Genomic DNA, 115,343 nt, shown 5'->3' with positions numbered 1-115,343 from the left:
GGTTTATTTCCGGTCACCCGGATTTCGCAGCATTTTGTTTACGCTTTGACGTCATTCTGACTGCTGAACTGGGGTGGCCTTGCCATACCGTCGCCGCGTTTCAGCCGGAAACTGGTAAAAACCGGCTGCCATGATCAACGATTCAGGGTCTTAATGAAATGAAACATCTGATGCTCCGGGCGGACTGTTTTGCAAAAGCCGGATTTTCGTTCCTGATGCTGTCGCTGGCCACTGCCTGCACACCGATTGGTGCGGCGCTGGGGGTTGGTGCCACAGCAGGTGTGTATTCCCAGCAGGAACGCGGCATTGAAACCGCAGCGACTGATTCCAGAATTTCGCTGGATATCTTCGATCAGTGGTTCAAATACGACCATGTGATGGTCGCAAAACTTTCACGCGAAGTTCATGACGGCCGGGTTCTGGTTACCGGCGTTGTCGACAAAACGGAAAAGCGGGATGCCGCCGGCGCGCTGGTCTGGAAGGTCAATGGCGTGCGCGAGGTCATCAACGAGACGCAGGTTGTCGAGGATTTCAGCATGCTGGATTCCGCAAAGGATGGCTGGATCAGCACCCAGCTTGAAACGAAGCTGCTGTTCGACCGTGATGTCCGCAATATCAACTATACGATCGAAACGGTGAATGGTGTGGTTTATCTGTTCGGCATAGGCCGGTCGCAGAAGGAACTGGATGTTGCCCTCAATCACGCCCGGAACATTGAAGGGGTGACGAAGGTCGTCAATCATATCAGCCTGCCACGGGGCACACAGTCTGCCGAGCGAACGGCCCAGTGACCGACAGCATACAGATACATGAGGCACTTGGTGCCTTTGCCGCCGGTGACGGCGTCCGCTTTGACCTTGGCGAGGCTGCTTTGCTGCTGGCTGCGCTGGACCGGCCGGGTGTCGGACTGGATCGCTACCGTCGTCTGCTCGACCATCTGGCAGCCCGCACCGGTGAACAGCTTCAGAGCAATGATGATCCGGGCGCCGTTCAGGTTATCGCCGCTGTAAATGATGTTCTGTTCCGTGAAGAAAATTACCGGGGTGATGAACGTACCTATGATGATCTGCAGAACGCCAATCTGATGCGCGTCATGGACCGCAAATGCGGTCTGCCCGTATCTCTGGGGATCCTTTATATCCATGCGGCACGGGGCGCCGGATATCAGGCGGCGGGGCTGAATTTCCCGGGTCATTTTCTGGTTCGCGTCGAAAAAGACGGAGAACGCCTGATTGTCGACCCGTTCAATGGCGGCAAGCTGCTGCGCACACCCGATCTGCGGAACCTGCTGAAGGCTCTGTCCGGGCCGGGGGCTGAACTGCACCCCGACCATTACCGTACCGTTGATGACCGGCAGATCCTGCTGCGGCTGCAGAACAATGTGAAACTGCGACTGTTGCAGAACGGGCATATTGAGGAAGCCCTGAAGGTAGTGCAGAGCATGCTGGCTTTCGCGCCGGATGAGCAGACGCTCTGGCGTGAAGCCGGACTGATGCAGGCCCGCGTCGGCGATATTCCCTCCGCGATTGCCTCGCTGGAATGCTATCTGCTGCGGGTTGATACGGATGATGCACGCTATCGGGCATCGGTTCTCTTGCACGAATTGCGGGCGCGGCTACATTAACCGGTAACACCACCGGTAAGGCTTGAACCCAAATGACAAAATCCGTCGCCATCCAGATGGACCCTATCTGGACCGTCGATATCAACGGCGATTCCACTTTCGCTCTGGCTCTCGAAGCGCAGAAGCGCGGCTATTCGCTGTTTCATTACCATCCTTTCGACATCTCCTGGCGGGATGGCAAGGTTACCGCACGCGGTCAGGCGATGACGCTCCGCCGGGAGGCGGGCAATCATTACAGTCTGGGCGAGACTGAGATTGTCGATCTGTCGACCTTCGATGTCATCCTGATGCGTCAGGATCCGCCGTTCGACATGTCCTACATCACGGCGACCCATATTCTTGAGCATATCCATCCGAAAACACTGGTGGTCAACGACCCGGTGTCGGTTCGAAATGCACCGGAGAAACTGTTCGTAACCCTGTTCCCGGAGTTGATGCCGCCGACGCTGATCAGCCGCAACCGCGCCGACATCATTGCGTTCCGTGAGGAATACAAGGACATCATCGTCAAGCCGTTGTTCGGGAATGGCGGGGCCGGAGTGTTCCACCTGAAACCGGGTGACGAGAACCTGATTTCCCTGCTGGAAATGTTTGAAGGCAACTCCCGCGAGCCGGTAATGGCCCAGCAGTATCTGCCGGATGTCCGTAAGGGCGACAAGCGCATCATTCTGGTTGACGGGGAGGCGGTTGGTGCGATCGACCGTATCCCGGCAGAAGGTGAGGCACGTTCAAACATGCATGTTGGTGGCCGGCCGGTTCAGGCCGGACTGAGCAAACGTGACAGGGAAATCTGTGAAGCTATCGGCCCGGTCCTGCGGGAACAGGGGCAGATTTTTGTCGGCATTGATGTGATCGGCGGCAATCTGACCGAGATCAATGTGACCTCACCGACCGGCATTCAGGAAATCGACCGATATGACAATGTTGATCTGTCGGCGCTGGTCTGGAACGCCATCGAACGACGGCTGTAAGAACGGAGGCGGCGGAACCGGTACGGGTTCCGCCGCTGTTCCCGTGAGCGGTCCTGATTAACCGGCCCGTTTCCAGGTGGTCTGGCCGGCGGCGTCTTCCAGAATGATGCCGCGGGCAGCCAGATCGTCACGAATGCGATCCGCTCCGGCAAAATCGCGGGCCTTCCGGGCTTCCGCGCGGGCAGCAATCAGTTCTTCGATTTCAGCCTCATCCACATCGTCCGATCCCTTTGCCGTCCAGCGGAACCAGTCTTCCGGATCCTGCTGTAACAGGCCAAGCACGGCACCGGCCGCGAGCAGATGCGCCCGTGCCTCTGCCTTGTCTTCTGTCGTGTTCAGACTGCGCAATGCCGCATGCAGATGGCTCAGGGCCAGCGGTGAATTGAGGTCGTCGGCCAGCGCCTCCAGCAGGTGAGCGTCCGGTTCTGCCGTTGCTCCGGCGGCATCCGATGTGGCCCGCAGCGCCGTATAGAAGCGGTCGAGCGTGATCTTCGCCTCGCGGCATTTATCCTTCGAGAAATCGAGCGGCTGACGATACTGGGTCTGCAGGATGACCAGTCGGAGGGCCTCGCCGGGAAATTCGTCGAGCAGGTCGCGGACGGTGTAGAAGTTGCCGAGGCTTTTCGACATCTTCTCGCCTTCGCTCATCAGATAGCCGTTATGCATCCAGTATTTGGCGAAACGACTGCCGGGCGCGGCGCAAAGGCTTTGCGCCACTTCGTTCTGATGATGCGGGAAGATCAGATCCTGTCCGCCGCCATGAATGTCGAAATCAACACCGAGATGCTCGCGGCTCATGGCCGAGCATTCGATATGCCAGCCGGGCCGGCCAAATCCCCAGGGGCTGTCCCAGCCCGGATCATCCCCGAGCGAGGGTTTCCACAGCACAAAGTCGGCAGGGTCTTTCTTGTAGGGGGCAACTTCGACGCGGGAGCCGGCAATCATCTCGTCGCGGTCCCGGTTGGCGAAGCGGCCATAGTCATCCCAGGAAGGCACATTGAACAGCACATGACCGTCTTTCTCATAGGCATGACCATTGGCGATCAGGGACGAGATGATGTCGATCATCTGCGCGATATGTTCGGTTGCCCGCGGCTCGACAGTCGGCGGCAGGCAGCCAAGGTCTGCGGCATCCTGACGGAACTGGGCGGCGGTACGTTCGGTCAGGTCGCGGATACTTTCGCCGTTGTCGCGGGCGCGGGCGTTGATCTTGTCTTCAACGTCGGTGATGTTCCGGACATAGGTCACCCGGTCGTGCTGTGACTGCAACAGCCGGAACAGGACATCAAAGATGACCAGCGGCCGCGCATTGCCGATATGGATCAGATCATAGACGGTCGGACCACAGACATAGACCCGCACATTCGCCGGGTCTATCGGCTCAAACGGAACCTTCTTGCGCAAGGCGGTGTCATAAATCGTCAGGGTCATCAGTCGAATTCCACAATTGGTTTCCTCATCCAGAACCTGTTCCTGGATCCCGGTTGTTCCGCCGCAGCGGCTCATTCAGGCTCAGGCCAGTCGGACAAGATCCTGAACGGGTTCAGGATGAGGGTGGTTATATACCGGCCTTGCCTGCGTCTCAAATGTGACGGGTAAAGCCGTTGGTGATGGGATAGCGTCGGTCGCGGCCGAAGTTCCGGGTAGTGACCTTGACCCCCGGCGGGGCCTGGCGGCGTTTGTATTCCGCCCGGTCAAGCATACGCCAGATACGGCGCACTACGGCTTCGTCATAGCCGCTCGCGATACAGGATTCGACCGACTGTTCTTCTTCCACCAGTGCCTCAAGGATACCGTCGAGGATATCATAAGGCGGCAGGGTGTCCTGATCGGTCTGGTCCGGCTTCAGTTCTGCCGAAGGGGGCTTGGTGATAACCCGTTCCGGCATGGCCGGGCCATCGGGGCCGAGCGCGCCGGCCGGGACATGGGCATTGCGCCATTCCGACAGGGCAAAGACATCTGTCTTGTAGACATCCTTCAGCACGGAATAGCCGCCACACATATCACCATACAGCGTCGCATAGCCGACCGACATTTCCGACTTGTTACCGGTGGTCAGCAGCATGGCACCATGCTTGTTCGACAGTGCCATCAGAATCAGGCCACGGGTCCGCGACTGGATGTTTTCTTCCGCCACGCCGCTTTGGGTGTCTTCAAAGGACGGTGCCAGCATTTCGCCAAAGGCGGCCATGGCCGGCTCAATGCTGATGCTGTCCAGTTTCGTGCCAAGCAGACGGGCAACCTCTGCCGCATCATCCAGACTGTCCTGACTGGTATAGGGGGAGGGCATCATCACGCAATGCACCCGGTCTGCGCCCAGTGCATCAACAGCGACTGCCGCTGACAGGGCACTGTCGATACCGCCGGAGAGGCCAAGTATGATGCCGGGGAAGCCGTTCTTGTTCACATAATCGCGCAGGCCCAGCATCATGGCGGAATACATCGCCTCGAAACCGCTGGAAACCGGCGACAGTTTCTGCGGTTCGCACTGCCAGCCGTCACCAGTGCGTGACCATGTGGTCATCGCGATATCTTCGACGAAGGCGGGCTGCTGCACGGCGGGTTTGCAGTCTGCATTGATGACAAAGGAGGCCCCGTCGAACACCAGTTCGTCCTGTCCGCCAACCTGATGCACATAAGCCAGCGGCAGGCCGGATTCTGTAACACGGGCAACGGCCAGATTCAGGCGCTGCTCATGTTTCTTCTCATCAAAGGGGGAACCATTCAGGACAAGCAGAAATTCTGCGCCGGATTCTTCCAGGCATTCCGTTACGTCCGGTTTCCACATGTCCTCGCAGATCATGATGCCGATACGGACATCGCGGAAGTTCACCGGCCCGGGCATTGGGCCGGCTTCGAAAACCCGCTTTTCATCAAACACGCCGTAATTGGGCAGATCCCATTTCAGGCGGACAGCGGCGATCTCTCCGCCATCCAGCAGCAGGGCGGCATTGTACAGCTTGCCGCCAACGCGCCAGGGGGTGCCGACAATCATGGCCGGGCCGCCATCCGACGTTGCGCGGGCCAGTTCCCCCACCACATCGGTGATCCGTTCCTGAAAGGCGGGCTTCAAAACCAGGTCTTCCGGCGGATAGCCGCAGAGAACCAGTTCACTGAAGACGACGAGGTCTGCTTTATGGGCATCCATGCGGGCCGCGAGGATGCGCTGGGCGTTGCCGTCAATGTCGCCAACGGTTGGATTGATCTGGGCGATCGCTATGCTGAGTTTGTCCGTCATGATCCGCGATCAATAGGCAGCGGAACGAGCCGCGTCAATAACGACGGTTGGTACGCTACAGCGCATTTCGCAACTCTCTGGCCCATGCCGGGATATCCCCGTAAGCTTTGCAAAAGAAATGTTGGATTGTGCTTATGGTGAGCAGAGACGGAAAATCGCTGGGGCCGGGACCAAAAAGGTTCGCAGACACCACCCATTCGGTGTTGCAGCTCTTCACCGAAATTCTGGTTGATGAAGCAGAACAATCCGGCGGAAAGCTTGATGTTCAGGAGATTCGCGAACTGTTCGACAGCTATCAGAGCACGATTTCAGGGCTTGATGTCATCTATCAGAAAGCCTGGGATCAGGCGATCGCGCTGTGGCTCCAGTCGCAATGGGACCGGGCCCGCACACAGGTGGTTGAACGCCTGCTGGTCAACAGTTTTGACCGGGCGCTTGCCCCCAGAGGGGCCGAGGCACCGCCACCGGGCAAATTGTCACGCCGCATTGTGCCGGCCTTCATCACCGCGCTTCAAACCATGCTGGGGGAAGACGAGATCAACGCGGCGCAGGAATGCGCCCGCCTGATCGTCAACCGTCTGAAGGATACTGCGCGCGGCGATTTCGACTGGCAGGTGGTCTATGACGATGACGAAGCGGTCGATCTGGTCACCGACTTGCTGATTGCCATTGCCGGGCGTTTTGATGATATGCCGAAGCGGATTAACTGGTTTATTAATGTGGTCGATTCTAATCTTGGTCCGCCAACCCCCGGCGGTGCCGATGCTACCTGGTATTTCGATGAAGCTGAATTTCATATTCTGTTTGCTGCCATGTTCGAGGATCTGCGTGCGATCCTGGATACTGACAATGGCGAAGCATCAATCTCGGCGCGGCATGGACCCCGCGCTGTCCGCAATCTTCGCGATTTCATCCGTCATCTCGATGGCCGGCGTCGCGAACTTTCTACCTGAACAGGAATAATATATATGACTTCGCTGAAACTGCTGACTGTCCTGGCAACCCTTGGTTTCCTTGCCGCCTGCAGCCCGGAAGTGGGCAGCCCCGAATGGTGTGCCGAGATGAAAGAACAGCCAAAGGGCGACTGGACCGCCAATCAGATCGCCGACTTCGCCAAGCACTGCGTCCTGTAAGACCCGGCTCTATCCGATACTGTCCGTACCGCACAGGCCGGGCCATCCGGGAATTATGACCGGGGCTAATCCTTGCTGCGCTTTTCCAGCGTCATGGCGGTGCCGTTCATGCAGTAGCGCAGGCCGGTTGGCTGCGGGCCGTCCGGGAAGACATGGCCGAGATGTGCGTCGCAGCGGGCGCAGCGTACTTCCGTGCGTTTCATGAACAGCTTGCGATCTTCATATTCGGCAACGGACTCTTCACTCAGCGGTGCCCAGTAGCTTGGCCAGCCGGTGCCGGAATCGAACTTGGTTTTTGAATCGAACAGCGGTTCACCACAGCAGACGCAGCTGTAAATACCATCTTCCTTGCTGTCATGGTTGGGGCCGGTGAAAGCGCGTTCTGTCCCATGCTTGCGGCAGACATAATATTGTTCCGGAGTCAGTTCAGCCTGCCATTCAGCGTCGGTCTTGGTGATCTTGTCAGCCATTGTCGTGTCCTTTCGCTATTGCGTGATCCCGTTGCTGCACCAGCCGCAGCATGCGGTGCATGGGGCTGTTCTTCTGGCCCATGTCATTGAGCCAGCTGACAGTGTTTTCGAGATACTCCCGGCAGGTGCCGTTACGTCCGGCGGCGGTTGCGATCCGCTCTGCCATCTCCTCTTCCGACATGTCGCAGATATATCTGGGATGTTCCGGGTTGATTACAAATGACAGGCTCCAGACAGGGCCTTCCTCAAGCCAGGTTTTCAGCCAGAGGGCCTTGTAGGCACCGCTCGACATTTCCCGTTTCCAGACGATCTCCAGTTCCTCTTCCATGTTCTCGGGTGACAGCCGGAGTGCCATCCCGAGAACGGAACCGCCCGGCTTCAGGCCCAGCATCATGCCCGGATATTCCGGGGTGCCGCGTCCGAAAGAAGATTTCAGGCAATAGGAACGGTGATAGCCGTATATTCGGGCCGGTCGCATTTCAGCCAGCAACATCGCCGGGTTCCACATCAGCGAGCCGTAGCCGAAAACCCAGACATCCTTTGCGTCAGCCGGGCGTCGCCGCATGGCGTCGATGCGGGACTGGAGAAATTCTTCCGGGCTGCGTCGTTCGGCCATGTATTTCGGCCCGGCTTCCTGGCGCATCTGGTCGAAGATGCCGCCTTTGATCTGCTCTCGGGTAAGACTCATGCGGTGTTTTGCACCCGTTTCAGGAGGTCATGAAGGTAAGGGTCGGGAATGCCCAGTTCGTCGAGATGACTGACCGTGTTTTCCAGATATTCCCGGCAACTGCCGATCTTGCCGCTGGCCGTCGCCAGAATAGCGGCAATTTCGTCTTCCGGCAGCTTGCCCGCATAGCGCGGGTAGTCGTGATTCATCACAAAGGCAATGGTGCGGATGTCGCCGTCGGGAGAGGTCGCATCTACCCATTTTGCCGAGTAAGCACCGGAGATCAGCTCGCGTCGGAAAATGATCATCAGTTCTTCGCGGGCCAGCGTCTCGTCGATACGAAAGGCAACGCCGGTCACGGAACGGCCTTCTTCCAGTCCCAGCGTCAGGCCGGGGCATTCCGGCGTGCCGCGACCGAGCGGGGTCCAGAGACAGTAGGACCGATGATAGCCCTGAACCTCGACCTTCCTTTGTTCAAGAAAGTGAAAGGCCGGATTCCAGATCAGAGAGCCGTAGCCGAAGACCCAGACTGCTTCGTCAGGTTCCCGTGCGGCGAGTAATCTTTCCATGACCGCATGACGTTCGGCATCGGACAAAGGTTCAAACAAACCCTGTTTGCCAGCCTCGCGTCCCAGTTCTTCCATCAGCCCGTTGCTGATCGAATCGCGGTCCAGAATCACAGGGACTGCTCCAGTTCAGCCTGCTGGGCGGCAGCAAAACCGACGATAACAGATGATCCAAAATCGAAAATCGGGCGTTTCATCAGGGCGGGATGTTCGGCCATCAGAGCGGTCGCAGCCTCAGCATCGGAAATGTTTTTGGCATCGTCACTCAGGCCGCGCCATGTGGTTCCGCGACGGTTCAGCAACGTTTCCCATCCCACGGTTTCCACCCATCGCCGGAGGTCCTCCCGTGTAAAACCGTCTGCGCGGAGATCGGCAAACCGGTAGTCGGTGCCTTTGCCGTCCATCCATTTGCGCGCCTTGCGGCAGGTGTCGCAGTTTTTAAGGCCGTATATCGTCAGCATGTGATCGCATTCCTCGTCGAATGTCCTCTGAATATATAATGGTGCGCTGCAATGTCATCGGGCAAACAGGAATGTGTTGCCGGAGACGCCCGTTCTGTAACAGGCGCGTGATGAAGACAGTCAGGTTTACAGAAACAGTGTATTCAGCTACGCCGGAAAGCACAGGTTACATTTTATGGTGACAGGAGCGGCAAGCTGAACGGTCTCAGAAGCAATATCGAGAACCTTCGTGAATCCGGTATTCGCGAAGTCTATGAGGCGGGGCGCAATCTGCCCGGACTGATCCCGCTGTGGTTCGGGGAACCGGACAAGCCGACCCCGGCCTTCATCGGTGAGGCCGCCAGCCGGGCGCTGGCAGAAGGCAAGACCTTCTATGCGCCGAATTCCGGTGTCCCGGAACTGCGTGAGGCATTATCGGCCTACAGCAGGCGTGTCTATGGCATTGATGTGGATGCAGAGCGGATCACAGTTACCGGATCCGGCATGCAGGCACTGGCGATTTCCATTCAGATGCTGATTGCACCGGAAGATAACATGGTTTTCGTCACACCGGTCTGGCCGAATATTCACGGGCTGGTCGGCATCATGGGGGGTGAGACGCGGGATGTGGCGCTGGATCGCAATCAGGGCGGGTTTTCACTGGACCTCGACCGGCTGTTCTCGGCCTGTGACGACAGGACACGGGCGATCTTTCTCAATTCACCGAACAACCCGACCGGCTGGACGATGGAAGCGGATGAGCAGCGGGCCCTGCTCGAATTCTGTCGCAGGCGGGGCATCTGGATCGTTGCTGACGAGGTCTATGCCCGGTTGATTTATGATCGGCCACATGCGCCGAGCTTCCTCGAAGTGACGGATCCGGAGGACCGGGTACTGGTGGTGAATTCTTTCTCGAAGCCTTGGGCGATGACCGGCTGGCGGCTGGGCTGGCTGACCCGTCCGGCGCATCTCACGGGGACGGTGGAGAAGATCAGCGAATACAATATTGCCGCACCGACCACCTTTGTGCAGTGGGCCGGGATCACGGCACTGGAAAAAGGCGAGCCGTTCATCGCGGAAAGCCTCGCCCGCTATCGTGCGGGACGTGATCTGGTACATGAACGGCTGAACCGGCTGGAAGGGATCAACTGTCCGCTGCCGGACGGCGCCTTCTATCATTTCTTCTCTGTCGAGGGCATGACGGATTCATTGGCCTTTTGTAAGGAAGTGATGGCGGCAACGGCTGTGGGGCTCGCCCCCGGCGACACCTTCGGGGCAGGGGGCGCCGGCAATATCCGTCTGTGTTTTGCCAGCTCGACCGGGCTGTTATCAGAGGCGATGGACCGGTTTGAAAAATTCTGGCTGTCGCGGGAGGCCGGATCTGTCCGCGCTTGAAACAGCACGTGCAGATGAAGCCGCCGGCCGGTTGCGGGAAGCTGTTGCCGGCGTCCGGAACTGGCTGACCACACATCCCGGAGACCCGGAGGGGCTGGCGCTGATGGCCCGCCTGGCCCTTCGGCTGGGCCGGGCGGAAGTTGCCCGGGATTTCGCCGGGCAGACACTGGAACGGGATGCCAGCCACCGCGAGGCCCTGCAGATATCAGCTTCGGCCTTTCGCGCGCTGGGTGATCTGGCAGAGGCTGACCGGATCTATGATCGACTGCTCGGTCTTGATCCGGCCAATCCTTCCGCCTGGAACGAGAAAGGCAATATTGCGCTGGCGACCGACAGGCATGAGGTTGCCGTTGATTGCTTCAGGCAGGCGCTCAGCCTGATTCCGGATCACCCGATGATCACCTGTAATCTGGGGCTGGCACTGGGCCATGCAGGCCAGCATGACGAGGCGACGGGGGTGCTGGAGGAACTGACAAACCGCCCGGATTCCCCTGCAGAAGCCTTCGACCACCTGTCGGCAATCACGGCGTTGCGCGGTGATATGCCGGGAGCAGAGGCTGTGCAGCTTGCCGGTATTGAACGGTTTCCGGATCGCGCACGCAGTTATCTGCTGCTGGCACGTCTGCGTTCGACCATCAGCGACCGTGACGGGGCGGCAGAGGCGTTCAGGCAATGTCTGCGGCTGGATCCGGGAAACCGGGAAGCGGCGTTCGTGCTGTCGACGATGGGGGAAGGCGAGACACCGGAAACGCCGCCGGATGAATTCTATGCCGGTCTGTTTGATTACTACGCGGATTTTTTTGAGTGGCACCTGAAAGAGAAGCTGGGCTATTGCGGCCATGACCTGATCCGGACTTCGGTCGAAGGGTCACTCGGGCCGGGGCGGGGGCTGCTGGAAATTCTGGATGTCGGTTGCGGGACCGGCCTTTGCGGTGAGGCGGTCCAGCCCTGGGCCCGGGCTGTCGACGGTATGGATTTCGCACCAAAGATGATCCGGCAGGCAAAGCGACGCGGATTATACCGCCAGCTGGAAGCCTGTAGTGCGCTGGATTTTCTGAAGCGGACAGATCGTCGGTATGATCTTGTCGTGGCAGCAGATGTGTTCGGTTATATCGGCAACCCGCTGCCCCTGATGACGGCTGTGCGGTCCTGCCTCAGGGCCGGGGGGCATTTCTGCTTTACGGCGGAGCTTGGCGATGTCGCACGGTTCGGGATGGGAGAGCATATACGCTATGTCTTCCATCCCGATTTCCTGACCACGGCAGCAGCAGAGACCGGGTTTGATGTCATGTCGCGGGATCAGGCCGTGATGCGGCATGACGGCGATGAACCTATCCGGGTTGAGGTGCTGCTGCTCGCTGCCCGCGACTGAGAAAACAGCAGAGGGCGATGATCTGCACCCCGCCGACCGCCAGAAAGAACAGGCCGTCGCCGTTCGTTCCGATGGTTCGGATCAGGCCATAGATCGCCGGGGCGAAGGCATAACAGGCCTGCCCCGTAGCGACGATCAGCGAGACCACCCTCTGCACCTCGGCAGCCGGGAATTCGGACTGGGCGATCAGCGGTGGCAGGGAGGTGGCGTTGCCGATGCCTGCCCCGAACAGGACCACGCCACAGATGGCCAGCCCGGTGCTGTCGCCCGACAGAAAAAACAGCAGGGAGCCCGCAATCTGTACGCCGTAGCTTCCGGCGGCGACGGTTCTGCGGGACAGGCCGGTGGCCAGTACCCGCACGGCAATGCTGCGTCCGGCGATGGCACAGGCTGTGGCCAGTCCCATTGCGAAACCGGCTGCCTGTGCACCGATGGCAGGGGCCAGTACGCTGAACAGATGGGCGACCATGCCGATCTGGGCAAACAGGCCGAGGGCCATGCCGGCAGCAAGTGTCAGAAATCGCGGATCGCGTGTCAGCCGAAGGGGGGCAGATATCGGGGTGGGTGCACCGGCAGAGGCAGCAGCTTCAGTATCCCCGTCCGGGAACTGGCCGATCACCGCGGGCCGGATTCTGAAGACCAGCAGGCTCATGATGCCGACGATCAGGACTGCCGTCAGGCCAATGACCGTGGCAGCAGCAGGAAAGCCGTAGTGATCGATCAGCAACACCCAGAGTGGTGACAGAATGACGCCGCCAATACTCGCCCCGTTATAGGCAGTGGACAGTGCCCATGGGCGTCGTCGGTTATACCATGGTGCGATGATGGCGTTAATCGCCGCCGCCCCCATGGTGACCCACCCGGCGCCGGTGGCCAGGGCCGCCAGAACCAGTTGCCAGGGCTGGCCCGCCAGCGCCCAGCCGAACAGCCCGGCGGCCAGCAGGGCAGCCCCTCCGGTGGTGATGACAGGCAGGCTGAACCTGCGATAGAGGCGAGGCAGGTTTGCGACGATAATGGCGCCGACAAGGAAATGCAGGGTGACGGCGGCAGATACCCAGACCAGTGGCCAGCCCGTGCGTTCAATAACCGCATGAAGAAAAACCGGTGGTCCGTAAAATCCGATTCCCCAGCCCAGAATGGCGAGGACGAAAGCTGAGAAGACGACCCGGCGGCCAAAGAACGAGGTCATGATGGTGGCTCCTGTTTGCGAGAGCCCTGTGATAGTCTGTCGCTGATATGAATGCTTCGGTCTGCACCGAAACATTGGATGCGGAACCTGACTATAACAACCCGTATGGTGTGGCAGGCACCAGACAATTCAGGAGGATCGACATATGTCCATGACCACCAACCGTATTGCCGCAATCGGCATGATGGTCGGCGATCCGGCACGGGCGTCGATTCTGGCGGCGCTGATGGATGGGCGGGCACTGACTGCCGGAGAACTGGCGACGGTTGCCGGTGTCACGGCACAGACTGCGAGTGGTCACCTGTCACGTCTGACGCAAAATGGGTTGCTGGCGGTAGAGAAACAGGGCCGCCATCGTTACTTCCGTCTCGCCGGGCCGGATATCGCCCGGATGCTGGAAGGGGTCATGCAGATTGCTTCATCTGAAGCCCCGGCAAAGACCCGGCAACTGTCGACCGGGCCGCGGGATGCCTCAATGCGCCGGGCGCGGACCTGTTACGACCATTTTGCCGGAAAGCTGGGGGTGGCGATTGCAACCCGTCTGGTCGATCTGGGCTATGTCGAGTTTGAGAGTGAGTCCGGGATTGTGACAGAAGCCGGCATGCAGGCGCTGACCAGCATGGGGATTAGTCTTGCGGCGCAGGCAAGCAAGAAAAAGGGTGCCCGACCTGTCTGCCGTCCCTGTCTGGACTGGAGCGAGCGGGTGCCGCATGTCGCGGGACATCTCGGGGCCGTTATATGCCGTCACTATTTCGATCAGGGTTATGTCCGGCGGCTGAACAACAGCCGGGCACTGGAGATTACGCCGCCCGGCCAGCAGGCGTTGCGCCGGATGTTCAATATTCCGGCACTCTGAACCCGGCCCTCAGTCAAACAGGGCGTCGATTTCATCCTGGCTGATGCCCTGCCCCTCAAGCTGCGGGCCACTGAGCAGGGAGGCGTCCGGATCTTCAGGGCGAAAATTGATCTCGGTGGAGGGCGCGATTTTGGCGAAGTCTTCCTCGCCCCAGATCGCAATCATTGCCTGAATGCGTTCCTCGACAAATTTCATACCGTTGACGACCTTGTTGATGCGCTGTCCGGTAATGTCCTGAAAGTTGCAGGCTTCGAACACTTTCATGCTCTGCTCGGCCAGTTGCTCGCCAAGCTGGTTGACGAAAGCGTCATCGCTGGACCGCAGCTGTTCCGCAACATTGTCGATGGTTTCAGCTGATTCAAGAATGGTGTTGGTGGCATCTTCCGTCGCCTGTACGACCGCATCCAGTTCGTCGGTGACGGCGCTGATCTGGTCCTTGTCGGCATGTGGACTGCGCAAGGCTGCGATTTCCCGTTTGGTCTGCTGGATTGCATGAGCCAGCGCCTTGACCTCGGTCTTCAGGGTCATGATTTCTTCATCAGAGGGTTCTGCCGGTGAGGAAGTCACCGCTGCCGGAAGGCTCCCGGTACCATTCCCGCTGTTCTGCTGCATGGCCTGGATATCGGTGCGAAGTCCGAGAATGAGATTTTTCAGCTCGGAAATTTCATCACTTCCGGGGGCCGTGCTGTCATGCCTGATGACCAGAGAGCCCTGCGCCCGGGCGCGTCGTTCAGCGGTATACATAAACTCTGACCCCATATTGCAGACATGGATAACCCATCGCAGAAACAACCCACGAACCATCGGATATTAACATCGGCCCCGGCTCATGGATATCCGCATCATCCACAATAGAAATTTGCCATCAGGGCAGATCAGGCAGCAGCACATCCGTCTGATCAGGGTGGTGATATCGATTTCTGACATCCTCAACAGCCGTTTGGCCTGGCTGGTCAGGGTCTGTTCGGTGATCCCGATGTTCGAATATCTCGTATAAGATCATTATGGGTTTTTAAAGTGAGCAGACTGGCAAATGAGTATTTTCGGTTAGCAACAGGATCGTCGAAATATATGGAGTACAATCTGTCTATATATTTTTGGTTTGTATAAGATGCACTTTTGTTTCTATTGATTCTGATCCGCTGATCTGAAGGCCGTTATGTCGGGTTTCGATTTGTCCAAGGACTATGTATCCCAGATTACGACAGTAACTGTACGCGGTACCGTGACGGCAAGTAGCATTGTTTCAATTATCGAGGCAGAGGACTACGGCGACACGCTGAAAGCGTTATGGGATATGTCTGGCGCTGAAATGCACAATCTGAATGCGAACGACCTGAAGTCGATTTCGGTGAAGGCAAGACCGCTTGATGAACTGCACCGCATATGCGCTGTCGCAATCCTTGTGAAGAACGAAGCAGACCTGGCTCTGACAAGGCTTTTCATCGAACTTGCTTTCTATAGTAGTGATCGCCCGCTTCCGCACTTTGTGTCGACCGAGCGCAAGGAAGCTCTCAAGTGGCTGGATGACATGGCGGCAAGCTGAAAAGATCAAACTTTCATGCAGTCCCACTGTACATAACTCCGGCCATTGATCGGGACCGGGGAAAGCCCGCGACCTTCAGTCCGTATTGCGAAACTCCCCCGACCCGCCAGAGCTTTTACCTTCGGTAACATATCCTCCTAAACCGGAATCCGGTTTCGGTTATGTGGTTGTGTGAGGTCAATGGCAGGTCCTTTCGGCACAATCCCTGTCGGGTTCACCGTCTCGTGGCTGCCGTAATAATGCTTCTTGATCGTCGCAAAATCGATGGTGTCGGCGATCCCCGGCTGCTGGGCGAGTTCCAGCATGTAGTTCCAGAGATTTTCGTATTCCCGCAGCTTCCGCAGGTTGCATTTGAAATGGTTATGATAAACCGGGTCGAAGCGGATCAGGGTGGTAAACAGCCGCCAGTCCGCTTCGGTGATCCGGTCTCCGGCAACATAGCGACGCTGGTCGAGCAGGCTCTCCAGCCAGTCCAGACTGTCGAACAGTGCATCGAAGGCATCCTCATAGGCTTCCTGTGTCGTGGCGAAGCCGCTTTTGTAGACGCCGTTATTGACCGTATTGTAGACGCGCTCGTTCACCGCATCGATTTCAGCCCGCAGGTCTTCCGGATAATATTCCGGCGCTCCCCGCCAGTTATCGAGCATGCGGATCAGTTCCGCAGACTCGTTATTGACGATGGTGCCCTGTCTGCGGTCCCACAGAACGGGCACGGTGACCCGTCCTGTGTAATCCGGCTTTGCCGCAGTATAGACCTGATGCAGGCGACGGGCACCATGCAGTGGGTCTTCCCCTTCGCTCAGGGTCCAGCCTTCGGACAGCATCAGCGCATCAACCTTCGACAGGCTGATATCGTCTGTCAGTCCCTTCAGCTGTCGCATGATCAGCACCCGGTGTGCCCAGGGACAGGCCATGGAGACATAGAGGTGATAACGTCCGGCTTCCGGCTCGAACCCCGGATCACCGATCCGGTTGCGGAATGCGGATTCCGAGCGGACAAATTTGCCGCCGGTCTTCTTCGTATCGTACCAGACATCCTGCCAGACGCCGTTCACCAGCTGTCCCATGGTTTTAACTCCTGTTCTTCAGTTCCCGACTCAGGCCTTCAGCTTAGCGGCTATCGAGGCGACATGCTTGCCCTGGAACCGGGCCATCGTCAGTTCGGTTTCTGATGGCTGACGGCTGCCATCCGGACCGGCGATTGTTGCCGCGCCGAGCGGTGAGCCACCCCGGAATTCACTAATATCCGTTGTTTCCGGAATGGCATAGGGCAGTCCGACGACAACAAAGCCGTGATGAAACAGGGTGGTGTGGAACGACTGGATGGTCGTTTCGTTGCCGCCACCCGTACCGGTGGAGGTGAAGACGCTGCCGACTTTGCCGACGAGCTTGCCCGCAGCCCAAAGACCACCTGTCTGATCGAGGAAGTTGCGCATCTGGGATGCCATGTTTCCGAACCGGGTTGGCGTGCCAAAGATGACCGCATCATAGTTTTCCAGCTCCGCAGGCATGGCGATGTCTGCTTTCTGGTCCAGTTTGAAATGCGCATTCCTGGCGGCTTCTTCCGGCACCAGTTCCGGAACCCGCTTGATATCGACCGTTACGCCGTCGACCCCGGCGGCACCTTCTGCGATGGCCGATGCCATGGTTTCGATATGGCCGTAACTTGAATAATAAAGCACCAGTACCTTGGTCATGCTCGTCTCCTGTGAGAGCTGTTTCGGTTGTGGCCTGTATGTAATTGATTGCCCTGAAGACGATAACCCGTCATTTTTTCATCATATTGTTTCCTGAGGTAAACAATGAGTGAGCGGCTGCAAGGTGTTGAGGTTTTTGTCGAGGTGGTTCGGGCGGGCAGTTTCACGGCTGCGGCTGACCGGCTTGGTCTGTCGAAATCTGCGGCCAGCAAGCAGATCACGGCGCTGGAAGACCGGCTCGGTGCACGTCTGCTGAACCGGACCACGCGACGGCTCAGCCTGACGGAGGTTGGCCGCGCCTATTATGACCGTTGTGCCGCTGTGCTCGACGATATCCTTGCCGCAGAACAGGCTGTCACTGAACTGTCGGATACCCCGCGAGGGACGCTGCGTCTGAATGCCCCGATGTCGTTCGGTATCCGGCATCTGGCGCCGGCGGTGGCAGAGTTTCAGGGCCTGCATCCGGAATTGCGGGTCGATGTTACGCTGAATGACCGGCGGGTTGATGTGGTTGATGAGGGGTATGATCTTGCGATCCGGATTGCGGATCTGCCGGATTCCAGTCTGATCGCGCGAAAACTGGCGACCTGTCGGCGGGTAACCTGCGCCAGCCCGGAATATCTTGCTCAGTGTGGCCGCCCGAACCGGCCGGAGGAACTGACCCGTCACCGGATGCTGAGTTACAGCTATATCTCAAACCCGCGTGAGTTCCGGTTTCAGGAAAATGGCCGGCCCCTGACGGTAACCACGGACCCGGTGGTGACCGCCAACAATGGCGATTTCCTGACCAGCATCGCAACCGCCGGTCTGGGTATTCTGCTGACCCCGTCCTTTATTGTCGGTGATGCCATCCGCGCCGGACGACTGGTCCCGATTCTGCCGGATTTCGAGGCTGATCCGATCGCGATCTACGCCATCTATCCGCATTCCCGACACCTCTCGGCCAAGGTCCGCCTCTTCATCGATCACCTCGCCCACTGCTTCCGCGACCCGCCGCCATGGGATGAGGGGGTGGGCTAGGAAACGAGAACCCGGAAACTATTTCCCTTCCCGTCGCCAGGCCCAGAGCAGCAGGCCGAGCAGGATGACGAGGGCGGCCAGCGGTGGGGCAGCCGGGGTCTGGGTGATGCCGGTGATGACGTAATCTTCATTACGCAGCACGCCAAGGAAGCCGTCGCCGGAACGGTTGGCATCCTTGCGGATGCGGCGGATGGTCGGGGACGGATCTTCGGCCAGCCAGCGATAGCCGCCACCGGAGGCGGTCATCACCGGAGACAGCGGTTCGGGTGACGTGCGGACATCGAAGAATTCGACAGGGTTGATATCGCCCACTGCGATCAGCCGGTCGAGCGGACCGTCGGTCAGCCGGTAGAGGCCGGGTTCTGCGGCGGCAATCGTGGTCGTCGCGATACCATTACGATTGGGTTGCAGGTCCAGTGTCTCGGTGCTGCCGTCGGGACGGGTCAGTTCCACCTTTGCCGGGCCGGGGGTGAGGGAGCGGCGTTCAATCCGCAGGTTCTGACCTTCACTGCGCGCGGTCAGGTTGTTTTCTTCCAGTTCCGGCTCTTTCATCAGCCAGTGTGAGACTCGCCGCAACAGTTCAGACGCCGGTCCGCCGCCTTCATAACCACGGGACCAGAGCCAGATATGATCACTGAGCAGCAGGGCCACCCGGCCCCCGGCGGTGATTGACGGATCAGGGGTTGAGACATCGCCGCTTTCCGGGCGGCTGAGCATCAGCATTGGTCCGGAGGGGCCGGACATCAGCACCTCGCCATCGCGGGCTGTGGCCTCGATCTGCCGGAACCAGCGGCCCCAGCGGGGGGTGTCTGCAATATCGGCAGCCCCCAGCAGGTCAGCCGTCACCGGATGGCGTGCCCCGGTTTCTGTCACCCTTGTACGGAAACCGCTCTCCGTCATATTGCCGGTCGGTTCTGCCGGCAGAACATCGCCCAGCGGTGTTCTGGCCAGCGACATGTTGCCCGCATATTCCGGCCCGACCGCCATCAGAAGTGCCCCGCCATTGCGGACATACTGGGCGATATTGCCGAGATAGAGCGGCGGCAGCACCCCGCGCCGCCGGTAGCGGTCAAAGATCACCAGATCGAATTCATCAAGCTTCACCTCGAACAATTCCCGGATCGGAAAGGCGATCAGGGCCAGTTCGCGCAAGGGCGTACGGTCCGCCTTCTCTGGCGGACGCAGAATGGTGAAATGGACGAGATCAACGGCAGGGTCACTTTTCAGCAGGTTGCGCCAGGTGCGCTCACCCGGATGCGGTTCGCCGGAAATCAGCAGCACACGCAGCCGGTCGCGAACACCGTTGACGGGCAGTACGGCGCGGTTGTTACGCAGGGTCAGTTCGTTGGGGAGGCCAGCTGCTTCAAATTCAAAGATATTCTCGCCGGCATGGTCAATCTGCAGGGGTAGTACGATTGTCTCGCCGGTGGAGGCGGAGATGCTTTCGATGAGCTGCCCGTCCCGCCGGACGGTAATCTGGGCAGCAGCGCCGGTAGCTCCGTCCAGGTCTTCAACTTTCAGGGATACACTGACTTCCTTGCCGACCAGTCCGAAGTTCGGCGCCTGTTCGACAACCAGCCGGCGGTCGAGGCCGCGGCGTTCACCGGTCAGCAGTACATGTACGGGACTGCCCGCACGGTCCGCCGGATCAGGCAGGCCATGAACCTGTCCGTCGGTGATGATGAAGGTGGCACCAAGCCGGCCATCAGACAGGCCGGAGATGGCCCGGTCAGCCGCCTCAAACAAATGAGTTCCGGCGGCTTTCTCTGACCGTCCGTCGGTGCGGACAACCCGGATATCAAGATCGCGGAATTTACCCAGCGTTTCCGTGAGGGAGGCAAGTGCCGCTTCCGTACGTTCGGAGCGGTCCCGGAGTTTCTGGCTGGGTGAATCATCGACAACAATTAGGGCAACATCAGCAATCGGCTGCCGGCTTTCATTGACGAATTGCGGATTGGCGAGGGCAATCAGCACCGCCGTCATTGCGGCGAGCCGGAGAATTGCACCGGGCGCACCACGCCAGACCGCGTAAATGGCCAGAAGGGTCGTGACCGCTGCAATCGACCATATCCAGAGCGGGTCGACGAGCGGGGAGAGAATGAGGCCGGACAGGGTATTATTCATTGCCCGAGCCTTTCCATGATCGCCGGGACATGGACCTGATCTGCCTTGTAGTTGCCGGTCAGCGCATACATCACCAGATTGACGCCGAAGCGATAGGCCATCTCGCGCTGGATTTCGCCGCCGGGTGTGACCGCATAAAGCGGGCGGCCCGCATCATCCGTGGCCCAGGCAGAGCCCCAGTCATTGACGCCGATGACGACGGAGGAAACCCCGTCATTATCGGTCGAGGCATCCCGTTCCACCCATACCTGATTACCAGTCCAGCGACCGGGGAAGTCGTTCAGCAGATAGAATGAGCGGGTCAGAACATGGTCATCCCCTGCGGGCGCAAGGGCCGGGACATTCAGCCCGCGGAGCAGTTGCGCCAGCGAGGAGCCGCCAAGGCCATCTCCCAGCGCCTGATCGATCAGCAGCAGCCCGCCATTTTTCAGGAAGTCGTTCAGCTTGCCGACTGCAAAGTCACTCATGCCTTGCTGCTGCCGGTCGATGCGCCAGTAAATCAGGGGATAGAAGCTGAGGTCATCCCGTTCGGGATTGACCAGCGCCGGAGCACCGAGATCTGTCGCGGAACGACGGTTGAGAGCCTGTGTCAGACCGTAAAGGCCAGCACGGGCAACCTCGTTGGAGGCCGGAATACCGGTATCCATGGCAGCAAGCCGGGTCTGGAGGGCAGCCTCCATGGCGGCGCGGTCATCGGTCCTTGTGCCCTGTGCACGGGCGTCGGGAAGGGCAACAATGTTGAAGATCATCAAAGCCAGCGCGCCGGTCAGTGCGGGGCGCAGCAGGCCGCGCAGACCAAGGGCGATGATGAAATCGGCCAGCAACAGCAGCGCCGCCGCCAGTAACAGCCAGGGTTTGATATCGATCTCTTCACTTCCGCCATAGTTTTCCACGGTGACCCCGGCAGGCAGGTCGGTGATTGGCCCGAAGCTGCTATCTGCGGTGCCGATATTCAGGGCAAGTGTTGCGCCGTCAGCACCATACAGGCCCGGCGGGTGTCGGGGTCCAACCACGGGAAGGGTAGTGCCGCCTGCTTCAATGGCGGTGGCGGTAAGCATCGGGGCACCAAGGATGCCAAAGCCGTCGAGGCTGGCAAGTGGTGGCAGGGTTGCCCGACCGGTATCCGACAGTACACCCCGGCTTTCCGAGACAATGCGCCGCAGCATATCGACGAACAGGCCGGACAGCGGCAGATCAGACCATTCGGAATTCGAGGTGACGTGGAAGAGAACCAGCAATCCCTCATCCCGTCGTTCGGCGGTAACCAGCGGGGTGCCATCAACCAGCGTTGCCCAGGTACGGTTCGGCAGATCGAGCGAGGGTTCGGCCAGTACCTGCCGGCGGATATGAACTTCTGCCGGAATCGGCAGACCTGCAAAGGGGCTGTCTGCCGGGAAGGGGGCCAGACCGGTAGGCCGGGACCATGACATTGCCCCGCCAAGGGACCGCCCGCCGGAGCGCAGCGTGACAGGCAGCAGGCTGTCCGGCTGCCGGGCCAGTGCCGGTCCGGCAAAGCGGATCATCACACCACCGGCCCGCAACCAGCTGTCGAGAGCGGACTGGTCCGTGTCGGTCAGTCCGGCATAGTCGGGGAGAATCAGCACGGAGAGTTTGCTGTCGATCAGTTCCTGATAATCGCCTTCGCGAATTTCGGAAAACGGGTCGAGGGCCTTGCGCAGGTAATAGCGCGCACCCAGCAACGGCTGGGTATCGGTGGCGGATGTGGCGATCAGCCCGACCGGGCGGCGGCGCCAGCGGTCATCGGTCAGGGCGACCGATCCGGCGCCGGGGCGGTTCTGGATCTCCAGCCGCGCGATCCGGTTACGAAGGTCGGTCGGCAGACTGAAGGCGGCGCTGGTTTCGCTTTCGCCATCAACGAAGTTCAGGGTTTGCAGGCCAAGTCCCTGTCCGTCGGCATCCACGGCACGAACTACTACGGTTGCGTCACCGGTGATGGTTGTCCGCCGCACAGTCAGGGTAATGTCAGCCCCGTCCAGCGAGGGAGGCAGCAACATCAGCGGGCCCTGACCTGCGTCGTCGAGCAACAGGCGGAGCGACCCGGCACGTTGCAGTCTTTCGGCAAAGTTGCGGTCCGCTTCCTGGCCGACACCGTCGGCAATCCAGACGACATTTGCCGAGCCGTCGAGAGTCAGGCCGTCCAGCCGGTCCGTAATGGCGGAACGCTCACCCTTCCAGGGGAAAGGTGTCAGTCCGCCAACCAGACGGCGGGCTTCTTCAGCCGTGGTCAGCCCGGTGGCCGAAGAAGGCGAGGCAGGATCGGTGATGGCGGGCAGCACAGCAACGGGGCGGCTGGTACGGGCCGCTTCGTCAATCAGACCCTGCATGGCTTTGACCTTGGCGGCCCAGTCGGTGGCGGCGGTCCAGCCGTTGTCGACAGCGAGAATCAGCGGCCCGCTGCCGGGCAGGCGGCTGGTCAGATTCCAAATGGGATGAGAGATGCCGAAGATCAGCAGAGCGGCGGCCAGCATGCGCAGCAACAGCAGCCAGAGCGGCGTATGAGCAGGTGTCTCTTCCTTGGCGAGCAATCCGGTGAGCAGACGCAGGGGCGGGAAATCGATACGTTGCGGTGCCGGTGGCACAGCGCGTAGCAACCACCACAGCAGCGGCAGGGTAATCAGAGCCGCCAGTGCCAGCGGCACTGCAAATGACAGGGCGCCCAGACTCAGCATTCAGGGTTCTCCGGAAATGAATCCTGGCGACGGTTCATCGTGGCGACCTTTGTCCAAGGCGGACGAACAGGGCCATCAGGGCGGATTCCGGGGAATGGTCGGTACGGTGCAGACCGAAACTCCAGCCGCAGCTGTCGCAGATTCCCTGTAATCCGGCACGGTGCTGTTGCAGACGTTCACGATAGGCCTGTCGCAGGGTCTCGGCACGCCCGACCAGCTGACTGGCTTCACCTTCCAGCCCGTTGAACTGTACGCGCCCGGCGAAGGGCCAGGCATCTTCAACCGGATCGGTGATTTGCATCAGATGACCATCGACACCCTGAGCCGACAGGCCGCGAACGGCGGCTGCTGTCTGTTCCAGCGGGTCAAGAAAGTCACCGAACATGACAACGCGGGCATGGCGGGGCAGGTTGGCACGGGCCGGAATGCCGGTTGAGGTTTCAGCCTGTTTGGTCAGCCCGGTGGCCAGACGGATCAGGGCGAGCCTGCCGGATGCCGGACGTTCATTACCGTCGAGGCGGGCAACCCGTTCACCGGCACGGACCATCAGCCCGGCCAGTGCGACGGCCAGCAGCTCGGCACGGTCGGGTTTGGTCGGCAGATCGCGGCCGGAACTGTAGGACATCGAGGGAGAGGCATCGCGCCAGAGCCAGATGGACTGTGCTGCCTCCCATTCATATTCCCGCACAAAAACATGGTCACGCTTGGCAGATTGTCGCCAGTCGATGGAGGCGGGTGTGTCGCCGGGCTGGTACTGACGGAACTGCCAGAACGTTTCACCCGTGCCAACGCGCCGCCGGCCATGCACACCCTGTGCAACCGTGTGGGCAACCCGGTCAGCGCGCACAAGCAGCGGGGGCAGACCGGCGGCGGCAACTTCCGCCCGGCCTTCAAGGCTGCGTGTCATGGTCAGGTCAGGCGACAACGGCGCACAGCTTTCTGATAATGTCGCTGATATTCACACCATCTGCCCGGGCGGCAAAATTCAGCGCCATACGGTGACGCAGGACCGGCTCGGCAATCGCGATGACATCATCAACCGACGGGGCAAGACGCCCCTGCATGACGGCACGGGCGCGGGCGCAGAGCATGAAAGCCTGACTGGCGCGGGGGCCGGGGCCCCAGGAGACATTGGCCGCGACATCAGGCAGGTCGGTTTCTTCCGGTCGGCCCGCCCGGACCAGTTTCAGGATCGCCTCGACCACCGCATCGCCGACCGGTACATGGCGAACCAGCTTCTGGGCTGCCAGCAGTTCCTTCGCCGACAGCACCTTGCGGGCAACCTGATTTTCGGCTCCTGTCGTTTTCGCCAGCACCATTTTCTCCGACTTGTGATCGGGATAGGTGACGTTGATCTGGATGAGGAACCGGTCCAGCTGGGCTTCCGGCAGCGGATAGGTGCCTTCCTGTTCGATCGGGTTCTGGGTGGCGACCACATGGAACGGTTTCGGAAGTTTGTGGATTTCACCGGCTACCGAGATCGTATGTTCCTGCATCGCCTGCAACAGCGCGGACTGGGTGCGCGGGCTGGCGCGGTTGATTTCATCGGCCATCAGCATCTGACAGAACACCGGCCCCTTGATGAAACGGAACGAGCGGGCCCCGCCATCGCCTTCTTCCAGTACCTCAGACCCGACGATATCTGCGGGCATCAGATCCGGGGTGAACTGGATTCGCTTGTCGTCCAGACCAAGAACCGTTGCCAGTGTCTGGACCAGAAGTGTCTTGCCGAGGCCGGGCACGCCGACCAGAAGCGCATGTCCACCGGACAGCAGTGCGATCAGCGATTGTTCGATGACCTCATCCTGTCCATAAATGATCTCACCGATATGGGCCTTTACATCGGCCAGACGCCCTCCCAGCCTGTCCAGATCTTCGGCCAGGTTTTCGGGGGCAGTGGTCTGCTCAAGGGTGTCGGTTGTGCTGTTGCTCACTATATTCACTCCGTTACCATGGTGGCCGATTTGGCGGCGGAAACATTTTCGAGGGAATTGTCGACGAAATTATGGCGCAAGGGCAAGACGGCATCACAAAAACGACGAAAAACACCGACGGTCCGGTCGGGATTGCGGCAGGAAAATTCCTGTGCGGCGATATCGATATGCGCATCCGGGGCGACGGATTGTGGTTCTATCAGGGATCGCCGATTGGCCGGAAAGAACTGTCGAAGCTGTTTGCCAGCGTGCTGAAGCGCGACGATGCGGGCCAGTACTGGCTGATTACACCGGTCGAGACGGCGTCCATCGAGGTCGATGACCTGCCGTTCACTGCCGTCGAAATGTTGGTCGAAGGAAAAGGCCAGCATCAGCAAATCCGTTTCAGAACCAATCTGGATGACTTTGTAACAGTTGATGACGATCATCCACTGGGTTGCGATCACGATGACGTGACGGGCGAGCCGCGCCCCTGGGTCCGTATCCGTGACCGGCTGGATGCCCGGATTGTTCGCGCCGTCTTTTATGATCTGGTAGCGATGGGTGAAGAAAGAAAGGGGGAAGACGGACAGGATTTTGGTGTCTGGTCTTCCGGTCGCTTCTGGCCCCTTGGATCACTGGAGAGCGCGACTTGATTCGTCAGCAGATTACAGACCGGCTGCGTCTGTCCGACCCGGCACGGCAGGATGCCGGCTATACTTTTGTCCAGGCCCGGCGTCCGGCGGCGGTACTGGTGCCAATCGTTAACCGGCCGGGGGGCGCGACGGTTTTGCTGACACAGCGCACCGACCATCTGAACGATCATGCCGGTCAGATCAGCTTCCCCGGCGGACGGATTGATCCCGGCGACCGGGATGCGGAGGCGGCTGCCCTGCGCGAGACCGAGGAAGAGGTCGGTATCACCTCTGACCGGATTGATCTGCTGGGGCGACTGGCGGAATATAATACCGGAACCGGTTTTACGGTAACCCCGGTGGTTGCACTGGTGATGCCGCCTTTCGAGGTCCGGCCGGACCCGTTCGAGGTGGCGGATGTGTTCGAGGCACCGTTATCCCTGCTGCTCGATATGGACCGTTACAGTTTCCACATGCGGGTGCGGGGTGGCAGACTGCGCCGGTTCTATCAGATTGAACATGAAGGCCGGATTATCTGGGGTGCGACGGCAGGGATGCTGCGCAACCTCGCTTATGTGATGACGGAGACATGATGCGTATTCTGCTGACCGTTCTGCTGCCCCTGATCGGGCCGGTTGTCATTTATCTGGTCTGGTGCATCCTGATGGCCCGGCGTCAGGATGCGACCGGCAAGCCACCGCCGCAGATTACCAGAGGCGGCCTGTTCTTCAGCCTGCTGGCCGGTGGTTTGCTGATGATTGCTGTTCTGGCTTTCACGGCCCTGACCGGCAATTATGGTGGCAACGGTGAATATGTGCCGCCGCGCATGGAAGACGGTCGTATCGTGCCGGGTCACTACAACTAGGGTCTGAAAGGCCTGATGCTGTGAATTTTTCGCCCTTTGGTGTCACCCTGCCCTGGCTGATTGTAGCCATGGTCCTTGGCTTGCTGGCCCTGCTGGTGATGCTGTTGTCCCGCAAGACGCGTGGGCTGGATGTTGATACCGATGCGGTTCAGACCATTCAGATGACCGATGCGCCGGGCCAGATTGCCCGGCAGGACTGGATGTCCTCACCAGCTGTGAACCGGGTGTTCGATGCTATCGAGGCGGTGGGCGGGGAAATCCGGTTTGTCGGCGGCAGTGTCCGGGATGCGGTGCTGAAACTGGTCATTCACGATATCGATCTTGCGACGACGCTTCAGCCGGAAGTGGCGATGGAGGCGCTGGTTTCTGCCGGTCTCAAGGTTATCCCGACCGGCCTGAAACATGGCACCATCACCTGTATTGCTGACGGCGAGAAGCTGGAGATCACGACCCTGCGTCAGGATGTCGAGACGGATGGTCGCCATGCCACAGTGGTTTTTACCGATGACTGGAAGACCGATGCCTCCCGGCGCGATTTCACAATGAATGCGCTGTCGATGACCCGTGAGGGGATCATTTATGATTATTTCAACGGCCTGCGGGATCTGGCGGAACGCAATGTGATTTTCATCGGCGATCCGAATAAGCGGATCGAGGAAGATTATCTCAGGATCCTGCGCTTCTTCCGGTTTACCGGACGCTATGGCCGTATTCCGCCGGCAACGGCGGCCCTGGCGGCCTGTCGCAAGGCGGTGGCACATCTTGATGATATTTCCGGGGAGCGTATTCAGAACGAGATGTTTCGTCTGCTGCAACAGACATCGCCGGGGACAATCATTGACCTGATGGCGGCTGAGAAAATTCTGTCCTATCTGCTGCCTGCCTCGCCAAAGCTGGGCATGCTGAACTCCCTGATCTGGCTGGAAACCCGTGCCATGGGCGAGAACCGTGTTGCCCTGGACCCGGTCCGGCGGCTGGCCGCATTACTGTTCCGCGACAGCGAGGGGGCCGCGTCTGTGGCAGACCGATGGCGTCTGTCCAATGCCCGGCGGGACCAGTTGCTCGACCTCTGCGAACCGGATCTGACGCTGGCGCCGGATATGGGTGAAGCGGCCATGCTGGCGGGCATTCACAAGCTGGGGGCGGAGCGTTTCCGGGATCATCTGCTGATGGCCTGGGCAAATGACATTGATCAATCTGAGACCAAAGGGGGACGTAATGTTGAATGGCGGCGATTGTTCGAGGCGGCTGAGGCCGCTTCACCACCGGAGTTTCCGCTGATGGGGGCCGATGTGCTTGATGCGGGGGTTCCCGCAGGACCGGCCGTCGGCCGGATTCTGGCCGAGATGGAAGCTTACTGGCTGAAAGAAGCCTGCCGCCCCACCCGTGCGGATCTGCTGGAACGTCTGCCTGTCGTGATTGCGAGTCAGTCATGAAGGAACGGGAACGCCGGATATGTTTTCTGGGTGATTCCATCACCGCCGGAACGGGTGACCGGGGTGGACCGGGCTGGGTTGGCCGACTGACCAATATCGAGAATGCCGAGACCGAGCGTCTCACCAGTTATAATCTTGGTATCCGCCGTGATACGTCGCGCCGCCTGGCCCTGCGCTGGCGGCAGGAATGGTCGGCCCGGCAGTCGCCCCGGCGTGAGTCCGGTATTGTCCTGATGATCGGCATCAATGATTCCGCCGGAGCCGAGACAGGCTTCGACGGCGTGGATTACGGTATGCGGGTTCCGCCGGAGGAATCACTGGGGATCGCCCGCAGCATGGTCAGTGCCATGCAGGCCTGTGCCCCGCTGCTCTGGCTCGGGCCGACACCGGTGATCGAGGAAATGGTGGTGAATGAAACGCGGGGGGCTCACCTGCCACCGCGGCTGCAATGTCTGGCTGAACTGACCGCAGGCTATCGGGAAATCGCCGCATCCCTTGGCGTTCCCTTTCTCGATGTCGGAGAGATTCTGGACTCCTCCGACGGCTATACAAAGTCGCTGAAAGCAGGAGACGGCACCCATCCGACAGGGGACGGGCACCAGCTGATTGCAGATATCGTGACGGCCTGGCCGGAATGGCGCCGGGTCATGGACGGCTAGGAGGCGGCAACGTCTCCAATTCCATCGACACCGGATCGGCCGGTTTGCCCCGGCAAGGGCTATTGGGGGGCAGATGCCGGGGCGGCCGGTCCGGTGCCGATGGCTCCTTCGTGACTAATAAGGTCAGCGAAGGAGGGGAGCCGGAACATGCATGAGCTTTTCTGCGGTTATCACCAGTGCCTCGCCCCGGGCTTTCAGATGGCTGCCGATCTGGCAGATGAACCAGCCCGCAAGAATACGTCCGGCAGGCAGTTCGACATGATATTTCCTGACCTCGGGACTGGTCAGCTGATGACGGGAAATCTGGCTGTGCAGGTCGATACCACCGGCCCGGGAAATGCCCTGATAAACTGGATTCATGATCATGCCCTCTGTTTTTCTAATCTGTGTATGTGGATTTCTCACCTGAAACCCTGTTGAAAACAGTTTTATTGCGATTGTGATGCGGCTACAAACGACGTTAATTCACCTCATGCATTAGCTGGATTTATTCATATGGCCCGACGTCTGCCCCCTCTGAATGCGCTGCGTGCCTTTGAAGCCGGTGCGCGTCATCTCAGCTTCACCCGTGCTTCGGAAGAGCTGTATGTCACCCAGGCGGCGGTCAGCCATCAGGTGAAGACGCTGGAGGAGGCGCTGGGCGTGAAGCTGTTCAAGCGTCTGCCTCGCAAACTGATTCTCACTGATGAGGGGCGGGCCCTGCTGCCCGCGGTCTCCGAGGCCTTCGCCAAGATAGCGGATGCGGCAGATCGTATTACGGCGGGGGCACAAACCCAGATTCTCAACGTCACGCTGACCCCGGCCTTTGCAGCGAAGTGGCTGACCCCGCGGTTCAGCCGGTTCTGGCAGAACTGCCCGGATATCGACCTGCGGCTGCATCATTCGATCTCGCTGGTCGACTTTGCGCGGGAGGATATGGACATGGGGGTGCGGGCCGGTCGCGGCGAATGGCCGGGGCTGGAGGCGGAGTTCCTGCTGCCCATCGACCTGACCCCGGTCTGCAGCCCGGCCCTGCTGGAGGGCGAGAACCCGCTGCGTGAACCGAGCGACCTGCGTCACCACACGCTGCTGCATGAAGACAATCAGGAAGACTGGGTACAATGGATCCGCCTGGCCGGCCTGACCGACGTCGATCCCCGCAGCGGGCGGGTGTTCAACGATTCACCGGCCATGATTCAGGTGGCGCTTGATGGCCGGGGGGTGGCGCTGGGCCGCACCGCCCTGATTACCGGCGATCTGGAGTCCGGCCGTCTGGTCAAACCCTTCGACCTCGAACTCTCCTCCGACATCGCCTACTACATCATCTACCCGCCCGGCTCCGCCGCCCTCCCAAAGGTCCAGGCCTTCCGCGAGTTCCTGCTCGAAGAAGCGGCTATTCAGGCGGCGGGGTGATCTGACCCGGCCCCGTCACTCCTCCATCGTGGCGTCTTCGAGGGCGTCGGGGTTGCAGATCACGATGCGGCCGCTGGTGCGTTTCAGATAGCCGTCATCCTCCCAGGCGCGGATCTGCTTGTTGATGCTCTCGCGGGTGGCGCCGAGGATGTTGCCGAGTTCCTGCTGTGACAGTTTCAGGTCGATCATGGTGCCTTCCGCTGTCGGCTGACCATAGGTTCCGGCGAGGCGGAGCAGATGCTTGGCAAGGCGCTGGGTGAGGCTGAGGAACATTGAATCCTCATGCAGGGCCGAGACCCAGCGGATGCGTTCGCAGAGCACGACCATCAGACGGGTACAGAGTTCCGGGCGCTGCTGCAGGAAGGGCATGAAGTCGCGGCGGTGGATGATGATCACTTCGCAATCATCCATGGCGCTGGCGTCCGCCGTGCGTTCCTTGCCGTCGATCAGGGCAATCTCGCCGAACAGTTCACCGGGATTAAGAATGTTCAGCACCACTTCGCGGCCTTCCGCAGACAGGGTGCTGATGCGGATATGACCGGAGACAATGGCCATCAGACTGTCGCCGTCATCACCTTTCTGGAACAGCATCTGACCGGCGGCAAAACGGTGCAGCCGGGCAAATTTCAGCAGATGCGACAGTTCTTCTTCGCTGAGATGCTGTAACAGAAAGCTGCTGCGCAGAATGTCAGCATGCAGATCACTCATGACTGTCCCCCCGGTCATTTCCCCGGAACAGTTTAGGCCCCCCTGCACCGGGGCTGCAACTTTATGCCGGGTGCCTGTCTTCCGGATATCCGTGTCGGGCAGGTCAGCTTCGCCGGGAAGTGAAATCCGGCGGTGAGGGCAGGGACTGTACCAGCTGGCCAAGGCCTTTGCTGTAAGTGTCGCGCAGGTTGTGCCAGTAGTCATCATCCCGGTTGAACTTCCGCAGGGTGGTGCCGTCGAGGCTGTCCCGGCGATAGATCATCATGTCGATGGGGGCATCGACTGACAGGTTGCTGCGGATGGTTGCATCATAGGACAGCAGGGCCAATTTGGCGGCTTCCTGCAGGGAGGTTTCGTTGGTCAGCGCCCGGTCGAGGATTGGCTTGCCATATTTGGTTTCCCCGATCTGCAGGAACTGGGTACGGGCTGACGCTTCGACGAAATTGCCCGCAGAATAGACCTGGAAGATACGGTGTTTGCCGCCGGCTATCTGGCCACCGACAATGAAAGAAGCATTGGGGTCGCCGAAGGGCTGCACATGAGTAGCCTCCCGGGCGAGAATTTCCCGCAGCATGTCGCCCACCGTCTGGGTGACGTTGAACATGGTCTGTGCGGCAAACAGGTCACGTCCGGCTTCGCCGCTGCCGAGATTCTGGCGCAGGGTTGTGACAACGGCCTGCGTGGTCGCGAGGTTGCCCGCGGACAGCACGACAATCATGCGTTCGCCGGGCTGTTCAAAGACGGAAAGCTTGCGGACGGTGGCCAGCTGGTCGACCCCGGCATTGGACCGGGAATCAGAGGCGAGGACGAGGCCGTCAGGCAACAGGATGCCGAGGCAGTAGGTCATGGTTTCGCTCATATAAAAGCCGGGGCTGTGCGGTGTTGCATCTTCCCGGCAGGGGGCAACATATAGGTACGGGCGCTCCCGAAAAAGCTGAAAGAGCGTTGGGTTACAGAGAGGTGATTATGGATTTCGAGCAGTTGTCGCGCAGTGTCTACCGGGATGTCGAAGAGGTTATCGGCAGTGGCCGGGTGGCGAATTATATTCCCGCACTGGCGAAGGTCGACCCGGAGAAATTCGGCATGGCGATCATCGGCTGCGATGGCGAGACGGCAGTGATCGGTGACGCCGATGAGCCGTTTTCGATCCAGAGTGTCTCCAAGGTCTTTACGCTCAGTCTGGCGCTGGAACTGGCCGGGGCGGATTTGTGGCAACATGTCGGGCGCGAGCCATCCGGTTCTTCCTTCAACTCGATTGTTCAGCTGGAACGTGAAAAGGGGATTCCGCGTAATCCGTTCATCAATGCGGGGGCGCTGGTGGTGACCGACGCGCTGGTTCAGGCCTTTGGCCGGAAGGATGCACAGAAACGCATTGTCGGGGCCCTGCAATATCTGACCGGTGACGATACCGTTGCCATGGACGAGGAAGTTGCAGCCTCCGAGGCCGAGACCGGCCACCGCAATACCAGTCTTGCCCATTTCATGCGGGGTTTCGGGAATATCCGGTCGGATGTCGGTGATGTTCTGGATACCTATTTTCACCAGTGTGCCCTGCGGATGAGCTGCCGGCAACTGGCGACAGCGGGCCTCTATCTGGCGAACGGGGGGATCAATCCGGCGGATGGTGTGGCCTTTGTCCGGCCTGAACGGGCGAGGCGTATCAATGCCATCATGCTGACCTGCGGGCATTACGATGCCTCCGGCGATTTCGCCTTTCGGGTGGGCCTGCCGGGCAAGAGTGGCGTCGGCGGCGGCATTCTGGCCATCGCACCGGGCCGGGCCAGCATTGCTGTCTGGTCGCCGGGTCTGAATGATGTGGGCAACTCACTGGTCGGCTCGCTGGCCATGGAAAGCCTTGCGGCTCATAGCGGCTGGTCAGTCTTTGATCCGCGCCTGACGCAGGGCGGGCCTCTGTTCGAGAACTGACCGTCATCATCAACCCATGTCATCCCGGACCCCGATCCGGGACCCGGCCATAACGCCACGCCAGCGAACAATTGGTTCCCGGCCCGCGCCGGGATGACATGAGATGATGTGAGAGGCAGTCGTCTTTCGTCACCCCCGGACGACCGCCAGGTCGGCAATCCGGAATCTGTGGCCAAGCAGGAGGACCCCGGCCTGGCCAGTTTCGGGACGACGAAGGCGGGATTAGTCGACGTCGAGGATCAGCAGGGGGGCGTCCCAGTTGGCGCCGGTGCCATCGGTTGCGGTGATCCGCAGGATGCGCTTGCCGTTGGTCTTCTCTGTATCGACAGAGCTCAGGGCAACATGGCTGACGACGAGATCGTAATCCTCGGGTGAGGCCAGCCCGGTCAGGATCAATGACCGGGTGTTGTCATCAAACCGGCCACCTTCAATGATGATTGGCATGTCGGCCACAGTGGCATCGCTTTCGCCGGGGATGATCTCCAGATCGGTGATTTCCAGCCGGTCGCCGGATTTGAAGCCTTCTTCTATCCGGATCACCATGCGCTGCAACTGGTCCGGGTCACCGATGGGTTTCAGTTGTGGAAAATGGGGGCCATAGAGGCCGGAGCCTTCATCAACCTGATCGATCACGAACGGGTCAGCTTCCGGCTTTGCTTCGGACGGGGCTGTTACATCAGTCTGTGGCGGGTTGGCGTCGTCGTCTTCGTCTGCATCCTCAACCGGCGGCATGGTCTCCGGTTCAAGCTCGTCATTAAGGACCGCCAGCCCGTCCGGGAGCGCCAGATCTTTCAGAAAGTCGGGCAGCCCGGCAGTGTCATCCGGTTTGTTGCCGGTTTCAGCCATGCCAGCCTGCTCTGTTGCGCGGCCTGTTGGCCACGTTCACCTGCAGCATATGTCTTTTCCCCGCTCACCCGAGCGCCGCCGCGAGATGGACCGCGCATCGTTTCAAGCTGCCGGCATAGTCGCTGCGCAGCGTCGATTCATCAACACGTCCGTTGTTGACCACCACGTTGATGGCACCGATCAGCACCCCCGCTGCACTGACCACAGGCACGGCGACAGAGGCCAGGCCTATCTCCACCTCATCCTCGGCATAGGCATAGCCCTGCTGTCGTGCTTCGGTAATCAGGGTGGTGATGCGTTCCCGGTTCATTTCTGTCTTCGGGGTTTCCCGGTCAAGGGGAGCCTCTTGAATCAATGACTTGGTATGGTCTTCGGGCAGCCGGCTCAGCAGGGCCCGGCCGGTGGCCGTGGTCAGCAGGGGCAGACGGCTGCCAACTGTCAGGCCGACCGAGAAGTGTCGCTGTTCACCGGGAGAATGGGCCACATAGACCACTTCATTGCCATCAAGGACGCCCATGGAACAGGGCTCGTCAATTTCTGCAGTCACCTGTTTCAGGATGGGGTGAATGACATTCCCGACCTTGTTTGAGGCCAGATAGCCGTAACCGAGTCGCAGCACGCGTGGCGTCAGGGAATAGACCCGGCGTTCCTGTTTCAGATAACCCAGGATCTCCAGTGTGCGGACGATGCGTCGCGCCACCGCGCGGTTGAAGCCGAACCGGTTTGCCACTTCCGAGATGGTCATGCCGGGTGTCTCGCGGTCGAAGGCGGCCAGAACCTCCAGCCCCTTGGCGAGAGTCTTGGCGAATTCCTTGTCATCAGGATCGGGCATGGAGAATACAGTTTTCAGCGGAAGATTAATCGAATATCATATTATCGTACATTAGTTCGATAATCGAACATTTATTTATGATCCCGGTTTATCGGAAAACCGGTTCCTGTCGGAAGGAAGGGTCACCGCCATGATGAGTGCTGAAGAGAACGCCACATTGACACAGGTCGGGCCGGGTACGCCTGGCGGGGCGCTGCTGCGCCGGTACTGGCAGCCGGCGGCGCTGGTCGATGAACTGGCGGGCAACCGTCCGGTGCGCGAGGTCAATCTGATGGGCGAACGGCTGGTGCTGTTCCGCACTGAAGATGGCGGTTACGGCCTGATCGACCGGCATTGCCCGCATCGCGGGGCCGATCTGTGTTACGGACGGCTGGAAGATGGCGGTCTGCGCTGTCCGTTCCATGGCTGGTTGTTTGATGAAAAAGGGGCCTGTCTGGAGCAGCCGGCGGAACCGGAAGGCAGCAGTTTTCACAAACGGATCAATCATACAGCCTATCCCTGTGTGGAACGCAGCGGCATCATCTTTGCCTATATGGGGCCAGGCGATCCGCCGCCTTTCCCGGCCTTCGACTGCTTTGCCGCACCGCACAGCCATGTTTTCGCCTTCAAGGGGTTCATGGAATGTAACTGGCTGCAGGCCACGGAGGTCGGTATCGATCCGGCGCATGCCTCTTTCCTGCATCGCTATCTGGAAGATGAAGACCCGGCTGAAAGTTACGGCAAGCAGTTCAAGGACAAGGCGGGTGATACCGATATCCCGATGACGCAGATCCTGCGCGACTATCCGCGACCCGATATCAATGTCGATGAAACTGACTATGGCATGCGCATCACCTCGCTGCGGCATATGACCGATGGCCGGACCCATGTCCGGATCACCAACCACATCTTTCCGCAGGCCATCGTGATTCCGATGAGCAATGAAATGACCATTACCCAGTGGCATGTGCCGGTCGATGACACGCATTCCTACTGGTATGCCATCTTCACCAGCTTCGGGGCCCCGGTGGACCATGAGCTGATGCGCCGCCAGCGCCTCGAACTCTATTCCCTGCCGGATTATATTCCAGGCAAGAACAAATCGAACAACTATGGTTATGACGCGGAGGAACAGGCCAGCATGACCTATACGGGCATGGGGATGGACATCAATGTACATGACCAGTGGGCTGTTGAATCGCCCGGCCCGATTCAGGACCGCACGAAAGAGCATCTGGGTGTTACCGACAAGGCGATCACCCGCAACAGGCGTCAGCTACGTCTTGCCATCAAGGCCACGGTTGAGGGCGAAGATCGGGCGTTGCCCCTGCTGGTGGATGGGGATACGGCAGCAGCCATTACCGGCCCGATCGCCATCGACACCATCGCACCGACCGATGACTGGGAAGGGTCCTGGACCTTGCAGGACCAGAAACGTCGTGATGCCTGTTCCTGGTGCCAGGGTTAGGGCGCTACGAGTCCTGGTGTAATACCGGCCCTTTCCGATTTATGATCCGGCCAGTGCTGGCCCAGATAAGGATAGTCTCTTGAGTACACCGAATGCAGGATTGGGTTCCGACGGTTTCGTCGCCCGGCACGGATTGCGCGACGCTGATGGCGAAGCACGTGCCCGCGAAGTCATTGCACAGGCGAAAGCCGCGGGGCTGGAGGTCATCCGCCTGTCCTTTGCGGATCAGCATGGCGTTCTGCATGGCAAGACCATCCCGGTGGAACAGTTGTCGGCGGTGCTGGCCAACGGCTGTTCGATGACCACGACGCTGATTCTGAAAGACACCTCCCACCGCACGGTCTTTCCGGTCTGGAGCGAAGGCGGCGGTCTCGGGGATCAGGCATGGGAGGGCGCTGGTGATTTCATCATGGTGCCGGACCCCGCGACTTTCCGTATCCTGCCCTGGTCGCCACATTCCGGCTGGATGCTCTGCGACATCAATTTCACCACGGGGGGACGGATTCCCTTCTCGACCCGGGCCATCGGTCAGATGGCGGCGGCAAAGATGGCGGCTGCCGGCTATGATTACGTTGCCGGTCTGGAAGTGGAATTCACGGTTCTGAAACTGACCGACCCGGCGCTGCGTCCGTCCGATGCGGTGCAGCCGGGCAAACCGCCGCAGACCGAACTGCTGGCACAGGGTTTCCGCTATCTGTCGGAACAGAATTACGACGAGCTGGAGCCGGTGCTCGATATGATCCGCCGTGATGTCCAGAAACTGGGCTTGCCCGTGCGGTCCATCGAGGCTGAATTCGGGCCGAGCCAGTGCGAGTTCACCTTCGCACCGGCCAGTGGCATCGAACATGCGGATAACATGATCCTGTTCCGCAGCGCGGTGAAACAGATCTGTCGTCGCCACGGCTATCACGCCACTTTCATGTGCCGCCCGAAGGTCGAGAACCTGTTCGCCAATGGCTGGCACCTGCATCAGTCGCTGGTGGACCTGAAGACCGGACGTAATGTTTTCATGGCCGAAACGGAAGGCGAGTTGCTCTCCCCGACAGGCCGTCAGTTTGTGGCCGGGCTGCTGGAACATGCGGCGGGCAGTTGTGTGTTCACGACACCGACTGTCAACGGTTACCGCCGTTACCGCCCGCATGCGCTGGCGCCGGACCGGATACAATGGGGCCGTGACAACAAGGGGGCCATGGTTCGGGCAATCGGCGGTCCGGGTGATCCGGGAACACGGGTGGAAAACCGGGTCGGTGAACCGGCAGCGAACCCCTATCTCTATCTCGCCTCGCAGATGCTGGCCGGGCTGGATGGCATAGAGCGCGGTCTGACACCGCCGAAACCGGTCGACAATCCCTATAGCAGCGATGCCGTCCGCCTGCCCCAGACATTGCTGGAAGCTGTTGACGCGCTGGCGGCCAGCGACTTCTGGCGTGCCCAGATGGGCAGTCCGTTCATTGATTACCTGCTGGAAATCAAGAAATTCGAGATCAACCGCTATCTGTCAGAAATCTCGGAATGGGAACATCAGGAATATTTCCAGCTGTTCTGAGGATCCTTCGAGACGCGCTTTCAGCGCTCCTCAGGATGAGGTTATATATTTAATACCGCCTCATCCTGAGGAGGCGCCATGCGCCGTCTCGAAGGATGGCAGCAACGGCCAGCCTTCAGGAATAGTCAGTACAGTCATCGCCGGGCAGATCGGAATCTGATCCGCCTAACCGGCACCACCGCGTCCTTCAATGGCCCAGATATCAACCAGCTTATCGCCGGAGACGATATAGAGGTCGTCATAAAGGTTCAGGGTCGGGTCGCAATGTGGGATGACGCATTCGATCAGACTGTTCAGGGGCAGACGGGCGGCCGGATCCGGCAGCGTTACCTTGCCGAATTCGTCACCGAAGATGCTGTAGACTGATCCGGATGGGACACCCGCAACAATCTGTGGCGGGTAGTCTTCGGTCGAAAAGCCTTTCGACCCGGCATCAGTGGTGGCAAAGCCGTCATGGCGGGCGCTGACAACACGGGTATAGACGAACAGGGCGTTGCGGAAGGGGTGGTTGTCGGTCGCCCGCAGCTCGACATGATCGTACTGTACGTCTGAAAATATGTAGGAACCGACCTGTACGTCCGTCAGAATGCCAAGTGCCGGGTCGATGGCGTGGGTGCCGGTACCGCCGCCGGTAACAATGTCGCATTCCAGCCCGGCGGCGCGAATGGCGTCACGCGCAGCACCCAGCATGCGGATACGTTTTTCCGACTCAATCCGCCGTTCTTCAAAATTAGCAATATGCTGTACGTCTCCGGCATAGCCCTGAACACCGCGCAGTCGCAGCGCCGGAGCATCGGCAATCTGTTGTGCCAGTGCGCAGGCCGCTGCGGGAGATTCCGTGCCAAACCGGTGAAACCCGGCATCAACATCGACCAGCAGATTCAGGATAACGCCCCGGCTCAGTGCTGCGGCATTCAGCGCGGCGACATTCTCGGGGTCATCGGCAACGGTAATGATATCGGGATGCGCCGCGGCGAGATCCAGCAGGCGGCTGATCCGGCCCGGTGCCACGACAGGTGAGGTCAGCAGAACCTGCCCGACGCCGCCTGCGGCGAACACTTCGGCCTCGCCCAGCTTTGCCGCGCAAACCCCGACGGCACCTGCCGCCATCTGCCGGCGGGCAATTTCTGCACATTTATGGGTCTTGCCATGCGGCCGGATGTTGAATCCCCCTGCCGTGGCAAAGGCCTGCATGCCGTCAATATTGGTTTGCAGGGCATCCAGATCGACCACCAGTGCCGGTGTTTCAATCTGCTGGCGGCTGCCGGGCTGGCCAATCAGGCTTCTGTTATAGTCTCTCAGTCGTGTCATCCTGCGCTCCTCTTTCCGGCATTCTGACGCGGCGCGTCAGCGAAGGAAAAGCAAAAGGATGGGCCGCGACTGAAAGGGCGTATTGTTATTGCCGGGGCGCGCTCAGTTCGCCTTGGCGGCCCCCGGGCGGGCCGAAGGCCGGCTGGTCACGATCATCGCGGAGACGGCGATGACACCACAACCAATCAGCTTCGCCATGGCGGGGGCGGGTGTCAGTAACAGCACCAGTGCACCAACGGCCATGCCGCAGACGGCAGCGATCTTGGCCGGTTGCGAGACAATCCCGTCCTCAACCATGTCCCGGACGGCACGGCCATATCGGGGGGATGTGATGATCCGCTGATACATTGCCGGTGATGATTTCAGAAAACAGCCCGCAGCCAGTATCCAGAAAACCGTCGTCGGCATGACCGGCAGAAACATGCCGAGAATACCAATGCTAAACAGCAGATAACCCAAAGCCAGCCAACCCGTCCGGGAAATGGACCGGGGCACTGAAAAGGGTTCTGGCTGAAGGTGGGTGGTGGTCAGGTTCCGGGTTTGCATGGCTGTGTTCCTGCTGTGAGTGCTGACAGGAAACTAGGCCATGAAGGGTAATTGATGAATTCGATTGTATGAATTGCATCGATAGGCAATGAAAATGATCCGTTTGCTGAACGGGTAAGCCACGACATCCGGATCGTCCTGAGCCACCCCTGACTATTTCTTCAGGCTGGCATGGATCAGGCTGTTCCAGGTCGCCGCATCGATAATGGCGCCCCACTTCTCATATTCTTTAGGGACGCCGGCTGCCTTGATCTCGTCCAGAGTTTTGCCGGCATCAGCCATTGCGACAACATTGGCCGTGGTCACCGTCAGCATTTTGTGGAAGGCACGGAGGTCGCGCATGTTGGCGACCGGGCCGTGACCGGGGACAATTTTCGTGTTTTCCGGATACGTCTCGATCAGCCGGGCAACTGATTTTGTCAGGTTCAGCACATTGCCACCGTTCTGTACGTCAACGAACGGGAACATGCCGTTGAAAAACAGATCACCGGTATGCAGCAGGTTGGACTTGCTGAAATAGATCACCGCATCCGTATCCGTATGGCTGGCGGGGAAATGCATCAGCTTGAGTTCCTCACCATTGAAATGAACCGACAGGCTCTGATCGAAGGTGATGACCGGCAGGGCGCTTTTCGGGCTGGGCGGCAGCACCATCTTGAAGGCGTCCAGCTTCTGTTCGGTCGACAGGCGTTTGCGGGTATTGGTATGGGCGATGATGGTGGCGGTCTTGCCCAGTTCGGCATTGCCGCCGGCATGGTCGAAATGCCAGTGCGTGTTCAGCACGAATTTCAGCCTGTCCATATCGCCGATCTTGCTCAGTTCTTCGATCAGCTTGTCGGTCATCTCGGGAATTTTATCATCAATCACCAGCATCCCGTCGATCCCGTTCGAGACCAGTACATTGCCTCCGGTAAATCCGTTGACGCCTGACAGCAGGGTCAGGCTGCTGTTCAGCTTCACTGCCTCGATGGCAACTTCAGAGCTTCCCTGTGCCACCTGATGGGCATGTTTCACGCCATGTGCTGCGGCCGGGGAGGCCGCGAGCAGAGACAGGGCGGCGAGAGGGGCGATGAGCGGGTGAGTGAAGATGTTCTGCATATCTGAAATCCCGGTTTGAGTGCGGCCGTTATGCCGGTTTGTTTCTAGATATGTACTGCGGGCCGAAATTTCCACCGGGGCCATTCATGTGGAATTCCTGCTGCCCGGTTTTGGCCGAAAATGACTATATAATGTCCTTTAGGCCAAAACCGGATGGGCCTAGATTGCAGGCATGACCAGACAACATGAAATCCTGCTTGTGACTTATCCCGGCGCCCAGATTCTGGATGTGACCGGTCCGGCCCAGATGTTCACAGGCACCAGTGAAGAACTGGGGCGTGATGTCTACCGGGTCCGCATTGTGGCGCCGGATAGCATGGTTCCCATACGCACTTCGTCCGGTATCAGGATTCTGCCGGACCTTGGTCTGGGTGATATTACGGATGAACTGCTCTGCGCCACGGACAGTCTGATTATCGCCGGTGGCAGCGGCGGGCTGGAGGAGGCGCTGGCGACCGGCGAGATTGCAGATCTGGTGCGCCGGGCTGACGGGCGGGTTCCGCGGATTGCTTCCGTCTGTACCGGTGCTTTCCTGCTGGCAGCAGCCGGTGTGCTTGACGGGCGCCGGGCGACAACCCACTGGCAGTCTGCGGCGCGGCTGCAACAGTTCCGGCCGCAGATCACCGTTGAGCCGGATGCCATTTACATCCGGGATGAAACCATCTGGACATCCGCCGGTGTGACGGCTGGCATTGATCTCGCGCTGGCGATGATTGAAGCGGATCATGACAAGATAACGGCTCTGGCTGTCGCCCGGCAGCATGTCATGTTTCGCATTCGCCCCGGTGGCCAGAGCCAGTTTTCTGCCGATCTGATGGGGCAGGCAGCCCCGGTCGGCGAGCTTGATGGTCTTGTTGAGGCGATAACCGCTGATCCTGACAGAAACTGGTCTGTCGAAAGGCTTGCCGAGGAGGCCTGCATGTCTGTGCGGACGCTGACCCGGCGGTTCCGGAAAATCTTCAGCACCAGTCCGGCAGAATTTGTCGAGCGGGTCAGGCTTGATCTGGCGCGCCGGGCCATCCTTGAAAGTGATCTTTCGCTTTCCTCAATCGCAACTGATGCCGGGTTCGGGTCGCTTCGCCGTATGGACCGTGCCTTTGCGCGGGTGCTCCAGACCAGCCCGACCGATTTTCGTAACCGTTTCAAATCAATGGAGAACAGTCATGAGCAGCTTTAACGTCGGTTTCGTCCTTTTCCCCAATCTGACCCAGCTTGATTTTACCGGGCCGTTGCAGGTTCTCTCGCGCCTGCCGGACTCAAAGATGCATATTGTCGCCAAAAGCATGGAGCCGGTGCCAAGCGATTGCAGTCTTGATCTGGTGCCGACCGATACGTTCGAGACCTGCCCGCAACTGGACCTGATCTGTGTGCCGGGCGGTGGCGGTGTTGCTGATGCGATGCTGGACAAGCCGACAGTTGATTTCATCCGCCATCAGGCTGCGGGGGCAAAATATGTCACTTCCGTCTGTACCGGCGCCTTCCTGTTGGGTGCCGCCGGTCTGCTCGACGGACGGCGTGCAACAACTCACTGGGGTTATACCAGCCTGCTGCCGATGGTCGGGGCCACCCATGAGGCAAAGCGGATCGTGACAGATGGCAATGTCACGACGGCAGGGGGCGTGACCTCAGGGATTGATTTCGGCCTTTCCATCCTGGCCGACATTGCCGGTACGGAGGTTGCCAAAAGCGTTCAGCTGGCAATCGAATACGACCCGAACCCTCCATTCCGCTCCGGTACACCGGACCAGGCGTCCGACACTGTCATGGCCCTCGTCGCCCCACGCTATGAGACAGCCTGTGCGCTGTATAGCGAGCGACTGACATCATTGGGTATGGGCAGTCGCTGAAACATTCACCGGTGAGGGCAGTGACATGTCCTCACCAGATATAGTCTCGGTGTGAATGTGGTCTCTTCCTGGGGCAAATATAGGAGGATAAAGTGGTCTATTTGCCTCTTGCCATTATGCATCAGGCAGCGAGGTGGTGCGCGAAGCAATCCGGCAAAGCGTGCAGGAGGCCCTGAAACGCGATAGTGCAGTACAGGCTCTCACGGATAATGACTGTTTGGGGTTTCTTTTTTCGCTTCGCAAGCGAAGGGGAAATGGCGCGCCCGGGAAGATTCGAACTCCCAACCTCCTGATCCGTAGTCAGACGCTCTATCCAGTTGAGCTACGGGCGCAGCCGCCGCGGGGTCTTGCCTCGCGCGGAGAGCGGGGTTGTAATGGAAGGGGCGGGGTGTGGCAAGGCCGATGATGCGAAAAAAATTCAGGCGGCGGGCAGGTTCATGGCCGGAGTTCAGGGGGCAGTAACAAAGCATTAACCAAGATTGCCGCAAAGGCTTGGTTTGCTTGCTCTTTGTCTTGTAGCGCAAATGCTGTTCGGATACTATCCTCCGCGACTGACAGGGAAACCAAGCGCATATTTCTTTGTGCGTAAAACTGCTGTATGGTCCGACAAACGGGCTGAACCGCCGATAATGACACTGACCAAGGGAAAAAGTACCCAATGGCCTCGCTGAAATCACCCGCTATCGCGCTGAGCGCAGCTCTTTTGCTGGTCGGCTGCAGCTATGCATCCGATACGCTGTTTCCCTCGCTGGATGCCAATGACCCGGCAGCGCCAAACGCGCCGGCTGGCACGGCACAGGCTCCGGTCCAGGGACAGGTTCAGGTGCCTCCTCCGGGCGCCGGATATGCGGGCACGAATGTTGTTCCGCCTTCATCACAGGGATCACAGCTTGCCTCGCTGGGCAATTCCTCGACCTCCAGTACCTTTGTCGGGCAGAAGATCGGCGAATTGCGCGGTGAGTTGTCGAAACTGCAATCCTCCATCGGATCGCATAACGACCAGTTGCAGCAGATCCGTGGTCAGATGGCGGCAATTTCCGGTCAGTATCACGCATCCATTGCCGGTGTGACCTCGCGGTTGCAGGTTGGCACCACGCCGGGCAATCCCAATCTGATCGCCCAGTGGAATCAGGCACAGAGCCAGCTGTCACAGCTTGAAGGCAGTGTCTCCCAGCTGAATGCATTGTCCACGGGCATTGCCGCTGATGCCACCATGGCCGCTTATCTGCATGACAGTTCCCGTGCAGCACTGGCCCTGTCCGGTGCGGTTGATGAAGATCATCAGCAGCTTGCCGTCGTCGAGGACGAGGTGGAACGCACCACCGTTCTGATCGAACGCCTGCTGAACGAAGTGAATACCGATATTACCCGCCAGAACAGCCAGATTGGCACTGAACGGGCAAACATGACGGCACTGGCTGTCTCCATCAAAAACGGCGAACTCTATGGCAAAAGCCTCGCCGCACAGCCGAGCTACACACCGCGGGCCGATACCGGTGGCACCCGGCCACTGGTGATTATCCGCTTCGACCGGCCAGATGTTGCCTATCAGCAGCCGCTGTTTAATGCGGTCAATCAGGCCCTGTCACGACGCCCGAATGCCACGTTTGAACTGGTGGCCATTGCACCGGGTCAGGGCGGCAACGCCCAGCGCGCCCTTGGCAGCACACAGGCGAAGCAGAATGCCGATGGCGTTCTCCGCTCACTGACCCAGATGGGTCTGCCGTCAGACCGGATCATTGTCTCATCACGGCCCAGCCCGGCTGCCGCTACCAGCGAAGTTCACGTTTACGTTCGCTGAGCCAGCCTCTGATTTCAGAAGTTAGATAAAACCGCCGGTCACAGGAAACGTGGCCGGCGGTTTTTCTTTGACCAGTCGGAGCGGCTGCAGCGCAACGGATGTGATGGAAAATTAGACAAATCTAAATCCAGCCCCGGATTGTTTCCAATCTCCGGTTCCGTTTGGATGATCCGGCACAGTTACTTCTCGGTTGTGCATCCTTTGCACTTTTGTTTGTTTTTTACGGCGTTTTCCCGGCTGCGGTTGATGGCGTCTTCTCGCTGTTTGATCATGGCTGCACGTTCAGCGTCCCACTTTTCCCGTTTGCTTGTCCATTCTGCATAGACAGCCTGAACTTCAGCTTCCGACTTGTAATGCTGATCGCAGCCGTAGCGCAGCTGTGGCCACTTACCTTTATATTTTGCCGGGGGATCAACATAGGTTCCTGGGCAGCCAGCAGTGAGCGACAGACTGTTGCCGGTCGTGCCAGAGTTTCCGGCAGACCCTGATGGTGTGTTATCGCCATAGAGTTGCCGTGCCTTTACTGCATTATCGAGACGCCGCTGGCTCTGGTTTCCTGCACCAACCTTGCGGTCGATATCATTGAAGGCTTTTTGCTGGCGCTGCATGCTATTTATACTCTGCTGTAGCGCGGAAGAAAAAATTTGCGAATCGGACATGCTGTTACGTTTGGTACGGGCAACAGCCTCATCAAACCTTCGTTGACTTTCTGCATGTTCAGCATTGTTTCGGTTGACGATTTCCCGATGATAGTTTGTCAGGGCGGCCTGGATTTTCCGGGTCATGCTGTCGACCTGCTGGCGCATTGCATCTGATGCAACCAGGGTCATTTCATTCAGAAATTCCCGGATGGTGACCGGGGGCATCTGTCCGGTGGATAGTCCGATATACAACTCCAGCCGTGCTTCGTTGAAGCCGTATCCAGTGCAGCCTGAATACTGATAACAGCTCTGCTGGTCCGGCTTGATGGTATTGGACTGGGTGATGACGGATAGCAGGACAGGGATGTCTTGCGGGAAGGTAAAATAGTACTGGGTTTCAAAAAAACCATATTTCTCTCGCCGCCAGTTCTGGACCTTGCCGATATATCCGGTCTGTTTCATTGCTTCGATCAGGCGGATAAAATCGACATCTTTCATGACCTGCAGGCAGCGGAGAACGTAAGGTGAGTCGGCAATCTGTGCCTTCAGCACTTCTCTCAGGAATTCGTCCTGCCCGGGAATGATTTTGTTTCTGCTCCAGTTCGTGGAGAAGGCAGAAATCAGTGAGGTTGTCTCAGCCTGTGTGTTCGAATACGGACGGACGGGCAGTGTTATTTTCCGGTTTGGCCAGGAGAGGCCCTGACCTGCCGCGATGACCTCATCAATTCGTCGATCGAGGCAGCCTTTTTCAAAGGCCTCGATCATTATGTCGGTGCGCTGCTGGAAGATCGGGGTCTTCTGATCGAGATACTGACCGGCGGTGGTGCCGCCATCCGTCACGCAACCGGTCATCAGAAACAGCAGGGTAGTGAGGATAGCAGGTACCCGGACAGTCAGGGTAAAGTTCAGGCCGTTCATGATGGTCCCCGGAACTGTGACTGAGAATGCCCGGTCTGTTATCAGCCAGGACAATTTCCGGTCGTTGCTGCAAAGAGATACGGAACAGGAATGCCACGCCGGTTATGGCAAACTATAAGTAGGTGGAAAATTTAGAACAAGGCGTAATATCAGGGGGTTGGCCAGAATTTTCTTTGCCTGTTATCCCCGTCGGGTGTGGCGGTCAGGGTGCCGTTACGGAGTTTCCAGGTCAGGATATAAGGGGCGGTTACCCGCAGCTGTGATGCCCCGCCGGTGACGGTGGGATCAATCAGGTCGAGCCGCTGTGAATGTGCGCCGACATGACAGACATGGAACAGGGCCGGCTTCTCCGGCGTTCGCCAGTCCTGCAGGACGAACACCCCGTCTTCCTGACAATTGTCTTCCCGGCTGTCACCACAGAACCGGCAATCCGAAATATCCTGCCGGGCGAGTTCGGTGCCATCTGCGGTTTGGCGGACAACGAGATGGCGGTCGCCGGTTTCGCCAGTGACCTGCCAGGACATGTCGGCATAGGGAATTTCGACAGTTTCATCGGACTGTTCGCCGAAGCGGCTGGCAGCAATGGTGAGGGCCGGACCATCGCAGCGGGGACGGGCGTAGTTTTCCAGCAGTTCGAGAACTTCCAGCTGCTGGCGCACAGCGATCAGTGAACAGGCGGCCCCATTGACGTAGGAAGAGGTGTTACCGGGTGAGTCCGTCAGTAATCCGCATTGACGCTGACGGGCTGCCAGCCATTGTTCGTGACTGGCCCGGAGCGCCTGACGGTCTGAATCGGTACAATACAGCTTGGCCGTTTGCGAGAGTTTTACGGCAAGCTGTTCCTCAGTATCTGCCGCAATTTCGAGCAGGCATTCCCCCATGGCGGCACCGCCGACAAGAAATCTGGGGTCAGCACGGCAGGCTTCGACATCGTCTGCGATGGCAGGCTCCTGCGCCCGCAGCCCTGCTGTCCCGGACAGGACGGCAATGGCAATCAGCAGAATACGGGAAGTCGCAGACATGGCCGCCTTGACGGTTATCTCAGCTTTTCAGTATGTCGAGATCGCGGAACAGCTCCAGTGCCTCCGGGTTGGCCAGTGCTTCCTTGTTCTTCACCTCGCGGCCATGAACCACATCCCGCACGGCCAGCTCGACAATCTTGCCGGATTTGGTGCGCGGAATGTCGGCGACGGGTACGATCTTCGCCGGAACATGACGCGGGGTACAGTTGGCACGAATCCGGGTCCGGACTTTCTTCTCCAGCGCCTCGTCCAGGGTTATGCCTTCGGCCAGACGGACAAACAGCACAACCCGCACGTCGCTGTCCCAGTCCTGCCCGATGACCAGACCTTCAAGGATTTCATCCAGCTGTTCGACCTGACGATAAATTTCCGCCGTCCCGATACGCACGCCGCCCGGATTAAGAACTGCATCTGACCGGCCGAAGACGATGAAGCCGCCATGATCGGTTTTTTCCACGAAGTCGCCGTGATGCCAGATATTCTCGTACTTTTCGTAATAGGCGGCGCGATATTTTGTGTCGCCGGGGTCATTCCAGAAACCGAGGGGCATGGAGGGGAAGGGGCCGGTGCAGACCAGTTCGCCCTTCTCACCGGTCACGGCCTGTCCGTTATCATCATAAACGGTGGTTTCCATACCGAGACCGGCACACTGGATCTCGCCACGCCAGACCGGCAGCAGGGGGGAGCCCAGCATGAAGCAGGCAACCAGATCGGTGCCACCGGCGATGGAGGCCAGATGGATATCCGGCTTCACCTTCTCATAGACATAGTCGAAGCTTTCCGGTGACAGGGGTGATCCGGTCGAGGTCATCATCCTGACAGTCGACAGGTCATGGGTCTTTACCGGCTCGATACCTCCCTTGGCGCAGGCGTCGATCCATTTTGCAGAAGTGCCGAAGATGTTCATACGTTCGGCTTCGGCGAAGTCATAGAGTACATTGCCGTCCGGATAGAAAGGCGAGCCGTCATACAGCAGCAGCGTCGCCTCGCAGGCCAGAGCCGTGACCAGCCAGTTCCACATCATCCAGCCACAGGTGGTGAAATAGAAAATGCGGTCATCACGCTTCAGGTCACAATGCAGCACATGCTCCTTCAGATGCTGGAGCAGCACACCGCCCGCACGGTGAACGATGCATTTCGGTGCGCCGGTGGTGCCGGAGGAATAGAGGATATAGAGCGGATGATCGAAGGGCAGGCGCTCATAGGTTACTTCGGCTTCTGCGAAATCTGCGACAAAGTCACTCAGTATTACCGCATCCCGGACCATCGAAATATCCGGGCTGTCCTTCACGTAGGGAATGACCACGACTTTCGTGATGGCGCTGATTTCTCCGGCGATCTCTGCGGTTTTCGCCAGACAGTCATGGCTTTTGCCGTTGTAGTGATAGCCATCAACGCAGAACAGGACCTTCGGATCGATCTGGCCAAACCGGTCGACAACGCCGCGCACACCGAAATCCGGTGATGCGGATGACCAGACCGCCCCGATGGAGGTCGCAGCCAGCATTGCCATGATCGTTTCCGGCATGTTCGGCAGGTAACCGGCAACCCGGTCACCCGGTCCGACCCCGGCGGCGCGCAAAGCCTGCTGCAACCGGGAGACCATGTTGTAGAGGTCGTGGAAACTGACCCGCCGGTTGACCTTGTCTTCACCCCTGAAAACCATGGCATCTGCATCATCCCGACGGCGTAACAGGTTCTCGGCGAAATTGAGGGTGGCGTCGGGGAAGAAGCGGGCGCCGGGCATCCGGTCTTCGTCGATCAGTACCCGGTCAGAACCCTTGTCGCCGATGACGCCGCAAAAATCCCAGATGGCATCCCAGAAGGTACTTTTCCGGCGAACCGAGAAAAGATGGAGGGAGTGATAATCCGGTAATGATTCCCTGCTTTCGCGCTCAATATGACGGGCAAAACTGGTCATGTTTGCCTTGGCGATCGCGTCTTCCGAAGGTGTCCAGAGCGGTTTGGTCACGGGCTGTCTCTCTCCAGCTTGGGGTCAGTTCTGATCTATCTTTAACGTAATCCGATGCAGTGCAAAAGCGAGGCTGTGATAGCTGACGCGAAAGAGTGCTGCACAAAACATTGTCCGGCGTGATATGTACGGACAATGAAAATTTCAAGCTGCCTTACGGACTGGTTCGCATTCCCGTGACATTTACCCGAAAAGCTTTCAACAAAGGCTGGCTGGCGCTTCCCGGCAATACCCGTGGTGCCATCTGGATCATGTTGTCGACGGTGATCTTCACCATGATGGCGACGACCATCAAGACGATGGGTCAGCATTTCGACAGCATGCAGATCGTCTTTTTTCGCTGCCTGTTCCATCTGCTGAGCCTGTTGCCCTTCATCATTCGCGAGGGTGGCTGGTCGGTGGTCCGCACCGACCGTTTTCCCCTGCACCTGCTGCGGGTCAGCCTTGGTCTGGTGGCAATGTTCTGTGGATTTTATGCCTTTGTGAACTTGCCGCTGGCCGATGCGGTGTCACTGTCCTTTGCCCGGCCCCTGTTTATCATTCCGCTGGCCGTGCTGTTTCTGCATGAGGTTGTGCGGGTCCGGCGCTGGTCGGCGACGGCCATTGGCTTTATCGGTGTCATTCTGATTTTGCGCCCGGGGGAAGAGGCGATCAGCATTGCCGCCCTGGTGGCACTGTTCGGGGCGATGACCGTGGCCTGTGTGCATGTGGTCATCAAGCGACTGACCACAACAGAGCGCCCGCTGACGATCTCCGCCTGGTTCGGGATCATTGCGACGGTGGTTTCGCTGATCCCGGCTTTGTTCGTCTGGCAACAACCTTCGCTGGAACAGCTTTTCTGGTTTGGTTTCATGGGGGCCTGTGGTGCGGGAGCCCAGTATATGGTCATTCGCGCCTACCGGGTCGGCGAGGCAACAGCGGTTTCTCCGTTTGATTATATCCGGCTGGTGCTGGCAGGGGCGGTTGGTTACTTCGTTTTCGCCGAAGCGCCTGATGCCTGGACCTGGGCCGGCAGTGCAGTGATTATCGGCTCGACGCTTTATATCGCCCGGCGGGAAGCCCGTCGTAAGAAGGAAACTTCATCCGGGACCAGTAGCCCCGGAACCTCCTCAATGGGCGCACGTGAGGGGATCGGCGACAGCGCCGCCGCCCGCAAGATACGCCCGGAAGAAGAATAACCGGCCGGGGGGGGGCGTGATACGGGCAGATATCAACCTGACCATCCCGTTAAAAGACGGCAGGTGTTGATCTTTCTTCTCCGGGCATAAAAAAACCTCCGTCTTTGCGGAGGTCTTTTCGGTGTTTGGCCTTGCGGCTGTAGCGGGTCTTGTCTTCGACGATCTTGTGACCCAGTGCCCGCCGGACACGCCAGCTGGGATCGCGAAGCTTTACGAGCCTCGTCGGGGTATGTTTCATCACCTGCATCTCCTTATGTTGCTGATGAAGCGGATTAAACCGGTAACTGACCGGCCAGCATAACAGACAGACTCATCGTCTCTGGGAAACGAACTGAGGCTGACGGGTCGTCTGAGGGTTTGTTGATTGCTTCAGCTTATGAAGCGAAAGTGGTGCCCAGGGGCGGAATCGAACCACCGACACCATGATTTTCAGTCACGTGCTCTACCAACTGAGCTACCTGGGCACAGCCTGTCAGAAACAGGCGAGCGGCGTTTATAGTTGAGGCTGGCGGGGCTGTCCAGCACGGTTCGGTGAATAAAAACGCCTTGCTGCAAGCTATTGAAACAGACGGGAATTAATCCGTTTAGCGGTTTTCTCCGCCATCCCACTCATCCGTGTCGGTTTCATCCTCGCTGGGCAGGCGATAGTCCTCCTTCAGCCATTTGCCGAGGTCGATATCTGCGCAGCGCTGCGAGCAGAAAGGGCGGAATTTCGGACGGGTGACCTTGCCGCAGGTCGGACATTTCTTGGACGCCATGATTTCCTTCAGGTCTGATCAATTTCAATGCGCCCGCCAAGTGTATCGTCGACGGACAACGGCAGGGGGAACTGTAGGGCGCGTTCGGTTTCCTGCAAGGCGTCTGACAATTCGCCACGATACAGGTCAATGATCTGTCGCCCGGCGCGGAGTGCGGGACGGAACGAAGGATCAGCCCGGACCTGACGCAGCAGGGTTTTGAGAGCGTCGAGTGCCATTGTGACGGGGGAGGGAGAGGCCGGACCGGAAGTTGTCAGCCGTTCCGCCAGGGTTGGTCCGGACCGACGCCGGATGACCTCAACCAGACCGGAGGGGGTCAGGCCGGTAATATGCGGCTGTTCAGGGTCTGTCCGGAATCCGGCTTTCAGGGTGGCGATGATGCAGTCACCCGGTTTGCGGTCCCGGTCGAGAATGAAATCAATGAGGATGACGCCGCCAATATTGCGAAGCCGCAACTGCCGCGGAATTTCGCGGGCAGCAGCCTCATTGACCGCATGCCGGGCAGGTGCGGTGCTATTACCACTGGCTGCCGCCGTGTCGACATCGATGGTGGTGGCTGCGGCCGTCCGTTCAATCCGGATCAGGCCACCCCCGGGAAGGGCTGCCTCTGGTCCTGTCAGGACTTCAATCTGTTCTGCGGCCCCTTCGGTTTCCAGCGGACCGGCAGATGCCCGGCAGATATCAACCGGAATATGGGGGATCAGCCGGAGTTCGTTCAGGGCAGCGGCGGTTGCATCACGATCAACGGTTATACGGGTGACACCGGCAAGGCCGAGGCGTTGCAGGCAACCGGCCAGACCCTTGTTCGGACTGTCCAGCAAGGCGGGCGCTTTCAGCTTATCGGATCGGCTCTCGATATCCTGCCATTTCCGGATCAGGCCTTCCGCCTCCAGCATGATTTCATCCGGATCTGCGGTGGCGGCTTCTGTCCGGACGATCCAGCCTCTGCTACCGGCAAGTTCTGTCAGGCTGTTCTGTAGCCGGGTGCGGGTTTCGTCGGCGGTGATTTTCCGGGAAAGCTGTACAGCAGAGCCGCGGGGTCGGAGAACCAGAAAACGGCCGCCAAGGCCAATATCGGCGGTCAGGCGGGGGCCTTTCGTGCTTTCCGCATCGCGCTGAACCTGAAGCAGCAGCGACTGGCCTTCCCGGACCAGTGTGTTGATTGCAGCGTCCGGTTTTTCCGGATTCAGCCAGCGGGCATCCTGCTGTGGCAGAAAGCCATCCGGCCCCTGCCCGGTATCGATGAAAGCGGCTTTGATCCCGGGCAGGACCGAGCGTACCCGGCCAAGCAGAATATCACCGATGCCGGAGGGTTCGTGATCCCGCTCAATGACAAGATCATCAAGCCGGCCATCATCGAGAACGGCCAGGCGCCACTCGCCGGGATTACGCTCGATCAGGAGATGACGGTCAGACGCCGCCACGGACCGGCCACCCCAAGCCATCAAGCATGTTCCGGATATCGAAAAGCGACAGCCCGACAACATTGGTGTAGCTGCCGTTCAGCGCGCGGATCAGCCCGCCGCCAAGACCCTGAATGGCGTAACCGCCAGCCTTGCCCTGCCATTCGCCACTGGCGAGATACCAGTTGATGTCATCGACACCAAGCCGCTTGAAAGTGACCTGCGTGGTAATCAGACGGTCAAGGCGACGGCCATCCGGGCCAATCAGGGCGATGCCGCCATGTACCCGATGCCGGCGGCCGGACAGCAGTTCAAGAAACTTCCGGGCCTCAGCCTCATCCGCGGGCTTGCCAAGATTTCGACGGCCACAGGCGACGACTGTATCAGCCGCCAGTACATAGGCACCCCTGTGCGATGCGGCGACGGCTTCAGCTTTTTCAATGGCAAGCCGACGGGCTGTCCTTAGCGGAAGCTCGTTCTTTCCGGGGGCTTCATCAATATCGGCAGGCGCAACAGATGTTGGCTCCACGCCGATCTGGCGCAGCAGATCAAGGCGTCGTGGCGAGGCGGAAGCGAGAACCAGTTGATAACCATTTTGTGTCATGAGGGGAGACTTATCGCCCGGCGCGCCGATTGACAAAGTATTCGATGCACTATTGAAGGACAGAGTGTTCCTGCCCAGATGGCATGGACCGCCGATATGGGGTCGCTATGTTGCGCAGATTATTCATTTTGCTGGCTGTTTTCGGAAGCTTCCCTGCCTGGTTCGCTTCGGCTACAGGTGAAGCGCGGCTGGTGATTCATATTGAAGGGTTACGCAGCGATAAGGGTGTCGTCGATATCGCCCTGTTCAACAAGCCCGACGGATTTCTCGATTCTGACCGCCGCATTGCCGGTGGGAAGGTTAAAATTACCGGCTCGACGGCGGTGATCGAGGTTCCGGATCTGGAACCCGGTCAGTATGCGGCTGCGTTCTATCATGACGAAAACGCCAATGGCGATTTCGATCAGGGTGTGCTGGGCATTCCGCTTGAAGGCTATGGCTTCACCAACAATGCGCGTGCCCTGCTTTCCGCCCCGGCTTTCAAGGATGCGGCCTTTACCGTTCAGCCGGGCCTGAATGAAACCCGGGCAAAAATCAACTACTGAACCAGCGGTCTATTCTCCACGGCCCCCATGGGCAGCTGACCATTTGATCGGATCTGCGAGGAACTCTTCCACCCGGTCCAGGCGATCCGTATCGAAGTAATTATGCTTCCGGGCAGCGGCCAGAACGTCTCTCCAGGTTGCCAGCGCATGCAGGGTCAGGCCGGCATCTGCCAGGGTTTCACGGGCTCCGGCGAAGGAATCATAGAAGAACACGACAAAGGCGTGGTCAACCTGAGCTCCGGCGGTGCGCAGGGCCTCGGCAAATTTCAGCTTGCTGCCGCCGTCGGTGGTCAGGTCTTCCACCAGCAACACCCGGGAACCTTCGGTCAGGGAGCCTTCAATCTGGGCGTCGCGTCCAAAGCCCTTCGGCTGTTTGCGGACATACTGCATCGGCAGCATCAGGCGATCAGCGATCCAGGCGGCGAAGGGAATACCGGCGGTTTCACCACCTGCGACGGCATCAATGCTTTCAAAACCGACATCCCGGAGAATGACCGAGGACGCAAAATCCATCAGGGTATGACGCACCCGGGGGTAGGAGATCAGCTTGCGGCAATCGATATAGACAGGACTTGCCCAGCCGGCAGTCAGCATGAACGGCTCTTCGGGGCGAAAATGCACTGCCTCCACCTCGATCAGCATCTTGGCGGTCAGTTCGGCGATGAGTTCCTTGTCCGGATATGTTGTCGGCAGCATTCTGGTCTGTCCCCTGTCTGGCTTGTGCGTGCTCAATCAGCAGATGGTTTTAGGACGGAGCGCCGGGCAGTGGCAACAGGGATCAGGCAGCAGATGTGCGATAGTTGTCAGATATTCATCCGGGTGGCGCCAATAATGGCGCCGCTGACCGGGTCCTGAATCAGGATGGCGCAGCCGTCAGTGCCTTTGGGCAAATCAGCAGGAAGACCAAGATCAAACTGCCTGGCTTCACCATTCCACAGGCCGAGGCGCTGTATTTTCCGGACCACATTATAATAGGTCAGGGTTTTGCCGGCATTTTCGCCGCGGGAAATGACCTGCGTTTTTTCTCCCTGAAATGCGACCATGAGTATGGTTGCCGACCCGGTAAACCCGCTTTGTGGCAGGTCAACACGCAGGCTGCCATCCCCGTTCTTTGTCATTTCAGGGGCAGCCTCAAAACGACCGTTCTGTTGCACGTCACTGATCAGCTTTTCGATCAGGCGTTCGTTTGAACCGACGCCTTCGCTTTGCCCGGCGACAATCATCTGCGGTGTGTAAATGCTGTGCAGACCGAAGCTTGCTGCATAGTCGCGCTGACGTTCATCATTGCCGGGCAGGGCGAAGGGGTCCTTCCAGCCGATATAATCCCAGTAGTCCACATGATAGGAGAGCGGCAGGACATCCTTGCGCTGACGCAGCTTTCCGGCAAACCGGTCGGCCGGGGGGCATGAATAGCAGCCCTGCGAGGTGAACAGCTCAACCACGACCAGGCGCTCATCAGCGGCATAGGCGGATTGACCCATAATCAGTGTCAGGGCGACAGCGATCAGCGCGCGGCGCATGGATGTTTCCTCTGGTTTGTTGCTTTAGCGGGGATAGTATTGCCGGAGGCTTGATATCGGGAGTCACATGGCTGTGAGGTAACGGCTTGGTGACACATGATTTCCTCCGGTTCCTTAAATTGACCTTACCAGCGGCAAATTTCGGCCACATTCGCCCCCCATCTTCACAGCATGAGGATGGACATCTGCCGGTATTCCTTCCCCCTGAACCCGCCGGCAGATTAAGGCTTACGCCCGAATCCTCATCCCGGCAACGCCATGGTCGGGATGCCTCCAGGGGCGGTGGTCTTTTCCCCAGGGCCACCGCCCCCTATCTTTGGAGAGGCAAAATAACCCGAGAGTTCACATGACACTCTTTCTGACGGCACTGGCACTGGCAATTGCCCTCGAAGGATTGCTGTATGCAGCATTTCCTGACGGCATGAAGCGCATGATGTCGCGCGCGCTGGAGGTGCCCTCGCCCCAACTGAGGGCAGGTGGTCTGATTGCAGCAACCGCTGCAATTCTGGTTATCTGGCTCATCAGCCCCTGAATTCTTGAAAAATCCTGCAAATTGCCGCGTGAAATCCTGTTTTACGCCCTAGATTGATCATAATTGGGGGCCATATCATCATCCTGAAGCAGGATGATCCTGCTGAACAGACTCTGTAACTCGCCACGGGTGCGGGCTGGTATCCTGAGCCGGCATTGCGCATACTGGATGGCGAAAAAGACTGGAGAACAGGTTTAAAATGCAAAACGCTCTGGCACTATCCCGCAATAGCGGAAGCCTGACCTTTCCGCGGGACACTTTCCTGCGCTGGTCTTTCACACTGACGCTGATCGCTGCCCTGCTCGGCACGACCGTGGCGCAGGCCCGCTCGGCACCCGAGAGTTTCGCCGATCTGGCGGAACGGCTGTTGCCGGCTGTGGTGAATATTTCAACGACACAGACCATCAAACGTGGCGAAGGCGGACCGGATCTGCCGAACTTCCCGCCGGGCTCGCCTTTCGAGGATTTCTTCAAGGACTTCTTTGACAAGAACCGTCCTGAAGGCCGTCCGCGTCAGACGCAGTCACTCGGTTCCGGTTTTGTCGTTGATCCGGATGGATATGTTGTCACCAACAATCACGTGATTGATGGCGCCGATGAAATTTTTGTTTTGCTGCAGGATGACACACGCCTGCCGGCAAAACTGCTGGGCACGGATCCGAAGACGGATATTGCGCTGCTGAAGGTTGAAACCAGTCAGAAACTGCCGTTTGTGAAATTTGGCGATTCAGCCAAAAGCCGGGTCGGTGACTGGGTTATGGCAATCGGCAACCCGTTCGGCCTCGGCGGAACAGTGACCGCCGGTATCGTCTCGGCCCGTGGCCGTGATATCCGCTCCGGCCCCTATGACAACTACATTCAGACTGATGCGTCGATCAACCGGGGTAACTCCGGCGGTCCGATGTTCAACATGGATGGCGATGTCATCGGCATCAATACGGCGATCTTTTCGCCGACGGGCGGGTCTGTCGGCATCGGTTTCGCGGTGCCGTCTTCAACCGCTATTCCGGTGGTGAAGCAACTGCGGGAATTTGGCCGCACCAAACGTGGCTGGCTGGGTGTCCGCATTCAGGTCGTCAGCCCCGAGATTGCGGAAACACTGGGTCTCGACTCTGCCAGGGGTGCGCTGGTTTCCAGTGTCATCGAAGGCGGGCCGGCTGAAGCGGCGAAAATTCAGGCGGGTGATGTCATCCTGACCTTCGACGGCAAGGAAGTCGGCGAAATGCGCAGCCTGCCGCGGATTGTCGCCGGCACGGATGTCGGATCGAAAGTTGATGTGGATCTCTGGCGCAAGGGCAAGCGGGTCAGCGTCAAAGTGAACATCGAGGAACTGGAAGAGGCGGAAACCGCCGGTCTGATGGATCAGCCCAAGACCGAAATGCGGGCAGATGACGAGGCCATCAAGTCACTGGGCCTCACCCTGTCGACCATAACACCACCGCTGACAGACAAGTATGAACTGAAGGCGGATCAGCGGGGCGTGCTTGTCACGGATGTTCTGGGTGATAGCTCTGCCGCAGAAAAGGGCGTTCGTCCGGGCGATGTCATCGTCGAGGTCGGACAACAGGAAGTGCAGTCTCCGAAAGATGTGGCCGCGCGGGTTGAGCAGGCCCGCAAGGACGGCAAGAAATCCGTCCTGCTGCTGGTTGAAAGCCGCGAAGGGCTTCGCTTCGTCGCTCTCAGGATTGAACAGGGATAATCCTGTTCTGATCGCCTGACAGACTGAATGAGGGCGGTGCTCCGGCACCGCCCTTTTTCTATGGAATGTCGTCAGCGTCAGGGATGGTTTTGAGTTTCGCCGGTTTCCCGCAATGTGGACAGACACGGTCCTCCTCGGCCTTCAGGCGTGACAGAATTTCTGCGGCGACATCTTCATCGACGCCGAGTTCCTCCCGCAGTTTCTCCAGCTGGGCCCGCTTCCGCGCCGATAACTCCCCGACCATCATCATGCGGTTTACACGCTTGCGGAAGGCTTCGCGACGGCGATGAATCTGGTCCTGCAATCCGGCCAGCAGGATACCGGTTGGCAGGGCAACCATACCGACACCAAGAATCGTTGAAACCCCGGCAATGATCTTGCCGGCAGCCGTAATCGGCACGACATCGCCATAGCCGACGGTGGTCAGGGTGACAACGGCCCACCACATGGTTTTCGGAATGGTCGAGAAGGATTCAGGCTGGGCCTGATGCTCGGCCAGAAACATCAGGCTGGAGGAGACCATCATGAGCACCAGCAGCAGGAACAATGCTGCGGCGATGGATTCCGCCTCTTCCCGCAGCACATCAAGAAACAGGCTGACCACCGGCGCATAGCGGGTCAGCTTGAAAATCCGCAGCAGACGCAATGCCCGCAGCACGCGCAGATCAACACCGGTGATGAACTGCAGCCAGAACGGCAGGATGGAAGCCAGGTCGATCAGCGCCATCGGAGTCAGCATATAACGCAGCCGGGTCTTCAGTGGTCTGGCAGACCGGGCCTTCGTGCCTTCAACCGAGATCCAGACCCGTGCAGCATATTCAGCCGTGAAAATCAGAACGGAGAGAATCTCGATGAGGGTGAAGGCATCCGAATAGTCAGCATAGATGCTGGGTTCGGATTCAAAGATGACGCAGAAAACATTAATGAGAATCAGGGCGATCAGGGCGCTCTGCAAACGCCGTCCCCAGAGATTGCGCTGGTCCGTATTCTCCAGCAACAGATGGATGCGTCGACGTAATCTTGCCGCCATGAACAATCCCCCGAAAGACAGTTGTTTGTGCTCCCCCGGGCTCTAAGATCAGGTTAATGAAACTGTCCCTGATGTATTGAGTGTCTGATGAAACTGTTGCGAACGATCCGTCTTGATGAAAGCGACCTCGGAGCTTTTCCGCTGGCGGCAGAGCCGGGTGAATATGCGGTTACCGGCAGCTTTCTGTTCAGCGATGTTGATGCAGAGAAGATCGAAGGACAGGTGAAGATTGCCTATGCCAGTGGCTGGCTGGGTGTTGCAAGCTTCGGTTTCTCAACCTTTGTTCAGGTCGTTGATGTCGATCCGGAAGGACTGGAACTGGCCTGCCGGCAGCTGGCGGCGCAGCTGGTGGCGGAACTGGGCGCGCCGGATGTCCTGACGGCGATGGAAGCCGCCCGCGGGGAGATCGAGGACGCCACCCTGATGGCGGGCGAACATGATGAGGGGACCTTGCTGGCCATTGAGCGTGAACCGGATGCCGGCGGCTTGCGTGAACGGATAAGGGTGATTGAACCACAGGAAACCGGCGAGGCTGGCCCGGTCTGGAATTTTTCTGACGGTTAGTTGTCGAATTCCCGGTCACGGCGGCGCTGTTGCAGAATTCGTTCCCCGATCAGGCAGTCTGACTGGCCGCGGATATAGCTGTTTACCCGGCGTCGGGCCGGTTCCTCTGGTTCCAGGCCGGCGATTTCCAGCACCAGTTTGCGGCGGATGGCACGACCAAAATCTTCAAAGCCGTTGGCAACGACTATGAACGCACCGATGCCGCCGATGACGCAATCCTCGTAATAATCATCCAGATTGGCCATCTGGGCGCTGCCATAGGGGCCGGGGCGACCGTTGATGATGGGCAGTCCGTTGATGGTCATGCCTTTGTTGACGGCGACATCGCGGGAACTGACGATCATGCGCCCGTCATTGTTGGGGCCATCGCCTGAAACATCGATCACCATCCGCGATCCGGAAAAACCGTTGTTTTCGAATGACGGGATGGCCGTATCGATGATGTTGGAGATGGAGGTCCAGGTTCCCCAGCCGGGGCTGGAGGCGCTGAGCTGAGCGGCAAAGGCCGCCGCATCTTCCGGTTTTTCGATCAATGTCCAGTCGACGATCTGGCGAACGAAATGACTGCCCGCCCATTCCGTGTAGGTGACCGCAATCCGCCCGAGCATGCCGCCGGTGATGACCTGCTGTACTTCTTCGTCGAGAAAGGCGGAGACGTAGCCAGCCCGTTGCAGGCGGGCCTCCTCCTCATCGACGGAACCGGAGACATCTATCGCCAGAAACAGCTCCAGATCCACAGCCTGCTGCTGGGCGGCGACAGGTGAGATGCAAAGCAACCCCGCGACTATCGCAGTGATGGATAGTCTGGTCAGTGACAACAGGAGGTTATCCTGAAAAGGCCCGGAGAGCCCTTTCGAAGGGGAGCGGTCAGGTTCCGCCCGTTTGTCAGCAAACCCCGTCACAATATTTGTCATTACAGAAGCTTAATCCCGAAAACGGAACCCGTGACAGAAAATCTGCACCTGTTCCGATCACGCTTTGCTGAACGAAGGCCAAAGAGACGATGGAATTGCGTAAATTTCTTCATTCAGTGCGTGGATGTAACAGAAAATGGCGCAGATACGGATACTTTGAAGGGGATGCTTGGTTCTCAGAAGATTGCTGCACGGTTACGTACAAACACTGATTTCGTGTGAATTTCGTTTCTTGTATCTGTCTGCGTTCAATCTGAGGGGAAATGGCATGATCTGGTCCATTCGAAGTAAAATCATTCTTATTGGAATCCTGTCGGCGATAGCACTGACATCACTGCAGGGAATTTCCTTTTTCACCGGTGCCCGGGTTGGCGATTCTGTCACGGAAAGTGAGTCGCTAAATCAGCAGGTAACGCTCACCAGCGAGATGAAAATTGCGAATCTGGAAATGGTTCTGGCTGCAATGGATTCCATTATCGACAAGGAAGAAGGCAGCATTCAGCCCGAGCGCAAGGAAGTTATTGCCGCGAGCATCAGTACCCTTCAGAGCAATGGCAACCAACTTCTGACTCTGGCGGAAACGTCGGAGGGTCGGGAGAAAATCACATCGATTATTGAAAAAATTGATCCGCTTGCTGCAGGTATTCAGGTCGATCTGGCGGAATTGATCGTCCGTAATGCTCCGATTGAAGAGTTTGCCCGTATTGATGATGTGATCGACACTTATGGTGAAGGAATGCAGGAGGCTCTGAACGAGTATGAGAGCTATCTTTCCTCCCGTTTCACGCAGTCCATCAAAGATGTTGGTAATACTCTCGATGGTGCCCGGACGATTGGCATTACAGCCTATGCCGTTGCTCTTGTCGTTCTGGCAGCAGCGCTGTTTATTCTTGGCCGTGATATTGTCACCGGCGTCAGCAGTATGACCGCTTCAATGAAGCGGCTGGTAGATGGTGACGACAGCGTTGAAATTCCCGGCATCGGCAAGCGTGACGAAATTGGTCGTATGGCGGAGGCTGTACAGGTCTTCAAGGTCAATGCTATCGAAATCCGCAGGCTGGGTGAACAGCGCGAGGTCGAGAGGCAGCAGGCAGAAGCAGAGAGAGTGGCGACGATGCGCCGTCTCGGAGATAACTTCAGGGACAGTGTGGGGGGAGTGGTCAACAACGTGGCTGAATCTGCCCGTATCATGACCAACTCTTCCGCCACAATGTCCGGTGCGACACAGAATGCAGATGAACAGGCAACAGCTGTTGCCACAGCAGCACAGGACGCCGCGGTGAATGTTCAGACGGTCGCTGCCGCAGCTGAAGAGCTTTCGAGCTCGATCAACGAGATCAGCCGCCAGGTGACAGTGTCGACGGAAATCGCTGCCAGTGCCATGGGTGAGGTCCGGCGAACAACTGAAATGGTACAGGGCCTGACCAATGCAGCTGATAAAATTGGTGATGTTGTCAGCCTGATTACCGACATTGCCGAGCAGACCAATCTGCTGGCGCTGAATGCGACGATTGAGGCTGCCCGTGCCGGTGATGCCGGGAAGGGGTTTGCTGTTGTGGCGAGCGAAGTGAAAAACCTTGCGAATCAAACGGGCAAAGCGACAGAACAAATCAGTCAGCAGATTGCCGGTATTCAGGAGGCGACGCAGAGATCCGCAGAAGCCATTTCCGGCATCAGCGAAACGATCAGCCGCATTAACGAAATCTCCGTTTCAGTAGCATCAGCGGTCGAGGAACAAGGTGCCGCAACAGGAGAGATCGCTGCCAACATCGAACAGGCTGCCGCAGGAACCAACATTGTCTCCGAAAGCATCCGCGGTGTGACAGGAGCGATTTCCGAAACTTCTGCCGCGTCTGTTCAGATTGATGATGCTGTGCGTAATCTGGCGGCGCAGACAGATAACCTGACAGCTGAAGTGGAAAAATTCCTGGGTCATATCCAGAATGGATGACCGCCAGTTCCTGAGCGGGCCCGGCCCAAACAAAAACCCCCGGCGTTGCCGCCGGGGGTTTCTTTTCGTCTGAGGTTTGGCCGGACTTAGGCGGCTTCACTCATCATCTTGCGCAGCACGTACTGCAGGATGCCGCCATGGAGGTAGTAATCCACTTCGTCCAGCGTATCGATGCGGCAGAGCAGGGTAACATTTTCAGTTGAGCCGTCAGCCCGGGTGATCTTCGCCGGCACGTCCATACGCGGCTTGATACCGCCTTCAAGACCGGTGATGTCCCAGACTTCCGTACCATCAAGCTTCAGGTTCTCGCGGTTCTGGCCGTCTTTGAACTGCAACGGCATGACGCCCATCTGGACCAGATTGGAACGATGGATACGCTCGAAGCTTTCGACGATGACAGCCTTGACGCCCAGCAGGAAGGTGCCCTTGGCCGCCCAGTCACGGGACGAACCGGAGCCATATTCCTTGCCGCCGACGATCATCAGCGGCGTGCCTTCTTCCTTGTACTTCATGGCGATGTCGTAGACTGCGCCTTCTTCGCCTGACGGATAATGCTTGGAATAGCCGCCTTCGACACCCGGCAGCATTTCATTCTTGATCCGGATATTGGCAAAGGTGCCGCGCATCATGACTTCATGGTTACCACGGCGCGAACCATAGGAATTGAAGTCGTTCGGGCGGATCTGATAGCTCAGCAGGTAATCACCGGCCGGGCTTTCCTTCTTGATGGCACCAGCCGGGCTGATGTGATCGGTGGTGATGGAATCACCCAGGATCAGCAGCGGGCGGGCACCATGAATGTCGGCCGCGACGCCAGGCTCTGCAGCCATGTTTTCGAAGTAGGGAGGATGTTTGACGTAGGTTGAGTTTTCTTCCCATTCAAACAGACCACCACCGGAAACACCGATGCTCTGCCACTCTTTCGGGCCTTCATAGACGTTGTCATAACGCTCACGGAACATGGCCGGGGTCAGGCACTGCGCGATGGTATCGGCAATTTCCTGATTCGAGGGCCAGATGTCCTTCATGTAAACGTCATTGCCGTCCTTGTCCTGACCCAGCGGATCCTTGAACAGATCGACATACATTGAGCCGGCCAGCGCATAGGCGACAACCAGCGGCGGTGATGCCAGATAGTTCGAGCGAACCTGCTGATGGACCCGGCCTTCAAAGTTCCGGTTACCGGACAGCACGCTGGCGACCAGCAGATCATTGTCGTCGATGGCGTCACCGATTTCCTGCTTCAGCGGACCGGAGTTGCCGATACAGGTGGTGCAGCCGAAGCCGACAATGTTGAAGCCGAGTGCATCAAGCGGGTCCTGCAGACCGGCTTTCTCCAGATAATCAGCAACGACCTGAGAACCCGGTGCCAGTGAGGTTTTGACCCACGGCTTTACCGTCATGCCCTTGGCCAGCGCATTACGCGCAACCAGACCGGCGGCAACCAGTACTGACGGGTTGGAGGTGTTGGTGCAGGAGGTGATGGCGGCGATGACAACATTGCCATCGGTCATCTGGTAGTTTGCATTGGCCACATCGACGCTGCGCGGGGCATCAAGCTTCTGCATGCTTTTCAGCGTGCCGGTGAAGCTGTTGACCGCATTCGAGAGCGCAATATGGTCCTGCGGACGCTTCGGGCCGGAAATCGACGGCTCAATCGTCGAGATGTCGAGTTCCATCGACGCGGTGAACACCGGATCCGGCGTATCCGCTTCACGCCAGAAGCCCTGCTCGCGGGCATAGGCTTCAACGAGGGCAACAGTTTCATCGTCACGACCGGTGAAGCTGAGATAGGTCAGCGTCTGCTTGTCGATCGGGAAGAAACCGCAGGTCGCACCATATTCCGGTGCCATGTTGGAGATCGTCGCCTTATCGGCAATCGGCAGGGTATCCAGTGCCGGACCGTAGAATTCGACGAACTTGCCGACAACGCCCTTTTCACGGAGCATCTTGACGACCATCAGCACCAGATCGGTGGCGGTGGTGCCTTCTTTCAGCTTGCCGGTCATCTTGAAGCCGACGACTTCCGGAATCACCATCGAGATCGGCTGGCCGAGCATGGCGGCTTCCGCTTCGATACCGCCGACGCCCCAGCCGAGGACGGCAAGCGCGTTGACCATGGTGGTGTGGGAATCGGTGCCGACCAGTGTATCCGGCATGGCGATCATGCGGCCGTCGCTGTCTTTCTGGGTCCAGACGGACTTCGCGAGATATTCCAGGTTCACCTGATGGCAGATACCGGTTCCCGGCGGGACAACGGTAAAGTTGTCAAAGGCGGTCTGGCCCCATTTCAGGAAGGTATAGCGCTCGGCATTGCGGGAGAATTCCAGCTCGATGTTCTTGCCGAGTGACGAGGCATGACCGGCATCGTCAACCATGACCGAGTGATCGATGACCAGGTTACAGGTCGACAGCGGATTGATCTTGTCCGGATCGCCACCCATCTTCGCCATCTGCTGGCGCATGGCAGCGAGGTCGACCACGGCGGGAACGCCGGTGAAGTCCTGCATCAGCACGCGGGCCGGGCGGTAGGCGATTTCATGGTTGCTGGTACGGTCTTTCTGCCAGGCGGCAACCGCCTTGACGTCATCAACCGAAACCGTGCGTCCATCTTCATAGCGCAGCAGGTTTTCCAGCAGCACTTTCATGGAAACAGGGAGTCTGGAGACATCGCCGAGGGTTTCCTCGGCGGCTTTCAGACTGAAGTAATCGAATTCCTGACCCTTGACGGTCAGTGTGCGGCGCGTTTTGAGGCTGTCCCGACCTGTGATGGCCATCTGCCTTCCTCCATAAAATTTCCGACGATATTATGAGTTGCCACGCCGGGGTGCGCCGCCGACGGGGACCGGGGTGATTTAGCAAACCACGCAGTGATTGTCCAATGGATCAGGGGCAGCAGTGCGATTTAACCACCTGTCCGCCACCTTGCCCATCGCATAGATGCAACAGACAAGGATGAGCGTACGGCCTGTCGGTCTCAGTCTCCCTGAATCAGGCCGCGATTGAGGGCGCGACGGCGACGCCAGACCGGCAGGATGATCAGGGCAGCACCGACTGCCAGCAGGGTCAGCGTCATCGGGCGTTCATACATGAAGGACAGACCATCGGCGAGATTGACCGAACGGGCGAAGTTATTCTCCAGCATGCCGCCGAGGATGAAGCCGATCAGCAGCGGTGCCAGCGGATAGTTGGCGAAGCGCAGGATTGTCGCCCCAACACCCATGCCGACCAGAATCAGCAACTCCGTCGCATTGTTCTGACCGATATAGGCGCCGATCATGGTGAAGAACAGAATGAACGGAATCAGATAGGTGCGAGGGATGGTCAGGAGCTTCGCGATATAGGGGATCAATGGCAGGTTGAGGATCAGCAGCACCACGTTCCCGATATACATTGAGATGATGACTGCCCAGAAGATATCCGGGTTGTCGATCATCAGACGGGGGCCGGGCTGTACGTTCAGCGCAATCAGCGCGCCGAGCAGGATCGCAGTTGTGCCGGAACCGGGGATGCCGAGTGTCAGCAGGGGAACGAACGATCCGGTGCAGGCGGCATTGTTGGCGGATTCCGGTGCGGCAAGGCCCTTGATCGAGCCTTTGCCGAATTCTGCCTGCTCTGCACCTTTGGCAATATTGCGTTCGACTGCATAGCCGAGGAAAGAGGCAATGGTCGCCCCGGCTCCCGGCATGACACCGATCAGGAAGCCCTGTATCGACTGACGTCCGATCACCGGTGCAATGGCTTTTGCCTCCGCGCGCGTAATGCGCAAATCCCTGATCTCGCTGCTTTCCTTGCTGGCGCCGCGGGAAGGATCGAGGACCAGATACATTGCTTCCGGCAGCGCGAACAGTGCCATGGCCAGGGTAATGAAGGAGAAGCCGGACTGCAGGTCAATCAGGCCCATCGTAAAACGTGGGGCGTTGAACAGGGCTGATTCGCCGACGGTCGCGAGGATGAGCCCGAGAACGGTCATCATCAGCGCCTTGGCAACTTTGCCCGGCCCGGCAAAGGCGGCGATGGCAGACAGGCCAACCACCATCAGGGCGAAATATTCTGCGGAATGGAACAGCAGCGCGACGGACGACAGGGCAGGGGCAAACCCCATCAGCAGGATCGCGCCAATGGTGCCGCCCGAGAACGAGGCGATGGCGGCAATGGTCAGTGCTTTGCCCGCCTTTCCCTGCCGGGCCATGGGATAGCCGTCAAAAGAGGTGGCAACTGTTCCGGCGACACCCGGCGCGTTGATCAGGATGGAGGAAGTCGAGCCGCCGAAGATGGCACCGTAATAGACACCCGCCAGCAGAATCAGCGCCGAAGAAGGATCACCGATCTTGATGGCGACCGGGATCATGATGGCGATGATCGACATTGGCCCCAGTCCGGGCAGCATGCCGATGAAGGTGCCGATAAGACAACCTGCCACGACCATGAACAGGTTTTGCAGCGAGAATGCGGCCCCGAGGCCGAGCATCAGTCCGTCGAGCATTTTTCTGTCCCTCCCTTATACGAGGAATGAGGGGAAAGGGCGGAGGAAAATTCCCAGCACCTCGTCAACCAGCAACCAGATGGCACCGGCTCCGATCAGGGCGACCGGGATCATGATATGAAGTTTGCGTTCTCCCAGTATCCAGCCGGTAACGACCAGAAACAGGGTGGTGGCGGTCAGAAAGCCGACTGGCCGCAGGGCCAGCGCATACAGAATCATGCCACCGATAAGCATGGAAGCCTGGCCGATCTTGTAGTCACGGAGCCGGGTTATATCGATACCGCCGAGCACATCTTCTTCTCCGTTCCCGGAAGGTGCCGGGGTGATCAGAATGACAAGTGAAAGGATGATGGCGAGAGCAGCGAGGGCTATCGGAAAGGTATTGGGCAGGAACGACATGTTTCGTTCAAATGGCAGCAGCGGATAATTCCACGCCGCGTAACCATAGATCATCCCTCCGACGAGAAAGAGGACCGCTATCCATTTATCGAGCCGCATGTCATTTCCCCCCGGTTGTGACCTGGCAATTCAAGATCAAGTATCTGGTTTTGTGGTGACGTGGCTCATTCGGCCATTTTCAGTCACAGAATTCACTGTCATTCCGGGCAGCGAGGCCCGGAATGACAGTGTGTAACGACAATCTCAGGGGCAACTCAGTGGAGTTGCCCCTGACTGTTTCCTCTCAGAGGAAGCCCAGCTTTTTCATCAGGTCGCCGATCTGCTTTTCCTGCTTTTCGAGGAAAGCGCGGAAATCATCGCCTGAATTGTGGATATTGACCCAGCCATTACGGGCCCGGACTTCTTCCCATTCTTTGGTGTCGTACATTGCCGCAATGGTTTTGCGATAGGCATCCGCCTTGTCTGCGGGCAGCCCCGGTGCTGCAAAGAAACCGCGCCAGTTCACGAACTCCGCATCGACGCCCTGTTCCTTCAGTGTCGGTGCATCCTTGTAAGCATCGACACGGGCCGGTGCGGTGACACCGATGATGTTGACCTCGCCGGCATTGGCAAGTGCCACAGCCTCTGAGAAGCCTGTCGACAAAGCCTTGATTTCGCCGGAGAGCAGCGCCGCCATGGCTTTACCACCCGCATCATAGGGAATGTACTTTACCTTGGTGGAATCTTCACCGGCAGCTTCCATCGCCATTGCTGCGACGAGATGATCCATGCCGCCTGGCACTGAACCGCCACCAATGGCAACGGCTCTCGGATCTGCCTTATAAGCCGCAACAAGGTCAGAGAAGGTCTTGATCTCGCTGTCCTTGTTGGTGACGAAGGCTGCATAGTCACCGATGGTTCCGGCGATCAGCGTCAGGTCGCGGAAGCTCTGCGGGAACACCTTGGTCAGTGACCGGATGACGATCGGTGTCGAATTGACCATCAGCGAACCTTCGTTCGATTTGGCGTTTTCGATCATATAGGCAATTGCCTTGCCGCCGCCGCCGCCGGACATGTTTTCGTAGGAGGCTGTACCGACGAGGCCTGATTTGGTCAGGGCTTCTCCGGTGCCACGTGCTGTTCCGTCCCAGCCACCGCCGGCGCCGCCCGGGATAATGAAGTGAATGGAGTCAACCATCTGGTCGGCGGCCTGTGCGCCTGTGCCGATCATGGTAACAGCAGCAGCTGCAGCAATGACAAGGCGTCGTGATATTCTGAAAGTCTGCATAGATGTCTCTCCCGACTCTGGTACTTTTTTTGTTGAGCATGGCAGGGCTGTTCCCGGCCAAGCCTGTTGGAAGCTATGGGCTGAACCTGTCATCAGCCTGTCAAAACCTGAGAAAGTCGTGATCTTCCTGAACCGGGCATTGTTTCGGGGCAAACATGGCGCATTCGGTCGTTTTCGCGCGGGGGAAACAGTGCGAGACTGGATCAACGGGTCGTCAGGGAGATGAAGGTCGGAAATGCGATTGCTGCTCGTCGAAGATACCGATGATGTTGCCGACGCTGTTGTATCGGTCTTCGCCCGTTCAGGTCATGCCGTCGATCATGCACGGGATTGCTGTTCGGCAGAGGATGCGCTTGCCGTTCAGGTCTATGATCTGATTATTCTCGACATCAACCTGCCGGATGGCTCGGGAATTGATCTGTTGCGTGACATTCGTACCCGGAAGATCGCATCACCTGTCCTGATGCTGACGGCCCGGCTGGAGGTCGAGGACCGGATTGAGGCACTCGATATTGGTGCTGATGATTACCTGATGAAGCCTTTTGACCTGCGGGAACTTGAAGCTCGCGCCCGCGCCCTGTTGCGGCGAGGCGGCGATGAGCGTTCATCTGTCATTACCTATGGTGATCTTCAGATCGACCCGGCGGGCCGTGTTGCCTTATTGGCCGGGGCGATGCTGACGCTGAAACGCCGGGAGTTTGCGTTGCTCGAAGTGCTGATGGCAAACCGGGGACGTGTTCTGTCGAAGGAGCGGATTTTCGAAAGCCTTTTCACTTTTGATGACGAGAATGTCGGCCTCAATGCGGTTGAGGTCTATGTCGCCCGGCTGCGCCGCAAGATCGCAGATTCGGATGTTTCCATCCGCACACTTCGCGGTCTGGGCTATCAGCTGAATGTCGACGATGAGAAGTAAAGGATCCATCGCCCGGCGACTGGCCTGGACGATCGCGATGATTCTGATCGCGGGTGGTGTCGGTGTGACCCTGGCGGCGCTGGCTTATGGCCGGCAGGCCGCGGAGGAAGCCTTCGACAAGTTGCTGGCCGGTGCGGTTTTCGAAATGGCGGATTCAATTTCGGTTACTGGTGGCGGACTGCAGGTTGATGTACCGGTGTCCGCCTTTGAAATGATGGCGCTGGCCCCGAATGACCGTGTGTTTTACCGGGTACTGAATGCGAATGGGGAAACCCTGACCGGGTATGACAATCTGCCCCCGCCGTCCGTCGTCAGCGAAGACGCGGTTTTCTACGATGGCGTTTACCGGGGGGAAGAAATCCGGCTGGCAGCCAAGCGCAGGGTCTTTGTTGAGCAGGCTTTCTCTGGCGAATTGCTGGCTATTGTTGCGCAGACAACATTATCGCGGTCTGATCTGGCCTGGGACATTACCCGTAATGCCCTGATCATTGTCGGTGTTGCCGGTCTGGTGCTGGTTCTGCTGACTTTTGTTGCTGTCCGGACAGCACTGAACCCGCTGGAACGGATTGAACGGGCCTTGTTGCAGCGCGATCCGCTTGACCTGACGCCACTTGACGTTGCGGCCCCCCGTGAGGTTGCCACGATGGTTGAAGCAATTGATCGCTTCATGGGGCGGTTGTCCCGCCGGGTAACCGTGATGCAGGGCCTGATCGCCGACGCAACGCATCAGCTTCGGACGCCAGTTGCGGCCCTGCGGGCACAGGCTGAACTGGCGACAGAAGAAAGCGACACGGAACATTTGCGAGAGATTGTCCGGCGCATTCACCGACGCTCTGTTGGTCTGAGCAGACTGACAGATCAGATGCTTAATCAGGCACTGATTACCCATCGTGCCGATGCGGTGCCACGACAGCAGGTTGACTTGCGACAGGTCGCAATCCGGGTTGCAGCGGAAGTAGATCACGATCATTCGGCAGGAGGAGAGCAGATGCGCCTTGATTTGCCGGAAGAACAGGTCGTGGTCATGGGCGATGAACTCAGCCTCGTTGAGGCGACGAAGAATCTGGTCAATAACGCCTATCGGTACGGCAAGCCTCCTGTAACCCTGTCGGTCTCCCTGCCGGCAACAATCGCTGTTACCGACCGGGGGAGTGGCATAGCAGAACCGGACTGGGCAGATATCGGTCGCCGGTTCAGTAAAACCAGTGGCACGACGCCAGACGGCGCTGGTCTCGGTCTTGCGATTGTCAGCTCTGTTGCAGAAGCACATGGTGGCGAGCTGGTTTTGAGTCACAACACAGATGGCCATTTCACCGTGTCGCTTACCTTTCCACCGATTCAGGATGATGCAGCATGACGATGGTCTCTTTGTTCCGGACTAGCCTGATCAGCCTGCTGTTGCTGATCCGGCTTTCCGGTTTGGCGCAGGGACAGGAAGCGGTTGCTGTGTTCGGAGCAGATGAAGACGGGGCGACGAACAGCTTTGTTATTCACGGATCAACTGATGTCGGGCCTTTTACCCCCATACTTGAAGGCTTTTCCGCCCGTTATCCACTGGTATCCCTGCGCTATGAACAGCGGTCAACGAATGACATCTTTGAACTGGCGGACCGGGCCTGTAGTGAGGGGCGGGCCTCGGCTGATCTGTTGATCAGTTCTTCCATCGACCAGCAGTTCAAACTGGTGAATGACGGTTGTGCGCAGTCTCATCAGTCTGTCTTTACAGAGAAGGCGCCGGACTGGGCAAGCTGGCGTAACGAGATATTCGGGCTGACCCGGGAACTGGCCGTCATCATCTACAACCGGGAACTGATGCCGCCGGAGACTGTGCCTGCATCACGGTTTGACCTGATTGATTTACTACGTCGTCCGGGCGGGCGCTTTCAGGGCCGGGTTGCAACCTATGACATTGAACAGGCAGGCGTTGGCTATCTGTTCGCGTTTGCTGATTCGCAGGCAGCTACAACCTACGGCAGGTTGATTGAGGCCTTCGGACGCAATGATGTCTATGAGGCCTGCTGTTCGGCAGAAATCATCGATGGAGTGGCTGAGGGCCGGTTCCTGCTGGCCTATAACATGTTGGGGTCTTACGCGCTGGCCCGGGCTGCCAGCGACCCACGGATCGGTATTGTCGCCCCCGATGATTATACTCTGGTTTTGTCGCGGGCGGCGCTGGTGCCGAGAGGGGCGGCGGCAGCGGACCTGGCGAAAGCATTTATTGATTACGCACTGTCTCCGGAAGGCCGGCAGTTTCTCAAGGAGGCGGGTCTGATCGTCAGCAAGACCGACGGGACGGCGAAAGCGGCGGCATCGAAAGCAGGTCTGAAGTCGGCCTTTCGTCCGATAGCCTTTACGCCCTCGCTGCTCGTTGGACTTGATCGGCTGAAAAAACGGCAGTTCCTGAAAGACTGGCGTTCCGGTGTCCGGGGTGATTCCAACTGACTTGTGGTGGGTCATCGGCTGCTCACGCAATTCTGATGGGGCTTACATCGACGGTTCCCGAATACAATATAGAGTACAGGGAACAATGACTGAGGTCTGGCGGATATGAATGTAAGAGCAATGGCCGATTATCGGCACTGGGTTTTGCTTTCTCTGGCAATCGCCCTCTCCGGTCTGGTTTCGGTTCAGACGGCAAGAGCTGACATGTTCTCGCCGTTTCTCGGTAAATTCGAGGGCCATGTGGATACCGAAGAAGGCGAACGCGATCTGACGGTCGAGATTGTCGAGGAGAAGCGCGGCTTCCGGGTCAACTGGGCGGCCCGCATCCTGAAATCTGATGGCCGGGAGAAGGAGCGTGCCTATTCGGTCTGGTTTGTGAAGACAGAACGTCCGGGGATTTACCGCTCTGCGGTGAAGCCGAATGCTTTCGGTGGTTATGTGCCGGTCGATCCCATGAAAGGTGAGCCTTACAGCTGGGTCCAGATCAAGGGTGAGTCGATGACCATGTACGCACTGGTGGTTCGTGATGATGGCGGATACGACATGCTGGCTTATAAACGTCGTCTGACGGAAACCGGGATGCATCTGTCTTTCAGCCGGGTACGTGACGGCAAGCCGTTGCGGGGTATCGAGGCCGATCTGAAACGGGTTGAGTGACCCGAAACAGGGAGACGGGGCTGGAAACTATCGCACAATCGGATTATCACCCGATTATGCGATAAGTAACCGCGATGGTAGCGGTTGCGCGCGATATCAGGGCGCCAACTGCTGGTCATGAGTTCAGATACACATTTGATCGACGATGAGAAGGTGAAAGCTGGCCTGTCGGATGTTCTGTCACGTTACCCGAAGGTGCGACCTGAGCTAAGCCCCCGGATGGCGGAAATCCACAAGCTGGAGTTACGCAAGAACCGGGAGCGCGAGACCTTCCTGTCGGTTATTTCCAATGCACTCGAAGGCTGGATGCATCGTCAGATCATTCTGTCCGATGTTCCGGGGGAGACGCTGGAAATCGGCGCCGGGACGCTGAATCATTTCCGGCATGAAATACCGGCTGCCGATGCGCCTTACGATGCGGTTGAACCCTTTGCCGAGCTTTATCAGGGTAAACCGGTTCTGAAGCATGTCCGGGACATGTATGCGGATATTGCGGATATTCCGGCGGAACGGACTTATGACCGGGTGTTCTCGATTGCCACATTGGAACATCTGACCCATCTGCCGGAAGTCGTTGCGGCTGCGGCCCTTCGCCTGAAACCGGGCGGCGTGTTTCTGTCGGGCATTCCCAGTGAAGGCGGTTTTCTGTGGGGCTTGTCTTGGCGGATTTCGACGGGCCTCGCTTTTCGGCTGAAGACCGGTCTGGACTGGTCGGAACATATGGCCTTCGAGCATGTGAATACCGCACCGGAAATACTGGAAGTGCTCCACCTGATCTTTCGTGAGGTGGAAGTCCGGCGGTTCCCGACCTGGCTTCACCATCTCAGTCTTTACGCCCATATCGAGGCGCGAAACCCGGACCTTGATCTCTGCCGGCAGATATGTGACGCGGCACAGGACTGACTTTCCGATCTGTCCTGAAAGTCACCGGCTGGTGGACGCTGCGGCGGATGAGTGATATCCGACCGTCACCTTGTATTTTATGCCTGAATGGTGCTGACGGATGAGTTTGCTGCTGTTGACCGGAATCATGTTTGGCGCGGCGACTTTTATGCCGGGCCTGACAAAGAACCGACAGGACTGGTTTGGCCTGCGCTGCCTGCTGGTTCTGATTGCCATTCAGCTTCTGCTTTATGTCGGCAATGTCATCCTGGGCATCTCTCTGGAACTGATCAGTCGTGCCATCGCGCTGGCAGGTGCGGTCGGGGTGGCACGTATTCTCTGGCTGATCGGACGAGGGCGTGACAGCCGCCGGGCATTGATGCCGGCGCTGCGTCATCCGGTCTGGGTGCTGACACTGGTGATGCTGCTTGTCGCGTCAATGCACCGCTTTCCGGATTATATGTCCTATCCGGGAGATGAGATCGCGAGCTGGCTGCGACTGGCCAAACAGATATTCCTGGCCGATGCCTACTGGTCCGGCCTTGTTGATTTCCATCTCGGCGGTTACCCGAATGGCTGGCCGCTGATGCTGGCCTTCCCCAGTCTGATACTGGGATCGTTCAGTGACAGCCACCCTTCGGCGCTTCCCTTCATCATGCACCTGGCAGTCATGGGCACGGTCTATGACCTACTTCGCGACTGGTGCCGGCGTGATCTTCCGGAAAGCGGTTTTCCCGGTCTGTTTGCCGCACTGGTTGTCTTCAGCCTGCTGTCGGCAGAGGCGCTCTGGGTGCTCTATCCGTCGGACCTGCTGATCGACCGGCCGATGATCTATGTCTGGGCCGCAATCTTCATGACCGGGCTGCATGGTCTGCGCCAGCCCGGCGAGACTGACCGGCATGCCCTGCTGATCGGCCTGCTTGCGGCTTTTGGATATCTGTTCAAGGTCTCGCTGATCGGCGTCCTGCCCAGCATGGGAATAATCTGGCTCGGCTGGGTCTGGTTGTCCCGTGGAGACGTGAAGGGCGGCCTGTCAGCCAGGGCCTTCATCAGGGCGGCGATGATGCTGTCACCGCTGGCAGTTGCCTATGTCAGCTGGGCCGTCCTGAAGACCGGCGAACATTGTCTGGCGAGCCCGCTGAGCCTGTTTGGCTCGCCGGCGGAAACATTCTCGACAACAAATGCGATCTTTGCCCGTGATCTGTATCTGCAGGGGGCGGCGACATATCTCGCCGGCTACAAGCTGCCGGTTACGCTGATTGGTGGCGCCGGATTGCTGGCCGGGCTGCTGGACCGGCGGTTGCGCTGGGTGACCCTGGCGATGGCGGCGTTTCTGATCTGCTACAGCTTTGCGCTTTATCTGTCCTATCTCGGTTGCCTGAATGCAGAGGATGCAGGTCACCTGCAATCCTTTGACCGCTATTTCCGTCCCAACCTGCGGCTGATCCATTTCTGCGGAATCATTGTTCTGGCCCTGCTGGTCTGGGCCATGATGGTGCGGCGGGGCTTCGCTGCCCGGGCCATGCAGAACGAGCGGTTCCGCTTTGCCTGCGGCTTTGCGGTGATCGTTTTCCTGACGGTCCTGGCGTTGCAGATGGACCGCAGCTATGTCCAGTCGACCACGCGGTTTCTGGAAACGGAGAAGCTGCGCGCGGTGATCCATCAGGTGCGCGGGGAGGCCCGCTACCTGATCCGCCTGATTCAGGACCGGAATCTGGTCCGGCCACGGGTCACGCTGATTGCGCAGGGTGGCTATAATGTCGAACTTGATCTGGCCCGGGATGCGGCAATTCGCCGGACAAGGGACGGCGCCGCAGAGCAGGGATATTTCCACTATGATATCGACCCGGCCTATAACTGGGGTCCGGTGCCGGGCAAATTCTCACTGCGGGTGACAACGCCGGAGGCGCTGCTTCAGACATGGCAGGGGACAGATATTCTCTGGCCGGTCAATCTTGATGACTGGGTGACGGCGGTGCTCGATGACCTGACGGCAGGTGGCTGCCCCGGACCCTATACAGATTACTTCATCCTGCGTGATGCGGAGAACCGGTTCATTTGTGCACCGAAGATCGAACAGAAGAACTGACCTTTCAGATCGAATAGACCTGCAGGTCGTTTTCGTAATTCCGGGCCTCGTCTTTCAGCCAGTCCGAGAAGGCTTTGATCTTCGGGGACTCGCCGGTATGGACGGAACAGACAATGTAATAGGCAAAGTTTGACGGCAGCGATATCTGAAACGGCCTGACCAGCCGCCCTGCCGCCAGATCATCGGCGACCAGTGCCATCCGGCCCAGTGCCACACCCTGACCGGCCATGGCCGCCTGCAGGGCGAGGCTGGAATCGATGAAGGATGTGCCGAAATGCAGTTCGACATCACCGATACCGGCAGCGATCAGCCAGGTGCGCCAGTCCATGCCCGCATCCTGCAGCAGCATGTGATGGGCGAGGTCAGCAGGTTCCCGCAGGGGAATGGCACCATCCAGTAATGCCGGGCTGCAGACCGGGAACAGATCTTCGCTGAACAGTTTCTCCGAGATGATGTTGGGCCATTCACCGGCACCATAGCGAATGCCGATATCGACATCGTCACGCTGGAAATCGATTAGCTTGCTTGATGTCGATAGCAGCACATCAATATCCGGACATCGCGCCCGGAACCGGCCGAGACGAGGAACCAGCCATTTCGCGGCAAAGGAGGCCAGCATGGTAACCGTCAGCGTGCCGGTACTTTCCAGCTCATACAGCCGCTCGGTAGCCTGCCGGATTGCATCAATAGCCTCGCGGATTGCCGGGTAATAGGCCTGGCCGGCATCGGTCAGCATCAGGGCGCGGTTCATGCGCTTGAACAGGGTGATGCCCAGCCGTTCTTCCAGCGCCTTGATCTGATGGCTGACCGCCGCCTGCGTCACATTCAGTTCTTCCGCGGCGCGGGTGAAGCTGAGATGGCGGGCTGCTGCCTCAAAGACGCGCAGTGTGTTCAGGGGTGGCAGGGCATGTTTCATTTTCTCAGGCTGTCATAAATCAGATCACATTTCATTATTAAAAGTTATCCGAAGCATCAGCAAAGGTCGTTTGTGGGAAAACCGCTTCAGACTTACATATTCATCAACGAACGCAGCCGGACTGTCCTTCCCTGACGAGCGGGCTGCCAACCCAGGAGATAAGCAGATGACCACAACGGTTTTAAAAGAGTCACAGTCACTCGGGAACTTCACCGCCGTTCTGACGCAGGCCGTTGATCAGGCAAAGTTCGTGATGGCCCGTGCGCGCAGCCGCCGTCAGATGGCCGCGCTGGACAGCCGCATGCTCGCCGATGTCGGGCTGACCCGGAAAGACGCGATCACCGAAAGCAGAAAGATTTTCTGGCAGGCGTAACCCCTGACACGCTGAGCTGGTCGTCGTCACCCAATCAGACGCACGTACCACGCCGGAAGCAGCGGCGGACCCCCTCCGGGTTCGCCGTTTTCTGTTGTTTTGGCATCCGACATTCCGAATTCGGAATTCTAAATAAAATTAACTGAATTAAATCAATCCAGTTCTCTGGACCGGCGGGTTGCCGCTGCAATCGCCTTCTCGAACACCGGTCCGATGCCAGTGGTCTCATCCATCAGCACTTTCAGTGCTTCAGCGGTGGTGCCACCGGGGCTGGTGACGTTGATCCGCAGTTGTGATGCAGCCTCGTCAGACTGTCGTGCCAGCTCGCCCGAGCCGGAAACCGTGACCCGTGCCAGCCGCATGGCGAGGTCTTCCGGCAGACCCGAGGCAACCCCGGCCGCGGCCATGACTTCCATCAGCAGGAACACATAGGCAGGCCCGCCACCAGAGAGGGCGGTAACAGCATCAATCTGTGCTTCATCTGTAATCCAGGCGACTTCACCGACCGCCGACAACAGCTCGTCACTGGTGGTCTGCTGGGCCGGGCTGACCCGGCTGTTCGGAACCGCGACGGTGATACCCCGCCCGACAGCCGCCGGTGTATTCGGCATGGCACGGACGACAGCCGGCGAACCACCGAGCCGGGTTTCGAAATAGCTAATGGATTTACCGGCAGCGATCGACAGATGGCAGGCCGCTTCATAACGCCCGTAAGCGGCAACCACGTCATCCATCATCTGCGGCTTCACGGCATAGACGATAAAGTCGGGTTTGAAGGCGGGGTCGATTTCGCTGGCGGTGCTGACACGGGTAACGCCGGCCGGCAGTTTCGCCCCCTCATAAGGTTCGACAACAAATGCGTCTGCCGGGGTGAGGCCGTTGGCGAGCCACCCGTCCAGCATGGCGCCGCCCATCTTGCCGCATCCGACAAGGATCAGTTTCATTGGTTGCGCCTCAGGCTTGTCCGGCGACATCCAGCAGGGAAAGCTGGATGGCCTCGCGGGCGTCCTTGCCGCCCCAGATGACATACTGGAAAGCCGGGAAGAAGCGGTCGCTTTCGAACAGGGCGGTGTCGACCAGGTCTTCGATGGTCTCGACACTGGTGCAGGCAGAGCCGCGCAGAATCAGCGAGTGGCGGAACATCGGCACGCCCTCTTCCGTCCAGACCCCGAAATGGCCGAGCCAGAGTTTTTCATTCACTTCCATCAGCAGTTCCGAGATGCCGCCGCGCTTCATCGGTGGCACCTTCAGGTCCAGCGCGCAGGAGAAATGCATGGTCTCCAGTTCCTCGCGCCAGCAGAAGAACATGCTGTAGTCACACCATCCCCCGGCAACTTCGGCGGCCAGTTCGTTGTCGTTCCGGCGCTCGTGGGTCCATTCGTTGCTCAGGACAATCTGTTCGACAATATCGAGCGGGTTGTTCCGGGTTTCGGTGGCGTAGATGGACAGTTCTTGCATCGCGGTGGCTCCCCTGTGTCGACGGCAGCGACACGCCCTTGCGCCGCTCCGGGTCATCGGTTGTCAGCCCCCTGAATCAGTCCGGCTTCGCGGGTTTTTGCCGCGAAGCCGACATCTTGTGGCGGTAAGGCCTGATCAACACTAGACGTAGGCTGCCATAGCCCGGAATCAGCGTGCAACTGTCTATTTGAAAACTTGTCCACAGGCAGGGAATCTGCGGGACTCGGGCCGGACTCGGGGCCGCAGAATTCCGCGACTTTTGAATCTGCCGAATCAGGTCGATTTTTTTGTATTTGGTGCTTTCCGGGCGGGTTTTTTCGCCGGACTTGACTCTTTTCGGGACTCGAGTTCAGCGACTCGATTCTCCAGTTCCGCGACTCGGGTCAGCAGGGTTTCCTGCTCATCCCGCGCTTTCGCCGCCATTGCCCGTGCGACCTCCAGCTCTTCCCGCGACGCCAGGTCCATGTCAGCCAGAATCCGCTCCAGCCGCTCACGGACCAGCGCGTCCAGTTCCTGCTTCAACCCGGTAAAAGACCCGAGGGCGCCCGACGCCACCCTCGAAAGATCCTCAAAAATCTTGTTCTGCGATTGCATGGGCAGAGTATGAGGCGGGGCGGAGGGGAAGTCCATAATGCAGGACGGATGGTTTGGCTCTTCTTGCTCCTACCACCCTCTGAAAGCTATAACCCGACACCCGCACTCCACAGGAACTGAGGCTCATGATTATTGTAACCGGCGGCGCAGGTTTTATTGGCTCGAACATTCTGGCGGCGCTTGAGGCGCGGGGGGAGAATGAACTGGTGGTGGTCGACCGTCTGCGGGATGGCGACAAGTGGCGGAATGTTGCGAAGCGGGAACTGATGGACATCGTCAGCCCGGACGATTTCCCGGCATTTCTGGATCATGTCGATCCGTCTGAAGTTGACGGCATCTTTCATATGGGCGCGATCTCCACGACGACGGAGACCGATGCCGACAAGATCATCTGCAACAATTTTGACCTGACGCGCCGGCTGTGGCGCTGGTGCGTGGCGCATGGCACGCGGCTGATCTATGCCTCGTCAGCGGCGACCTATGGCGGGGGTGAGGCCGGGTTTGTCGATGATGCCTCCATCGAGGCACTGGCGAAGTTGCAGCCGCTGAATCCTTACGGCTGGTCGAAGCATCTGTTCGATCGCCGGGTGGCCCGGATGCTGGCAAGCGGCGAGGCGGCACCGCCGCAATGGGCCGGGCTGAAGTTCTTCAATGTCTATGGCCCGAATGAATATCATAAGGGCGGGCAGAAAAGCGTCGTGGCGCACCTGTTCCCGCGGGCCAGCGAAGGCGCGCCGGCCCGGCTGTTTCGCTCTCATCATCCGGATTACGAGGATGGTGGTCAGCTGCGGGATTTCGTCAGCGTCGACGATTGCGTCGATGTGATGATGTGGCTGTGGGATAATCCCAGGGTCAGCGGTCTGTTCAACTGCGGTACGGGTCAGTGCCGGTCTTTCGCCGATCTGGCGCGGGCCGTCTACAGCGCACTCGACAAGCCGATTGATCTGGAATTTGTCGATACGCCAGAGTCGATCCGTGACAAATATCAGTATTACACTCAGGCTGACATGACCAAACTGCGGGATGCCGGATACGACCGTCAGTTCACCAGCCTTGAGGCCGGGGTGGCGCGTTACGTCAACGACTTCCTCAGCAAAGACGACCCGTATCGTTAAGCCCTTACCGTTCAAGGAAGCCTATGCCCTTCCCCGATATTGATCCCGTTATCTTTTCCATCGGGCCGTTTGCCATCCGCTGGTATGCGCTGGCCTATATATCCGGTCTGATTCTGGGCTGGCTGTATGTGCGCCGGATTGCCGCGACGCCGCCGGCAAATGTCGACAAGGTTCGGGTCGATGACTTTCTGGTCTGGGCAACTTTCGGGGTGATTCTGGGCGGCCGGCTGGGTTATGTGCTGTTTTACAAACCGGCCTATTATCTCTCGAACCCGGCTGAAATTCTCATGGTCTGGCAGGGGGGCATGTCGTTCCATGGCGGGTTTCTGGGGGTCATTGTGGCGACGATCCTGTTTTGCCGCCGCCACCAGATCAACACACTGGCCTTTGGCGACACCATCGCCTGCGCGGCGCCGATTGGCCTGTTCTTCGGGCGTATCGCGAATTTCATCAATGGCGAGCTGTTTGGCCGGGTGACGGATTCCAGCTGGGGTGTCGTGTTTCCGCACGGGGGACCGCTGCCGCGTCATCCCAGCCAGCTGTATGAAGCGGTACTGGAAGGGGCGGTGCTGTTCGTGCTGATGTTCCTGCTGCGCCGGAGCACGGATATCCGCCAGACGCCGGGGGCGCTCTGTGGAGTGTTTCTTGCCGGATACGGGGTTGCCCGTTTTATTGTCGAATTCTTCCGTCAGCCGGATGCTCATCTGGGCTTTCTGTTTGCCGGGGCGACCATGGGGCAGTTGCTGTCGCTGCCGATGATCGTTATCGGACTGGCCGTCATTGTCATCACGCGCCGTCGCCGGGTGTCGTGAGCGGCGACGCGGTCAACGACGATGGCGTGACCGGACTCGCCGACATTCTGCACCGACGGATTGCGCTGACCGGACCGCTGACGCTGGCTGATTACATGGCCGAGGTGCTGATGCATCCGGTTCATGGTTATTATGTCGCTCGTGAGCCTTTCGGCGCTGCCGGTGATTTCATCACGGCACCTGATATTTCGCAGATGTTTGGCGAGTTGATTGGTGCCTGGATGGCCCATGCCTGGATGCAGGCGGGATCACCATCACCTTTCGCGCTGGTCGAACTCGGTCCCGGCCGGGGCGCGCTGATGGCTGATCTGCTGCGGGCAACGCGGGGCGTGCCGGGATTTCATGAGGCGGCGCACCTGCATCTGGTTGAGGCCAGCAGCAGCCTGCGGGCGGTGCAGCAGGAACGGCTCGCAGATCATGCGCCGGTCTGGCTCGGCCGGGTGGCTGACCTGCCGGAGTTGCCGTTATTCATCATCGGTAATGAATTCCTCGACGCCCTGCCGGTCCGCCAGTTTGTCCGTCAGGCCGGGGGAGCGTCGGCAGGCTGGGCGGAAATCTGTGTCGGGTCAGACGGAGAGCGGTTTCATTATGCCCGTAAACCCGCCCCGGATGCGGCCCTGCTGATTGATCCTGCCCTCGCTGATGTCCCGGCTGAAACCGTGGTGGAAATTTGTCCGGCAGCCCGGTCTGTCGCCCGTGATATCGCAACCGGTCTTCAGGAGCGCGGCGGGGCGGCGCTGCTGATCGATTACGGTTATGTCGGTCCGCTGCCCGGCGACAGCTTTCAGGCGATGGCGGGTCATGCCTTTGTCGACCCGTTGAAAAACCCCGGACAGGCGGACCTGACAGCGCATGTGGATTTTGGGGCAATTCAGAAGGTATTTGCCGACTCGGGCATCAAAAATACGGCAATTGCGACGCAGGGTGACTGGTTGCGAGCACTGGGTATCGAATCGCGTCTGGCCGTTCTGGCGGGGAAAGCCGGGCCGGAACAGGTGGTGCGGCTGAAATCTGGGTGCGACCGCTTGATTGGCGATGAGGGAATGGGCAAATTGTTCAAGGTGTTTGGCGCGACATCAGATCGCACTTCAACCTTACCCGGTTTCGGATGATCCAGTTTCCAGAGCTTTCAGCAGACCCCTCGATCCGCCACGGCTTCTTCACCCGTGAAGGCGGCGTGTCCGGCGGTATCTACTCATCGCTCAATTGCGGCTTCGGCTCTGACGATGAAAATCAGTCTGTGGCAGAGAACCGGCGGCGTGTGGCGGAAGCCATGGGCGCTGAAACCTCCTCGGCCCTGCTGACCGTCTATCAGGTGCATAGCCCGGATGTGGTGACGGTCGAGGAAGGCTGGTCGCCGGATGCGGCCCCGAAGGCCGACGCCATGGTTACCCGGAAGCCGGGATTTGTGCTGGGGATCCTGTCGGCAGACTGCGCGCCCGTGCTGTTCGCTGATACGGAAGCCGGTGTCGTTGGTGCGGCCCATGCAGGCTGGCGCGGTGCCTTTACCGGTGTCACCGATGCAACAATTGATGCGATGGAGGCACTGGGCGCACGGGCGGATCGTATCCGCACCGCCATCGGCCCCTGCATCGGGCCTGAGTCATATGAGGTCGGGGCAGAGTTCCGTGAACGGTTTGTTGTCGATAGCACAGCGAACGACCGGTATTTCGCCGCTGGTCAGCGGCCGGACAAGTTCATGTTCAACCTGCCGGGCTATATCCGGGACCGGCTCAACGCACGTGGCGTCGCGGGCGTTGAGGGTGGCCATCATGATACCCTGCCGGATGCACAGAAATATTTCAGCTACCGGCGGACGACACTGGCCGGTGAGCCGGATTACGGGCGGATGATCGCCGCCATCAGCCTGCCGGGTCATGGGTAATGCCCTACCTGACGATCATGCTGCTGGGGACGTTTCTGTTCGCTATCCTGTTTGCCTGTGTCGCCTGATGAACTGGATGACCGGCCATAACAGCAGCCTTCGTCTGCTGGTCTGCTGTCTGTTCGCGGTTTTTCTGACGGCCTGCGGCGATTTGCCGAAACCGTTCAGCGAGCGCGCCCGGCTGGAAATCAATCCGCTGGTCAAGCTGAAGGACTCATCGGGCATTTTTATCCAGCCGGTTGCCGGTATGTCGGAGGCGGCGTCGGATGCGCTGCGGACCAGCATCAAGGAAAAGCTGTTCGAGCATAATGTCCCGTCTGCACTGGAGACAGGCAGTCAGTATCAGTACAAGCTGCTGGGCACCGTTCAGGCCGAGCCGGACCCGAAGCTGATGATCCGGATGCAGATCACCTGGCGGCTGTTTGATCCGACGGGTATCGAGGTTGACCGTTTTCTGCAGGCCATTGAGGCAGAACATCTGTCCTGGGTGATTCATGAACCGGTGCTGATGAACAAGATTGCCGACGTGGTTGCCGCCGAGATTTCCCCGTCGGTGCAGGATGAAGAGGTCAAGTCGGCGAAACAGCCGGAAGACATCCGTATTTTTGCGGATGAAGTTACAGGTGCGCCGGGAACCGGAAATCGTGACCTGACGGTCTCCATGCGGGCGGCTCTGCGACAGAAAGGATTCCTGCTCGCAGACAGTGAAGAAGATGCTTCCTACTTTGTTCAGGGGGCGGTTGAGATGATTGCAGCGGGCGACCGGGCAGAAAATGTTTCAATCCGCTGGCATCTTGTCCGCGCCGAATCCGGAGAGCTGCTGGGAACCGTTTCACAAGGGAACAAGGTTCCAAAAGGCGCGCTGGACGGGCGCTGGGGGGCGCTGGCTTATGAAATCGTCAAGGGCAGTCTGGAAGGTCTGCAGGACGTGCTCAGACAGGATGGCGTCATCACGCGGTAATAAATTGTCCGGTCATGGGACAGCGGTCGTTTACATGTTCGGTATGCGTTGCTAAAGACTAGGCCGCGTTAGGTGGGGCGCATCACAGATGAACTTCCGCATGCTGTCGCGAGACAGTGCCTGGGGAATAGGCATACGGGACATACGATGAAAATACTGGCCTGCAACAGTAACCGTCCGTTGGCGGAAGCGATTTCTGCGTCACTCAAGCTGCCCTTGACCAAGGCCAGCGTCCGGCGCTTCTCCGATATGGAGGTCTTTGTCGAAATTCAGGAGAATGTGCGTGGGGAGGATGTATTTGTTATCCAGTCCACCTGTTCCCCGGCAAACGACAACCTGATGGAACTTCTGGTATGCCTTGATGCGCTGCGGCGTGGCTCGGCCCGCCGCGTGACGGCGGTAATCCCCTATTTCGGCTATGCCCGGCAGGACCGCAAGTCCGGCCCGCGAACACCGATCTCGGCGAAGCTGGTTGCCAACCTGATCACCACCGCCGGTGCTGACCGGGTGCTGACCATGGATCTTCACGCCGGGCAGATTCAGGGTTTCTTCGATATCCCTGTTGATAATCTTTACGCCGCACCGGTTTTCTCGGCTGATATTGAAGCCAAGCACAAGGGTGACGATCTGGTTATCGTCTCCCCGGATGTTGGCGGTGTTGTCCGCGCCCGCGTCATTGCCAAGCGGCTTGAAGCCGATCTCGCCATTATCGACAAGCGCCGCGAACGTGCCGGTGTGTCGGAAGTCATGAACATCATTGGTGAGGTTGAAGGACGTCGCTGTATCCTGATCGATGATATCGTCGATTCGGCCGGTACGCTCTGCAATGCAGCTGTGGCGCTTCGTGAAGCCGGTGCAACGGCAGTCTCAGCCTATGTCACGCATGGCGTGCTGTCGGGTGGTGCTGTGGCCCGTGTAACCTCTTCTCCGCTGGAGAGCCTGGTGACCACGGATTCCATTCCGGCGACCGAGGCGGTGCGTGTTGCGCAGAACATGCGTCACATTTCCATTGCCCCGCTGATGGCGGAAGCCATCACCCGGATCAGCTCTGAAAGCTCCGTTTCCAGCCTGTTCGACTGATTATCTGACCGTTTTGTCTCTCCGACTCGTTTGACTTCGCGCCGCTGCTCCTTATAACGGCGCATTCCCGGGATTATGGGGCACCCTTGGAGGCCTTTCCCGGATCTTAAACAGGAGAAATCAAATGGCGGCTACAGCAACATTTACGGCTGAACCGCGCGATCAGGTTGGCAAGGGGGCCGCCCGCGCAGTTCGACGAACTGGCAAGGTGCCAGGGGTGATTTACGGTGACGGCAAGGCAGCGGTATCGCTGTCCATGGACAAAAAAGAACTGGCCATGGCGCTGAACAATCCGGGCTTTTTCAACACGATCTGTGAAGTGACCGTGGGCAAGGAAAACTATCGGGTTCTGCCGAAAGACGTGCAGCTTCACCCGGTCAGCGATCAGGCCCTGCATATCGACTTCCTGCGTATCGGCAAGAATACCAAACTGCATGTTGATATTCCTGTCGTGTTCGAAGGTGAAGAACAGTCCCGTGGCCTGAAGGCCGGCGGTGTTCTCAACATCGTGCGTCACGAAGTTGCGGTTATCTGTAATCCGGACGATCTGCCGGAAGCCCTGATCCTCGACGTATCTGCCGGTGAAATCGGTGACAGCCTGCATGTCAGCGCGATCACCCTGCCGAAGGGCGTTGAACTCCAGATTACGGATCGTGACTTCACGATCGCGACGATTGCGGCTCCGTCTGTCATGCCTGCTGATGACGAAGAAGAAGATGAAGCAGAAGGCGATGAAGAAGATGGTGCAGAAGAAGATGGCGAGGACAAGGAAGACGAGTGATCTGACTTGTTCCTGCTAGCGGGCCTTGGCAATCCCGGCGAGAAATACCGGGATAATCGACATAATGTCGGGTTTATGGCGGTGGATGAAATCATCCACCGCCATCGCTTTTCTGCGCCCCGGAGTCGGTTCCAGGGCAGCGTTGCAGAAGGCGAAATTGCCGGCGAGAAGGTTCTGGCACTGAAGCCAATGACCTTCATGAACAAATCCGGTCAGTCTGTTGCCGCCGCTGCGAAATTCTACAAGCTGCCGCGTGAGAAGGTTATCGTTATCTATGACGAGCTGGATCTTGCGCCCGGCAAGGTACGGGTGAAGATCGGCGGTGGTGCCGGTGGCCATAATGGTATCCGTGATATCGATAATCAGTTCGGCAAGGATTACTGGCGGGTCCGGATCGGTATCGGGCATCCCGGCGACAAGGACCGGGTCATGAGCCATGTCCTTGGTGACTTCGGAAAAGCCGATCGCGAGTGGTTGTTTCCTGTGCTGGAGGCAATCTCCGGCGAAATTCATCTGATGGTCGGTGGTGACCACGAAGCATTCATGAGCCGTGTGGCGCACCGGGTTGGCCCGGTGAAGCCTGTGGCGTCAAAGAAAGAGGCGTGATATGGGGTTCAATTGTGGAATTGTCGGGCTGCCGAATGTTGGTAAATCGACCCTGTTCAATGCGCTGACCAATACAGCAGCCGCAGAGGCGGCGAATTATCCGTTCTGCACGATCGAGCCGAATACCGGGCGCGTATCCGTGCCGGACCCCCGCCTCGACAAACTGGCGGCTATTGCGAAGTCAGCAAAAATTCTGCCGACCCAGCTGGAATTCGTCGATATCGCCGGTCTGGTGCGTGGTGCCTCAAAAGGTGAGGGGCTGGGCAACCAGTTCCTTGCCAATATTCGTGAAACCGATGCGATCCTGCATGTGGTGCGCTGTTTTGAAGATGGCGATATCACGCATGTTGATGGTTCGGTCGACCCGGTTCGCGATATCGAGACGATTGAAACCGAACTGATGCTGGCCGATCTGGAAAGTGTCGAACGTCGCATACAGGCGGCGATCAAACGTGCCCGGGGTAACGACAAGGAAGCGAAGGCAGATATCGAACTGCTCGAAGCCGTCCAGAAGCTGCTGATTGATGGTACGCCGGCCCGTGCCCTGAAGGTGGATCGTGATGATCGCGCCCGGTTCCGCAATTTCCAGCTGCTGTCTTCCAAGCCGGTTCTCTATGTCTGTAATGTTGAAGAAGATGCCGCCGGTGCCGGGAACAAGTTCTCGCAGGCCGTGGCAGATTATGCAGCCTCGACATCAGCCGAATGCGTGGTGATTTCCGCAGCGATTGAGTCCGAAGTCGCACAGCTGGGTGATGAGGCGGAGAAACAGGAATATCTGGAGTCCCTCGGACTGGAAGAAACGGGCCTCGCCCGGGTGATCCGGGCAGGGTACAGCCTGCTTGATCTGGTGACTTTCTTTACCGTGGGCCCGAAGGAAGCACGGGCCTGGACACTGAAAAGCGGCTCCACGGCACCGCGTGCCGCCGGAGTGATTCATACGGATTTCGAGAAAGGCTTCATCCGGGCCGAGACCATTGCCTATGACGATTATATCGCGGGCAATGGCGAACAGGGGGCCAAGGATGCCGGTCGTATGCGGCTTGAAGGCAAGGAATATGTGGTTGCCGACGGCGACGTCATGCATTTCCGCTTTAACGTATAACGATTATTGACGGCATCCCGTCGGCTGGTGCAACCTTTCCGCTGTGATGGTGTTGCCATCGTCCCCAGCGGAGTCGGAAATTGCATATCAAAAAGGTCATTCTTGTCTGCACCCTGATGATGTTCACTCTGGGCGGATGCGCAACATCGCGTAGCATTGGCGGGAATTTCGAGAACTATAAAGAAACTTTTCTCGGTACAATCCATCTTGAGACCGGCAGAGCGTCGGGGAAAGTCAGTGGCGTCATCAGTCCCGGCGGCATGCAATGTACCGGGACAATGAGAAGGGACCGTTCCAACAACTTAGTAGACTCGAAATGCGATCAAGACGCTGGTACGGTTTCTTTGTCCTGCCAGGATGGACGTCGTTTGCTGGCTACCTGGGCGGCAGATGACTGCGTTTCCGGATACGGTCGGGGAGCCGATCAGAATGGTAACAAGCTGGAAATCTGGTACGATAGGAACGTCGGTCTTGTACAGGGGCAAGTCGCTACGATGGATGCCCGCAAGGCCGGTTTTCCCTCTCTGCCTCCGGTCGCGAAAAGCGGATCAACCTCACCACCCAAGGGTGGTGGCAGCGGGACCGGCAGTGGCTTCTTCATCACGGATGATGGCCATTTCGTCACCAATCATCATGTCATCAAAGACGCAGTCCGGATTTCCGTCCGGACACCGGATGGCAAATGGCGCCCGGCCCGGCTGCTGCGTGAGGATCCGTCCAACGATCTGGCGATCGGAACGATAGACACCCCTTCCTATGCCCTGCCTCTGGGCGTGGCCCGCGATATCCGCCGGGGGGATGATCTGGTTGTGCTCGGCTATCCGCAGCCACAGAGTCAGGGGCAGGAGCAGAAGGCGGTGTTCGGGCGTATCAACTCTGTTAACGGGCTGGGCGACGATGTCCGCTACTTCCAGATGGATGCGCCGATTCAATCCGGAAATTCGGGCGGACCGGTAATCAATCTGTTCGGTGAGGTCATCGGGGTTGCGACCCTGTCACTTGTCAGGGACGTGGGCGGACGGGAGCGGATTACCGATGTTCATTACGCGGCAAAGCCTGCCTATCTGATGCCGCTGGTACGTGCCGAAGGGATACAGAATGATGTCCGGTTGAGCGGGCGGGGACGAAAGATGTCGATGGCGGATATCGCAGAGCGCCTGAAAGATGGCGTCGTTCTGATTTTCGTTGAAAAGTGACTGTCTTGTTTGCGGCATTGTCGGTCTGCCGCCGGGCGGCTAGTTTCCCTGTAATGGATGAACCTGATATTCAAGGGAGCTGATTATGGGCGAATGGCTGAAACTGACGGCGGAAGACGGTTTTGAACTGAAAGCCTACCGCGCTGACCCGGCTGGCACGCCGAAGGGCGGGCTGGTTATCATCATGGAAATTTTTGGCGTAAACAGCCATATCCGGTCGGTCTGTGACCGTTTTGCAGAAGCCGGCTACAGCGCCGTGGCGCCAGCCGTCTATGACCGTATCGAACGTGACTTTGAAGTCGGCTATTCACCGGATGATATTGCCGCCGGGCGTGAAATGAAGGGAAAAGCAGACTGGGACGACATGGTGAAAGATAGCCGTGCCGCCTTCAGGCTGCTGGCGGATGAGGGCAAGAAGGTCGGCATTGTCGGTTTCTGCATGGGCGGTACTGTTGCCTGGCTGGGGGCAACGCGCATCGAAGGCATGGCTGGTGCGGTCGGTTACTACGGTGGCCAGATTACCCAGTTCCTCGACGAAACCCCGGGCTGCCCCGCCCTGTTGCATTTCGGCGAATTCGATCACGGCATTCCGCTGACCGATGTAGACAAGATCCGTCAGGCACACCCCGACGTGCCGGTGAATATCTATCCGGCAGACCATGGCTTCAACTGCGATCAGCGCGGCAGCTATCACGCTGACAGTGCTAAAACAGCCATGGGCCGTACTCTGGATTTCTTCGCTAAAACGATTGGCTAGACCATTTCCCGGCCTGTCATTCGGGACAGGCCGGGTCGCTGATCCGGTCAGGTGATGTCTGAGCGCAGGAGACGGCTCTCAGGAGAGAAGCCCTCCCGTTGATTTCCGGAGTATATCCATGAATTCGCGGGCTGCCGGGTGGACCGGGCTGGAACTTCGGGTTGTGAGACCGACTGCCGCCGTGGTGTCCGGGGTGTCGACATCAAGCCGCCCCAGCCGCCCTTCCCTGATATCATTTTCGATCGCCCCGTCCGAGGTGATCCAGACAGCATCGGTGGCCCGGGTGAAATTGATGCCGAACATGTGGGACGCGCATTCTATCCGGTAGGGTATGTCCCGGATGCCTTTCGACAGCAAAAAACGTTCCACATCGGCAGAAATGATGGCTTCGGGCCCTGGCATCAGAACACTGCAATTGACCAGTTGCTGAAGGTCGAAAGGGGATGTGCTGAGAAAGGGATGTCCGGGCCTGACCACAAAACCGATGCATTCGGAATACAGATATTCAAAGTTCAGTCCGTGCATATGGGAAGGCTCGGACAGATGGCCCACGACAAAATCGAGATCACCCAGACGCAACCGTTCCAGCAAATCCGGTGTCGGCGCAGCAATGATCCGGAAGTTATGGCTCTCATTGAATTGCAGATGTTCGCGTACAGCGTCGGGTATGAGACTGCCACCTGCTGCCGGCAGGAAGCCGACCCGGATGATTTCGCGCTCGCTGACATGCGGTGTCGTGACACTTTCGATACAGGAACGCAGCGAAGACAATGCGGCATCCACCTTGTCGAGAAACTGCGCGCCTTCGCCGGTCAGGGTGAACCCGCGCCGGCTTCGCTTCATCAGCTGAACCCCGAGAAGCGCCTCCAGATCGCTGAGGGTTTTTGAGACAGCCGGCTGGCTGATGGACAGCACATCGGCTGCTTTCTTGATACTGCCGAAGCGGACGATTTCCCGGAAACACCGGAGATGGCGGATTTTTATGCCGTTCTCAATCATCTGTGACCCTCCCCCATGACGGATAGCTACCCCGCCGGAGATAGTCATTCTGTCCGGCATCATAACTTGATTAGTTTTTGGTTATTTAAACAGGTGTTATAAGTCAATTTAATTAATCAAATGATTGTGGCAACTTTGCTCTACTGGATCTGACGGGGTGAAATATAAAAAATCATTACCCCAACCTGGCGGCTGCGATGCCCTCCGGAACTCGATACGAGGTCGGTTCATCGGGACGTACATGGATTTTGTGGAGGAAACACCATGAGCAAGATAATGAATATGTCGAAGGCAGCGATTGCTGCTCTTGGAATGACAACCTGTATCACGGCAGCTGCCGTTGCTGATATGCCGGAAAAACCGAACGGGTTCCCAAACCGGCCGGTGACGCTGCTGATCGGCTGGGGTGCCGGAGGCGGTGTTGATCAGGTCGCACGTCAACTGGCTGTTCAGTTCGAGAAGATCACGGGGCAGCCGCTTGTTGTCATCAACAAGCCCGGCGGGCGTGGCACTGTTGTGCTCGCTGATTTCATGAACGCAGCATCAGATGGCTATACGCTGATGGGTGGTTCTGATGATCTGGTCGGCCAGTACGCCGCGAAGGGAATCAATGAAAACCCCTTCAAGGACTGGACCCCGATCATCATTCCGCAGGTGACGTTCACACAGATTTATCGCCGGGCAGAAGAAACCAAGTTCACGGACTGGGACAGCTTTGTTGCTTATGCAAAAGCCAACCCCGGAAATGTGCGGCTGACCAATTCCGGCCCGGCCGGCGGTGCCGAGCGGATCATGGCGACGAAACTGGCGGAAGTGTTCGATATCAAGATCAACCAGACCCAGTTCGACAAGGCGTCGGAACGGTATGGCTCCCTGCTGGGTGGTCATGTCGATGTGATGATGGAACAGCCGGGTGACGTTAATCAGTATATCGAAGGCGGTCAGTTCGTTCCGATTCTGTCACTGCTGAACGAGCGTCCGGATACCTTTGCTGACACGCAGAGCATCAAGGACATCGGTGCAAATGTACGGCCGTTCCTGAAATGGCGCGCCTTCTGGGCAAAGGGCGATGTTCCGGACGAGCGTAAGAAGTATCTGGAAGCGGCCTTCAAGGCTGCCTGGGAAACCGAAGAATTCCAGAAATTCAACCGGTCGAAATACATGCATATCGTCAAAAGCTATTATGGCATTGATGAAGCTGTAGAACTGATGGAAGGCGATCTTGTCACCTTCCGTGAGACGCTAAAGGCAATGGGACTGCTCAAGTAGTCCCGGCCTCTGCCGGTACCGGGTCAGCTGCAATCGCAACAGTGAGTAGCGTGAAATGGTCACAAGGTTCAACAATCCCCCTGGTATGCCCCTGGCGGGGCGTGCCTTTGTCGAACTGGCCCTGTGGCTGACCCTTGCCGGCGGTGCATGGTATCTGAGCGGAGATTTTGATGACCCTCTGCCCGGCTACAAACCGGGTGCTGCTGCCTGGCCGCGGTTTATCATTCTGCTGCTGGCTGGTGTTGCCATCCTGCAGTTTCTGGCGAAATTCCGGAAAGCCGCAGTCCTGGCCCGAGATGATGACGAGGCGGCACCGCCCCGGTTCAAAGGTGCGGGTCTGCAGATTGCGGCGACGTTTCTGGCGCCTCTGGCCTATGGCTGGTTATTGCCAAAGGTCGGGCATTTCATTGCCACGCCGGTCTTCCTGATTTCCTTTGCCCTGATCCTGGGAGAGCGCCGGATACGTCTGGTGCTGCTGACTTCGGCTTTTGTCTTTGCCGTGGTTCTCGGTGTTTTCTCGGCACTTTTCTATGTGCCACTACCCGAGGGGTCGTGGCCGTTTTTCGCTGACATAAGCCATCAGATCATGTCGTGGCTGCGTTGAGTATCGGACCAGACAGACAATGTTAGAGAATTTCATACACGGCTTCATGCTGCTGGTTTCTGACCCGTTCACCCTGCTGCTTTTCTTTGCCGGGTTGTTCGGCGGACTTATCTTCGGGGCATTCCCGGGGGTTAACAGTCTGACGCTTTGTGCAATCATTCTGCCGTTCACAGCTAGTCTGACACCCTCTGACGGGATCATGCTGTTCTCCGTCATCTATTGTTCAGGCACCTATGCGGGGGCGGTGACGGCGATCCTGTTCAACATACCGGGCTCTCCGGAAAACGCGCCGACCTGTTTCGACGGTTATCCGATGACATTGCAGGGCAAGGCCAGTCTGGCCATTGGTGCAGCCGTTACCTGCTCGGCCCTCGGTGGCATGTTCTCTGCTGTGGTGATGATGTTTGCGACCCCGATGGTTGCCGATGTTGCGGTCCGGGCCTTTGGTCAGGCAGAAATCTTTGCACTGATTTTCTTCGGTCTTACTGTCGCCGGTACGGTGGGAGCAAAGTCTGTCTGGAAAGGCTGGCTGTCGGTGCTGTTCGGGCTGTTCCTTGCCAGTGTCGGTACAGATGCTGCTGAAGGGGTGCCAAGATATACTTTCGGTTCCTACTATCTTCGTGCGGGCATTCATTTCATTCCTGTCATCCTGGGCTTTTTTGCTGTTGCCGAAGTGCTGATACAGGGCCAGCGGATCGCCGAGAAACTGCGGGTGCCGCCAAAGGTCAGCGTTGAATTTCCGTCTTTCCTGACATTCTGGCGGCTGCGGATTGCTATTGTCCGTTCCATGCTGATCGGCCTTTTTGCCGGGGTTCTGCCTGGCATTGGCGGCACGCTGGGGTCATTCCTGAGTTACGGTGAAGCAGTACGCTGGTCGCGGAACCGTGAGCGTTTCGGTAAAGGTGAAATCGAAGGTGTGGTTGCCGCGGAGACGGCAAACAATGCGGCTTCCGGGGGGGCAATGATTCCCCTGCTGGCGCTGGGTCTGCCGGGCGGTGCGCTTACCGCGATGATGCTGGGTGTCTTCCAGATTCACGGAATGGAGCCCGGACCATCGATCATGATGACCAGCAAGGATCTGGTCTGGGTGACATTTGTCGCGATGTTCATGGCAAATGCGCTGATCTTTGTTCTCGGCTATGTCGAGACGAAAACCACCGTTCATCTGCTGCGTATTCCGTTCCCGCTGCTGGCTCCGGCAATTCTGGTGCTGTCGACCATCGGCGCCTACTCGTTACGAAATCTCATCATTGATGTGTGGGTGATGTATATCGCCGGGATAGCGGCCTATTTCCTGCGGAAATGGGGTTATTCCGCCGCCGGCGTCGTGCTTGGCATCATCCTGGGATATCTGGGTGAATCTGCCTTCGTGAAGACGATGAAGCTCTACGAATATGATCTGAGTGTCTTTATGACCCGCCCGATTTCAGCGTCTCTGATCCTGCTTGGTCTGGCGACGATGGTTTACGGGATGGTCCGTCGGAACGACCGCTGACGCCCCCTGAATATGACGAATTCTGACAATCAAGTCCGGCGAATGGGATGACTGATGACTGTTGAATACAAAGTTGCCGTGATTGGATGTACCGGCAGGGGCGATTATGGCCACGACCTTGATATTGCCTGGTTCGATATCCCGAACGCAGCGGTTGTTGCCGTTGCTGATGAAGACAGGGATGGCCTTGCGGCGGCTGTCGAGAGACTGAATCTGACCTCCGGATATTCTGATTACCGCAAGATGCTGGATGTCGAAAAACCGGACATCGTTACCATCTGCTCACGCTGGGTGGACCGTCATCATGAGATGGCCTGCGAGGCCATCCGGCGGGGTATCCATATTTACATGGAAAAACCGTTCTGCAGAACTCCGGCTGAGGCCGATGAAATCATCGCATTGTGTGAACGCCATAACGTCAAATGTATCGTCAGCCACCCCACCCGGTTCAGTCCGCTGATCACGACAATCCGTGACCTGATTGATCAGGGGGCGATCGGCAGGGTTCTCGAATTCAGAGGGCGGGGGAAGGAAGACATGCGGGACGGGCGCGACCGTTCCGGTGCTGAAGACCTGTGGGTGCTGGGGACCCATGTTCTGGATATGGTTCAGGCACTGGGCGGTGCACCGATATGGTGTTTTGCAAATGTCCTGACCGATGGCCGACCGGCCACTGATGCGGATGCCCGGGAAGGCGCAGAAGGCACAGGCCAGATTATCGGTAATACTATCAACGCGATGTTTGGCATGCCGGATCAGGCCGTCGCCCATTTCAGTTCGCGGCAGGGGGCTGGCGTCGGCCACGAGCCGTCTCGCTACGGATTACAGATATTCGGTTCACGCGGAATCATCGAACTGATCGAAGGGACCATTCCGTCGGTGAAATATCTCGGCGACCCAAGCTGGTCGCCCGGCCGTTCCGGGGCAGAGTGGCAGGATGTCTCAAGTGCGGGCATCGGCATTCCGGAACCACTTGTTTCGCCGAAATACAAGGCCCGGCACTGGCTGGCGATTGATGAATTACTGTCGGCCATCGAGGAAGACCGGGATCCGGCTGGCAGCCCGAAAGAGGCCCGCATTGTCACCGACATGATCTTCGCCGTCTTTGAATCACACAGACGACGTGCCCCGGTTGACCTTCCCTTACGTCCTGACGACCGCACGCAGGATCAACAGGTCTATGCACAGGAGAGCAGCAGATGACTTTGCACGGAATGGCATTCCTCCCGATCTGGCACGATATTACCGAAGGTCACGAGGAGGAGTTCAACGAATGGCATAATGTTGAACATATCCCCGAGCGTGTTCTGACACCGGGAATTGCGGTTGGCCGCCGCTATGTCGAAGCGGAGGGGCAGCCCTACAAGTATTTCACGCTGTATGAAGCGGACAGCATCGATGTCTTCGAGTCTGATGGATATTTCGTCACAGGTAATGCCCGGACGGAATGGACGAAGAAGGTCCATGTTTATTTTGAAAACTTCGTGCGCTCGCCCTGCCGGACAATCATGACACGCAGCACAGGAATTGGCGGCGTTCTGGCGACGGTGCGGATCAGGTTCACTGCGCCGGGAAGCAATCCGCATTCACCGGGGGATGCGTTTGGGCTGGCGGTCCGGGATATCGTCGACGACCTGTTTGCAGAGAAGTTCGTGACCGGGGTTCATGCCGGAGCAAAGGCGACCATTCAGCGTAAACCGCTGAGCCAGGAATCCCTGTCACTGAGACCGGGGGCTGTGGATTTCGATGCGGTCCTGATGATTGAATCAATCGGCCGGGAGCAAATGGAGAAAATTCTGGAAACTGTCGCTCTTCGTCTTCGGCGTGAGGAGACGGTCATCGCCTCGTTTGTCACCGGAATTTATACACTTCAGTTCATGAAATATGCCTGACAGGAGGGACGTCTTCGTCTGATGTCTGGTCCGGATTTTTGAGAGGCAGAAAATGCGCACATCGATAGCGACCGTCTCACTAGGCGGCAGTCTGGTCGACAAACTGTCGGCTATCAGCGCGGCCGGATTTCAGGGCATTGAAATCTTCGAAGTTGATCTGTTGTCCTGTGATATGTCGCCACTGGAGATCGGTCGGCTGGTCCGCGATCTCGGGCTGGAGATTGTCGCTTTCCAGCCATTCCGGGATTTTGAAGGCATGCCGGAGCCGCAGCGGGGACGTAACTTTGAACGGGCCCGCCGCAAGTTCCAGCTGATGAACGAGCTTGGCACCGAAAACATTCTTGTCTGCTCGAATATTTCCCCGGTCAGCCTTGGTGGTATCGACCGTGCCGCAAATGATCTGCGGGAACTGGGTGAGCTGGCAGAGAGCTTTGGTGTCAATGTTGGTTATGAGGCATTGGCCTGGGGGAAATATATCTGGGACTACCGTGATGCATGGGAAGTGGTGAAACGCGCCGATCATCCCAGAGTTGGTATCATTCTCGACAGTTTTCACATGTTGTCGCGCGGACTTCCGATTGAGGCTGTGCGTTCGATTCCGGCGGACCGGATTACGTTCGTTCAGATAGCCGATGCCCCGAAGCTTGATATGGACCTGCTGAAATGGTCCCGGTTCTTCCGTAACTTTCCGGGGCAGGGCGACTTGCCGGTCCTCGATTTCATGCGGGCCGTTGCGGATACCGGCTATGACGGCTGGCTCAGTCTTGAGATATTCAACGACCAGTTCAGAACCGGTCTGCCCCGGCAGGTGGCGAAAGACGGAAATCGGTCGCTGATCTGGATGATGGAAGGTATGGGCAAGCGTGCCCTGCCCCCACCGGCGGTCTGCAAGGGCTTTGAATTTCTGGAATTTTCCGTCGATGATGAAAATGCGAAACCGCTGACGGCGTTGTTACGGGGCCTCGGTTTTCAACCTGCCGGGACGCATAAGTCGAAGGATGTGGTGCGGTGGTGTCAGGGCGATATCAATCTTGTCGTCAACACAGAGAGCGATGGTTTCGCCCACTCCTATCAGCTGGTGCATGGCACTTCGGTCTGTGCTCTGGGGCTCCGTCTTGATGATGCGCAGACGGCAATGGCGCGGGCCGGGGAGTTGCTGGCTGATACATTCCATCAGGCGGTAGGTCCGGGAGAACTGGAAATTCCCGCGGTGCGGGGACCGGGAGGATCGCTGATCTATTTCACCGATGAGTCCAGAAAATCCGGAATGCTCTGGGAAGCGGATTTTGAACCAGCTTCCGTTGACGGTCATGGAGCCGGTCTGACCCGCATCGACCATATCGCAATGGCGATGACCCGTGAGGAAATCCTGCGCTGGCGGTTGTTTTATCTGTCGCAGTTTGATTTCGAGAAAACCCCGCAGACCGATATCGCCGATCCTTCCGGGATCATTGAAAGTCAGGTGGTACAATCGCCGGACAGAAGCGTTCGCATCTGCCTGAATGCATCTGACAGCACGCGCACGATGGCATCCCGGTTCATGACTGAATATTTCGGTACGGGAATTCAGCATATCGCTTTTGCAACTGATGACATTTTTGCGACGGTTGAGAAGCTAAAGGCGAATGGCGTCGTGCTGCTGCATATACCCCAGAACTACTATGATGATCTGGAAGCACGTCTTGGGCTGACAACTGACCTGATCGCCAGGATGCAGGAACTCAGTATCCTTTATGATCAGGATGAAGCCGGTGCCTATTATCAGGTCTATACGGATGTTTTTGCGGACCGTTTCTTTTTTGAAGTGGTGCAGCGTTGCGATTATGACGGGTTTGGCGCTGCGAATGCGCCCATTCGTCTCGCGGCCCAGTCGCTCATCCCGCATAAACGGGACGATTATTCTTTATGATGGCTGACCTTTTCTGACGGAATGCAACCAGCACAACGCTGAACTTGTCGATCGAAGCGGCCCGTGAGGCGTCTCCGGTTTTCAGGGCGTGTAAGTAACAAAGCCATGGCAGCCGGAATTGCCATTCTGGAGTGTTGAGTTCATCGCCTGGCTGTCCCGGAGAACCTGCATATAGGCCCTGCTGTTGCTTTGGTTGTGATCTGAGTGTATTCTCTCTAATGAAAATTGAACCTATGATCGCCCGCTCAAGGCGACTGGATCATGCAAAATGGTCCTGTTTCTTTTTCAGAAGAATAACAAAAGTACGCCGTTTTCTGCAGGAATTCTGACAGGGATTCCAGTGACAGGCCGTTCCGTATTTCTGCGGTTCAGCCGTCCTGACGGTGTGATGAAATTTAAATTCAGGGAATGTGAACATGAATATATCCGATTGGGTAAAGCCTGCCGTTCTTGGTATCGCAGCGGGTGGGGTTGCGGCCACGATCATAGGATTCAGCTGGGGTGGCTGGGTTACTACCAGCAAGGCAGAAGCAATGGCCGACGATTTTGCGCGGGCTGAAGTTGTCAGTGCTCTGATTCCGTTCTGTGTGGAAAAATCGGTTGCTGACCCGGACCGCGAGGCGACGCTGATAAAGCTGAAAGAAGCCAGTTCATACAAGCGGGCTGATATTGTGATGGAGGCAAACTGGGCGCAAATGCCCGGCGCGACCTCCACGGATAGAAATCTGGCCGGTGCCTGCGCCGAAAAGATTGTCGAAGATCTTTGATCAGACAAGCCCTCGTCCCTGCAAGGGACGGGGGTGTTGCTGTTTTACTGAACATCCCGAAGGAAAGATTATGACGTGAACCTGTATCTGGCTCGTCTCCACCGGTATTTATGTCTGACCCTGCCGGGATTGTTTGCCATCTGTCTGTTGCTGACTGCGCCGGCATATGCAGCCGCTATTGTGCCTGAGAATGCTGTCGCCAGCCCCAGTGGCATGGGGTGGAACTGCATTGCCGGATTCCGGCAGTCGGGGGAGGGGTGTCAGAAAGTTGTCATTCCGGACAACGCCTTTGCAACGAACCTCACCTACGGCAAGGGCTGGGATTGTGCATATGGTTTCACCGAAGAGATCGGGGATATTTGCGCGTCGGTCAGTGTTCCGAAGAACGGATTTCTTGATCCATCCGGCAATCGCTGGCGCTGTCTTCGCGGCTTTGTAAAAACCGGTGATGTCTGTCAGCAGATCGATGTTCCCCGGAATGGCTATCTGACGGATGACAGCTATGGCAATGGCTGGAGTTGTGACCGGGGTTTCAGGGCTGAAGGGAAAACCTGCCGGAAGATTGCCGTACCGGTCCACGGTTATCTGTCCAACAAGCAATATGGCGCAGGCTGGCTGTGTGATCGGGGGTACCGTGCCAGTCGCGAGGATTGCGTGGCGGTCAGGATACCGGCTCATGCCTACTTTGTTGAAGCGAGCTTTGGTGACGGCTGGAAGTGTGACTACGGCTACGAACAGAGCGGTGCTGAATGCATCGTCATCCAGATGCCTGACAATGCGCATATCGATGGTTCCGGTAACCGGTGGAATTGCAACCCTCCCTTCCGGAAACGCAGTGGTCGCTGCATTCAGGAATAGAAATCAGTCACCTGTGAAAGGGATTGGCGAATGCGTATCAGACTTGGCTGCGAACTGAGTTACAGCCTGCCGCAGGCAACACCGATGATTGCCCTGCTGAATGTCCACTACTCACGTTATGCGGATCTGGAGGCGCCGGATTATCTGATCACGTCACCGGTCACACCTGTCGACAGTTACCGGGACGGTTTTGGCAACTGGTGTAACCGCCTGGTCGCGCCGGCAGGGAACTTCACCCTGTCGACCGGTACAGTGATTTCCGACTCCGGGTTGCCGGACCCGGCTTTCCCGGATGCTGTACAGCAACCTGTAGAGAGCCTGCCACCGGAAACCCTGCCGTTTCTGCTTGGCAGCCGCTACTGCGAAACAGACAGCCTGTCGGAGGAAGCCTGGCGGCTGTTTTCAGGAACGCCCACGGGGTGGCAGCGTGTACAGGCGATCTGCGATTTCGTTCATAGCCATGTCCAGTTTGGCTATCACCATGCCTCGGCAACCCGTACCGCGCAGCAAACCTATGCGGAAGGTCGCGGGGTCTGCCGCGACTTCACACATCTGGCGATCGCATTCTGCCGCTGCATGAACATTCCGACACGATATTGCACGGGTTATCTCAGTGATATCGGTGAGCCATTGCCGCACCCTGCCGGTGACTTCGCGGCCTGGATGGAGGTTTATCTCAGTGGCCAGTGGCTGATGTTTGATCCGCGTAACAATGCCCCCCGCATGGGCCGTGTTCTCATTGCCAGGGGACGAGATGCCTCAGATGTACCGCTGACCCATACATTCGGGCCGAATCTGCTGACCGGGTTTAATGTCTGGACGGACGAAATTACCTGAAGCCGTCGCTGATGTCCGGTTTAGCTCTGTTCTGCGCCGAGTGACCAGATCGCGGCCATGAAGATACCCTTCGCGACGGGCAGAAAGGACAGGGTCAGGGCAACGGTCAGAAAAAGGGCTGATGAGATGACGACAAGGTCAGACAGATCGGTCTTCATTGTCAGGGCGACCGTTACCGGCACGACGACATGGCCGACGAGCAGAATGGCCAGCCAGGCCGGGCCGTCATCAGCGCGAATGGCAGACCAGTCTTCGCCACAGGCAGAGCAGGTTTCAACCGGCTTGAGATAAGACCGGAACAGGCGGCCTTCACCGCAATTCGGGCAGCGACCCCGCATGCCCTGAACGGCTGCTTCCCAGATACCTTTTCTCTGGCTGCTCATATCGTTTTCTTCCTTTTCACAAGTCCCGGGGGACGGGCTGTTACGCTGGCGCATTCGCCAGTGTGAAATTCAGTGCGACACCATTTGCGTCGTCCGGGTCAACCGAAACGGTGAATGTATCACGGGTGAAATATATCCCGCTGGCAGCGAAATGACCCGCAGGAAGGTCAAGCGTCGGGACCATAACAGTCATGCCTGTAAGTGATGGCTCCGCCCTGTCACCGGCAGTCACGGTCAGGGTGCAGACATCTCCCGGCAGTGTGAGGCTGAAACCATCAGTGCCGGGGACAGGTGAACCACTGGTCAGCCGCGCAAGCCGGTTGGCTGTCGCCTTCGGGTCGGCTGCGGATATTTCAATCCCGGTAATTGCCTCGGCCCCGTTGGCGTGACGCAGCCATCGGGGCTGCCAGACCATCTCACGGGTCAGGTGGGTGCAGACAAAGGCCCGGAGACCGGCTGTATCAGCACTGTCGATATGAACCAGCGCAAATTCCGGCGTTACCGTCCCGTCCGGCAATTCCAGCAGGCGCTTCAGTTCCTTTGCGGGCTGAACACCGATATTGCTGGCCTTCAGATCCTGATAAGCCTGTTCAGCATCGTCGGCTGCAAAGGCCAGACCCAGCAGGCCCTCGCCTTCTGCGGCCAGAAATTCGTCCAGCCGGTTGACGAACTGGCTGTCATCAACAATCCCCAGAAGCTCGATATAATCCTGTTCGAACATGATGCAGTAATTGGCTGTGCCCCAGCCGATATGCCGCCCGCGCGGAGTCAGGGTAAAGCCCAGTCCCTGCCATGTTGCGCGGGCAGATTCCAGATCGGCAACGCCGACGAGAACATGATCGAGTCCGGTGATCGACATCGGCTTAGCGCAGGGCCGCTTCGATGTTGCCGCCATCCACGGTCATCACCGCGCCGGTTGTCGAGGTTGATTTGGCCAGCGCCACAAAGGCATCGGCCACATCACCGGCCGTGACTTCGCGTTTCAGCAGATTACCACCCATATAGTCACCTTCTGACAGGCCCCGGGCCTGTGACCGGCTGGCGATCATGTCGTCTGTCAGCAGACCAGACCGGATGCGGTCCGCATTGACCGCGTTGGAACGGATGCCATCGGCACCATGATCCAGCGCATACTGACGCGACAGGAACAGGGTTGCCGCTTTCGGCAGACCGTAGGGTCCGAAATCCTTGCCCGGATTGACCGCCTGTTTCGATGTGTTGAACAGCAGGCAGCCACCGGTCCCCTGTGTCCGCATGATCTTCACGGCGGCCTGTGCCATGTTCTGATGACCAAAGAAGTTCAGCTCGAAGCTCTGGCGCAGCGTATCGTCATCGACCTCGCCGATTTTCCCCTGCCAGGCAGCACCGGCATTGGAGACGAGGATATCGACCCCGCCGAATTTCTCGGCGACGGCCTGCATGGCGGCGGCAACCGATGACTTGTCGGTGACATCGCATTCCACGGCAAATCCGCCGATGGATGTGGCGACCTTGACTGCATCGTTGATCTTCAGGTCGAGGACCGCAACTTCGGCACCTTCAGCACGCAGCGCCCTGGCGGTCGCGGCACCGATTCCGGAGCCACCGCCGGTAACCACGGCAACCTGTCGGGCAAGCGCCTTTTCAGCACCCTTGCCGAGCTTTGCCTGTTCCAGCGACCAGTATTCGATCTCGAACATATCTTCTTCGGAAATGCTCTCGAACCGGCCGATTGCTTCGGCATTAGTGATGACTTCAATGGCGGTTTCCGCAAGATCGGCAGCGATCTTTGCATCTTTTTCCGTCTTGCCGATTCCGAACAAACCCAGGCCGGGGACCAGAATGACACGGGGTGCCGGATCAAGTTCGGTGCGCGGGACAGCCTGCTTCGGATTCTGACGGGCGAAATAGGCGTGATAATCAGCCTCGAATTTCGTCATGGCGGCTTCGGCACCGGCCCGGAAAGCTGCCATGTCGCTGGCATCGGGGGCGGGAACGATCAGCGGCACAGGCTTAGTACGGATGGAATGGTCCGGTGTCACGGTGCCTTCCAGCGCATAACGGGAAAGTTCCTCGCCATTGACGTAATTCAGGATGTCGCTGTCGCTGCGGAATTCAAAGACCCATCTTGTCCAGTCACCGTTGCGCTTACCCTTCAGGGCGTTCAGGCCGCGCAGAACCGGAGCAACATCAGACGCTTTGGCGATTGATTTCGGGAGGCCTCTGGCGCTTGTGAAAACCTTGCGACGGTTCTGTTGCAGACGCTCTTCAGCCATTGAGACAAATTCGATCATCCGGTCATAGGCGGTCTTTGCGTCGTCCGCGAAGGAGAAGATGCCATGCTTCAGCATGATCATGCCTTCCACGGTCGGGTCCTGATCGAAGATTTCCTTGGTCTTCTTTGCCAGATCAAAGCCCGGCATGATGTAGGGCACCAGCGCCATGCGCTTGCCGTACAATTCACGACAGATTTCCTCGCCATTCGCCTGATCCGTCAGGGCGAGGACCGCATTGGAATGGGTGTGATCGACGAATTTATGCGGCAGGAAGGCATGCAGCAGGGTTTCAACCGACGGGTTCGGGGACTGTGAATCCAGCAGATTGCAGCGCTGGGCATTGACCATGTCTTCATCAGACAGGCCATCCAGATCCGCCAGCCGTTGCAGTGGCTTGAGCTGAACTGCCGGCAGGCCAGCCGGTTCGATATCGCCCATATCCCAGCCCGAACCCTTGACGCAGAGCGCCTCGACCATGTCTCCGGCAAGATTTTTCATCTCGGTCTTTACCGAGGTATTGCCGCCACCATGCAGCACCAGCTTCGGATCACGACCCAGCAGGCGCGTGGTATAAACACGCAGCGCCAGATCTTCGTTTACGCCCTGTCTGGCGTAGCGATCAACATATTCACGGGCGTCTGCATCGGACCATTTGTTCAACATGGATTCAGGCCTTTGTTTCTCTGCTGTTCGTTACTTAATTCGTTCCTCACCCTGAACTGGATTCAGGATCTTGGCCGGTTGCTTCTGCCGGTCAGAGACGTAATGGCAGGGCGGTCGGGATCCTGAAACCAATCCAGGATGAGGGGTGGTTTATTCCTGCCTCTGTCTTCAGGCGGCGCTCTGCTGCTCCGGGTAAAGGCCCAGCAGTCCGTTCTGGCTGGCGTCACAGACACCGCGTTCCGTAATCAGTTTGGTGACCAGTCGTGCCGGGGTTACATCGAAAGCGTAGTTACCGGCCGGGCTGCCATCGGGAGTGATCTGTACCCAGGCCATCTCACCATTGGGCAGGCGTCCGTAGATCTCGGTCACTTCCTTGCCGTCGCGCTGTTCGATGGGCACTTCTTTCACACCGTCATGGATGGTCCAGTCGATGGTCGGGCCGGGCAGGGCGACATAGAACGGAACATTGTTGTCCTGCGCTGCCAGTGCCTTCAGATAGGTGCCGATCTTGTTACAGACATCGCCGGAGGCGGTGGTGCGGTCGGTGCCGGTAATGCAGAGGTCAACCATGCCATGCTGCATGATATGGCCGCCGGTATTGTCGACGATCACCGTGTGCGGCACGCCGTGGCGGTTCAGTTCCCATGCGGTCAGGCTGGCGCCCTGATTCCGGGGGCGGGTTTCATCCACCCAGACATGAACCGGAATCCCCTTGTCATGGGCGTGATAGATCGGGGACAGTGCCGTCCCCCAGTCAACAGTTGCCAGCCAGCCGGCATTACAATGTGTCAGCACGTTCAGGCGGTCTTTCTGACCCTTGGCATTCCAGATGCGCTCAAACTCACCCAGACCATGCACGCCGATCATGCGGCATATCTCGACATCCTCGTCACAGATTTCCGCAGCCCGCTGATAGGCGGCGGCACTGCGGTCGGCAGGTGAGAGGGGCGATAGTAGGCGGCGCAGATCATCCAGCGCCCAGCGGAGGTTAACCGCCGTCGGACGGGTTGCGTAGAGTGCTTTATAGGCGGCATCAAGATTGGCGTCGGAGGCATCTTCCCGCATGGCCAGGGCATAGCCGTAAGCTGCGGTTGCCCCGATCAGCGGCGCGCCCCGTACCAGCATGGCTGATATCGCATGCGCTGCCTCGGACATGCTGCGCAATGTTACCGTGACGAATTCATGCGGCAGCCGGGTCTGATCGATGATTTCAACCGACTGACCGTCTTCAGCCAGCCAGATTGTGCGGAAGGGTTTGCCGTCGACCTTCATATCCTGCTCCTAGCTTTTCAGGACACGGCCTGCGACCGCCTCCAGTTTCCTCATCATCTCCGGGTCGCGCTTTTCCGGGGCGGTCATGATGGCGTTGTCGAGTGCCGTATGCGGTGCGCGTGGTTCCGTCAGTTTCGCCAGCTTCGGCGCTGCCTGCCTGACCAGTGACCGGGCGTTCTCGGCATTCCCCAGCAGTACCTTGATGACCTGATCCACGGTCACATCGTCATGACCTTCATGCCAGCAGTCGAAATCGGTGACCATGGCAACGGTGGCATAGGCAATCTCGGCTTCCCGGGCCAGTTTGGCTTCTGGCATATTGGTCATGCCGATCACATGGCAACCCCAGGACCGGTAAAGATGTGACTCTGCCTTGGTGGAGAATTGCGGGCCTTCCATGCAGAGATAGGTGCCACCACGGGTGACCTGCAGGCCAAGCTCGCTTGCGGCTTCAAAAAGATTGTCGCCAAGCACGGAACAGACGGGATCGCCAAAGGCAACATGGCCGACAAGTCCGGTGCCGAAAAAGCTTTTTACCCGTGCGAAGGTCCGGTCGATGAACTGGTCGACGATAACGAAACATCCCGGCGGCAATTCTTCCCGGAAGGAACCGCAGGCTGACAGGGAGATGATGTCGGTCACGCCGGCACGCTTCATGGCGTCGATATTGGCGCGGTAGTTGATTTCGCTGGGCGGGATACGGTGGCCACGTCCGTGACGGGGCAGGAACACAAGCTGTACGCCGTCGAGAGTACCGAAGAAAAGTTCGTCCGAGGGTTCACCGAAGGGGCTGTCGACTTTCTCCCAGCGGGTATCGCTGAGACCGTCAATGTCGTATAGACCACTGCCGCCGATAATGCCGATAACAGGTGTGCGTGACGCCATGTCCAATATCCCTGAATGCCTGTGGCTCTGAGTGGCGGAGGCTATAGCATGCAGGGCGGGGCTGGTAAAAGCCTGCAATTCCACCGAAGCGCCGGATTGTGCGGCTTCCCGCAAGAGGTATAGTCATCATCATGATCACGATAGCAGACTTCCAGTGACACCGGGCAGGGCAATGATGATTGGCATCGTCGCCTGCGGTGTTGTGGCGACCGGTGCCAGCATGCTCGGTTATGACCTGCTGCCGGATTTTGGCACCGACCCCCGTGCAGGACAGACTGCGCCCTTCGTTCTGCTTGATGTGACGGGTAAGGAAGTTGCTGACCGTGATCTGCATGGCAGTTTCAGCCTGTTGTATTTTGCGACTTCGGCCTGCCCTGAACGCTGTGTTCTGGAATATGACCGGCTGATTGCGTCCATTGCAGGGCTGGGTGCGGACGGTGTGAAGATCAGGCCGGTTTTCGTTTCGCTGGACCCGCTGTCGGGTCGGGCGGCCAGAGTGCAGGAGACACTTCAGCGTTTCGACAGCCGGACTTTGCTGCTGACAGGCTCTTCCAGACAACTGGATGCGGCTTTCCGGCTGCTGGATATCCATGCCACCAGTGACGGCACGGGAACACCGGCTGTACTGCTGGGCCCGGACGGGCGGGTGGCGGCATCTGTCGATCCGGGACTGGATGAGACAAAGCTGACGGAGCTTCTGCGTGAACATCTCTGAGTTGCAGGCCAGGGCAGCCCGATGACGCCGGGAATCATTATTGCTGCGCCATCATCGGGCAGCGGTAAGACGCTGGTGACGCTGGGCCTGATCCGGCATCTGTCCGCACAGGGCAGGCGGGTCGCCAGCGCAAAGGTGGGGCCGGACTATATTGATCCGGCTTATCACAGCGCGGCAGGCAGCCGGGATTGCCAGACGCTCGACAGCTGGGCGATGCGCCCGGCGCTGCTGGATGATCTGGTCTCTGACCTGAATGACGGCAGCGATATCATCATCTGTGAAGGGGTGATGGGTCTGTTTGACGGGGCGGCCGGCGGCGGCGGGGCGACAGCTGATATCGCGGCCCGGACCGGCTGGCCGGTTGTTCTGGTGGTGGATGTGCGGGGGATGGCGGCAAGTGTGGCGGCCATTGTCAGCGGATTTGCCGGTCATCGGAATGATCTGCGGGTTGCCGGTGTGATCTTCAACAGGGTCGCCAGCGACCGCCATTTCGATCTGCTGGCGGCGGCGGTCAGGGCCAGTTGTCCTGGGGTGGTTGTCCTTGGCGGGTTGCGCCGCCGGGAAAATCTTACCGTCCCGTCGCGGCATCTTGGTCTGGTGCAGGCCGGAGAGGCAGAAGACCTGCACCGCCTGCTGGATGCTGCCGCTGCTGCCGTGGCAGAGGATCTGGATATTACGGCACTGGCTGGTCTGGCTGCTGATGCGGGCATCTCCGGTCAGGGGCATGCTGACCCGGCCGTTCCACCGCTTGGCCAGCATATTGCCGTTGCACGGGACACGGCCTTTGCGTTCTCCTATCCGCATCTGCTGACGGGATGGCGCAGGGCGGGGGCGGAGGTGACGTTCTTTTCTCCGCTGGCGGGGGAAGGGCCGCCCGATACAGCGACGGCGGTTTATCTGCCGGGAGGATATCCGGAGCTTCATGCAGGACAGCTTGCAGCCAGTTATGGCTTCCGCGATCAGATCCTGGTGGCGGCTGACAGGGGTGCGGTCATTTATGGCGAATGCGGCGGCTATATGATGTTGGGTGAAGGCCTGACCGATGCAGCGGGGGTGCGGCACCAGATGCTGGGTCTGCTGCCGCTGGAGACCAGCTTTGCAGCACCCCGCCGACGGCTGGGTTATCGTGTCGTGAGGCTGCTGGATGACGGACCGCTGGGCAGGGCAGGAAGTGGCTTTCGTGCCCATGAATTCCATTATTCTGCAGAGGAAAAGACCGATGGAACGAACCGGTTGTTCAGTATCATGGATGCGACCGGGACCAGTCTCGGGCTGTCGGGGCTGGTGCAGGGACGGGTCTTCGGGTCATATATCCATCTGATTGACCGTGAGAACCCGAACTGATGACGACTGACGACGAAACACCCTTCTGGCAGCGCAAGAAGCTGTCGGAGATGACAGATACGGAGTGGGAGTCGCTCTGTGACGGTTGTGCGAAATGTTGCCTGCACAAACTGCAATATGATGATACGGGCGAAATCGACTACACAAACGTTGCCTGTCGCCTGCTCGATACGAACAGCTGTCGTTGCCGGAAATATTCCATCAGGTCGACACTGGTGCCTGATTGTGTGCGCCTGACGGCGCAGGTCGTGCCGCAACTGAACTGGCTGCCATCAACCTGTGCCTACCGCCTGATTGATGAGGGGCGGGACCTGCCTTACTGGCATCCGCTGAAGACCGGAGATGCGGATTCGCCTCACAAGGCCGGCATGTCCGTGCGGGGGCGCGCCGTTCGTGAACAGGATGCCGGGCCGCTGGAACATCACATCGTTCACTGGGACGATTGCTGATATCACAGCAAGAGACGGATATCCCGTTTGGCAGAATCAGCTAAACTGCCCCCATGACACAGCAAACAGATCATATTCTTGATGCGGCAGCCTGCTGGAAAGCGGTTGTCGATCGCAATGCGGATTGCGACGGACAGTTTATCTATGCGGTCCGCACGACCGGCATCTATTGTCGCCCCTCCTGCGCATCCCGACCGAAGAAACGGGAAAATGTCGCATTCTTTCCGTTGCCGGAACTGGCGGAGATCGCCGGATACAGGGCCTGCAAGCGCTGCCGGCCAAGATCGGTAACGCGGGCAGACCCGGGGCTGGATCTGGTTCGCCAGACGCTGGAGCGGCTGCATCGCCATATAGACGATATGGAAGAACAGGTTCTGACGCTGGAGGACATGAGCAGTGAACTGGGCGTCAGTGTCTGGCATTTGCAGCGTACATTTTCCGGGATTGTCGGCATCAGCCCGCGTCAGTATCTCGACGCGCTGAGGCTTGGCGACCTGAAACGGCGGTTGAGGGAGGGCGCGGACGTGACGGAAGCGATTTATGAAGCGGGTTATTCCAGCCCCAGCCGGCTGTACGAAAAATCCGACGACCATTTCGGCATGACCCCGGCCAGTTACGCCCGTGGCGGCAAGGGCGCGACGATGGCTTATGCGATTGTTGACTGCCCGCTGGACCGGATGATTGTGGCGGCGACGGAACGGGGAATCAGTTTTCTGGGCTTCGGGTCAGATGACGAGGCCCTGCTGGGCGAACTGAAAGCGGATTTTCCGGAGGCAGAGATTGTCGCCGATGACGGGACGCTGGAAGTTGTGACCGGCGTTATTCTGGACCAGCTTGATGGCAAGGCACCGGCAGAGACATTGCCGCTTGATGTGCGGGCGACCGCGTTTCAGCGCCGGGTCTGGGAAGAGCTGATCGCGATCCCGGATGGAACAACCCGAACTTATGGCGAGATCGCCCGGCGACTTGATATGCCGAAGGCAGCGCGGGCGGTGGGGACGGCCTGTGGTCGCAACCCCGTATCTCTTCTTATTCCCTGCCATCGGGCGGTGGGATCTGACGGCAAATTGCATGGATATCGCTGGGGACTGGCGCGCAAGAAACGCCTCCTGGCCCGCGAGGCACGACAAATCGGGTGATAATCAGATTGCAAGCACAACCTTGGGATGTGTGATGGCCGTCGTTTTCAGAGCGGTATTTATCTGATTATCTTGTCGATATGAAAATTCTGACTTCCGAAGATGTCCTCGACATCCGCATGCCCGAAACTGATCCGGTTCCGGTTGTGCTTGATTCACCGCACAGCGGTACAGTTTATCCTGATGACTTCCGTTATTCGGTAGGCATGGATTTGTTGCGCTATGGTGTCGATTTCGAAATCGATGACCTTTTCGGCTCTGGTCCTGCCTTTGGTGCCACGTTGATCGCGGCCCGCTTCCCGCGCTCCTACATCGATCCGAACCGTTCCCCGGCTGATATTGATGCGGGAATGATTGACGGCGTCTGGCCGCATGAAATTCAGCCGTCTCAAAAGACGGAAACCGGTCATGGTCTGATCTGGCGCACTGTCGGTATGGATCAGGCACCGGTTTATGACCGCCTGCTTTCAGTAAGCGAGGTAGAGAACCGGATCGAGAAATACTGGCGACCCTATCGCTCTTCCCTGACCGCTCATCTGGAGAAAACGGCAGAATCTTTTGGTGGCTACTGGCATATCAATTGTCATTCCATGCCGTCGGTCTGGCCGAATGGTTTCGAGGGGACGGGTGAGCCGGTGCCGTTCGATATGATTATCGGTACCCGTGATAACGATACATGCAGCCATGAGGTCGCCTCGCATGCGCGCGGCCTGCTGGCCGGTCTGGGCTTTTCCGTTGCGGTCAATGTCGGCTTCAAAGGGGTCGATCTGGTCCGGGATCACGGAAACCCGGCAGCCAACCGGCATTCCCTGCAGATCGAAATCAACCGGGGCCTGTATATGAATGAGGCGACCTTTGAACGGTCAGACGGCTACGAGCCGCTGCGTGATGCCATGACACAGTTCCTCGATGCCTTTACCGAAGGAGCGGCCTGTCATTTCGGTGTAACGACCAGGCGCAAGGTCAGACGTTCTTTCCGTACATCCTGAGAATCGTTTCACGGGTATCCCAGATGGCATTCGCCAGCAGGCGAAAGCTGTGCATGTTGTGATTGCGGGCATCAACACCGTCAATCGCGATGCCGGCAGTGGCGTCTGATACGATTGCGACACTGAATCCGTTTTCGACCAGATCCCGCAGATGCCCCTCAAGGCACAGATTGGCGCACATGCCAGCCAGAATGACCTGTGTGAGATTGCGTGCCCGCAGTTCCTGCATCAGTTCGCGATTGGCCAGTCCGCAAAGCCTGTGGGTGCCGGTCACCACCGCATTGTCATCCTCCAGATAAGGGGTCAGGCAGGGCAGGATGTCACCGTCTTTGGCAATATGTTCCATGGTCCGGTCCGGCAGGGAATTGGCCCAGGCGGCGACCCGGCCGACGCCGACGGCCTCTGTCTGCCGGTGATCGTGGTGATGCGGGCAGACAATCCGCAGCATTCCGGTTGAACAGGCTGTATCCAGCAGCCATTCCAGATGCTCGATGACATTATTGCCGCGCACGCCATTCTTGACGGCTGGCCAGAGGCTACCCTCCGGATCGAGAAACCCTTTCTGTGGATCGACGAGCACCAGTGCCGTGCGGCTGAGGTCGAGGGACATGTCCGGGCAGGGCAGGCTTCTGGCTGCGACTTCCGCCAGATTGATAATGGCCGCAGGCGACCGGCGCTCATCTGTCTTGTGGGCTGTTGCTGTTGCCATGTCAGTTTCCCAAACGCATCTGTTGTCGATGGGGTAATCCTGAACCGTTCAGACCGTGGCGTCTGTGAACTGGTTCACGTCCGGGGAAACTGACAGGACATCATCAGGCGGCGCTGGCTTTTCTCTCCGTCTGGCCGAGATTTTCGACCACATTCTCAATCATCCGCATGCCGGCATCGTGACTGAGCGACATGATTGATTCAGGGTGGAACTGCACGGCAGAGACCGGTTCGCTGACATGCTCGATCCCCATGATGATGCCATCAGAGGTGAGGGCCGTGACGGCGAGTTCTGCCGGCAGCCGGTCGGCATCGGCATAGAGCGAGTGATAGCGCCCGATGGTGATATCTGCGGGCAGTCCGTCGAACACCACACCCGGACGGGTGATTTTGATCCGTGACGGTTTGCCATGCATCGGATCATCCAGCTGTGCCAGCTTCCCCCCGTAAAACTCACAGATTGCCTGCAGGCCGAGGCAGACACCGAAGACGGGAAGCTTTGCCTCTCGCAGCATGGTGATGGTCCGGGCCGTATCGAAATCCTTTGGCGAACCCGGTCCCGGCGAAAGGACGGTCAGATCAGGGGCCAGCCGGTCAATGGTGGCCCGGTCGACCGGTGTCCGCAGGGTCGTCACCTCTGCCCCGGTCTGGCGGAAGTAGTTGGCGAGGGTATGGACGAAGCTGTCTTCATGATCGATCAGCAGGATATGTTTGCCCGTACCCACCTTGCGCGTCACACGCCTGCCGTCACTGCCTTCCGAATTCGAGCCCTTGCGGATGGCGGACCGCATGGCGGAGGCTTTCAGTTCGGTCTCTTTTTCCTCTTCAACCGGATCGGAATCGTTCAGCAGGGTAGCCCCGGCGCGAACCTGTGCGACACCGTTCAGAATGCGGACGGTGCGAATGGTCAGGCCGGTATTCATATTACCGTTGAAATGCATCATGCCGATGGCACCGCCATACCAGGCGCGTGGCGTGCGCTCATGCTTTTCAATGAAGCGCATGGCCCACAGCTTGGGTGCGCCGGTTACGGTGACCGCCCAGGCATGGGTCAGGAACGCATCGAAAGCATCCATGCCCTCGCGCAGACGGCCTTCAATATGGTCGACCGTGTGGATCAGGCGGGAATACATCTCGATCTGGCGGCGACCGATAATCCGCACCGAGCCCGGTTCACAGACCCGGGATTTGTCGTTGCGGTCGACATCGGAACACATGGTCAGCTCAGATTCGTCTTTCTTGGAATTCAGCAGTTTCAGAATCTGTTCTGAATCGGCAATCGGGTCGTCACCGCGCTTGATGGTGCCGGAAATCGGGCAGGTCTCGACCCGTCTGCCAGTCACCCGGACGAAAATTTCCGGTGAGGCACCGACCAGATATTCCTGTTCCCCGAGATTGATGAAGAAGGAATAGGGTGAGGGATTGATTTCCTTCAGCCGGTTGAAGATTTCCGCCGGTCGGCGTTCACATTTCTCATAGAACACCTGACCGGGAACCACCTCGAACAGGTCGCCGCGCAGGAAGGATTTCTTCGCCTCACGCACCAGATCGGCATATTCGCCGGGGCTGTGATCACCGGCAGGCGGGTCTTCGGTGGCGAATCTGAAATCCTCCTCCATGCCGCCACCCTTGCGGTCGGCGGTGGAGACACCATTGATGGTGAAGTCATACCGGTCGAGCCAGGCTTCGACGGAATAATGGTCAACGATGACCACTTCGTCCGGCAGGAACAGCACCATATCGCGCTGGTCGTCCGGGCGTTCGACATGCTGTTCGACGGGATCAAACTGATAGGCGAGGTCATAGCCGAAGGCCCCGTAGAGACCGAGGGCCTCATCCTCGTCACTGCCAAACAGGTCGATGATACTGCGCAGGACCGAGAAGACGGTCGGCATGCGCGAGCGTTCTTCCTCCGTATAGATACGGGATGGCTCTGCAACCGTGATGTCCAGCCGGTCGGGGGAACGGGTCTGGTCTGCGATATCCGCATGTCCTTCAAGACAGGCGGTGATGGCATCCAGCAGCACAATGCCCCGGTCGTTGAAAGCCTCGATCTTCATCACCCGGCCGCGTGAAGTGATGCCGATCGGAGGATCGATGATGGCCGTGTCCCAGCGGGAATAACGCCCCGGATATTCATAGTTCGAGGAGAAAACCGCACCCCGGCGCGCATCCAGCTTTTCCACATAGCTGGAGATGGCGGTGTCATAAGGTGCAGCCTGTCGTGACCGGGTGACGGTAATCCCGCCATTGGTGGTGAAGCTTTCGGTCATATCCTTACTCATTTCTCTGTCTCTCCTGAGGCGTCTGATAAAGCGCCGCTGTCGGACCCGGAACACAAAAAAACCGCCCCGGAGTTTCCTCGGGCGGCCCTGTGATGCGTTTTCTGCGCGCAAGGGATGGTCCACCCGATCAGGGAGTCCACCACCACCAATTCTGCTGCGCGTTCATGATCATGGGCGCCAAGTTATCGGGGAGAAGCTGGGGTGGCAAGACTGTTTCCACCGCTCACCGCCGCCAGCGGAGGAAGTACCGCTCTGCCCGGCCGATCAGGGTTGCCACGATCAGGCCGATGACGGAGAGGAGGGCAACGCCGGCGATGAGTTCGTCCGTCGCCATCAGGTTACCGGCCATCAGGACATAGGCTCCGATGCCGTATTCCGCGCCGATCATTTCAGCAGCAACCAGCAGAATGATGGCGATAGAGGCAGATATCCGGAAACTGGACAGGATCGCCGGCAGGGCACCTGGCAGGATGATCTTGCGGACAATCGACCACCAGCTGAGACCAAAGGACTGGCCCATGCGGATCAGGCCGCGGTCAACGTTATCGACGCCACCGAAGGTACCGATGACGGTCGGGAAGAAGACGCCGAACAGAATGGTTGCGACCTTTGAGCCCTCGCCAATGCCGAACCAGATGATGAACAGCGGCAGCAGGGCGATCTTCGGGATCGGGAAGATGGCGGAGACCAGCGGAATCAACCCGGCGCGGGCGACCGAGAACAGGCCAATCATGATGCCGACAACCAGACCGAGCAGGGTGCCCAGCGACCAGCCGAGCAACAGACGATAGGTCGAGGCTTCCAGATGCACCCAGAGTAACCCGGTCGTGTAGAGGTTCTGCAGGGCCGACCAGGCCTGTGACGGTGCGGGCATGAACAGTGGCGGGATTGCACCAATGCGCGAGAGAAACTCCCACAGCGCGATGATGACAATGAAAACCACCAGCCCGATCATCCGGATCGGCTTCGGGTTGAAGCCGCCCCCCCGGAAGGCGACAGTGCGGGTATGCGGCTGATCAGACATCGGCAAGCTCCATATCAGCGGCCTGGGCTTCGTCGCGCATCAGATCCCACAGGCGTTTCTGCTGGCGTTCCAGATCCGGATCACCGAGTTCACGTTCCTCGATGGGTTTGTCGATGGTGATGATTTCCCGAATTTTACCGGGACGCCGCGACAGCACGACCACCTGATGACCGAGACGCACTGCCTCGTTCAGATTGTGGGTGACATAGACGGCCGTAAAGCGTTCGCGGGTCCAGAGCTGGATCAGGTCATCCATTAGCAGTTCGCGGGTCTGGCTGTCGAGTGCCGACAACGGCTCATCCATCAGCATGACATCCGGACAGACAGCGAGCGCACGGGCGATGGCCACGCGTTGTTTCATGCCGCCGGAAAGCTGGCGCGGATAGGCTTTGCGGAAGTCCGAAAGCTTGGTGCGGGCCAGCACGTCAGCGATGATTTCTTCCCGGCGTTCCGGGCTGAGAGAATGGTCTTCGAGGACCAGGCTGATATTGCCTTCAACCGTGCGCCAGGGCAGCAGGGCAAAGTCCTGAAAAATATAGGTCAGTGGATTGAGTGAGCCTTCCGGCGGATCACCGATCTGCAGGACATCACCTTTTGTCGGCTTCTCCAGACCGCCCACCAGCCGCAGCAGGGTGGATTTACCACAGCCGGAAGGGCCGATGATGCAGACGATCTTGCCCTGTTCGATCAGGAAATCGATGCCACTCAGCACTTCCATATCGCCGTAATAGTGAGACAGGTTGTTGATATGGAGATTCATCTGATGCTGTGGCTCCGGTACTCACTGCAAGTTTGCCATCCTTCGAGACGGCGTTTGTGCCTGCTCAGGATGAGAATGTTGCCCACCCCCTCATTCTGAGGAGCACCGGAGGTGCGTCTCGAAGGACGGTTGAGCGGGCAAAGCGTAAAAAAGAAGCCCGGCGGTGATATGGCCACCGCCGGGATATCAGATCAGTAGGCTTCGGTGAAATTCTTGTTGATCACCTGATCGATCGTGATGGTGCCGGGAATCAGCTTCTCCGACTGCATCCACTCCAGCTGGCGTGTCAGATCGGTCACGTTCAGCTTCACGCCTTCATTGAGATACATCGAACCGGCCTTGATCGGCGGGGCGGCTTTCTCGTAAGGACGATCCTGATAGACATATTTGTGGATGATCTTGACCAGTTCTTCGACTTTCGCAGCATCCTTCTGGTCGAGCATGACCGAGTTGAATTCTTCGATACCGCGGGCATAGGCCTTGATAAACCGCTTTACGACATCCGGGCGTTCGCTGATCGTCTTGGCTGAGGCAGCCATCACCGAGATCTGGTAATCATCGGTATAGTCGTTCAGCCATCCCAGCAGCTTGGCATCGCCGGAACTGACCAGCGGTTTGGCGATATGCGGTACCATGATCATGGTATCAACCTGACCGGACTTGATGGCACCAATCATGGAGCCAACCTTCTGCAACGGCGTCAGCTTGAGGTCCGAGAGCGGGAAGCCCTTGGCACCGGCAATGATTGACGACATGTAGTGGAAGGTCGATCCGACCTGGGTCAGGGCAACAGAGTGCCCCGGCAGTTTGTCGACGGAGGTCAGGCCTGCATCATAGGCCTTGTTCGAGGCGAGGATGGCCATGCCGTCAACGCCCTTCTTTTCCCGCAACACACCGCCGATGGCTTTCAGCGCATCCTTGGCAGCGAGGTTGACGAAGCCACCGGTCATGCCGGCGATGCCGAAATCCGTATCACCGGACGCCATCGCAACAGCAATCGGCTGTGCAGCCTGGAAGAAAACAAACTCGGCGTCGATGCCCTCTTCCTTGAAATAACCTTTTTCCAGCGCAATGAAGCCTGCTGCATGTGAGGTGAAGCGCAATGCGCCAACCTTCACCTTGTCCTGTGCGGCAGCTATCTGGATGCCGGCCCCGAAGGTCGCAACGGCAAGCGCGCCGACCATCAGAAGGCGTTTTGACACCTTCAGTTTTGAATCGATCATAGTGTTTACTCTCCCATTTATCGCTTTGCGAATCCGTGTTTTTCATGCGGATGCGCGCCTGCGGGCACCATAAGCAAATTGTTGGCAGGGAGAAAGCGACTTGAGCAAATCGGAAGGGCAAAAAAAAGCGCCGGGTCACGAGGACCCGGCGAGTTTAACAGGGAGGCTTCACGTCTGGGAGACGTGTGGTCCGCCACAAGGGAGGGTAGGCGGACCATAGTTACCGGACATGTGGTCCGGCGGATCGACGGGAGGGAGGACCCGTGGATCCGTCGCTGCGCAAGCAATGCTGCGCTGCAACAACTTGAATATAGGATTCAGTCCGGGGTTCCACCACCTTCAATTCCGCAACCAAGCCATGCGGAAAATGCATATCTGCACTAAATATGTGCTATTGCTTAATTATTCCCGGAACTCTGCCAGCTTTTTGATCAGAAAATCTCTGAAAACACCTATTCTTTTGGAGTGCCGCAGCTCTTCCGCATAGACAAAATAGGCATCGAAACTGGGGCCACGCAGTTCCGGAAGCACTTCCACAAGCCGTGAATATTCACGTGCCATATATTCTGGCAATGCAGCGATACCAAGACCGGCCTGTACCGCACGATATATGCCATAGAGATTGTTGACCTTCAGTGCGGCCTTGCGGGGCTGGTCAGTTTCAACATTCAGCAGCCAGTCGACATCGGCCACCGGCGGGGTTGCTTCCTCGCCATAGGCAATGATCTTGTGGTTGTCGAGATCCGCTGGCGTTTTGGGCGTTCCGGCCTGCGACAGATACTCTTCCGTCG

The 115,343-nt window shown here is 58.4% G+C and carries 113 protein-coding genes, 2 tRNA genes and 1 pseudogene (2 of these 116 running past the window's edge); 61 read left to right on the top strand and 55 right to left on the bottom strand.

Features of this window, described 5'->3' with window-relative positions; all coding sequences use genetic code 11:
- The 4 genes in view from GH722_03040 to gshB are tightly spaced (at most 32 nt apart) and all read left to right on the top strand, a layout consistent with a single transcriptional unit that may run on beyond the window.
- Positions 1-134, top strand: the 3' end of a protein-coding gene (locus GH722_03040; GenBank protein ID MRG70730.1) for a YraN family protein. It extends 253 nt beyond the left edge of the window; only the last 134 of its 387 coding nucleotides appear in the window; its start codon lies off the left edge, out of view; it ends in the stop codon at positions 132-134.
- Positions 135-158: 24 nt separating this feature from the next.
- On the top strand, positions 159-791 hold the full coding sequence (locus GH722_03035) for a BON domain-containing protein (GenBank protein ID MRG70729.1): 633 nt from the start codon (positions 159-161) through the stop codon (positions 789-791).
- Positions 788-1,624, top strand: coding sequence for a tetratricopeptide repeat protein (locus tag GH722_03030; GenBank protein ID MRG70728.1), 837 nt, complete (start codon positions 788-790; stop codon positions 1,622-1,624). The genes GH722_03035 and GH722_03030 overlap by 4 nt, the downstream gene beginning before the upstream one ends.
- A 32-nt stretch (positions 1,625-1,656) precedes the next feature.
- The gene (gene gshB, locus GH722_03025) at positions 1,657-2,595 is read left to right on the top strand and encodes a glutathione synthase (protein ID MRG70727.1); all 939 of its coding nucleotides are present in this window, start codon (positions 1,657-1,659) and stop codon (positions 2,593-2,595) included.
- Positions 2,596-2,652: 57 nt separating this feature from the next.
- On the opposite strand, the gene GH722_03020 is transcribed toward gshB, so the two are convergent.
- Together GH722_03020 and GH722_03015 are read right to left on the bottom strand one after the other, a co-directional pair.
- Entirely contained in the window at positions 2,653-4,026 is a 1,374-nt protein-coding gene (locus GH722_03020) for a cysteine--tRNA ligase (GenBank protein MRG70726.1), read from the bottom strand.
- 151 nt (positions 4,027-4,177) lie between these two features.
- On the bottom strand, positions 4,178-5,833 hold the full coding sequence (locus GH722_03015) for an NAD+ synthase (protein ID MRG70725.1): 1,656 nt from the start codon (positions 5,831-5,833) through the stop codon (positions 4,178-4,180).
- A gap of 134 nt (positions 5,834-5,967) precedes the next feature.
- Here GH722_03015 and GH722_03010 point away from each other — a divergent pair, with 134 nt between their 5' ends.
- On the top strand, positions 5,968-6,786 hold the full coding sequence (locus tag GH722_03010) for a hypothetical protein (protein MRG70724.1): 819 nt from the start codon (positions 5,968-5,970) through the stop codon (positions 6,784-6,786).
- Between the two features lie 15 nt (positions 6,787-6,801).
- Positions 6,802-6,966 (top strand): DUF3012 domain-containing protein, encoded by a 165-nt coding sequence (locus GH722_03005; GenBank protein ID MRG70723.1) that lies wholly within the window; start codon positions 6,802-6,804, stop codon positions 6,964-6,966.
- Positions 6,967-7,031: 65 nt separating this feature from the next.
- On the opposite strand, the gene msrB is transcribed toward GH722_03005, so the two are convergent.
- The 4 genes from msrB to GH722_02985 are packed head-to-tail and all read right to left on the bottom strand — an operon-like array spanning position 7,032 to position 9,130.
- Positions 7,032-7,436, bottom strand: coding sequence for a peptide-methionine (R)-S-oxide reductase MsrB (gene msrB, locus GH722_03000; protein ID MRG70722.1), 405 nt, complete (start codon positions 7,434-7,436; stop codon positions 7,032-7,034).
- On the bottom strand, positions 7,429-8,124 hold the full coding sequence (locus GH722_02995; protein MRG70721.1) for a gamma-glutamylcyclotransferase: 696 nt from the start codon (positions 8,122-8,124) through the stop codon (positions 7,429-7,431). Before GH722_02995 ends, msrB begins: the two co-directional genes overlap by 8 nt.
- Positions 8,121-8,783: a gamma-glutamylcyclotransferase gene (locus GH722_02990; GenBank protein MRG70720.1), complete on the bottom strand. Its 663-nt coding sequence runs from the start codon at positions 8,781-8,783 to the stop codon at positions 8,121-8,123. Before GH722_02990 ends, GH722_02995 begins: the two co-directional genes overlap by 4 nt.
- Positions 8,780-9,130, bottom strand: coding sequence for an ArsC family reductase (locus GH722_02985; GenBank protein ID MRG70719.1), 351 nt, complete (start codon positions 9,128-9,130; stop codon positions 8,780-8,782). The genes GH722_02990 and GH722_02985 overlap by 4 nt, the downstream gene beginning before the upstream one ends.
- 195 nt (positions 9,131-9,325) lie before the next feature.
- Between GH722_02985 and GH722_02980 the strand changes: the two genes are divergently transcribed.
- Together GH722_02980 and GH722_02975 are read left to right on the top strand one after the other, a co-directional pair.
- Positions 9,326-10,504, top strand: coding sequence for an aminotransferase class I/II-fold pyridoxal phosphate-dependent enzyme (locus GH722_02980; GenBank protein MRG70718.1), 1,179 nt, complete (start codon positions 9,326-9,328; stop codon positions 10,502-10,504).
- Complete coding sequence (locus GH722_02975; GenBank protein ID MRG70717.1) at positions 10,458-11,876, top strand: tetratricopeptide repeat protein; 1,419 nt, start codon at positions 10,458-10,460, stop codon at positions 11,874-11,876. The genes GH722_02980 and GH722_02975 overlap by 47 nt, the downstream gene beginning before the upstream one ends.
- On the opposite strand, the gene GH722_02970 is transcribed toward GH722_02975, so the two are convergent.
- The gene (locus GH722_02970; GenBank protein MRG70716.1) at positions 11,836-13,065 is read right to left on the bottom strand and encodes an MFS transporter; all 1,230 of its coding nucleotides are present in this window, start codon (positions 13,063-13,065) and stop codon (positions 11,836-11,838) included. The genes GH722_02975 and GH722_02970 overlap by 41 nt on opposite strands.
- A 151-nt stretch (positions 13,066-13,216) precedes the next feature.
- On the opposite strand from GH722_02970, the gene GH722_02965 reads away from it, so the two are divergent.
- On the top strand, positions 13,217-13,921 hold the full coding sequence (locus tag GH722_02965) for a helix-turn-helix domain-containing protein (protein MRG70715.1): 705 nt from the start codon (positions 13,217-13,219) through the stop codon (positions 13,919-13,921).
- 9 nt (positions 13,922-13,930) lie between these two features.
- Here the strand turns inward: GH722_02965 and GH722_02960 are convergent, their stop codons facing one another.
- Positions 13,931-14,725, bottom strand: a complete 795-nt coding sequence (locus GH722_02960; GenBank protein ID MRG70714.1) for a hypothetical protein — start codon at positions 14,723-14,725, stop codon at positions 13,931-13,933.
- Positions 14,726-15,080: 355 nt separating this feature from the next.
- Here GH722_02960 and GH722_02955 point away from each other — a divergent pair, with 355 nt between their 5' ends.
- Entirely contained in the window at positions 15,081-15,467 is a 387-nt protein-coding gene (locus GH722_02955; GenBank protein ID MRG70713.1) for a hypothetical protein, read from the top strand.
- 137 nt (positions 15,468-15,604) lie between these two features.
- On the opposite strand, the gene GH722_02950 is transcribed toward GH722_02955, so the two are convergent.
- Positions 15,605-16,534, bottom strand: a complete 930-nt coding sequence (locus GH722_02950; GenBank protein ID MRG70712.1) for a glutathione S-transferase family protein — start codon at positions 16,532-16,534, stop codon at positions 15,605-15,607.
- A gap of 30 nt (positions 16,535-16,564) precedes the next feature.
- Positions 16,565-17,164 carry an NAD(P)H:quinone oxidoreductase gene (gene wrbA, locus GH722_02945; protein MRG70711.1) on the bottom strand — a complete coding sequence of 200 codons (600 nt, stop codon included), beginning with the start codon at positions 17,162-17,164 and terminating at the stop codon, positions 16,565-16,567.
- A 105-nt stretch (positions 17,165-17,269) separates the two neighbouring features.
- On the opposite strand from wrbA, the gene GH722_02940 reads away from it, so the two are divergent.
- Positions 17,270-18,184, top strand: a complete 915-nt coding sequence (locus tag GH722_02940) for a LysR family transcriptional regulator (protein MRG70710.1) — start codon at positions 17,270-17,272, stop codon at positions 18,182-18,184.
- Between the two features lie 18 nt (positions 18,185-18,202).
- On the opposite strand, the gene GH722_02935 is transcribed toward GH722_02940, so the two are convergent.
- The 4 genes from GH722_02935 to GH722_02920 are packed head-to-tail and all read right to left on the bottom strand — an operon-like array spanning position 18,203 to position 24,932.
- Positions 18,203-20,308 (bottom strand): hypothetical protein, encoded by a 2,106-nt coding sequence (locus GH722_02935; GenBank protein MRG70709.1) that lies wholly within the window; start codon positions 20,306-20,308, stop codon positions 18,203-18,205.
- Entirely contained in the window at positions 20,305-22,998 is a 2,694-nt protein-coding gene (locus GH722_02930; protein ID MRG70708.1) for a DUF4159 domain-containing protein, read from the bottom strand. The genes GH722_02935 and GH722_02930 overlap by 4 nt, the downstream gene beginning before the upstream one ends.
- A gap of 34 nt (positions 22,999-23,032) precedes the next feature.
- Positions 23,033-23,905, bottom strand: coding sequence for a DUF58 domain-containing protein (locus tag GH722_02925; protein ID MRG70707.1), 873 nt, complete (start codon positions 23,903-23,905; stop codon positions 23,033-23,035).
- Between the two features lie 7 nt (positions 23,906-23,912).
- Positions 23,913-24,932 (bottom strand): AAA domain-containing protein, encoded by a 1,020-nt coding sequence (locus GH722_02920; GenBank protein MRG70706.1) that lies wholly within the window; start codon positions 24,930-24,932, stop codon positions 23,913-23,915.
- Between the two features lie 71 nt (positions 24,933-25,003).
- On the opposite strand from GH722_02920, the gene GH722_02915 reads away from it, so the two are divergent.
- From GH722_02915 to GH722_02895, 5 genes are read left to right on the top strand one after another with little or no spacing between them, the layout of a single operon-like run.
- A complete protein-coding gene (locus GH722_02915; GenBank protein MRG70705.1) occupies positions 25,004-25,567 on the top strand; it encodes a DUF1285 domain-containing protein in 564 nt (187 codons plus the stop codon).
- The gene (locus GH722_02910; protein ID MRG70704.1) at positions 25,534-26,139 is read left to right on the top strand and encodes a CoA pyrophosphatase; all 606 of its coding nucleotides are present in this window, start codon (positions 25,534-25,536) and stop codon (positions 26,137-26,139) included. Before GH722_02915 ends, GH722_02910 begins: the two co-directional genes overlap by 34 nt.
- Positions 26,139-26,411, top strand: a complete 273-nt coding sequence (locus GH722_02905) for a hypothetical protein (GenBank protein MRG70703.1) — start codon at positions 26,139-26,141, stop codon at positions 26,409-26,411. Before GH722_02910 ends, GH722_02905 begins: the two co-directional genes overlap by 1 nt.
- Before the next feature lie 20 nt (positions 26,412-26,431).
- Positions 26,432-27,847 carry a CCA tRNA nucleotidyltransferase gene (locus GH722_02900; GenBank protein ID MRG70702.1) on the top strand — a complete coding sequence of 472 codons (1,416 nt, stop codon included), beginning with the start codon at positions 26,432-26,434 and terminating at the stop codon, positions 27,845-27,847.
- The gene (locus GH722_02895) at positions 27,844-28,506 is read left to right on the top strand and encodes a hypothetical protein (GenBank protein ID MRG70701.1); all 663 of its coding nucleotides are present in this window, start codon (positions 27,844-27,846) and stop codon (positions 28,504-28,506) included. Before GH722_02900 ends, GH722_02895 begins: the two co-directional genes overlap by 4 nt.
- A 123-nt stretch (positions 28,507-28,629) precedes the next feature.
- Here GH722_02895 and GH722_02890 read toward each other — a convergent pair whose 3' ends face one another.
- Positions 28,630-28,866: a hypothetical protein gene (locus tag GH722_02890; protein MRG70700.1), complete on the bottom strand. Its 237-nt coding sequence runs from the start codon at positions 28,864-28,866 to the stop codon at positions 28,630-28,632.
- Between the two features lie 135 nt (positions 28,867-29,001).
- On the opposite strand from GH722_02890, the gene gcvA (GH722_02885) reads away from it, so the two are divergent.
- Entirely contained in the window at positions 29,002-29,898 is an 897-nt protein-coding gene (gcvA, locus tag GH722_02885) for a transcriptional regulator GcvA (GenBank protein MRG70699.1), read from the top strand.
- A gap of 15 nt (positions 29,899-29,913) precedes the next feature.
- Here the strand turns inward: gcvA (GH722_02885) and GH722_02880 are convergent, their stop codons facing one another.
- Both GH722_02880 and GH722_02875 read right to left on the bottom strand, forming a co-directional pair.
- Positions 29,914-30,813 (bottom strand): cyclic nucleotide-binding domain-containing protein, encoded by a 900-nt coding sequence (locus tag GH722_02880; GenBank protein ID MRG70698.1) that lies wholly within the window; start codon positions 30,811-30,813, stop codon positions 29,914-29,916.
- A complete protein-coding gene (locus tag GH722_02875) occupies positions 30,710-31,453 on the bottom strand; it encodes a peptidase (protein MRG70697.1) in 744 nt (247 codons plus the stop codon). The genes GH722_02880 and GH722_02875 overlap by 104 nt, the downstream gene beginning before the upstream one ends.
- Before the next feature lie 119 nt (positions 31,454-31,572).
- Between GH722_02875 and GH722_02870 the strand changes: the two genes are divergently transcribed.
- Positions 31,573-32,532 carry a glutaminase gene (locus GH722_02870; protein MRG70696.1) on the top strand — a complete coding sequence of 320 codons (960 nt, stop codon included), beginning with the start codon at positions 31,573-31,575 and terminating at the stop codon, positions 32,530-32,532.
- 222 nt (positions 32,533-32,754) lie between these two features.
- Here GH722_02870 and GH722_02865 read toward each other — a convergent pair whose 3' ends face one another.
- Both GH722_02865 and GH722_02860 read right to left on the bottom strand, forming a co-directional pair.
- On the bottom strand, positions 32,755-33,378 hold the full coding sequence (locus GH722_02865) for a hypothetical protein (protein ID MRG70695.1): 624 nt from the start codon (positions 33,376-33,378) through the stop codon (positions 32,755-32,757).
- A 64-nt stretch (positions 33,379-33,442) separates the two neighbouring features.
- Entirely contained in the window at positions 33,443-34,210 is a 768-nt protein-coding gene (locus GH722_02860) for a helix-turn-helix domain-containing protein (protein MRG70694.1), read from the bottom strand.
- 130 nt (positions 34,211-34,340) lie between these two features.
- On the opposite strand from GH722_02860, the gene GH722_02855 reads away from it, so the two are divergent.
- Both GH722_02855 and GH722_02850 read left to right on the top strand, forming a co-directional pair.
- On the top strand, positions 34,341-35,657 hold the full coding sequence (locus GH722_02855; GenBank protein ID MRG70693.1) for a Rieske 2Fe-2S domain-containing protein: 1,317 nt from the start codon (positions 34,341-34,343) through the stop codon (positions 35,655-35,657).
- A 133-nt stretch (positions 35,658-35,790) separates the two neighbouring features.
- A complete protein-coding gene (locus tag GH722_02850) occupies positions 35,791-37,203 on the top strand; it encodes a glutamine synthetase (protein MRG70692.1) in 1,413 nt (470 codons plus the stop codon).
- 165 nt (positions 37,204-37,368) lie between these two features.
- On the opposite strand, the gene GH722_02845 is transcribed toward GH722_02850, so the two are convergent.
- The 3 genes from GH722_02845 to GH722_02835 all read right to left on the bottom strand — a co-directional run bounded on the left by GH722_02845 (position 37,369) and on the right by GH722_02835 (position 40,242).
- The gene (locus tag GH722_02845; GenBank protein MRG70691.1) at positions 37,369-38,514 is read right to left on the bottom strand and encodes a DSD1 family PLP-dependent enzyme; all 1,146 of its coding nucleotides are present in this window, start codon (positions 38,512-38,514) and stop codon (positions 37,369-37,371) included.
- A 102-nt stretch (positions 38,515-38,616) separates the two neighbouring features.
- On the bottom strand, positions 38,617-39,060 hold the full coding sequence (locus GH722_02840; protein ID MRG70690.1) for a DUF454 family protein: 444 nt from the start codon (positions 39,058-39,060) through the stop codon (positions 38,617-38,619).
- A gap of 153 nt (positions 39,061-39,213) precedes the next feature.
- Complete coding sequence (locus GH722_02835) at positions 39,214-40,242, bottom strand: MBL fold metallo-hydrolase (GenBank protein MRG70689.1); 1,029 nt, start codon at positions 40,240-40,242, stop codon at positions 39,214-39,216.
- A gap of 88 nt (positions 40,243-40,330) precedes the next feature.
- Here GH722_02835 and GH722_02830 point away from each other — a divergent pair, with 88 nt between their 5' ends.
- Together GH722_02830 and GH722_02825 are read left to right on the top strand one after the other, a co-directional pair.
- Positions 40,331-41,335, top strand: a complete 1,005-nt coding sequence (locus GH722_02830) for a helix-turn-helix domain-containing protein (protein ID MRG70688.1) — start codon at positions 40,331-40,333, stop codon at positions 41,333-41,335.
- Entirely contained in the window at positions 41,322-42,005 is a 684-nt protein-coding gene (locus GH722_02825; protein ID MRG70687.1) for a DJ-1/PfpI family protein, read from the top strand. Before GH722_02830 ends, GH722_02825 begins: the two co-directional genes overlap by 14 nt.
- A gap of 255 nt (positions 42,006-42,260) precedes the next feature.
- Here the strand turns inward: GH722_02825 and GH722_02820 are convergent.
- A tRNA-Arg gene (locus tag GH722_02820) sits at positions 42,261-42,337 on the bottom strand.
- Positions 42,338-42,663: 326 nt separating this feature from the next.
- Between GH722_02820 and GH722_02815 the strand changes: the two genes are divergently transcribed.
- Positions 42,664-43,806: a hypothetical protein gene (locus GH722_02815; protein ID MRG70686.1), complete on the top strand. Its 1,143-nt coding sequence runs from the start codon at positions 42,664-42,666 to the stop codon at positions 43,804-43,806.
- A gap of 179 nt (positions 43,807-43,985) precedes the next feature.
- On the opposite strand, the gene GH722_02810 is transcribed toward GH722_02815, so the two are convergent.
- The 3 genes from GH722_02810 to GH722_02800 all read right to left on the bottom strand — a co-directional run bounded on the left by GH722_02810 (position 43,986) and on the right by GH722_02800 (position 48,359).
- The gene (locus GH722_02810) at positions 43,986-44,945 is read right to left on the bottom strand and encodes a hypothetical protein (protein ID MRG70685.1); all 960 of its coding nucleotides are present in this window, start codon (positions 44,943-44,945) and stop codon (positions 43,986-43,988) included.
- A 569-nt stretch (positions 44,946-45,514) separates the two neighbouring features.
- The gene (locus tag GH722_02805; protein MRG70684.1) at positions 45,515-46,387 is read right to left on the bottom strand and encodes a hypothetical protein; all 873 of its coding nucleotides are present in this window, start codon (positions 46,385-46,387) and stop codon (positions 45,515-45,517) included.
- 19 nt (positions 46,388-46,406) lie between these two features.
- Positions 46,407-48,359, bottom strand: coding sequence for an acetoacetate--CoA ligase (locus GH722_02800; protein ID MRG70683.1), 1,953 nt, complete (start codon positions 48,357-48,359; stop codon positions 46,407-46,409).
- Positions 48,360-48,454: 95 nt separating this feature from the next.
- Between GH722_02800 and GH722_02795 the strand changes: the two genes are divergently transcribed.
- Positions 48,455-49,537, top strand: coding sequence for an EamA family transporter (locus tag GH722_02795; protein ID MRG70682.1), 1,083 nt, complete (start codon positions 48,455-48,457; stop codon positions 49,535-49,537).
- Between the two features lie 49 nt (positions 49,538-49,586).
- Here GH722_02795 and GH722_02790 read toward each other — a convergent pair whose 3' ends face one another.
- The 5 genes from GH722_02790 to maf all read right to left on the bottom strand — a co-directional run bounded on the left by GH722_02790 (position 49,587) and on the right by maf (position 52,302).
- Positions 49,587-49,778 (bottom strand): hypothetical protein, encoded by a 192-nt coding sequence (locus GH722_02790; protein MRG70681.1) that lies wholly within the window; start codon positions 49,776-49,778, stop codon positions 49,587-49,589.
- A gap of 147 nt (positions 49,779-49,925) precedes the next feature.
- Positions 49,926-50,001, bottom strand: a tRNA-Phe gene (locus GH722_02785).
- A gap of 120 nt (positions 50,002-50,121) precedes the next feature.
- Positions 50,122-50,298: a DNA gyrase inhibitor YacG gene (gene yacG / locus GH722_02780; GenBank protein ID MRG70680.1), complete on the bottom strand. Its 177-nt coding sequence runs from the start codon at positions 50,296-50,298 to the stop codon at positions 50,122-50,124.
- Positions 50,299-50,303: 5 nt separating this feature from the next.
- Positions 50,304-51,782: a hypothetical protein gene (locus GH722_02775; GenBank protein MRG70679.1), complete on the bottom strand. Its 1,479-nt coding sequence runs from the start codon at positions 51,780-51,782 to the stop codon at positions 50,304-50,306.
- Complete coding sequence (gene maf, locus GH722_02770) at positions 51,706-52,302, bottom strand: septum formation protein Maf (protein ID MRG70678.1); 597 nt, start codon at positions 52,300-52,302, stop codon at positions 51,706-51,708. The genes GH722_02775 and maf overlap by 77 nt, the downstream gene beginning before the upstream one ends.
- A gap of 83 nt (positions 52,303-52,385) precedes the next feature.
- On the opposite strand from maf, the gene GH722_02765 reads away from it, so the two are divergent.
- A complete protein-coding gene (locus tag GH722_02765) occupies positions 52,386-52,847 on the top strand; it encodes a DUF2141 domain-containing protein (protein MRG70677.1) in 462 nt (153 codons plus the stop codon).
- A gap of 9 nt (positions 52,848-52,856) precedes the next feature.
- On the opposite strand, the gene GH722_02760 is transcribed toward GH722_02765, so the two are convergent.
- A complete protein-coding gene (locus GH722_02760) occupies positions 52,857-53,543 on the bottom strand; it encodes an orotate phosphoribosyltransferase (GenBank protein ID MRG70676.1) in 687 nt (228 codons plus the stop codon).
- Between the two features lie 107 nt (positions 53,544-53,650).
- Positions 53,651-54,367, bottom strand: coding sequence for a DUF1223 domain-containing protein (locus tag GH722_02755; protein ID MRG70675.1), 717 nt, complete (start codon positions 54,365-54,367; stop codon positions 53,651-53,653).
- A gap of 346 nt (positions 54,368-54,713) precedes the next feature.
- Here GH722_02755 and GH722_02750 point away from each other — a divergent pair, with 346 nt between their 5' ends.
- Both GH722_02750 and GH722_02745 read left to right on the top strand, forming a co-directional pair.
- Complete coding sequence (locus tag GH722_02750) at positions 54,714-54,899, top strand: DUF2065 family protein (GenBank protein ID MRG70674.1); 186 nt, start codon at positions 54,714-54,716, stop codon at positions 54,897-54,899.
- 199 nt (positions 54,900-55,098) lie between these two features.
- A complete protein-coding gene (locus GH722_02745; protein MRG70673.1) occupies positions 55,099-56,598 on the top strand; it encodes a Do family serine endopeptidase in 1,500 nt (499 codons plus the stop codon).
- Between the two features lie 58 nt (positions 56,599-56,656).
- Here GH722_02745 and GH722_02740 read toward each other — a convergent pair whose 3' ends face one another.
- Entirely contained in the window at positions 56,657-57,628 is a 972-nt protein-coding gene (locus GH722_02740; protein MRG70672.1) for an ion transporter, read from the bottom strand.
- An 87-nt stretch (positions 57,629-57,715) separates the two neighbouring features.
- On the opposite strand from GH722_02740, the gene GH722_02735 reads away from it, so the two are divergent.
- A complete protein-coding gene (locus GH722_02735) occupies positions 57,716-58,192 on the top strand; it encodes a hypothetical protein (GenBank protein MRG70671.1) in 477 nt (158 codons plus the stop codon).
- Here GH722_02735 and GH722_02730 read toward each other — a convergent pair.
- Positions 58,189-59,106 carry a DUF1194 domain-containing protein gene (locus GH722_02730; GenBank protein MRG70670.1) on the bottom strand — a complete coding sequence of 306 codons (918 nt, stop codon included), beginning with the start codon at positions 59,104-59,106 and terminating at the stop codon, positions 58,189-58,191. The two genes, GH722_02735 and GH722_02730, sit on opposite strands and share 4 nt — an antisense overlap.
- A 268-nt stretch (positions 59,107-59,374) precedes the next feature.
- Between GH722_02730 and GH722_02725 the strand changes: the two genes are divergently transcribed.
- The gene (locus tag GH722_02725; protein ID MRG70669.1) at positions 59,375-61,057 is read left to right on the top strand and encodes a HAMP domain-containing protein; all 1,683 of its coding nucleotides are present in this window, start codon (positions 59,375-59,377) and stop codon (positions 61,055-61,057) included.
- Positions 61,058-61,143: 86 nt separating this feature from the next.
- On the opposite strand, the gene acnA is transcribed toward GH722_02725, so the two are convergent.
- The 4 genes from acnA to GH722_02705 all read right to left on the bottom strand — a co-directional run bounded on the left by acnA (position 61,144) and on the right by GH722_02705 (position 67,209).
- A complete protein-coding gene (acnA, locus tag GH722_02720; GenBank protein ID MRG70668.1) occupies positions 61,144-63,834 on the bottom strand; it encodes an aconitate hydratase AcnA in 2,691 nt (896 codons plus the stop codon).
- 200 nt (positions 63,835-64,034) lie between these two features.
- Positions 64,035-65,543: a tripartite tricarboxylate transporter permease gene (locus tag GH722_02715; protein MRG70667.1), complete on the bottom strand. Its 1,509-nt coding sequence runs from the start codon at positions 65,541-65,543 to the stop codon at positions 64,035-64,037.
- Positions 65,544-65,558: 15 nt separating this feature from the next.
- A complete protein-coding gene (locus GH722_02710; GenBank protein ID MRG70666.1) occupies positions 65,559-66,041 on the bottom strand; it encodes a tripartite tricarboxylate transporter TctB family protein in 483 nt (160 codons plus the stop codon).
- Positions 66,042-66,225: 184 nt separating this feature from the next.
- Entirely contained in the window at positions 66,226-67,209 is a 984-nt protein-coding gene (locus GH722_02705) for a tripartite tricarboxylate transporter substrate binding protein (GenBank protein MRG70665.1), read from the bottom strand.
- Between the two features lie 235 nt (positions 67,210-67,444).
- On the opposite strand from GH722_02705, the gene GH722_02700 reads away from it, so the two are divergent.
- The 6 genes and pseudogenes from GH722_02700 to GH722_02675 all read left to right on the top strand — a co-directional run bounded on the left by GH722_02700 (position 67,445) and on the right by GH722_02675 (position 74,192).
- On the top strand, positions 67,445-68,122 hold the full coding sequence (locus GH722_02700) for a response regulator (protein ID MRG70664.1): 678 nt from the start codon (positions 67,445-67,447) through the stop codon (positions 68,120-68,122).
- Positions 68,103-69,479, top strand: a complete 1,377-nt coding sequence (locus GH722_02695) for a HAMP domain-containing protein (GenBank protein ID MRG70663.1) — start codon at positions 68,103-68,105, stop codon at positions 69,477-69,479. Before GH722_02700 ends, GH722_02695 begins: the two co-directional genes overlap by 20 nt.
- A 2-nt stretch (positions 69,480-69,481) precedes the next feature.
- The gene (locus GH722_02690) at positions 69,482-70,564 is read left to right on the top strand and encodes an extracellular solute-binding protein (protein ID MRG70662.1); all 1,083 of its coding nucleotides are present in this window, start codon (positions 69,482-69,484) and stop codon (positions 70,562-70,564) included.
- Between the two features lie 105 nt (positions 70,565-70,669).
- The gene (locus GH722_02685; GenBank protein MRG70661.1) at positions 70,670-71,221 is read left to right on the top strand and encodes a hypothetical protein; all 552 of its coding nucleotides are present in this window, start codon (positions 70,670-70,672) and stop codon (positions 71,219-71,221) included.
- Between the two features lie 390 nt (positions 71,222-71,611).
- Positions 71,612-71,857, top strand: a pseudogene (locus GH722_02680) (methyltransferase domain-containing protein).
- 367 nt (positions 71,858-72,224) lie between these two features.
- Complete coding sequence (locus tag GH722_02675) at positions 72,225-74,192, top strand: hypothetical protein (GenBank protein ID MRG70660.1); 1,968 nt, start codon at positions 72,225-72,227, stop codon at positions 74,190-74,192.
- A gap of 4 nt (positions 74,193-74,196) precedes the next feature.
- Here the strand turns inward: GH722_02675 and gcvA (GH722_02670) are convergent, their stop codons facing one another.
- Positions 74,197-75,108: a transcriptional regulator GcvA gene (gene gcvA / locus GH722_02670; GenBank protein MRG70659.1), complete on the bottom strand. Its 912-nt coding sequence runs from the start codon at positions 75,106-75,108 to the stop codon at positions 74,197-74,199.
- Between the two features lie 253 nt (positions 75,109-75,361).
- On the opposite strand from gcvA (GH722_02670), the gene GH722_02665 reads away from it, so the two are divergent.
- Positions 75,362-75,481 (top strand): DUF1127 domain-containing protein, encoded by a 120-nt coding sequence (locus GH722_02665; protein ID MRG70658.1) that lies wholly within the window; start codon positions 75,362-75,364, stop codon positions 75,479-75,481.
- A 152-nt stretch (positions 75,482-75,633) separates the two neighbouring features.
- On the opposite strand, the gene GH722_02660 is transcribed toward GH722_02665, so the two are convergent.
- The 3 genes from GH722_02660 to GH722_02650 form a co-directional block, all read right to left on the bottom strand.
- Complete coding sequence (locus GH722_02660) at positions 75,634-76,455, bottom strand: pyrroline-5-carboxylate reductase (protein MRG70657.1); 822 nt, start codon at positions 76,453-76,455, stop codon at positions 75,634-75,636.
- A complete protein-coding gene (locus GH722_02655; GenBank protein MRG70656.1) occupies positions 76,436-76,939 on the bottom strand; it encodes a hypothetical protein in 504 nt (167 codons plus the stop codon). The genes GH722_02660 and GH722_02655 overlap by 20 nt, the downstream gene beginning before the upstream one ends.
- Before the next feature lie 273 nt (positions 76,940-77,212).
- Positions 77,213-77,533 carry an accessory factor UbiK family protein gene (locus GH722_02650; GenBank protein MRG70655.1) on the bottom strand — a complete coding sequence of 107 codons (321 nt, stop codon included), beginning with the start codon at positions 77,531-77,533 and terminating at the stop codon, positions 77,213-77,215.
- 125 nt (positions 77,534-77,658) lie between these two features.
- Here GH722_02650 and rfaD point away from each other — a divergent pair, with 125 nt between their 5' ends.
- From rfaD to GH722_02595, 11 genes are all read left to right on the top strand, one after another.
- A complete protein-coding gene (gene rfaD / locus GH722_02645; GenBank protein MRG70654.1) occupies positions 77,659-78,648 on the top strand; it encodes an ADP-glyceromanno-heptose 6-epimerase in 990 nt (329 codons plus the stop codon).
- A 23-nt stretch (positions 78,649-78,671) separates the two neighbouring features.
- Entirely contained in the window at positions 78,672-79,460 is a 789-nt protein-coding gene (locus GH722_02640; GenBank protein MRG70653.1) for a prolipoprotein diacylglyceryl transferase, read from the top strand.
- Between the two features lie 95 nt (positions 79,461-79,555).
- Entirely contained in the window at positions 79,556-80,572 is a 1,017-nt protein-coding gene (locus tag GH722_02635) for a class I SAM-dependent methyltransferase (protein MRG70652.1), read from the top strand.
- Positions 80,569-81,345 (top strand): peptidoglycan editing factor PgeF, encoded by a 777-nt coding sequence (gene pgeF, locus GH722_02630; GenBank protein MRG70651.1) that lies wholly within the window; start codon positions 80,569-80,571, stop codon positions 81,343-81,345. Before GH722_02635 ends, pgeF begins: the two co-directional genes overlap by 4 nt.
- Positions 81,346-81,412: 67 nt before the next feature.
- Positions 81,413-82,306, top strand: coding sequence for a hypothetical protein (locus GH722_02625; protein MRG70650.1), 894 nt, complete (start codon positions 81,413-81,415; stop codon positions 82,304-82,306).
- A gap of 147 nt (positions 82,307-82,453) precedes the next feature.
- Positions 82,454-83,386 carry a ribose-phosphate diphosphokinase gene (gene prs / locus GH722_02620; GenBank protein MRG70649.1) on the top strand — a complete coding sequence of 311 codons (933 nt, stop codon included), beginning with the start codon at positions 82,454-82,456 and terminating at the stop codon, positions 83,384-83,386.
- A 124-nt stretch (positions 83,387-83,510) separates the two neighbouring features.
- Positions 83,511-84,167: a 50S ribosomal protein L25/general stress protein Ctc gene (locus GH722_02615; GenBank protein ID MRG70648.1), complete on the top strand. Its 657-nt coding sequence runs from the start codon at positions 83,511-83,513 to the stop codon at positions 84,165-84,167.
- Between the two features lie 6 nt (positions 84,168-84,173).
- Positions 84,174-84,773 carry an aminoacyl-tRNA hydrolase gene (locus GH722_02610; protein MRG70647.1) on the top strand — a complete coding sequence of 200 codons (600 nt, stop codon included), beginning with the start codon at positions 84,174-84,176 and terminating at the stop codon, positions 84,771-84,773.
- A 1-nt stretch (position 84,774) separates the two neighbouring features.
- Positions 84,775-85,875, top strand: coding sequence for a redox-regulated ATPase YchF (ychF, locus tag GH722_02605; GenBank protein MRG70646.1), 1,101 nt, complete (start codon positions 84,775-84,777; stop codon positions 85,873-85,875).
- Positions 85,876-85,955: 80 nt separating this feature from the next.
- Positions 85,956-87,071, top strand: a complete 1,116-nt coding sequence (locus GH722_02600; protein ID MRG70645.1) for a trypsin-like serine protease — start codon at positions 85,956-85,958, stop codon at positions 87,069-87,071.
- Between the two features lie 85 nt (positions 87,072-87,156).
- Positions 87,157-87,828, top strand: coding sequence for a dienelactone hydrolase family protein (locus GH722_02595; protein ID MRG70644.1), 672 nt, complete (start codon positions 87,157-87,159; stop codon positions 87,826-87,828).
- A gap of 78 nt (positions 87,829-87,906) precedes the next feature.
- On the opposite strand, the gene pcaQ is transcribed toward GH722_02595, so the two are convergent.
- On the bottom strand, positions 87,907-88,890 hold the full coding sequence (gene pcaQ, locus GH722_02590) for a pca operon transcription factor PcaQ (GenBank protein ID MRG70643.1): 984 nt from the start codon (positions 88,888-88,890) through the stop codon (positions 87,907-87,909).
- Between the two features lie 201 nt (positions 88,891-89,091).
- On the opposite strand from pcaQ, the gene GH722_02585 reads away from it, so the two are divergent.
- The 9 genes from GH722_02585 (at position 89,092) to GH722_02545 (ending at position 98,458) form a co-directional block, all read left to right on the top strand.
- Positions 89,092-90,096 carry a hypothetical protein gene (locus GH722_02585; protein ID MRG70642.1) on the top strand — a complete coding sequence of 335 codons (1,005 nt, stop codon included), beginning with the start codon at positions 89,092-89,094 and terminating at the stop codon, positions 90,094-90,096.
- Between the two features lie 55 nt (positions 90,097-90,151).
- On the top strand, positions 90,152-90,700 hold the full coding sequence (locus GH722_02580; GenBank protein MRG70641.1) for a hypothetical protein: 549 nt from the start codon (positions 90,152-90,154) through the stop codon (positions 90,698-90,700).
- Between the two features lie 19 nt (positions 90,701-90,719).
- Positions 90,720-92,195 (top strand): hypothetical protein, encoded by a 1,476-nt coding sequence (locus GH722_02575; protein MRG70640.1) that lies wholly within the window; start codon positions 90,720-90,722, stop codon positions 92,193-92,195.
- A gap of 54 nt (positions 92,196-92,249) precedes the next feature.
- A complete protein-coding gene (locus tag GH722_02570) occupies positions 92,250-93,398 on the top strand; it encodes a gfo/Idh/MocA family oxidoreductase (GenBank protein ID MRG70639.1) in 1,149 nt (382 codons plus the stop codon).
- On the top strand, positions 93,395-94,087 hold the full coding sequence (locus GH722_02565; protein MRG70638.1) for a hypothetical protein: 693 nt from the start codon (positions 93,395-93,397) through the stop codon (positions 94,085-94,087). The genes GH722_02570 and GH722_02565 overlap by 4 nt, the downstream gene beginning before the upstream one ends.
- A 52-nt stretch (positions 94,088-94,139) precedes the next feature.
- On the top strand, positions 94,140-95,996 hold the full coding sequence (locus GH722_02560) for a TIM barrel protein (GenBank protein ID MRG70637.1): 1,857 nt from the start codon (positions 94,140-94,142) through the stop codon (positions 95,994-95,996).
- 416 nt (positions 95,997-96,412) lie between these two features.
- Entirely contained in the window at positions 96,413-96,763 is a 351-nt protein-coding gene (locus tag GH722_02555; GenBank protein MRG70636.1) for a hypothetical protein, read from the top strand.
- A 75-nt stretch (positions 96,764-96,838) separates the two neighbouring features.
- The gene (locus tag GH722_02550) at positions 96,839-97,621 is read left to right on the top strand and encodes a hypothetical protein (protein ID MRG70635.1); all 783 of its coding nucleotides are present in this window, start codon (positions 96,839-96,841) and stop codon (positions 97,619-97,621) included.
- 30 nt (positions 97,622-97,651) lie between these two features.
- Positions 97,652-98,458 carry a transglutaminase family protein gene (locus GH722_02545; GenBank protein ID MRG70634.1) on the top strand — a complete coding sequence of 269 codons (807 nt, stop codon included), beginning with the start codon at positions 97,652-97,654 and terminating at the stop codon, positions 98,456-98,458.
- 20 nt (positions 98,459-98,478) lie between these two features.
- Here the strand turns inward: GH722_02545 and GH722_02540 are convergent, their stop codons facing one another.
- From GH722_02540 to GH722_02520, 5 genes are all read right to left on the bottom strand, one after another.
- Positions 98,479-98,895 carry a DUF983 domain-containing protein gene (locus GH722_02540; GenBank protein MRG70633.1) on the bottom strand — a complete coding sequence of 139 codons (417 nt, stop codon included), beginning with the start codon at positions 98,893-98,895 and terminating at the stop codon, positions 98,479-98,481.
- Entirely contained in the window at positions 98,882-99,736 is an 855-nt protein-coding gene (locus GH722_02535; protein ID MRG70632.1) for a hypothetical protein, read from the bottom strand. The genes GH722_02540 and GH722_02535 overlap by 14 nt, the downstream gene beginning before the upstream one ends.
- Complete coding sequence (locus tag GH722_02530) at positions 99,705-101,759, bottom strand: bifunctional aldolase/short-chain dehydrogenase (protein ID MRG70631.1); 2,055 nt, start codon at positions 101,757-101,759, stop codon at positions 99,705-99,707. Before GH722_02530 ends, GH722_02535 begins: the two co-directional genes overlap by 32 nt.
- A 168-nt stretch (positions 101,760-101,927) precedes the next feature.
- Positions 101,928-103,031, bottom strand: a complete 1,104-nt coding sequence (mtnA, locus tag GH722_02525) for an S-methyl-5-thioribose-1-phosphate isomerase (GenBank protein ID MRG70630.1) — start codon at positions 103,029-103,031, stop codon at positions 101,928-101,930.
- A gap of 9 nt (positions 103,032-103,040) precedes the next feature.
- Positions 103,041-103,916, bottom strand: coding sequence for an S-methyl-5'-thioadenosine phosphorylase (locus GH722_02520; GenBank protein MRG70629.1), 876 nt, complete (start codon positions 103,914-103,916; stop codon positions 103,041-103,043).
- Between the two features lie 154 nt (positions 103,917-104,070).
- Here GH722_02520 and GH722_02515 point away from each other — a divergent pair, with 154 nt between their 5' ends.
- From GH722_02515 to GH722_02495, 5 genes are all read left to right on the top strand, one after another.
- Positions 104,071-104,631: a hypothetical protein gene (locus tag GH722_02515; protein ID MRG70628.1), complete on the top strand. Its 561-nt coding sequence runs from the start codon at positions 104,071-104,073 to the stop codon at positions 104,629-104,631.
- Positions 104,632-104,652: 21 nt separating this feature from the next.
- Positions 104,653-105,975 (top strand): cobyrinate a,c-diamide synthase, encoded by a 1,323-nt coding sequence (locus GH722_02510; protein MRG70627.1) that lies wholly within the window; start codon positions 104,653-104,655, stop codon positions 105,973-105,975.
- Positions 105,975-106,424 carry a YcgN family cysteine cluster protein gene (locus tag GH722_02505; protein ID MRG70626.1) on the top strand — a complete coding sequence of 150 codons (450 nt, stop codon included), beginning with the start codon at positions 105,975-105,977 and terminating at the stop codon, positions 106,422-106,424. Before GH722_02510 ends, GH722_02505 begins: the two co-directional genes overlap by 1 nt.
- Before the next feature lie 53 nt (positions 106,425-106,477).
- Positions 106,478-107,563: a methylated-DNA--[protein]-cysteine S-methyltransferase gene (locus GH722_02500; protein MRG70625.1), complete on the top strand. Its 1,086-nt coding sequence runs from the start codon at positions 106,478-106,480 to the stop codon at positions 107,561-107,563.
- Between the two features lie 80 nt (positions 107,564-107,643).
- A complete protein-coding gene (locus tag GH722_02495; GenBank protein MRG70624.1) occupies positions 107,644-108,552 on the top strand; it encodes an N-formylglutamate amidohydrolase in 909 nt (302 codons plus the stop codon).
- Here the strand turns inward: GH722_02495 and GH722_02490 are convergent.
- The 6 genes from GH722_02490 to GH722_02465 form a co-directional block, all read right to left on the bottom strand.
- Positions 108,527-109,261 (bottom strand): isochorismatase family protein, encoded by a 735-nt coding sequence (locus GH722_02490; protein ID MRG70623.1) that lies wholly within the window; start codon positions 109,259-109,261, stop codon positions 108,527-108,529. The genes GH722_02495 and GH722_02490 overlap by 26 nt on opposite strands.
- 103 nt (positions 109,262-109,364) lie before the next feature.
- Positions 109,365-111,545 (bottom strand): anthranilate synthase, encoded by a 2,181-nt coding sequence (locus GH722_02485; GenBank protein ID MRG70622.1) that lies wholly within the window; start codon positions 111,543-111,545, stop codon positions 109,365-109,367.
- Positions 111,546-111,768: 223 nt separating this feature from the next.
- Positions 111,769-112,569: an ABC transporter permease subunit gene (locus GH722_02480; protein ID MRG70621.1), complete on the bottom strand. Its 801-nt coding sequence runs from the start codon at positions 112,567-112,569 to the stop codon at positions 111,769-111,771.
- A complete protein-coding gene (locus tag GH722_02475; GenBank protein MRG70620.1) occupies positions 112,562-113,329 on the bottom strand; it encodes an ATP-binding cassette domain-containing protein in 768 nt (255 codons plus the stop codon). The genes GH722_02480 and GH722_02475 overlap by 8 nt, the downstream gene beginning before the upstream one ends.
- 191 nt (positions 113,330-113,520) lie before the next feature.
- Positions 113,521-114,552, bottom strand: coding sequence for an ABC transporter substrate-binding protein (locus GH722_02470; protein MRG70619.1), 1,032 nt, complete (start codon positions 114,550-114,552; stop codon positions 113,521-113,523).
- Positions 114,553-114,954: 402 nt separating this feature from the next.
- A protein-coding gene (locus GH722_02465) for a LysR family transcriptional regulator (GenBank protein MRG70618.1) crosses the window boundary here: on the bottom strand, positions 114,955-115,343 show its final stretch. 496 nt of this gene lie beyond the right edge of the window; 389 of the gene's 885 nt are visible here — the last part of the coding sequence; its start codon lies beyond the right edge, outside the window; the stop codon is at positions 114,955-114,957.

It is taken from the genome of Alphaproteobacteria bacterium HT1-32 (assembly GCA_009649675.1).
GTDB lineage: Bacteria > Pseudomonadota > Alphaproteobacteria > Rhodospirillales > HT1-32 > HT1-32.
This window is presented reverse-complemented; position numbering and strand designations above follow the sequence as displayed.

Coding starts and splice junctions, on each gene's coding strand:
- GH722_02535 (MRG70632.1), bottom strand. CDS start 99,736: ATGGCGGCAACATCGAAGCGGCCCTGCGCTAAGCCGATGTCGATCACC.
- GH722_02570 (MRG70639.1), top strand. CDS start 92,250: ATGACTGTTGAATACAAAGTTGCCGTGATTGGATGTACCGGCAGGGGC.
- GH722_02970 (MRG70716.1), bottom strand. CDS start 13,065: ATGACCTCGTTCTTTGGCCGCCGGGTCGTCTTCTCAGCTTTCGTCCTC.
- wrbA (MRG70711.1), bottom strand. CDS start 17,164: ATGACCAAGGTACTGGTGCTTTATTATTCAAGTTACGGCCATATCGAA.
- GH722_02845 (MRG70691.1), bottom strand. CDS start 38,514: ATGACACGACTGAGAGACTATAACAGAAGCCTGATTGGCCAGCCCGGC.
- gcvA (MRG70659.1), bottom strand. CDS start 75,108: ATGAAACATGCCCTGCCACCCCTGAACACACTGCGCGTCTTTGAGGCA.
- rfaD (MRG70654.1), top strand. CDS start 77,659: ATGATTATTGTAACCGGCGGCGCAGGTTTTATTGGCTCGAACATTCTG.
- GH722_02635 (MRG70652.1), top strand. CDS start 79,556: ATGGCCGAGGTGCTGATGCATCCGGTTCATGGTTATTATGTCGCTCGT.
- GH722_02880 (MRG70698.1), bottom strand. CDS start 30,813: ATGATGACTACTGGCACAACCTGCGCGACACTTACAGCAAAGGCCTTG.
- GH722_02895 (MRG70701.1), top strand. CDS start 27,844: ATGAAGGAACGGGAACGCCGGATATGTTTTCTGGGTGATTCCATCACC.
- GH722_02660 (MRG70657.1), bottom strand. CDS start 76,455: ATGTCGCCGGACAAGCCTGAGGCGCAACCAATGAAACTGATCCTTGTC.
- GH722_02985 (MRG70719.1), bottom strand. CDS start 9,130: ATGCTGACGATATACGGCCTTAAAAACTGCGACACCTGCCGCAAGGCG.
- GH722_02955 (MRG70713.1), top strand. CDS start 15,081: ATGTCGGGTTTCGATTTGTCCAAGGACTATGTATCCCAGATTACGACA.
- GH722_02505 (MRG70626.1), top strand. CDS start 105,975: ATGACGACTGACGACGAAACACCCTTCTGGCAGCGCAAGAAGCTGTCG.
- GH722_02490 (MRG70623.1), bottom strand. CDS start 109,261: ATGGCAACAGCAACAGCCCACAAGACAGATGAGCGCCGGTCGCCTGCG.
- GH722_02470 (MRG70619.1), bottom strand. CDS start 114,552: ATGATCGATTCAAAACTGAAGGTGTCAAAACGCCTTCTGATGGTCGGC.
- GH722_02665 (MRG70658.1), top strand. CDS start 75,362: ATGGCCCGTGCGCGCAGCCGCCGTCAGATGGCCGCGCTGGACAGCCGC.
- GH722_02530 (MRG70631.1), bottom strand. CDS start 101,759: ATGTTGAACAAATGGTCCGATGCAGACGCCCGTGAATATGTTGATCGC.
- GH722_02580 (MRG70641.1), top strand. CDS start 90,152: ATGGTCACAAGGTTCAACAATCCCCCTGGTATGCCCCTGGCGGGGCGT.
- GH722_02940 (MRG70710.1), top strand. CDS start 17,270: ATGAGTGAGCGGCTGCAAGGTGTTGAGGTTTTTGTCGAGGTGGTTCGG.
- GH722_02855 (MRG70693.1), top strand. CDS start 34,341: ATGATGAGTGCTGAAGAGAACGCCACATTGACACAGGTCGGGCCGGGT.
- GH722_02815 (MRG70686.1), top strand. CDS start 42,664: ATGGCCTCGCTGAAATCACCCGCTATCGCGCTGAGCGCAGCTCTTTTG.
- GH722_02700 (MRG70664.1), top strand. CDS start 67,445: ATGCGATTGCTGCTCGTCGAAGATACCGATGATGTTGCCGACGCTGTT.
- GH722_02615 (MRG70648.1), top strand. CDS start 83,511: ATGGCGGCTACAGCAACATTTACGGCTGAACCGCGCGATCAGGTTGGC.
- gshB (MRG70727.1), top strand. CDS start 1,657: ATGACAAAATCCGTCGCCATCCAGATGGACCCTATCTGGACCGTCGAT.
- mtnA (MRG70630.1), bottom strand. CDS start 103,031: ATGAAGGTCGACGGCAAACCCTTCCGCACAATCTGGCTGGCTGAAGAC.
- maf (MRG70678.1), bottom strand. CDS start 52,302: ATGACACAAAATGGTTATCAACTGGTTCTCGCTTCCGCCTCGCCACGA.
- GH722_02890 (MRG70700.1), bottom strand. CDS start 28,866: ATGAATCCAGTTTATCAGGGCATTTCCCGGGCCGGTGGTATCGACCTG.
- GH722_02560 (MRG70637.1), top strand. CDS start 94,140: ATGCGCACATCGATAGCGACCGTCTCACTAGGCGGCAGTCTGGTCGAC.
- GH722_02715 (MRG70667.1), bottom strand. CDS start 65,543: ATGCTCGACGGACTGATGCTCGGCCTCGGGGCCGCATTCTCGCTGCAA.
- GH722_02540 (MRG70633.1), bottom strand. CDS start 98,895: ATGCGCCAGCGTAACAGCCCGTCCCCCGGGACTTGTGAAAAGGAAGAA.
- GH722_02925 (MRG70707.1), bottom strand. CDS start 23,905: ATGACACGCAGCCTTGAAGGCCGGGCGGAAGTTGCCGCCGCCGGTCTG.
- GH722_02650 (MRG70655.1), bottom strand. CDS start 77,533: ATGCAATCGCAGAACAAGATTTTTGAGGATCTTTCGAGGGTGGCGTCG.
- GH722_02495 (MRG70624.1), top strand. CDS start 107,644: ATGAAAATTCTGACTTCCGAAGATGTCCTCGACATCCGCATGCCCGAA.
- GH722_02825 (MRG70687.1), top strand. CDS start 41,322: ATGAGCAGCTTTAACGTCGGTTTCGTCCTTTTCCCCAATCTGACCCAG.
- GH722_02805 (MRG70684.1), bottom strand. CDS start 46,387: ATGTCTGCGACTTCCCGTATTCTGCTGATTGCCATTGCCGTCCTGTCC.
- GH722_02760 (MRG70676.1), bottom strand. CDS start 53,543: ATGCTGCCGACAACATATCCGGACAAGGAACTCATCGCCGAACTGACC.
- GH722_02640 (MRG70653.1), top strand. CDS start 78,672: ATGCCCTTCCCCGATATTGATCCCGTTATCTTTTCCATCGGGCCGTTT.
- GH722_02685 (MRG70661.1), top strand. CDS start 70,670: ATGAATGTAAGAGCAATGGCCGATTATCGGCACTGGGTTTTGCTTTCT.
- GH722_02755 (MRG70675.1), bottom strand. CDS start 54,367: ATGCGCCGCGCGCTGATCGCTGTCGCCCTGACACTGATTATGGGTCAA.
- GH722_02930 (MRG70708.1), bottom strand. CDS start 22,998: ATGCTGAGTCTGGGCGCCCTGTCATTTGCAGTGCCGCTGGCACTGGCG.
- msrB (MRG70722.1), bottom strand. CDS start 7,436: ATGGCTGACAAGATCACCAAGACCGACGCTGAATGGCAGGCTGAACTG.
- GH722_02500 (MRG70625.1), top strand. CDS start 106,478: ATGACACAGCAAACAGATCATATTCTTGATGCGGCAGCCTGCTGGAAA.
- GH722_02480 (MRG70621.1), bottom strand. CDS start 112,569: ATGTCTGATCAGCCGCATACCCGCACTGTCGCCTTCCGGGGGGGCGGC.
- ychF (MRG70646.1), top strand. CDS start 84,775: ATGGGGTTCAATTGTGGAATTGTCGGGCTGCCGAATGTTGGTAAATCG.
- GH722_02875 (MRG70697.1), bottom strand. CDS start 31,453: ATGACCTACTGCCTCGGCATCCTGTTGCCTGACGGCCTCGTCCTCGCC.
- GH722_02775 (MRG70679.1), bottom strand. CDS start 51,782: ATGTTGTCGGGCTGTCGCTTTTCGATATCCGGAACATGCTTGATGGCT.
- GH722_02575 (MRG70640.1), top strand. CDS start 90,720: ATGTTAGAGAATTTCATACACGGCTTCATGCTGCTGGTTTCTGACCCG.
- GH722_02915 (MRG70705.1), top strand. CDS start 25,004: ATGGCGCAAGGGCAAGACGGCATCACAAAAACGACGAAAAACACCGAC.
- GH722_02840 (MRG70690.1), bottom strand. CDS start 39,060: ATGCAAACCCGGAACCTGACCACCACCCACCTTCAGCCAGAACCCTTT.
- GH722_02935 (MRG70709.1), bottom strand. CDS start 20,308: ATGAATAATACCCTGTCCGGCCTCATTCTCTCCCCGCTCGTCGACCCG.
- GH722_02750 (MRG70674.1), top strand. CDS start 54,714: ATGACACTCTTTCTGACGGCACTGGCACTGGCAATTGCCCTCGAAGGA.
- GH722_03005 (MRG70723.1), top strand. CDS start 6,802: ATGACTTCGCTGAAACTGCTGACTGTCCTGGCAACCCTTGGTTTCCTT.
- GH722_02475 (MRG70620.1), bottom strand. CDS start 113,329: ATGAATCTCCATATCAACAACCTGTCTCACTATTACGGCGATATGGAA.
- GH722_02545 (MRG70634.1), top strand. CDS start 97,652: ATGCGTATCAGACTTGGCTGCGAACTGAGTTACAGCCTGCCGCAGGCA.
- GH722_02810 (MRG70685.1), bottom strand. CDS start 44,945: ATGAAAGATGTCGATTTTATCCGCCTGATCGAAGCAATGAAACAGACC.
- GH722_03010 (MRG70724.1), top strand. CDS start 5,968: ATGGTGAGCAGAGACGGAAAATCGCTGGGGCCGGGACCAAAAAGGTTC.
- GH722_02950 (MRG70712.1), bottom strand. CDS start 16,534: ATGGGACAGCTGGTGAACGGCGTCTGGCAGGATGTCTGGTACGATACG.
- GH722_02735 (MRG70671.1), top strand. CDS start 57,716: ATGAAACTGTTGCGAACGATCCGTCTTGATGAAAGCGACCTCGGAGCT.
- GH722_02510 (MRG70627.1), top strand. CDS start 104,653: ATGACGCCGGGAATCATTATTGCTGCGCCATCATCGGGCAGCGGTAAG.
- prs (MRG70649.1), top strand. CDS start 82,454: ATGAAAATACTGGCCTGCAACAGTAACCGTCCGTTGGCGGAAGCGATT.
- GH722_02870 (MRG70696.1), top strand. CDS start 31,573: ATGGATTTCGAGCAGTTGTCGCGCAGTGTCTACCGGGATGTCGAAGAG.
- acnA (MRG70668.1), bottom strand. CDS start 63,834: ATGGCCATCACAGGTCGGGACAGCCTCAAAACGCGCCGCACACTGACC.
- GH722_02710 (MRG70666.1), bottom strand. CDS start 66,041: ATGCGGCTCGATAAATGGATAGCGGTCCTCTTTCTCGTCGGAGGGATG.
- GH722_03020 (MRG70726.1), bottom strand. CDS start 4,026: ATGACCCTGACGATTTATGACACCGCCTTGCGCAAGAAGGTTCCGTTT.
- GH722_02585 (MRG70642.1), top strand. CDS start 89,092: ATGAGCAAGATAATGAATATGTCGAAGGCAGCGATTGCTGCTCTTGGA.
- GH722_02555 (MRG70636.1), top strand. CDS start 96,413: ATGAATATATCCGATTGGGTAAAGCCTGCCGTTCTTGGTATCGCAGCG.
- GH722_02520 (MRG70629.1), bottom strand. CDS start 103,916: ATGGCGTCACGCACACCTGTTATCGGCATTATCGGCGGCAGTGGTCTA.
- GH722_02765 (MRG70677.1), top strand. CDS start 52,386: ATGGACCGCCGATATGGGGTCGCTATGTTGCGCAGATTATTCATTTTG.
- GH722_02740 (MRG70672.1), bottom strand. CDS start 57,628: ATGGCGGCAAGATTACGTCGACGCATCCATCTGTTGCTGGAGAATACG.
- GH722_02690 (MRG70662.1), top strand. CDS start 69,482: ATGGTCTCTTTGTTCCGGACTAGCCTGATCAGCCTGCTGTTGCTGATC.
- pcaQ (MRG70643.1), bottom strand. CDS start 88,890: ATGATGCCGGACAGAATGACTATCTCCGGCGGGGTAGCTATCCGTCAT.
- GH722_02595 (MRG70644.1), top strand. CDS start 87,157: ATGGGCGAATGGCTGAAACTGACGGCGGAAGACGGTTTTGAACTGAAA.
- GH722_02745 (MRG70673.1), top strand. CDS start 55,099: ATGCAAAACGCTCTGGCACTATCCCGCAATAGCGGAAGCCTGACCTTT.
- GH722_03015 (MRG70725.1), bottom strand. CDS start 5,833: ATGACGGACAAACTCAGCATAGCGATCGCCCAGATCAATCCAACCGTT.
- GH722_02995 (MRG70721.1), bottom strand. CDS start 8,124: ATGAGTCTTACCCGAGAGCAGATCAAAGGCGGCATCTTCGACCAGATG.
- GH722_02565 (MRG70638.1), top strand. CDS start 93,395: ATGACTTTGCACGGAATGGCATTCCTCCCGATCTGGCACGATATTACC.
- GH722_02675 (MRG70660.1), top strand. CDS start 72,225: ATGAGTTTGCTGCTGTTGACCGGAATCATGTTTGGCGCGGCGACTTTT.
- GH722_02485 (MRG70622.1), bottom strand. CDS start 111,545: ATGAGTAAGGATATGACCGAAAGCTTCACCACCAATGGCGGGATTACC.
- GH722_02960 (MRG70714.1), bottom strand. CDS start 14,725: ATGGTTCGTGGGTTGTTTCTGCGATGGGTTATCCATGTCTGCAATATG.
- gcvA (MRG70699.1), top strand. CDS start 29,002: ATGGCCCGACGTCTGCCCCCTCTGAATGCGCTGCGTGCCTTTGAAGCC.
- GH722_02655 (MRG70656.1), bottom strand. CDS start 76,939: ATGCAAGAACTGTCCATCTACGCCACCGAAACCCGGAACAACCCGCTC.
- GH722_02865 (MRG70695.1), bottom strand. CDS start 33,378: ATGGCTGAAACCGGCAACAAACCGGATGACACTGCCGGGCTGCCCGAC.
- GH722_02965 (MRG70715.1), top strand. CDS start 13,217: ATGACCACCAACCGTATTGCCGCAATCGGCATGATGGTCGGCGATCCG.
- GH722_02705 (MRG70665.1), bottom strand. CDS start 67,209: ATGCAGACTTTCAGAATATCACGACGCCTTGTCATTGCTGCAGCTGCT.
- GH722_02730 (MRG70670.1), bottom strand. CDS start 59,106: ATGACAAATATTGTGACGGGGTTTGCTGACAAACGGGCGGAACCTGAC.
- pgeF (MRG70651.1), top strand. CDS start 80,569: ATGATCCAGTTTCCAGAGCTTTCAGCAGACCCCTCGATCCGCCACGGC.
- GH722_02860 (MRG70694.1), bottom strand. CDS start 34,210: ATGCCCGATCCTGATGACAAGGAATTCGCCAAGACTCTCGCCAAGGGG.
- GH722_02905 (MRG70703.1), top strand. CDS start 26,139: ATGCGTATTCTGCTGACCGTTCTGCTGCCCCTGATCGGGCCGGTTGTC.
- GH722_02725 (MRG70669.1), top strand. CDS start 59,375: ATGATCTGGTCCATTCGAAGTAAAATCATTCTTATTGGAATCCTGTCG.
- GH722_03035 (MRG70729.1), top strand. CDS start 159: ATGAAACATCTGATGCTCCGGGCGGACTGTTTTGCAAAAGCCGGATTT.
- GH722_02830 (MRG70688.1), top strand. CDS start 40,331: ATGACCAGACAACATGAAATCCTGCTTGTGACTTATCCCGGCGCCCAG.
- GH722_02625 (MRG70650.1), top strand. CDS start 81,413: ATGAACTGGATGACCGGCCATAACAGCAGCCTTCGTCTGCTGGTCTGC.
- GH722_02835 (MRG70689.1), bottom strand. CDS start 40,242: ATGGCCCCGGTGGAAATTTCGGCCCGCAGTACATATCTAGAAACAAAC.
- GH722_02695 (MRG70663.1), top strand. CDS start 68,103: ATGTCGACGATGAGAAGTAAAGGATCCATCGCCCGGCGACTGGCCTGG.